This is a genomic window from Salinibaculum sp. SYNS191 (genome assembly GCF_037338445.1).
GTDB lineage: Archaea > Halobacteriota > Halobacteria > Halobacteriales > Haloarculaceae > Salinibaculum > Salinibaculum marinum.
Genome location: NZ_CP147838.1, coordinates 1,310,407 through 1,415,599, shown reverse-complemented (window position 1 = coordinate 1,415,599; position 105,193 = coordinate 1,310,407). Strand labels below are relative to the sequence as shown.

130 protein-coding genes, 2 tRNA genes and 1 pseudogene (2 of these 133 running past the window's edge) are annotated in these 105,193 nt (G+C 66.2%); 75 read left to right on the top strand and 58 right to left on the bottom strand.

What is annotated here, in order from left to right:
* Positions 1-202 carry the 5' portion of a HalOD1 output domain-containing protein gene (locus tag WDJ57_RS07720; protein ID WP_338905324.1) on the bottom strand. It extends 68 nt beyond the left edge of the window, so only the first 202 of its 270 coding nucleotides appear in the window; its start codon is at positions 200-202; its stop codon lies off the left edge, out of view.
* A 75-nt stretch (positions 203-277) separates the two neighbouring features.
* Positions 278-1,030 (bottom strand): hypothetical protein, encoded by a 753-nt coding sequence (locus WDJ57_RS07715; RefSeq protein WP_338905322.1) that lies wholly within the window; start codon positions 1,028-1,030, stop codon positions 278-280.
* 105 nt (positions 1,031-1,135) lie between these two features.
* Here WDJ57_RS07715 and WDJ57_RS07710 point away from each other — a divergent pair, with 105 nt between their 5' ends.
* Positions 1,136-1,996: an ATP-grasp domain-containing protein gene (locus WDJ57_RS07710; protein WP_338905321.1), complete on the top strand. Its 861-nt coding sequence runs from the start codon at positions 1,136-1,138 to the stop codon at positions 1,994-1,996.
* Between the two features lie 24 nt (positions 1,997-2,020).
* Here WDJ57_RS07710 and WDJ57_RS07705 read toward each other — a convergent pair whose 3' ends face one another.
* The 3 genes from WDJ57_RS07705 to WDJ57_RS07695 all read right to left on the bottom strand — a co-directional run bounded on the left by WDJ57_RS07705 (position 2,021) and on the right by WDJ57_RS07695 (position 3,685).
* Positions 2,021-2,731 carry a DICT sensory domain-containing protein gene (locus WDJ57_RS07705; RefSeq protein ID WP_338905319.1) on the bottom strand — a complete coding sequence of 237 codons (711 nt, stop codon included), beginning with the start codon at positions 2,729-2,731 and terminating at the stop codon, positions 2,021-2,023.
* A gap of 7 nt (positions 2,732-2,738) precedes the next feature.
* Complete coding sequence (locus WDJ57_RS07700; protein WP_338905318.1) at positions 2,739-3,128, bottom strand: DUF7344 domain-containing protein; 390 nt, start codon at positions 3,126-3,128, stop codon at positions 2,739-2,741.
* Between the two features lie 164 nt (positions 3,129-3,292).
* Positions 3,293-3,685, bottom strand: coding sequence for an Hsp20/alpha crystallin family protein (locus WDJ57_RS07695; protein ID WP_338905316.1), 393 nt, complete (start codon positions 3,683-3,685; stop codon positions 3,293-3,295).
* A 92-nt stretch (positions 3,686-3,777) separates the two neighbouring features.
* Here WDJ57_RS07695 and WDJ57_RS07690 point away from each other — a divergent pair, with 92 nt between their 5' ends.
* Positions 3,778-5,013, top strand: coding sequence for a phosphoglycerate kinase (locus WDJ57_RS07690; RefSeq protein ID WP_338905315.1), 1,236 nt, complete (start codon positions 3,778-3,780; stop codon positions 5,011-5,013).
* Here the strand turns inward: WDJ57_RS07690 and WDJ57_RS07685 are convergent, their stop codons facing one another.
* Positions 5,014-5,778, bottom strand: a complete 765-nt coding sequence (locus WDJ57_RS07685) for a hypothetical protein (RefSeq protein WP_338905313.1) — start codon at positions 5,776-5,778, stop codon at positions 5,014-5,016.
* Positions 5,779-5,925: 147 nt separating this feature from the next.
* On the opposite strand from WDJ57_RS07685, the gene WDJ57_RS07680 reads away from it, so the two are divergent.
* Complete coding sequence (locus WDJ57_RS07680) at positions 5,926-6,339, top strand: hypothetical protein (RefSeq protein WP_338905311.1); 414 nt, start codon at positions 5,926-5,928, stop codon at positions 6,337-6,339.
* 1 nt (position 6,340) lies between these two features.
* Here WDJ57_RS07680 and WDJ57_RS07675 read toward each other — a convergent pair whose 3' ends face one another.
* Positions 6,341-7,399, bottom strand: coding sequence for a type II glyceraldehyde-3-phosphate dehydrogenase (locus WDJ57_RS07675; RefSeq protein ID WP_338905310.1), 1,059 nt, complete (start codon positions 7,397-7,399; stop codon positions 6,341-6,343).
* Between the two features lie 104 nt (positions 7,400-7,503).
* Here WDJ57_RS07675 and WDJ57_RS07670 point away from each other — a divergent pair, with 104 nt between their 5' ends.
* The 5 genes from WDJ57_RS07670 (at position 7,504) to WDJ57_RS07650 (ending at position 11,188) form a co-directional block, all read left to right on the top strand.
* A complete protein-coding gene (locus WDJ57_RS07670; RefSeq protein ID WP_338905309.1) occupies positions 7,504-7,998 on the top strand; it encodes a metallophosphoesterase in 495 nt (164 codons plus the stop codon).
* Positions 7,999-8,061: 63 nt separating this feature from the next.
* Complete coding sequence (locus tag WDJ57_RS07665) at positions 8,062-9,018, top strand: aminopeptidase (protein ID WP_338905307.1); 957 nt, start codon at positions 8,062-8,064, stop codon at positions 9,016-9,018.
* A gap of 99 nt (positions 9,019-9,117) precedes the next feature.
* Positions 9,118-9,765 (top strand): HVO_0476 family zinc finger protein, encoded by a 648-nt coding sequence (locus tag WDJ57_RS07660; protein WP_338905306.1) that lies wholly within the window; start codon positions 9,118-9,120, stop codon positions 9,763-9,765.
* A 1-nt stretch (position 9,766) separates the two neighbouring features.
* The gene (locus WDJ57_RS07655) at positions 9,767-10,390 is read left to right on the top strand and encodes a protein-L-isoaspartate(D-aspartate) O-methyltransferase (RefSeq protein WP_338905305.1); all 624 of its coding nucleotides are present in this window, start codon (positions 9,767-9,769) and stop codon (positions 10,388-10,390) included.
* A gap of 48 nt (positions 10,391-10,438) precedes the next feature.
* A complete protein-coding gene (locus tag WDJ57_RS07650) occupies positions 10,439-11,188 on the top strand; it encodes a protein-L-isoaspartate O-methyltransferase family protein (protein WP_338905304.1) in 750 nt (249 codons plus the stop codon).
* Between the two features lie 17 nt (positions 11,189-11,205).
* On the opposite strand, the gene WDJ57_RS07645 is transcribed toward WDJ57_RS07650, so the two are convergent.
* A complete protein-coding gene (locus WDJ57_RS07645; RefSeq protein WP_338905303.1) occupies positions 11,206-11,646 on the bottom strand; it encodes a DUF7382 domain-containing protein in 441 nt (146 codons plus the stop codon).
* A gap of 125 nt (positions 11,647-11,771) precedes the next feature.
* Here WDJ57_RS07645 and WDJ57_RS07640 point away from each other — a divergent pair, with 125 nt between their 5' ends.
* The 3 genes from WDJ57_RS07640 to WDJ57_RS07630 are packed head-to-tail and all read left to right on the top strand — an operon-like array spanning position 11,772 to position 13,654.
* Positions 11,772-12,149, top strand: coding sequence for a fluoride efflux transporter FluC (locus tag WDJ57_RS07640; RefSeq protein ID WP_338905301.1), 378 nt, complete (start codon positions 11,772-11,774; stop codon positions 12,147-12,149).
* Positions 12,137-12,502 (top strand): fluoride efflux transporter FluC, encoded by a 366-nt coding sequence (locus tag WDJ57_RS07635; protein ID WP_380629167.1) that lies wholly within the window; start codon positions 12,137-12,139, stop codon positions 12,500-12,502. The genes WDJ57_RS07640 and WDJ57_RS07635 overlap by 13 nt, the downstream gene beginning before the upstream one ends.
* Positions 12,503-12,547: 45 nt before the next feature.
* Positions 12,548-13,654, top strand: coding sequence for an aminotransferase class V-fold PLP-dependent enzyme (locus WDJ57_RS07630; protein ID WP_338905298.1), 1,107 nt, complete (start codon positions 12,548-12,550; stop codon positions 13,652-13,654).
* Here the strand turns inward: WDJ57_RS07630 and WDJ57_RS07625 are convergent, their stop codons facing one another.
* Together WDJ57_RS07625 and WDJ57_RS07620 are read right to left on the bottom strand one after the other, a co-directional pair.
* Positions 13,655-14,308, bottom strand: a complete 654-nt coding sequence (locus WDJ57_RS07625) for a hypothetical protein (RefSeq protein WP_338905296.1) — start codon at positions 14,306-14,308, stop codon at positions 13,655-13,657.
* Between the two features lie 56 nt (positions 14,309-14,364).
* Positions 14,365-15,915, bottom strand: a complete 1,551-nt coding sequence (locus WDJ57_RS07620; RefSeq protein ID WP_338905294.1) for an HTTM domain-containing protein — start codon at positions 15,913-15,915, stop codon at positions 14,365-14,367.
* Between the two features lie 130 nt (positions 15,916-16,045).
* Here WDJ57_RS07620 and WDJ57_RS07615 point away from each other — a divergent pair, with 130 nt between their 5' ends.
* Entirely contained in the window at positions 16,046-16,429 is a 384-nt protein-coding gene (locus WDJ57_RS07615) for a hypothetical protein (protein ID WP_338905292.1), read from the top strand.
* A 362-nt stretch (positions 16,430-16,791) separates the two neighbouring features.
* Here WDJ57_RS07615 and WDJ57_RS07610 read toward each other — a convergent pair.
* A tRNA-Asp gene (locus WDJ57_RS07610) sits at positions 16,792-16,864 on the bottom strand.
* Positions 16,865-17,135: 271 nt separating this feature from the next.
* Here WDJ57_RS07610 and WDJ57_RS07605 point away from each other — a divergent pair.
* Genes WDJ57_RS07605 through WDJ57_RS07580 form a run of 6 tightly spaced genes read left to right on the top strand, consistent with a single transcriptional unit; the run spans position 17,136 to position 25,386 of the window.
* Positions 17,136-17,363: a DNA-directed RNA polymerase subunit H gene (locus WDJ57_RS07605; RefSeq protein WP_338905290.1), complete on the top strand. Its 228-nt coding sequence runs from the start codon at positions 17,136-17,138 to the stop codon at positions 17,361-17,363.
* Positions 17,363-18,925: a DNA-directed RNA polymerase subunit B'' gene (locus WDJ57_RS07600; RefSeq protein ID WP_338905288.1), complete on the top strand. Its 1,563-nt coding sequence runs from the start codon at positions 17,363-17,365 to the stop codon at positions 18,923-18,925. Before WDJ57_RS07605 ends, WDJ57_RS07600 begins: the two co-directional genes overlap by 1 nt.
* Positions 18,926-18,928: 3 nt before the next feature.
* Positions 18,929-20,755, top strand: a complete 1,827-nt coding sequence (rpoB, locus tag WDJ57_RS07595) for a DNA-directed RNA polymerase subunit B (RefSeq protein WP_338905285.1) — start codon at positions 18,929-18,931, stop codon at positions 20,753-20,755.
* Positions 20,756-23,749: a DNA-directed RNA polymerase subunit A' gene (locus WDJ57_RS07590; RefSeq protein WP_338905283.1), complete on the top strand. Its 2,994-nt coding sequence runs from the start codon at positions 20,756-20,758 to the stop codon at positions 23,747-23,749.
* A gap of 1 nt (position 23,750) precedes the next feature.
* Positions 23,751-24,956 (top strand): DNA-directed RNA polymerase subunit A'', encoded by a 1,206-nt coding sequence (gene rpoA2 / locus WDJ57_RS07585; protein WP_338905282.1) that lies wholly within the window; start codon positions 23,751-23,753, stop codon positions 24,954-24,956.
* A 4-nt stretch (positions 24,957-24,960) separates the two neighbouring features.
* Complete coding sequence (locus WDJ57_RS07580) at positions 24,961-25,386, top strand: NusA-like transcription termination signal-binding factor (RefSeq protein WP_338905280.1); 426 nt, start codon at positions 24,961-24,963, stop codon at positions 25,384-25,386.
* Between the two features lie 72 nt (positions 25,387-25,458).
* Here WDJ57_RS07580 and WDJ57_RS07575 read toward each other — a convergent pair whose 3' ends face one another.
* Together WDJ57_RS07575 and WDJ57_RS07570 are read right to left on the bottom strand one after the other, a co-directional pair.
* Positions 25,459-25,659 carry a hypothetical protein gene (locus WDJ57_RS07575; RefSeq protein WP_338905279.1) on the bottom strand — a complete coding sequence of 67 codons (201 nt, stop codon included), beginning with the start codon at positions 25,657-25,659 and terminating at the stop codon, positions 25,459-25,461.
* Positions 25,660-25,754: 95 nt separating this feature from the next.
* The gene (locus WDJ57_RS07570) at positions 25,755-26,618 is read right to left on the bottom strand and encodes a winged helix-turn-helix domain-containing protein (RefSeq protein WP_338905278.1); all 864 of its coding nucleotides are present in this window, start codon (positions 26,616-26,618) and stop codon (positions 25,755-25,757) included.
* Between the two features lie 164 nt (positions 26,619-26,782).
* Here WDJ57_RS07570 and WDJ57_RS07565 point away from each other — a divergent pair, with 164 nt between their 5' ends.
* The 6 genes from WDJ57_RS07565 (at position 26,783) to WDJ57_RS07540 (ending at position 30,362) form a co-directional block, all read left to right on the top strand.
* Positions 26,783-27,211 carry a 30S ribosomal protein S12 gene (locus WDJ57_RS07565; protein ID WP_338905277.1) on the top strand — a complete coding sequence of 143 codons (429 nt, stop codon included), beginning with the start codon at positions 26,783-26,785 and terminating at the stop codon, positions 27,209-27,211.
* 1 nt (position 27,212) lies between these two features.
* A complete protein-coding gene (locus WDJ57_RS07560) occupies positions 27,213-27,821 on the top strand; it encodes a 30S ribosomal protein S7 (protein ID WP_338905275.1) in 609 nt (202 codons plus the stop codon).
* An 89-nt stretch (positions 27,822-27,910) separates the two neighbouring features.
* Entirely contained in the window at positions 27,911-28,318 is a 408-nt protein-coding gene (locus WDJ57_RS07555; RefSeq protein ID WP_338905274.1) for a DUF5788 family protein, read from the top strand.
* Positions 28,319-28,372: 54 nt separating this feature from the next.
* Entirely contained in the window at positions 28,373-28,957 is a 585-nt protein-coding gene (locus WDJ57_RS07550; RefSeq protein WP_338905272.1) for a biotin transporter BioY, read from the top strand.
* Complete coding sequence (locus WDJ57_RS07545) at positions 28,954-29,658, top strand: energy-coupling factor ABC transporter ATP-binding protein (RefSeq protein WP_338905270.1); 705 nt, start codon at positions 28,954-28,956, stop codon at positions 29,656-29,658. Before WDJ57_RS07550 ends, WDJ57_RS07545 begins: the two co-directional genes overlap by 4 nt.
* Positions 29,652-30,362: an energy-coupling factor transporter transmembrane component T family protein gene (locus tag WDJ57_RS07540; RefSeq protein ID WP_338905269.1), complete on the top strand. Its 711-nt coding sequence runs from the start codon at positions 29,652-29,654 to the stop codon at positions 30,360-30,362. The genes WDJ57_RS07545 and WDJ57_RS07540 overlap by 7 nt, the downstream gene beginning before the upstream one ends.
* On the opposite strand, the gene WDJ57_RS07535 is transcribed toward WDJ57_RS07540, so the two are convergent.
* Both WDJ57_RS07535 and WDJ57_RS07530 read right to left on the bottom strand, forming a co-directional pair.
* On the bottom strand, positions 30,359-31,108 hold the full coding sequence (locus WDJ57_RS07535) for a DUF5781 family protein (RefSeq protein ID WP_338905268.1): 750 nt from the start codon (positions 31,106-31,108) through the stop codon (positions 30,359-30,361). The two genes, WDJ57_RS07540 and WDJ57_RS07535, sit on opposite strands and share 4 nt — an antisense overlap.
* A gap of 41 nt (positions 31,109-31,149) precedes the next feature.
* The gene (locus tag WDJ57_RS07530; protein WP_338905266.1) at positions 31,150-31,326 is read right to left on the bottom strand and encodes a hypothetical protein; all 177 of its coding nucleotides are present in this window, start codon (positions 31,324-31,326) and stop codon (positions 31,150-31,152) included.
* A 148-nt stretch (positions 31,327-31,474) separates the two neighbouring features.
* Here WDJ57_RS07530 and WDJ57_RS07525 point away from each other — a divergent pair, with 148 nt between their 5' ends.
* From WDJ57_RS07525 to WDJ57_RS07480, 10 genes are all read left to right on the top strand, one after another.
* Entirely contained in the window at positions 31,475-33,664 is a 2,190-nt protein-coding gene (locus tag WDJ57_RS07525) for an elongation factor EF-2 (RefSeq protein ID WP_338905264.1), read from the top strand.
* Positions 33,665-34,006: 342 nt separating this feature from the next.
* The gene (locus tag WDJ57_RS07520; protein WP_338905262.1) at positions 34,007-34,921 is read left to right on the top strand and encodes a DMT family transporter; all 915 of its coding nucleotides are present in this window, start codon (positions 34,007-34,009) and stop codon (positions 34,919-34,921) included.
* A gap of 53 nt (positions 34,922-34,974) precedes the next feature.
* On the top strand, positions 34,975-35,193 hold the full coding sequence (locus WDJ57_RS07515; RefSeq protein ID WP_338905260.1) for a hypothetical protein: 219 nt from the start codon (positions 34,975-34,977) through the stop codon (positions 35,191-35,193).
* 97 nt (positions 35,194-35,290) lie between these two features.
* A complete protein-coding gene (locus WDJ57_RS07510; RefSeq protein WP_338905259.1) occupies positions 35,291-35,824 on the top strand; it encodes an amino acid-binding protein in 534 nt (177 codons plus the stop codon).
* Positions 35,821-36,771: a homoserine dehydrogenase gene (locus WDJ57_RS07505; protein WP_338905257.1), complete on the top strand. Its 951-nt coding sequence runs from the start codon at positions 35,821-35,823 to the stop codon at positions 36,769-36,771. The genes WDJ57_RS07510 and WDJ57_RS07505 overlap by 4 nt, the downstream gene beginning before the upstream one ends.
* 199 nt (positions 36,772-36,970) lie before the next feature.
* Positions 36,971-38,239 carry a translation elongation factor EF-1 subunit alpha gene (tuf, locus tag WDJ57_RS07500; protein ID WP_338905255.1) on the top strand — a complete coding sequence of 423 codons (1,269 nt, stop codon included), beginning with the start codon at positions 36,971-36,973 and terminating at the stop codon, positions 38,237-38,239.
* A gap of 3 nt (positions 38,240-38,242) precedes the next feature.
* On the top strand, positions 38,243-38,551 hold the full coding sequence (rpsJ, locus tag WDJ57_RS07495; protein WP_338905253.1) for a 30S ribosomal protein S10: 309 nt from the start codon (positions 38,243-38,245) through the stop codon (positions 38,549-38,551).
* Positions 38,552-38,682: 131 nt separating this feature from the next.
* A tRNA-Ala gene (locus WDJ57_RS07490) sits at positions 38,683-38,754 on the top strand.
* Between the two features lie 177 nt (positions 38,755-38,931).
* The gene (locus tag WDJ57_RS07485; RefSeq protein ID WP_338905252.1) at positions 38,932-39,495 is read left to right on the top strand and encodes an SWIM zinc finger family protein; all 564 of its coding nucleotides are present in this window, start codon (positions 38,932-38,934) and stop codon (positions 39,493-39,495) included.
* Between the two features lie 159 nt (positions 39,496-39,654).
* Positions 39,655-40,086, top strand: a complete 432-nt coding sequence (locus tag WDJ57_RS07480; RefSeq protein ID WP_338905250.1) for a ribbon-helix-helix domain-containing protein — start codon at positions 39,655-39,657, stop codon at positions 40,084-40,086.
* Between the two features lie 196 nt (positions 40,087-40,282).
* Here WDJ57_RS07480 and WDJ57_RS07475 read toward each other — a convergent pair whose 3' ends face one another.
* From WDJ57_RS07475 to WDJ57_RS07430, 10 genes are all read right to left on the bottom strand, one after another.
* Positions 40,283-40,534, bottom strand: coding sequence for a hypothetical protein (locus tag WDJ57_RS07475; RefSeq protein WP_338905248.1), 252 nt, complete (start codon positions 40,532-40,534; stop codon positions 40,283-40,285).
* A gap of 5 nt (positions 40,535-40,539) precedes the next feature.
* Positions 40,540-40,791 (bottom strand): hypothetical protein, encoded by a 252-nt coding sequence (locus WDJ57_RS07470; RefSeq protein ID WP_338905246.1) that lies wholly within the window; start codon positions 40,789-40,791, stop codon positions 40,540-40,542.
* 1 nt (position 40,792) lies between these two features.
* Positions 40,793-41,200 (bottom strand): hypothetical protein, encoded by a 408-nt coding sequence (locus WDJ57_RS07465; protein ID WP_338905244.1) that lies wholly within the window; start codon positions 41,198-41,200, stop codon positions 40,793-40,795.
* Positions 41,201-41,428 carry a hypothetical protein gene (locus WDJ57_RS07460; protein WP_338905242.1) on the bottom strand — a complete coding sequence of 76 codons (228 nt, stop codon included), beginning with the start codon at positions 41,426-41,428 and terminating at the stop codon, positions 41,201-41,203.
* The gene (locus tag WDJ57_RS07455; protein ID WP_338905241.1) at positions 41,428-41,919 is read right to left on the bottom strand and encodes a hypothetical protein; all 492 of its coding nucleotides are present in this window, start codon (positions 41,917-41,919) and stop codon (positions 41,428-41,430) included. Before WDJ57_RS07455 ends, WDJ57_RS07460 begins: the two co-directional genes overlap by 1 nt.
* A gap of 69 nt (positions 41,920-41,988) precedes the next feature.
* Positions 41,989-43,026, bottom strand: coding sequence for a hypothetical protein (locus WDJ57_RS07450; RefSeq protein ID WP_338905240.1), 1,038 nt, complete (start codon positions 43,024-43,026; stop codon positions 41,989-41,991).
* On the bottom strand, positions 43,023-43,385 hold the full coding sequence (locus WDJ57_RS07445) for a hypothetical protein (protein WP_338905238.1): 363 nt from the start codon (positions 43,383-43,385) through the stop codon (positions 43,023-43,025). Before WDJ57_RS07445 ends, WDJ57_RS07450 begins: the two co-directional genes overlap by 4 nt.
* Complete coding sequence (locus WDJ57_RS07440) at positions 43,385-43,822, bottom strand: hypothetical protein (protein WP_338905237.1); 438 nt, start codon at positions 43,820-43,822, stop codon at positions 43,385-43,387. The genes WDJ57_RS07445 and WDJ57_RS07440 overlap by 1 nt, the downstream gene beginning before the upstream one ends.
* A 12-nt stretch (positions 43,823-43,834) precedes the next feature.
* Positions 43,835-44,299, bottom strand: a complete 465-nt coding sequence (locus WDJ57_RS07435) for a hypothetical protein (protein ID WP_338905236.1) — start codon at positions 44,297-44,299, stop codon at positions 43,835-43,837.
* Entirely contained in the window at positions 44,230-44,532 is a 303-nt protein-coding gene (locus tag WDJ57_RS07430; protein WP_338905235.1) for a hypothetical protein, read from the bottom strand. Before WDJ57_RS07430 ends, WDJ57_RS07435 begins: the two co-directional genes overlap by 70 nt.
* A gap of 263 nt (positions 44,533-44,795) precedes the next feature.
* Here WDJ57_RS07430 and WDJ57_RS07425 point away from each other — a divergent pair, with 263 nt between their 5' ends.
* From WDJ57_RS07425 to WDJ57_RS07405, 5 genes are all read left to right on the top strand, one after another.
* Entirely contained in the window at positions 44,796-45,239 is a 444-nt protein-coding gene (locus tag WDJ57_RS07425; protein ID WP_338905234.1) for a hypothetical protein, read from the top strand.
* 245 nt (positions 45,240-45,484) lie between these two features.
* A complete protein-coding gene (locus WDJ57_RS07420; protein WP_338905233.1) occupies positions 45,485-45,679 on the top strand; it encodes a hypothetical protein in 195 nt (64 codons plus the stop codon).
* On the top strand, positions 45,676-46,335 hold the full coding sequence (locus WDJ57_RS07415; protein ID WP_338905231.1) for a hypothetical protein: 660 nt from the start codon (positions 45,676-45,678) through the stop codon (positions 46,333-46,335). The genes WDJ57_RS07420 and WDJ57_RS07415 overlap by 4 nt, the downstream gene beginning before the upstream one ends.
* Positions 46,336-46,432: 97 nt before the next feature.
* Entirely contained in the window at positions 46,433-46,750 is a 318-nt protein-coding gene (locus tag WDJ57_RS07410; protein ID WP_338905229.1) for a hypothetical protein, read from the top strand.
* A 112-nt stretch (positions 46,751-46,862) separates the two neighbouring features.
* Complete coding sequence (locus tag WDJ57_RS07405; RefSeq protein WP_338905227.1) at positions 46,863-47,195, top strand: hypothetical protein; 333 nt, start codon at positions 46,863-46,865, stop codon at positions 47,193-47,195.
* Between the two features lie 46 nt (positions 47,196-47,241).
* On the opposite strand, the gene WDJ57_RS07400 is transcribed toward WDJ57_RS07405, so the two are convergent.
* Entirely contained in the window at positions 47,242-47,874 is a 633-nt protein-coding gene (locus WDJ57_RS07400) for a hypothetical protein (RefSeq protein ID WP_338905225.1), read from the bottom strand.
* Positions 47,875-48,155: 281 nt separating this feature from the next.
* Between WDJ57_RS07400 and WDJ57_RS07395 the strand changes: the two genes are divergently transcribed.
* Together WDJ57_RS07395 and WDJ57_RS07390 are read left to right on the top strand one after the other, a co-directional pair.
* Complete coding sequence (locus tag WDJ57_RS07395; RefSeq protein ID WP_338905223.1) at positions 48,156-48,419, top strand: DUF7692 domain-containing protein; 264 nt, start codon at positions 48,156-48,158, stop codon at positions 48,417-48,419.
* Between the two features lie 39 nt (positions 48,420-48,458).
* Entirely contained in the window at positions 48,459-48,971 is a 513-nt protein-coding gene (locus WDJ57_RS07390; RefSeq protein WP_338905221.1) for a hypothetical protein, read from the top strand.
* Here WDJ57_RS07390 and WDJ57_RS07385 read toward each other — a convergent pair.
* Positions 48,968-49,201, bottom strand: a complete 234-nt coding sequence (locus WDJ57_RS07385; RefSeq protein ID WP_338905219.1) for a hypothetical protein — start codon at positions 49,199-49,201, stop codon at positions 48,968-48,970. The two genes, WDJ57_RS07390 and WDJ57_RS07385, sit on opposite strands and share 4 nt — an antisense overlap.
* Before the next feature lie 129 nt (positions 49,202-49,330).
* Between WDJ57_RS07385 and WDJ57_RS07380 the strand changes: the two genes are divergently transcribed.
* The 5 genes and pseudogenes from WDJ57_RS07380 to WDJ57_RS07355 all read left to right on the top strand — a co-directional run bounded on the left by WDJ57_RS07380 (position 49,331) and on the right by WDJ57_RS07355 (position 52,118).
* Positions 49,331-49,522, top strand: coding sequence for a CopG family transcriptional regulator (locus WDJ57_RS07380; RefSeq protein WP_338905218.1), 192 nt, complete (start codon positions 49,331-49,333; stop codon positions 49,520-49,522).
* Between the two features lie 3 nt (positions 49,523-49,525).
* Complete coding sequence (locus WDJ57_RS07375; protein ID WP_338905217.1) at positions 49,526-49,855, top strand: hypothetical protein; 330 nt, start codon at positions 49,526-49,528, stop codon at positions 49,853-49,855.
* A gap of 2 nt (positions 49,856-49,857) precedes the next feature.
* Positions 49,858-50,013: a hypothetical protein gene (locus WDJ57_RS07370; protein WP_338905216.1), complete on the top strand. Its 156-nt coding sequence runs from the start codon at positions 49,858-49,860 to the stop codon at positions 50,011-50,013.
* Between the two features lie 103 nt (positions 50,014-50,116).
* Positions 50,117-51,132 (top strand): annotated as a pseudogene (locus WDJ57_RS21590) (tyrosine-type recombinase/integrase).
* Positions 51,133-51,326: 194 nt separating this feature from the next.
* On the top strand, positions 51,327-52,118 hold the full coding sequence (locus WDJ57_RS07355) for a class I SAM-dependent methyltransferase (protein ID WP_338905210.1): 792 nt from the start codon (positions 51,327-51,329) through the stop codon (positions 52,116-52,118).
* A gap of 1 nt (position 52,119) precedes the next feature.
* Here WDJ57_RS07355 and WDJ57_RS07350 read toward each other — a convergent pair whose 3' ends face one another.
* Positions 52,120-53,247, bottom strand: a complete 1,128-nt coding sequence (locus WDJ57_RS07350; RefSeq protein WP_338905209.1) for a DUF6517 family protein — start codon at positions 53,245-53,247, stop codon at positions 52,120-52,122.
* Positions 53,247-53,543: a hypothetical protein gene (locus WDJ57_RS07345; protein ID WP_338905207.1), complete on the bottom strand. Its 297-nt coding sequence runs from the start codon at positions 53,541-53,543 to the stop codon at positions 53,247-53,249. The genes WDJ57_RS07350 and WDJ57_RS07345 overlap by 1 nt, the downstream gene beginning before the upstream one ends.
* A gap of 448 nt (positions 53,544-53,991) precedes the next feature.
* Here WDJ57_RS07345 and WDJ57_RS07340 point away from each other — a divergent pair, with 448 nt between their 5' ends.
* Positions 53,992-54,225 carry a zinc ribbon domain-containing protein gene (locus WDJ57_RS07340; RefSeq protein ID WP_338905205.1) on the top strand — a complete coding sequence of 78 codons (234 nt, stop codon included), beginning with the start codon at positions 53,992-53,994 and terminating at the stop codon, positions 54,223-54,225.
* A gap of 503 nt (positions 54,226-54,728) precedes the next feature.
* On the opposite strand, the gene WDJ57_RS07335 is transcribed toward WDJ57_RS07340, so the two are convergent.
* Complete coding sequence (locus WDJ57_RS07335; RefSeq protein WP_338905203.1) at positions 54,729-55,133, bottom strand: VanZ family protein; 405 nt, start codon at positions 55,131-55,133, stop codon at positions 54,729-54,731.
* Positions 55,134-55,249: 116 nt separating this feature from the next.
* Positions 55,250-55,408, bottom strand: a complete 159-nt coding sequence (locus WDJ57_RS07330) for a C2H2-type zinc finger protein (protein WP_338905202.1) — start codon at positions 55,406-55,408, stop codon at positions 55,250-55,252.
* A gap of 139 nt (positions 55,409-55,547) precedes the next feature.
* Between WDJ57_RS07330 and WDJ57_RS07325 the strand changes: the two genes are divergently transcribed.
* Complete coding sequence (locus WDJ57_RS07325) at positions 55,548-55,850, top strand: hypothetical protein (protein ID WP_338905201.1); 303 nt, start codon at positions 55,548-55,550, stop codon at positions 55,848-55,850.
* A gap of 349 nt (positions 55,851-56,199) precedes the next feature.
* On the opposite strand, the gene WDJ57_RS07320 is transcribed toward WDJ57_RS07325, so the two are convergent.
* The 6 genes from WDJ57_RS07320 to WDJ57_RS07295 form a co-directional block, all read right to left on the bottom strand.
* Positions 56,200-56,610 carry a DUF5518 domain-containing protein gene (locus WDJ57_RS07320; protein WP_338905199.1) on the bottom strand — a complete coding sequence of 137 codons (411 nt, stop codon included), beginning with the start codon at positions 56,608-56,610 and terminating at the stop codon, positions 56,200-56,202.
* Positions 56,611-56,777: 167 nt separating this feature from the next.
* On the bottom strand, positions 56,778-57,227 hold the full coding sequence (locus WDJ57_RS07315) for a hypothetical protein (RefSeq protein WP_338905198.1): 450 nt from the start codon (positions 57,225-57,227) through the stop codon (positions 56,778-56,780).
* Positions 57,228-57,489: 262 nt separating this feature from the next.
* Positions 57,490-57,882 (bottom strand): DUF5518 domain-containing protein, encoded by a 393-nt coding sequence (locus WDJ57_RS07310; protein ID WP_338905197.1) that lies wholly within the window; start codon positions 57,880-57,882, stop codon positions 57,490-57,492.
* A 223-nt stretch (positions 57,883-58,105) separates the two neighbouring features.
* A complete protein-coding gene (locus WDJ57_RS07305) occupies positions 58,106-58,330 on the bottom strand; it encodes a hypothetical protein (protein WP_338905195.1) in 225 nt (74 codons plus the stop codon).
* Complete coding sequence (locus WDJ57_RS07300) at positions 58,327-59,544, bottom strand: CBS domain-containing protein (RefSeq protein ID WP_338905193.1); 1,218 nt, start codon at positions 59,542-59,544, stop codon at positions 58,327-58,329. Before WDJ57_RS07300 ends, WDJ57_RS07305 begins: the two co-directional genes overlap by 4 nt.
* Before the next feature lie 249 nt (positions 59,545-59,793).
* Complete coding sequence (locus tag WDJ57_RS07295) at positions 59,794-59,943, bottom strand: DUF7557 family protein (RefSeq protein WP_338905191.1); 150 nt, start codon at positions 59,941-59,943, stop codon at positions 59,794-59,796.
* A gap of 417 nt (positions 59,944-60,360) precedes the next feature.
* Between WDJ57_RS07295 and ubaA the strand changes: the two genes are divergently transcribed.
* Positions 60,361-61,173, top strand: a complete 813-nt coding sequence (ubaA, locus tag WDJ57_RS07290; protein ID WP_338905189.1) for an SAMP-activating enzyme E1 — start codon at positions 60,361-60,363, stop codon at positions 61,171-61,173.
* Between the two features lie 68 nt (positions 61,174-61,241).
* On the top strand, positions 61,242-62,075 hold the full coding sequence (locus WDJ57_RS07285; protein ID WP_338905186.1) for a molybdopterin synthase: 834 nt from the start codon (positions 61,242-61,244) through the stop codon (positions 62,073-62,075).
* A gap of 77 nt (positions 62,076-62,152) precedes the next feature.
* On the opposite strand, the gene WDJ57_RS07280 is transcribed toward WDJ57_RS07285, so the two are convergent.
* Complete coding sequence (locus WDJ57_RS07280) at positions 62,153-62,842, bottom strand: TOBE domain-containing protein (RefSeq protein ID WP_338905184.1); 690 nt, start codon at positions 62,840-62,842, stop codon at positions 62,153-62,155.
* An 86-nt stretch (positions 62,843-62,928) separates the two neighbouring features.
* Here WDJ57_RS07280 and WDJ57_RS07275 point away from each other — a divergent pair, with 86 nt between their 5' ends.
* A complete protein-coding gene (locus WDJ57_RS07275) occupies positions 62,929-64,758 on the top strand; it encodes an archaea-specific SMC-related protein (protein ID WP_338905183.1) in 1,830 nt (609 codons plus the stop codon).
* Between the two features lie 55 nt (positions 64,759-64,813).
* Here WDJ57_RS07275 and WDJ57_RS07270 read toward each other — a convergent pair whose 3' ends face one another.
* A complete protein-coding gene (locus WDJ57_RS07270) occupies positions 64,814-65,083 on the bottom strand; it encodes a hypothetical protein (protein ID WP_338905181.1) in 270 nt (89 codons plus the stop codon).
* Positions 65,084-65,412: 329 nt separating this feature from the next.
* On the opposite strand from WDJ57_RS07270, the gene WDJ57_RS07265 reads away from it, so the two are divergent.
* Positions 65,413-65,967 carry a helix-turn-helix domain-containing protein gene (locus WDJ57_RS07265; protein ID WP_338905179.1) on the top strand — a complete coding sequence of 185 codons (555 nt, stop codon included), beginning with the start codon at positions 65,413-65,415 and terminating at the stop codon, positions 65,965-65,967.
* 367 nt (positions 65,968-66,334) lie between these two features.
* On the top strand, positions 66,335-67,876 hold the full coding sequence (locus WDJ57_RS07260; RefSeq protein ID WP_338905178.1) for an aldehyde dehydrogenase family protein: 1,542 nt from the start codon (positions 66,335-66,337) through the stop codon (positions 67,874-67,876).
* Between the two features lie 81 nt (positions 67,877-67,957).
* Here the strand turns inward: WDJ57_RS07260 and rdfA are convergent, their stop codons facing one another.
* Positions 67,958-68,617 (bottom strand): rod-determining factor RdfA, encoded by a 660-nt coding sequence (rdfA, locus tag WDJ57_RS07255; RefSeq protein ID WP_338905177.1) that lies wholly within the window; start codon positions 68,615-68,617, stop codon positions 67,958-67,960.
* A gap of 337 nt (positions 68,618-68,954) precedes the next feature.
* Between rdfA and WDJ57_RS07250 the strand changes: the two genes are divergently transcribed.
* Positions 68,955-69,230, top strand: coding sequence for a ubiquitin-like small modifier protein 1 (locus WDJ57_RS07250; protein WP_338905174.1), 276 nt, complete (start codon positions 68,955-68,957; stop codon positions 69,228-69,230).
* 33 nt (positions 69,231-69,263) lie between these two features.
* Here the strand turns inward: WDJ57_RS07250 and WDJ57_RS07245 are convergent, their stop codons facing one another.
* On the bottom strand, positions 69,264-69,731 hold the full coding sequence (locus tag WDJ57_RS07245; protein WP_380629134.1) for a MoaD/ThiS family protein: 468 nt from the start codon (positions 69,729-69,731) through the stop codon (positions 69,264-69,266).
* 137 nt (positions 69,732-69,868) lie between these two features.
* On the opposite strand from WDJ57_RS07245, the gene WDJ57_RS07240 reads away from it, so the two are divergent.
* The 3 genes from WDJ57_RS07240 to WDJ57_RS07230 are packed head-to-tail and all read left to right on the top strand — an operon-like array spanning position 69,869 to position 70,944.
* Positions 69,869-70,252, top strand: coding sequence for a hypothetical protein (locus WDJ57_RS07240; RefSeq protein ID WP_338905172.1), 384 nt, complete (start codon positions 69,869-69,871; stop codon positions 70,250-70,252).
* Between the two features lie 57 nt (positions 70,253-70,309).
* Positions 70,310-70,570 (top strand): hypothetical protein, encoded by a 261-nt coding sequence (locus WDJ57_RS07235; RefSeq protein WP_338905170.1) that lies wholly within the window; start codon positions 70,310-70,312, stop codon positions 70,568-70,570.
* A gap of 17 nt (positions 70,571-70,587) precedes the next feature.
* Positions 70,588-70,944 carry a hypothetical protein gene (locus WDJ57_RS07230; RefSeq protein ID WP_338905168.1) on the top strand — a complete coding sequence of 119 codons (357 nt, stop codon included), beginning with the start codon at positions 70,588-70,590 and terminating at the stop codon, positions 70,942-70,944.
* Positions 70,945-70,976: 32 nt separating this feature from the next.
* Here the strand turns inward: WDJ57_RS07230 and WDJ57_RS07225 are convergent, their stop codons facing one another.
* Positions 70,977-71,375: a hypothetical protein gene (locus WDJ57_RS07225; protein ID WP_338905167.1), complete on the bottom strand. Its 399-nt coding sequence runs from the start codon at positions 71,373-71,375 to the stop codon at positions 70,977-70,979.
* 27 nt (positions 71,376-71,402) lie between these two features.
* Complete coding sequence (locus tag WDJ57_RS07220) at positions 71,403-73,340, bottom strand: aldehyde ferredoxin oxidoreductase family protein (RefSeq protein WP_338905165.1); 1,938 nt, start codon at positions 73,338-73,340, stop codon at positions 71,403-71,405.
* A 125-nt stretch (positions 73,341-73,465) separates the two neighbouring features.
* On the opposite strand from WDJ57_RS07220, the gene WDJ57_RS07215 reads away from it, so the two are divergent.
* Positions 73,466-74,107 (top strand): ABC transporter ATP-binding protein, encoded by a 642-nt coding sequence (locus WDJ57_RS07215; protein WP_338905163.1) that lies wholly within the window; start codon positions 73,466-73,468, stop codon positions 74,105-74,107.
* 148 nt (positions 74,108-74,255) lie between these two features.
* Here WDJ57_RS07215 and WDJ57_RS07210 read toward each other — a convergent pair whose 3' ends face one another.
* Positions 74,256-75,323, bottom strand: a complete 1,068-nt coding sequence (locus WDJ57_RS07210) for a zinc-dependent alcohol dehydrogenase family protein (protein ID WP_338905160.1) — start codon at positions 75,321-75,323, stop codon at positions 74,256-74,258.
* Positions 75,324-75,448: 125 nt separating this feature from the next.
* A complete protein-coding gene (glp, locus tag WDJ57_RS07205; protein ID WP_338905158.1) occupies positions 75,449-76,660 on the bottom strand; it encodes a gephyrin-like molybdotransferase Glp in 1,212 nt (403 codons plus the stop codon).
* Between the two features lie 134 nt (positions 76,661-76,794).
* On the opposite strand from glp, the gene WDJ57_RS07200 reads away from it, so the two are divergent.
* The 9 genes from WDJ57_RS07200 (at position 76,795) to WDJ57_RS07160 (ending at position 86,198) form a co-directional block, all read left to right on the top strand.
* Positions 76,795-77,415: a MogA/MoaB family molybdenum cofactor biosynthesis protein gene (locus tag WDJ57_RS07200; protein WP_338905156.1), complete on the top strand. Its 621-nt coding sequence runs from the start codon at positions 76,795-76,797 to the stop codon at positions 77,413-77,415.
* The gene (gene moaC, locus WDJ57_RS07195) at positions 77,408-77,902 is read left to right on the top strand and encodes a cyclic pyranopterin monophosphate synthase MoaC (protein ID WP_338905155.1); all 495 of its coding nucleotides are present in this window, start codon (positions 77,408-77,410) and stop codon (positions 77,900-77,902) included. Before WDJ57_RS07200 ends, moaC begins: the two co-directional genes overlap by 8 nt.
* Positions 77,903-78,057: 155 nt before the next feature.
* A complete protein-coding gene (gene moaA, locus WDJ57_RS07190; protein WP_338905153.1) occupies positions 78,058-79,164 on the top strand; it encodes a GTP 3',8-cyclase MoaA in 1,107 nt (368 codons plus the stop codon).
* Positions 79,165-79,517: 353 nt separating this feature from the next.
* On the top strand, positions 79,518-81,404 hold the full coding sequence (locus WDJ57_RS07185) for a molybdopterin biosynthesis protein (RefSeq protein WP_338905152.1): 1,887 nt from the start codon (positions 79,518-79,520) through the stop codon (positions 81,402-81,404).
* 95 nt (positions 81,405-81,499) lie between these two features.
* Positions 81,500-81,811: a cupin domain-containing protein gene (locus WDJ57_RS07180; RefSeq protein WP_338905150.1), complete on the top strand. Its 312-nt coding sequence runs from the start codon at positions 81,500-81,502 to the stop codon at positions 81,809-81,811.
* 172 nt (positions 81,812-81,983) lie between these two features.
* Positions 81,984-82,322, top strand: a complete 339-nt coding sequence (locus WDJ57_RS07175) for a 4Fe-4S dicluster domain-containing protein (protein WP_338902632.1) — start codon at positions 81,984-81,986, stop codon at positions 82,320-82,322.
* Between the two features lie 489 nt (positions 82,323-82,811).
* On the top strand, positions 82,812-83,924 hold the full coding sequence (locus WDJ57_RS07170) for an extracellular solute-binding protein (RefSeq protein WP_338905149.1): 1,113 nt from the start codon (positions 82,812-82,814) through the stop codon (positions 83,922-83,924).
* A 52-nt stretch (positions 83,925-83,976) separates the two neighbouring features.
* Entirely contained in the window at positions 83,977-85,233 is a 1,257-nt protein-coding gene (locus WDJ57_RS07165) for an ABC transporter permease (protein WP_338905147.1), read from the top strand.
* Positions 85,233-86,198 carry an ABC transporter ATP-binding protein gene (locus WDJ57_RS07160; RefSeq protein WP_338905145.1) on the top strand — a complete coding sequence of 322 codons (966 nt, stop codon included), beginning with the start codon at positions 85,233-85,235 and terminating at the stop codon, positions 86,196-86,198. The genes WDJ57_RS07165 and WDJ57_RS07160 overlap by 1 nt, the downstream gene beginning before the upstream one ends.
* 86 nt (positions 86,199-86,284) lie before the next feature.
* Here WDJ57_RS07160 and WDJ57_RS07155 read toward each other — a convergent pair whose 3' ends face one another.
* From WDJ57_RS07155 to WDJ57_RS07135, 5 genes are all read right to left on the bottom strand, one after another.
* Complete coding sequence (locus WDJ57_RS07155; protein ID WP_338905143.1) at positions 86,285-87,385, bottom strand: putative sulfate/molybdate transporter; 1,101 nt, start codon at positions 87,383-87,385, stop codon at positions 86,285-86,287.
* Between the two features lie 242 nt (positions 87,386-87,627).
* Entirely contained in the window at positions 87,628-88,032 is a 405-nt protein-coding gene (locus tag WDJ57_RS07150) for a DUF7522 family protein (protein ID WP_338905142.1), read from the bottom strand.
* A 424-nt stretch (positions 88,033-88,456) separates the two neighbouring features.
* On the bottom strand, positions 88,457-88,870 hold the full coding sequence (locus tag WDJ57_RS07145) for a universal stress protein (protein ID WP_338905140.1): 414 nt from the start codon (positions 88,868-88,870) through the stop codon (positions 88,457-88,459).
* A 114-nt stretch (positions 88,871-88,984) separates the two neighbouring features.
* The gene (gene phaC, locus WDJ57_RS07140) at positions 88,985-90,637 is read right to left on the bottom strand and encodes a class III poly(R)-hydroxyalkanoic acid synthase subunit PhaC (protein WP_338905139.1); all 1,653 of its coding nucleotides are present in this window, start codon (positions 90,635-90,637) and stop codon (positions 88,985-88,987) included.
* 114 nt (positions 90,638-90,751) lie between these two features.
* On the bottom strand, positions 90,752-91,201 hold the full coding sequence (locus WDJ57_RS07135) for a universal stress protein (RefSeq protein WP_338905137.1): 450 nt from the start codon (positions 91,199-91,201) through the stop codon (positions 90,752-90,754).
* A gap of 85 nt (positions 91,202-91,286) precedes the next feature.
* On the opposite strand from WDJ57_RS07135, the gene WDJ57_RS07130 reads away from it, so the two are divergent.
* Positions 91,287-92,303 (top strand): BtrH N-terminal domain-containing protein, encoded by a 1,017-nt coding sequence (locus WDJ57_RS07130; RefSeq protein ID WP_338905135.1) that lies wholly within the window; start codon positions 91,287-91,289, stop codon positions 92,301-92,303.
* Between the two features lie 45 nt (positions 92,304-92,348).
* Here WDJ57_RS07130 and WDJ57_RS07125 read toward each other — a convergent pair whose 3' ends face one another.
* Entirely contained in the window at positions 92,349-92,831 is a 483-nt protein-coding gene (locus tag WDJ57_RS07125; RefSeq protein WP_338905133.1) for a hypothetical protein, read from the bottom strand.
* 212 nt (positions 92,832-93,043) lie between these two features.
* Between WDJ57_RS07125 and WDJ57_RS07120 the strand changes: the two genes are divergently transcribed.
* Positions 93,044-93,469: a universal stress protein gene (locus WDJ57_RS07120; protein WP_338905131.1), complete on the top strand. Its 426-nt coding sequence runs from the start codon at positions 93,044-93,046 to the stop codon at positions 93,467-93,469.
* Positions 93,470-93,853: 384 nt separating this feature from the next.
* Here WDJ57_RS07120 and WDJ57_RS07115 read toward each other — a convergent pair whose 3' ends face one another.
* Entirely contained in the window at positions 93,854-94,141 is a 288-nt protein-coding gene (locus tag WDJ57_RS07115) for a hypothetical protein (RefSeq protein ID WP_338905129.1), read from the bottom strand.
* A gap of 398 nt (positions 94,142-94,539) precedes the next feature.
* On the opposite strand from WDJ57_RS07115, the gene WDJ57_RS07110 reads away from it, so the two are divergent.
* The 3 genes from WDJ57_RS07110 (at position 94,540) to WDJ57_RS07100 (ending at position 97,350) form a co-directional block, all read left to right on the top strand.
* Positions 94,540-95,709, top strand: a complete 1,170-nt coding sequence (locus WDJ57_RS07110; protein ID WP_338905128.1) for a thiolase C-terminal domain-containing protein — start codon at positions 94,540-94,542, stop codon at positions 95,707-95,709.
* On the top strand, positions 95,706-96,086 hold the full coding sequence (locus WDJ57_RS07105; protein ID WP_338905126.1) for a Zn-ribbon domain-containing OB-fold protein: 381 nt from the start codon (positions 95,706-95,708) through the stop codon (positions 96,084-96,086). Before WDJ57_RS07110 ends, WDJ57_RS07105 begins: the two co-directional genes overlap by 4 nt.
* 169 nt (positions 96,087-96,255) lie before the next feature.
* The gene (locus tag WDJ57_RS07100) at positions 96,256-97,350 is read left to right on the top strand and encodes an Ldh family oxidoreductase (RefSeq protein WP_338905125.1); all 1,095 of its coding nucleotides are present in this window, start codon (positions 96,256-96,258) and stop codon (positions 97,348-97,350) included.
* Here WDJ57_RS07100 and WDJ57_RS07095 read toward each other — a convergent pair whose 3' ends face one another.
* Entirely contained in the window at positions 97,351-98,256 is a 906-nt protein-coding gene (locus WDJ57_RS07095) for a DMT family transporter (RefSeq protein WP_338905123.1), read from the bottom strand. It lies immediately after the preceding gene.
* A gap of 55 nt (positions 98,257-98,311) precedes the next feature.
* Here WDJ57_RS07095 and WDJ57_RS07090 point away from each other — a divergent pair, with 55 nt between their 5' ends.
* The 3 genes from WDJ57_RS07090 to WDJ57_RS07080 are packed head-to-tail and all read left to right on the top strand — an operon-like array spanning position 98,312 to position 101,323.
* Positions 98,312-99,946 (top strand): class I adenylate-forming enzyme family protein, encoded by a 1,635-nt coding sequence (locus WDJ57_RS07090; protein ID WP_338905121.1) that lies wholly within the window; start codon positions 98,312-98,314, stop codon positions 99,944-99,946.
* 57 nt (positions 99,947-100,003) lie between these two features.
* Positions 100,004-100,858 (top strand): 3-hydroxyacyl-CoA dehydrogenase family protein, encoded by an 855-nt coding sequence (locus WDJ57_RS07085; protein ID WP_338905120.1) that lies wholly within the window; start codon positions 100,004-100,006, stop codon positions 100,856-100,858.
* A gap of 9 nt (positions 100,859-100,867) precedes the next feature.
* A complete protein-coding gene (locus tag WDJ57_RS07080) occupies positions 100,868-101,323 on the top strand; it encodes a MaoC family dehydratase (protein WP_338905118.1) in 456 nt (151 codons plus the stop codon).
* Between the two features lie 3 nt (positions 101,324-101,326).
* Here WDJ57_RS07080 and WDJ57_RS07075 read toward each other — a convergent pair whose 3' ends face one another.
* The 5 genes from WDJ57_RS07075 to WDJ57_RS07055 all read right to left on the bottom strand — a co-directional run.
* Positions 101,327-101,734 carry a nuclear transport factor 2 family protein gene (locus tag WDJ57_RS07075; RefSeq protein WP_338905116.1) on the bottom strand — a complete coding sequence of 136 codons (408 nt, stop codon included), beginning with the start codon at positions 101,732-101,734 and terminating at the stop codon, positions 101,327-101,329.
* Positions 101,735-101,812: 78 nt separating this feature from the next.
* Entirely contained in the window at positions 101,813-103,453 is a 1,641-nt protein-coding gene (locus tag WDJ57_RS07070) for an FAD-dependent oxidoreductase (RefSeq protein ID WP_338905114.1), read from the bottom strand.
* Positions 103,454-103,493: 40 nt separating this feature from the next.
* A complete protein-coding gene (locus WDJ57_RS07065; RefSeq protein ID WP_338905113.1) occupies positions 103,494-103,952 on the bottom strand; it encodes a nuclear transport factor 2 family protein in 459 nt (152 codons plus the stop codon).
* A gap of 39 nt (positions 103,953-103,991) precedes the next feature.
* Positions 103,992-104,489, bottom strand: coding sequence for a PaaI family thioesterase (locus WDJ57_RS07060; RefSeq protein WP_338905112.1), 498 nt, complete (start codon positions 104,487-104,489; stop codon positions 103,992-103,994).
* A protein-coding gene (locus WDJ57_RS07055) for a zinc-dependent alcohol dehydrogenase (RefSeq protein WP_338905110.1) crosses the window boundary here: on the bottom strand, positions 104,482-105,193 show its 3' portion. It continues 392 nt past the right edge of the window; 712 of the gene's 1,104 nt are visible here — the last part of the coding sequence; its start codon lies off the right edge, out of view; its stop codon occupies positions 104,482-104,484. Before WDJ57_RS07055 ends, WDJ57_RS07060 begins: the two co-directional genes overlap by 8 nt.

Below are 105,193 nucleotides of genomic sequence, written 5' to 3'. Positions count from 1 at the left end.
CCCACGTGGCTTCACCCTTGGTGGCCGCGTGGTCGTGCAGGCTGTTGAGCGCCTCCGGGTCGATGTAGTCGAACAGTTGCAGGTCCGGTGCCGCCGGCTCCGTCCCGCTGGCGGCGGCTATCTCCTCGGCGATGGCGACGGCCAGCGTCTTCCCGGACGAGGGGTCGTAGCGACCGGTCGGTGGCGTGCGCGTCGTGCTCATGACTCACGAAAACGTTTCAATTGATGTAAAAATACGTCAGACGCGCGGCAGACGGCCGCGACCCGACGCGCTCGGTCAGTCCCGGTACTCGGTCAGGCGGACCTCGACGTCGACCTCGCCCTCGTCGTAGATGACGGTCTTCGCGGCGAAGGCGAGGTCGGCGTCTATCCAGGTCTCGTACTGCGGGACGTCGTTCTCGCGGACGACAGTGACGAACACGTCGCGGCCGGCGATGCTGTCGGTGCGCTCGATGCGGTAGCTGAGCGAGTCCGACCCGCTGCTGTAACTCCAGCCCTGCCCGATCGCGAGGGTTTCACCGCGGAACGCACCCACGTATGGACCGTACAGCGCGATGAAGACGTAACTGCCGGCGGGGTTGGTCAGCAGGCTGTTGTAGGCCGTCTCCGGCGCGCCGGTCGTCTGCACCTCGAAGCGCTGCCCGTCCACGTCGCCGGTGACCGCCACGGTCACGCTGTCCTCGGCGACCGAGAGCACCTCCCAGGTGAAGGTGCCCAGGAACTCGCCGCCCTCGCGGATTTCGTACGCGTAGAACTCGCCCTCGCGGAAGTCGTAGGGGTCCCAGACGGCGTCGGCCGTCCCGCTCCCACCGGAGCCGGCACCGTCATCCCCAGTCCCGCCCGACCCGCCGCCGGTGCCACTCCCACCGGTGCCGCCCGATCCGCCGCCGCCGCTGCCCGTTCCGCCGGTGCCGCCCGACCCGCTACTCGTGGCAGTGGGGGTGGCCCCGTCGTCGGTCGGTCCGGCCCCGCTGCACCCGGCGAGGACGACAATCAGTACTGCAAGGATGGCGTAGAATCCACGAGCCATGTCACCAAGAGGCTTGCATCCGTATTATATACGTACTGACGCGTGTTAGCAGCGGACACTCCGTCGCTCGGCCAGATTTATTCCGTTCGCGGCCCAGGCGACGGTATGCTCCAGCTGGCGGTGGCGACGAACAAGCAGACCCACGATCGGATGCGGGACCCCCTCGCCGAGCGCGGCGTCGCGGTCACCTACGTCCCGACGGCAGAGCGGACCATCCCGCTCGACGCCGACTTCGGGGACTTCGACGCCGGGTTCGTCTTCCCGCCCCGTCTCGCAGAGGGCGGGGTCGTCAGCGAACTCCTCGACGTCCCCTGGGTCAACGGGCGCGAGACGGTGCTGCGGTCGCGCCACAAGGGTGAGACGCTGGCGCGACTCTCCCGTGCCGGAGTCCCGGTCCCGGAGACGGTCGTCGTCTCGGACCCGGTCGACGAGTCGGACCTGGCCGCCGCCTTCGAGCGGTTCGACCCGCCGGTGGTCGTCAAGCCGAACTCGGTCACCCGCGGCATCGGCGTGGCGAAGGCGACGGATCTCGATTCCTTCCTGGGAATCTGTGACTACCTCGACCTGGTCCACGACTACAGGGCGACCGGCGACTGTTCGTTCCTGGTCCAGGAGTACGTCGCCGACGCCCGGGACTACCGCGCGATGTGCATCGACGGCGAGTACGTCGGGGCGGTTGAGCGCCGCCTGCCCGACGAGGCGCTGGCGGCCGGGCAGTGGAAGCACAACGTCCACCGCGGTGCCGTCGCGACTGGCGTCGACCTGCCCGACGACCTCCGTCGGCTTGCCGAACGGGCCGCCGCGGCGATGGATATTCCCTTCGTGGGAATCGACCTCCTGGTGACCGACGACCGTGCGGTCGTCAACGAGACCAATGCACGGCCGACAATCGACGAGGCGACGAAGTACGAGGCGGGATTCTACGACGATTTGACGGCGTTGATTCGGGCGACCGCGAGCGAGTGATAGTCAGTTGGTGACGGTGCCGGGTCAGTCGTCGGTCGCTTCGAGGTCGGCGAGGATTTCACCGACGGTGTCGGGGTCGTAGGTCCAGGTGCCGGCGTACTCGTCTTCACTCTCCTGGCGCGCGACGAGCGCGCAGGCCTGCATCTCCTCGCCGCCACCGTCGAAGGCGACCACCCAGAAGCGGTCGACGGACTCGGCCGTACTCGGATGGTAGGTTATGCCCTCGATATCCGGCGGCGACCAGTCGTCCTCGCCGTAGACGTGGATGTCCAGCGCCGTCTCGGTCGCGAGATGTCTGTAGACTTCCGTCTGTGCCTCGAACACGGAGAACGACTGGAAACTGGCCCGGAGCGTCCCGTGTCCGACGCGGAACGCGCGGTCCTCTATCTCGCGGCTGGCGCCGAGCAACTGCCGGCGGTCGAGCGAACTGAAGACGGTGTTCTCCAGCAACTCGAACAGGGCGCGATAGCCGGCGGAGACGTCCTCGCGGGACCCCGGCCGGACCACCGGCGGCGCGAGCAACTCCTCCAGGTCTGCGAGGCGGAGCGCCCCGATGAACTCCCCGTCGTCGTGTATCGTGACGAACGGCTCGGGACCCCCGTCCGGGAGCCGGCGCTGCTCCACTGTCACGCCGCGGTTCTCGAACTGTGCCGTGAGGTCGGCGTCCCCGTCGGTCGTGTAGACGGTAAAGTGCTTCCGGTGCTGGTGGGCGTCCGCGACGAGGGTTTCGAGCATCGGAACCTCACTCCTCGGCGCGCTCGACGCTCATGCGGATCAGTTCCGTGGCGTCCTCGTCGAGGTTCCCGAGCGAGACGCGTCCGCTCCCCTCGTCGTAGTCCACGAGGTCGCCCGCCGCGAGCAGCGGCAGGTCGCGGTGTTTGAGCCTGACTCGCGCCTGCTCGTACGCCTCCGGCGAGGCCATGGTGCCGCTGTCCGCGGTGTCCCAGCCCACGAGCAGCCCTGCGAGGTCGTCGAGCGTTGCGGCGTTCTCTTCGAGCAGGTACGCGAGGAGGCGTCGGCGCGATTCCTCGGCCAGCGCGCGGAAGAACACGTCGTCCGCGAGCCGCGAGGACGCGCTGTCCTCTGCTTCCGAAGTGGTGGTCCCCGTCCGCCGTTCGTTCTCTCCCCCCATAGTAGTTGAGATAGTGCAGTCTTTCGGAAAAGTATTCCGCCGGGCTGAGGGGGCTGAACTACCCTATCGAGGCCGTAATCCGGGGCAGCGGTGGCAGAAGCGAGGTCCGTGCCGTGGTCCCGACACGTCGCCGCCAGCGTCGACTCCCAGGAGGGGCTGTCGTCTCAGATGTCGATGTCGGTGGAGTCGTCCCCTCGCTCGAAGCTCACTTCGAGGACGCCGTTGTTGTAGGTGGCGTCGGCGGAGTGCTCGTCGACGCGCGTCGGGAGGTCGACGCGCTCGCGGTAGTCGCGGTCGCCGCTGCCGGCCGAGACGTACAGCGTCGTCCCGTCGCATTTCAGGTCGATGTCGTCCTTCGAGATGCCGGGGACGTCCGCGACGACTCGCACGGTCTCGTCGGTCTCGTGGACGTCGAGGTGGACGTCGTGGCCGCCGTCGGGGGTTCCGCTCCTGCCGTGTTCGAATCGGAACTCGGCGTTCGTGCCCATCATCTCGTTCATCATCCGCTCTATCTCGTCGAAGAAATCGTCGAAGGGGTCGTCGCGGTCGTCTCGCATACACCTCCGTTGGAGCGGTACCGCTGAAAAGGCTTCGCCCGGCCGGTCGAACATCGCGGAGTACTAATAGCTGGTTACCGCACTGCTATCCAATGAGCTACAAGACCCTCGACGACCTCGACGACGGCCAGCGCGTGCTCCTCCGTGCTGACCTGAACTCACCAGTCGAGGAGGGTCGCGTCCAGGACAACCGCCGCTTCGCCCGCCACGCCCGGACCGTCCGGGAACTGGTCGAGAAGGGTCACCGCGTCGCCGTCCTCGCTCACCAGGGCCGCCCCGGACGGGACTCCTTCGTCCCGCTCGAACAGCACGCCGACATCCTCGCCGAGCACGTCGACCAGCCGGTCAAGTACGTCGCCGACACCTACGGGCCGTCCGCTATCGAGGCCATCAACGACCTGGCACCCGGCGACGTGCTCCTGCTGGAGAACGTCCGGATGACCGACGACGAACTCCCGGAGAAAGAGCCCGAGGAACACGCCAAGAGCGGGCTTGTCAAGCGCCTCTCCCGGGAGTTCGACGCCTACATCGGCGACGGCTACTCCGTCGCCCACCGCAAGCACGCCTCCATCGTCGGCTTCCCGCTGGTGATGGACGCCTACGCCGGCCGCGTCATGGTCGCGGAGTACGAGGCCAACTCCTCAATCGCCAGCAAGGAGTTCGACGGCGAGGTGACGATGGTCGCCGGCGGCAAGAAAGCCACCGACGTCATCGAGGTGATGACAGCGCTGGAGGACAAGGTCGACAACTTCCTGCTGGGCGGCATCGCCGGCGAACTGTTCCTGCGCGCGGTCGGCTACGACGTGGGGCGGGACATCGGGGACATGGACCTCTACGACGAGCAGTACCACCGGAACCGCGAGAAGATACAGCACATGATAGAGGCCCATCCGAGCGAACTCGTCTACCCGACGGACCTCGCCTACGAGGACGAGAACGGCGAGCGCGCGGAGGTGACCGTCTCGGACGTGAAGAACAAGGACCACGACTACCTCGACGTGGGCGCGGACACCACCTCCCGCTACGCCGACATCGCCGCCCACTCCGGCGCGGTGTTCGTCAAGGGTGCGCTGGGCGTCTTCGAGGACGAGCGCTTCGCCTACGGCACGACGAACATCCTCGAAGCCATCGCGGCCTGCGACGGCTTCTCTGTCGTCGGCGGCGGCGACACCTCCCGCGCAATCAACATGTACGGGTTGCGCGAGGAGGACTTCTCGCACGTCTCCATCGCCGGCGGGGCCTACATCCGGGCGCTGACCGGCAAGCCGCTGCCCGGCGTGGAAGTCCTCAAGCGGGCCAACGAGGCCGAAGCGGAAGTCGCCGAGTAGTCAGACCTCTTCGATTGTCGTGTCGGGATTCGGTCGCAGGCTCGTCAGAATCGTCTCCGTCATCGTCTGGATCCCGTCGAGACAGAGCAGGACCTGCTCGCCCTCGTCGTCGCGACGGAGAATCGAACTCAGCGTGTCCATCTCGACGGGGTAGTAGACGTTTTCGGCCCCCTCGTAGGGGAGCCACATCCGGTAGGTCGCGAGTTCGGCGTCGGGGAAGCCGACGACCGGAATCGGCTCGCCGGCGAAGGTCACCTCGCGGACGACTTCGGCCGGATTGTAGTCGCCGCTCGTCGCGTCTGCCACTTCCTCGTCGACTTCCGTGGCTGTCAGCGGCTCGAAGCGCTGGCCGACCCGGATGCCGGCCGACTCCGTCTCGCCGTCGACGGTGACGACCGCGCTGGAGACACCCTGACTCCGCCCACCCGGCCCTTCGAGAGCGTCTTCCACGTTCCACGAGTCGACGTAGTCGAAGGTGAAGATAAACGGCGTCCCCGCGGCGTCGTACGCCGTGGGCTCGCCGGTCAGTCGGCGACAGTTCGGGTCGGGACTGTCGTCGGGCGTCGCCGTCGCGTCACCGGTGGCCGTCGCCCGTTCCGCCTCCGACTCGCCGCTGGCGCTCGGCGTCGTGGTGCTGTCGCCGTTGCCACCATCGCCAGAACTCCCGTCTGCGGGTACGTCGCCGCCGGAACAGCCGGCCAGTACTCCCATCGTTGCTGCCGCCACCCCGAGAAATCGACGCCGCGTCGCCGGTGTCCGTTGCATGTCACTCGTGTGGTGGCTGATTACTTATACTTACTCACATGCCGCGAACGCGTCGCTAGCGGTCTTCTATCGCCTCGCTGTCGATGTCCCGCGTCGGTCCTGTCTGGTACTGATACGTTCAATAGTCACCGACCCCTCTGGGTCGGTATGAACGAGGAGACGGTGCGGCGGGTCCTGGCCGAGCACATCGAATCACCGGTCGAGGTGGGGAGCTACCGCGGCATCGACGGGCTCTGGGTGAAGGTTCGGCTCGACCCGCGCATCGAGAACACGATGCGGCCGACCTCTCTGTCGCTGTCGGGCGCGACGGTCGACGAGATGAAGGTCCGCTTCGTGGCGACGACGGCCGACAGAGACGTCGTGATGGACGCCCTCGCCGACATCGAGGCTCTCACCCCCTCCGACGGGGAGGTCTCTGCCGAGAACCACGAACTCTCCGAGGCCGACGAACTCTGGCCGCACATCTACTACGAGAACCTCGCGCTGTCGGAGGCGGCGGACTGCCTGGAGATAATCGAGGACGAACCGCTGCCGACCTACCGGCGACCCGACGAGGCGTAGGTCAGTCGTCGGCCGGCGCTTCCGCGGCGGTCCGGGTCGGCGCGAGGCCCTCGTCCAGCCCCATCGCCTCGTTGGTCCGCTCGATGCTCTCCTGCTGGTCGGCCTCGCCCAGCACCGCCCGGATGGCGTCGACGTTCTCCGGAACCACGTCGGACTCCTGGTGGATTGCCTGGAACAGGTACAGGTCCGACCCTTCCATCGAGACGGACTCGCCCCAGATGCAGTTCTCCCAGATGTCCGCCCGCGGGCGGCCGGCGTCCTGCGCGAGTTCCTTGATGGCTCCCGCGCCGTCCAGTCCGAGCCACTCGGGGATGACGAACGTGCGCGACTGCGATTCGAGCAGGTCCCGCACCTCGGCGGCGTCGGGTTCGGCTTCGAGCGTGACGTTGATGCTGTGCATGTGCATCAGCGTCGCGGGTACCTTCAACCCGAGCGTGTCGATGGCGAGGTCGGGGAAGATGGTGTTCACGTCGGGGCCGTGGTGGGAGGGGAGCGAGACCGGGTTCGGCAGGATGTCGTTGATGGGGCCGCGCCCGGACTGGGCGGGGTCGCCGCCGCGGCGGACCAGCGTGGCGCGGACCTTCTCGATGCCGTACTCCTCTTGCAGCGGCGCGACGAGTCGCGAGAGCCCGGTCGTGTTGCAGGAGACGACGCGCACGAGGTCCTCGCCCGCGACGGTGTCGTAGTTCGAGCGGGCGTTGAAACTCGCGTCGACGACGTCCTCGTCCTCGCCGCCCTGCAGGAGCGCCGGCGTGTCGTACTCGGCGTACATCTCGGCGTTGTCCGCGCCGATGCCGGAGGGACAGGCGTCGACCACGATGTCGCTTTCCTCGACGAGTTCCTCCACGTCGCCGGCGATGTCGATGCCGGCCTCGGCGAACAGGGGCTTGCGCTCCTCGACGGCCGCGTAGAGGTCGAACCCCTTCTCGACGGCGCCCGACGCTTCGAAGTTCGGCCGGGTCTTTGCGACGCCGACGACTTCCATGTCCGGCTGTTGCCGGACCGCGTCGGCCACCCGCTTCCCGATGGTACCGTACCCGTTGATACCTACTCGTATCATTGCCCGGACGTTCGCCGCTGGCTATCAAAGACGTTGTGATTGGCGCTATTTCCCGGCCGACCGTCTCCCAAACCGTGATACCGCCGCCAGCCGAACGACAGCGCATGAAGGTCGGCATCGTCTCCGACACGCACGACAATCTGGACGTGGTAGAGCGAGCAGTCGAGCACTTCGCGGACACCGCAGACGTGGTGATTCACTGCGGGGACATCGTCGCGCCCTTCGCCGCGCGGCCGTTCGACCGCGACGAGTTCGAGTTCTACGCGGTCCGCGGGAACAACGACGGCGAGTGGGCGCTCAAGCAACTCGTCGACGAGTTCGGCGTCTACCTCGGCGAGATGGGCGAACTCGTCTTAGACGACCGCCACGTCGCCGTCTACCACGGCACCAGCGAGGCCATCGTCGGTGCCTTGCTGGACTGCGGGCACTACGACTACGTCCTCCGCGGGCACACCCACGAGCAGGTCCACGACGAGCGCGACGGGACGGTCCACGTCAATCCGGGCGGCATCCCGACCAGTCCCGGCGGGGGCGAACCACCGGCGGCCGTCGTGCTGGACACGGAGTCCGGCGACGTTTCGTTCACCGACCTGCGGTGAGCGCCGCCGGGGTCGCCGTCCGCGGCAGTAACACCTATTTTTCGGCCGTCCCACGTCGGGCGTATGAACAACTCGCTGCGCGAGCCCGCACAGACCGCCGTCGAGCAGTGCATGGGCCTGCGCCCCGACGAGTCGTGTCTCGTCGTCACCGACGACGAGCGCAAGGCCATCGCGGAGGCCCTCTACGCGGTGGCCCGCGAGACGACCGACGACGTGGCGATGATACGCTACCCGCCGGGTGACCAGCACGGCGAGGAGCCGCCGGAACCGGTCGCCACCGCGATGACCGGTGCGGACGTCGTGCTCGCCCCGACGACCAAGAGCCTGAGCCACACCACTGCCCGGATGGAGGCCAACGAGGCCGGTGCCCGCGTCGCGACGATGCCCGGCATCACCGACGGCGTCTTCCTGATGGGCCTGAAGGCCGACTACGAGAGCATTCTCCGGGAGTGTGGCCGCATCCGCGACGCCGTGAGCGACGCCGACGAGATTCGCGTCACGTCACCCCAGGGGACCGACATCACTGTCGTCCCCGGCGACCGGGAGTGGCTGGAGGACACCGGCATCGTGAGCAAGCCCGGCCAGATGACGAACCTCCCGGCCGGGGAGGTGTTCGTCAGCCCCGAGACGGCCGACGGGACCGTCGTCGTCGACGGGACGATGATGCCCCACGGCAAACTGGAGGCGGGGCAGGAAATCGAGTTCACCGTCGCGGACGGCCAGGTGACGAGCATCGAGGACGACGCCCTCCGCGGGGACGTCGAGGCGGCCGCAGAGAAGGTCGGCGAGGACGCCTACAACCTCGCGGAACTGGGCATCGGGACGAACGTCGCGGTCACGGACCTCGTCGGGTCGGTCCTGCTCGACGAGAAGGCCGGCGGCACGGTCCACTTCGCCATCGGCGACGACCACGGCATCGGCGGCGACGTGGAAGCGCCCATCCACCTCGACGGCATCCTCCGCGAGCCGACGGTGTACGCCGACGGGGAGGTCGTCGACCTCCCGAACAGCGAGCGGTGAGCGGAGCGAACCGCGAGCAGGGACGGAGATTGAATTGCCGACCGCCGACTGAGACCGCCGAGGCCCACGCCTTTTATACGGGACTGTCGTAGGTGGGCTATGAGCGATACAGCAGAGCGGGTCCCGCTCGCGTGCCCCGCCTGTTCGCCGGATCTGGAGACGGTCCACGAGGTCCTCAAGCCCGGCGGCCAGGCGACGGTGCGGTGCACGGAGTGTGGACACGTCCACAAGGAGGAGCTACCGGAGGAGCAGACGGTCGAGACGGACGTCGTCGTCTCGCAGGACGGCGAGTCGTTCCCGGCGTCGGTCGACGTCCCCGCCGACGAGACGCTGGCCACCGGCGAGGAGTTCCTGCTGGAGACCGAGGAAGCCATCATGACCGTCCGCATCACCAGCCTCGAAGTCGGTGAGGGTCGCCAGGACGAGGCCGTCGGTGAGGACGTAGACACCATCTGGACGCGGGCCGTCGGCAACGTCAGCGTCAACGTCACCGCCCACCCGAAAGGTGGCAGGCACGACGAGACGCGCAGCTACGACCTGCAGGTGCCCGGCGACTACGAGTTCGTCGTCGGCGAGACGGACGAACTGAGCAACGAGGAGTTCACCGTCGAGGGCATCCTCGTCCGGGACGACGCCGTCGGCTACGACTTCGAGAAACTCGACCACGACGGCGACAGCGTGGTGGCGAAAGACATCAAACGGCTGTACGTCCGCGACGAGTCGACCACCGCCTGGTCGGCGTGGTAGGATGGACCGGGCGGCCGAACGCCACGCGCTGGTCGACCGCCTGACCGACCGGGAGGACCTCGACGGCGACACCACCGCGGCGATGCGTGCCGTCCCGCGGCACCTGTTCGTCCCCGAGGAAAAGCGGGGGGTCGCCTACGAGGACACGCCGCTGCCCATCGGCGAGGGCCAGACCATCAGCGCGCCGCACATGGTCGCCATCATGACGGGCCTGTTAGCTCTGGACGAGGGCGACGAGGTCCTCGAAATCGGGACCGGCTGTGGCTACCACGCTGCCGTCACCGCCGAAGTCGTCGATGCCGAGCACGTCTACAGCGTCGAGTACCACGAGCGACTGGCCGAGCGCGCCCGCGAGACGCTCGACCGGGCCGGCTACAGCGGCGTCTCGGTCGCGGCCGGCGACGGGAAGGGCGGGTGGCCGGCCCACGCACCGTACGACCGGGCCTACCTCACCTGCGCGGCGGCGGACTTCCCGCAGGCCGTCGTCGACCAGGTCCGACCCGGCGGTATCTTGCTCGCACCGCTGGGGAAGCGCCGGCAGTCGCTCGTCCGTGCGCGCAAGCGCGACGACGGCTCGCTGGCGCGCGAGGAGCATGGCTACGTCCGGTTCGTCCCGCTGCAGTGACCCTGCCGCGGGCGGGCAATTCATTACCGTCCGCGCCATGGCTCGGGTATGGACCCGGCGGTGCTGCGGGACGACATGGTCGACAGCCTCGAACACGAGAGCAAGGGCTGCGTCCGGAGCACGGCCCTGTCGGTCGCGATGCGCGCCGTCCCCCGCCACGAGTTCGTCGACGACGAGCGCGCGGCCTACGCCGACCGCGCCTTCGAACACTTCGGGACGCGCGTGCTCGCACCGAGTACCGTCGGCCGACTCCTCGAAGCCCTCGACCCCGACGCGGACGACTCCGTGCTCGTCGTGGGTGCCGGCGTCGGCTACACGGCCGCCGTCGTCGCGGAGATCGTCGGCGAGCAGAACGTCCAGGCAATCGACATCACGCGCCGGCTGGTCTACGAGGCCCGCGACAACCTCCGGCGGGCGGGCTACGAGGGGGTGCTCGTTGACTGCCGCGACGGCGCGAACGGCTTCCCCGAGTACGCGCCCTACGACCGGATTCTGCTCGAAGCCGCGGCCGTGCGCCCGCCGCGGGCGCTGGTCGACCAGCTCGCGCCCGACGGAACGCTGGTGATGCCGCTGGGCGCACACGACCAGGCGCTGGCGGTCGTCGACCGCGACGGCGCGGCCGAACGCCTGGGGTCGTGTGCGTTCGACCCGATGCTCGTGGAGGGCGAGCAGGCCGACACCGTCGAGCGCAACCGCACCCGCCGGGAGGACCGCGAGTTCGCCGAGCGCGACGCCCAGCGCCGGAAGGGGTGGGAACTCGACTGGATAGACTGGGACGCGGACGCGCCGACGCGGTAGCGGACCGTCCCCGCCGGTCAGCGCACCACGAGCAGCGCCGCGTTCGCGCGGCGGTCGGCGTAGTTCCCGCTGGGCGGTTTCACCTCGAACTCGACGGTCCCCTCCATCTGGTTCGGTCCCAGCGTCGGCGACAGCGAGAACGTCGCCGTCCCGTTGCGGTCGGTCTCGGCCGTCTCGACGCCGCCGAGGCGTGCGCTCCCGCTTCTCGCGACCACGGTCGCGTCGGCGACGGGCGACCCCTCCGCGTCGACGACGGTCACGTTCACGTCGGTCTGGCCCGGTCCGACGACGTCGGGCTGTGGTCGGGCGTCAAGTTCGCTGACGCCCAGCGAGCCCAGGCCGGAGATGGTGTTCATCATCACGCCCATGCACGCGACGCCGACGACGAGCGCGATGACGAGCCGAATCGGCAGTCCCTCGATGGCGCGTTCGTCGCGCCGGATGCTTCGGTCGGTCACGCGCCAGGGTGGTCCCGCCTCCGGTCATAAACCCCGGCACGGACACTTTTGACGGATGGCGCAGTCACCGCCCCGTCCGCCGGAGACCGAAACGGACGAATGGGGGCGGCGTGTCCGGGCAGACGATGACGGGTCCGCTGTGGCGACGTCTCTACCCCTTCGCGCTCATCGCGGGCGGAGGTTTCGTCGGGGCGGCGCTTCGCTACTGGGTCGCCCTCGCGCTCCCTGCCGCGTTCCCGTGGGGGACGCTCGCCGCCAACGTGGGCGGGACCTTCCTGCTCGGAATCCTGCTCTACGAGGCTCACCTCGCGGACGTGCTGAGCGCGGAGACGCGGCTGCTCGTCGGGACCGGCTTCTGCTCGTCGTTTACCACCTACAGCACCTTCGCCGCCGAGACGACGCACCTCTCGACGCAGATGGCCGCGGCCAACGTCGCCGCGAACTACGCGCTCGGATTTCTCGCGGTCCTGCTCGGGCAACTCGTCGCGAGGTGGGTGTCGTGACGTCCCTTTCGCCGTTCCTGCTCGTCGGGGTCGGCGGGGTCCTCGGCGCGCTCTCGCGGCATCTGCTGGGCGAGCGCATCGACACCCGGACGGCCGATACGCTCGCCGTCAACGTCGTGGGGAGCTTCGTCCTCGGGGCGCTGCTGGCCGCGCCGCTGGATAGCTCGCTGTTGCTCGTCTTCGGGACCGGCTTCTGTGGCGCGTTCACGACGTTCTCCACGTTCGCCTTCGAGACGGTCCGACTCGCGGAGACCGGCGACCCGCAGCGCGCGGCAGTCAACGCCGTCGTCAACCTCGTCGGGGCTGTCGCGGCCGTCCTCGCGGGCGGTGCGCTGGTGACGGCCGTCCTGTGAGTTGGCGGTCGCCGGGTTGAAATTGCCCCCGTCCGTGGGTCCGCCATGGACCCGGAGACACTCCGTGCGGACATCCCCGCGCTCGACGACTGCGTGTACCTCAACACCGGCGCGAGCGGGCCGAGCCCGCGCCGCGTGCTGTCGGCGGCCACCGGCTTCCACGAACGTCACAAGTTCGAGGCTCCCTGCGGCGACGGGATGTACCCGACCGCCATGGAGACCAAGGAGCGCGCCCGCGAGACCATCGCCCCATTCGTCGGAGCCGACCCCGAGGAACTCGCGCTGACGCGCAATACCGTCGAGGGTATCAACCACGTCGCCGGTGCAATCGACTGGGAACCCGGCGACGTGGTCGTCCGGACGGACCTCGAACACCCCGCAGGCGAACTCCCCTGGCAGCGCCTGGAGGACCTGGAGGACATCGAGGTCCGCGAAGTCGCGACCGAGCGCGGCCGACTCGACCTGGACGCGCTGAAAACGGCCGTCGCGGACGCGCGCCTGCTCTGTCTGAGCTCGCTCACCTGGAACTTCGGGACCCGACTGCCCATCTCGGAGGTCGTCGACATCGCCCACGACGCTGACACGCTGGTGCTCGTCGACGCGGTCCAGTCCCCCGGGCAGGTCCCCGTCGACGTGCACTCGTGGGGCGCGGACTTCGTGGCCGGGTCTGGCCACAAGTGGCTGCTCGGCGCGTGGGGGTCGGGCTTTCTCTACGTCGACAGCGACCGCCTGGAGGACCTGGAACCGCGCCGTATCGGCTACTTCTCGGTCGACCGCGACGCTCCGGGCGACCGCTACACCTACGCGCCCGATGCCAGCCGGTTCGAACTCGGCACGACGGCGCTCGCCCCCTACGTCGGCCTGGCCGAGAGCGTCGACCTGTTCGGCGAACTCGGTATGGACACCGTCCAGTCGCGCATCGAGCGCCTGACCGACCGGCTGAAGGCGGGGCTGGGCGACCGCCTGCTGAGCCCCCGCGAGTACGAGTCCGGGCTGGTTACCTTCGAAGCCGAGGACCCCGACGCGACGGCCGACCGCCTCGCCGAGGCTGGCGTTCAGATTCGCTCGATTCCGGACCCACACGCCTGTCGCGTCTCGGTCCACGTCTTCAACACCGCAGCAGATATCGACCAGTTGCTGGACGCGCTCTGATTACTCGTCGCCGACCGGTTTGCGCCGGAGTTCGTCGATGCGGTCCCGGAGTTGTCCGAGTTCCGACTCCAGTTGCTCGCGGCGGTCGATAAGTTCGCTCAGTTCGTCGGTGTTGACCGAGTGGTCCTGCTCTAAGGCGGCCTCCAGCGCGTCGTTGGTCGCCTGCACGAGGTAGCTCGCGGACTGGAGGACCTCCTGCGGTGAGCTTCGGGACTCGTAGAGCACCATCTCGCCGGAGTGGGCGGTGTAGGCGATGAGCGGGACCTCCTCCTCGGCGTGGTAGCTCGTGGTCACGTCCATCCCGGTCATCGGGTTCTTGCGGTCGTTGGCGACCTCCATCCGGACGATGTTGAACGGCTCCGCCAGGGTGGGGTAGGTCTCCGCGATGTCCCGGAGCCTGTCGGCCGGGCCGACGCCGAGTTGTCCCTCGACGTCGCCGAAGAAGTGCTTGGAGTTGGTCAGCGCGAGCGCCACCGCGAAGAAGGTGCTGCGACTGTGTTCCGCGAACTCCCGGATGCGCCGTCGGACCGCTTCATTGTCGCCCTCGATGGACAGCTGTTCCAGTTCGTCGAGCAGCCGTCGCGTCCCCTGTTCGCGCTGGAGGAACTCCTCGACGATGGCTCCCGGCATCTCCTGGCTGTCCACGTCGTCCATACCCGCCGTTGTCGCTCCGGGACTAAACCGTTTGCCGGTCGCCGCGAGCGACCGGCCTACTGGTCGAGCGGCCCGGCGCAGTCGTGGGTGTGCAGCCAGTGGCCGCGTATCGGTTCGGTCTCGTTGTACGGCTGGGACTCCTGGGCCATGTAGTACAGTTCCAGAGAGTCGAGGCCGGTCGCGTGGCTCCGGTTCCACTGCCCGCACAGATAGTGGGCGAAGTACGAGCGGTGGTTCCAGTTGCCGCTCGTCCAGACGTTCCGGAGGTACTTGCGCCACCGCGCAGTCGGGTACCTGCTGTCGACGTTTGGCGGCCGGTCCCAGTCGACGGCGCTGTCGTACAGTGCGTCGACGCTCGCCCCGTCAGTCAGGTTCGCGGGGACGACGTACCAGCCGTCGGTGCCCAGCGGGTCCGGCGCGAACATCCGCCAGTACTGGTCGGTCCCGGTGACCTCCAGCACCGCCTCGCCGTCGTCGGGCACGTCGGCGACGCCGACCGCCTGGGCGTTCGAGAGGACCACCAGCACGAGGAAGCCGAGCGCGAGCGCGCTCCCGGCCGCCGTGCGGGCGCGAGCGAGGACGGCAGACCGGGACAGCGCCGGCGGCGCGACGTCGGGCAGCCGTTCGGTCGCCTCCCGGTACCGGGTCCGAAGGGTCTGCGTCCGCGCCGTGAGTCCGACCCGCTCGGAAGCCCTTTCGACGGCGCTCCAGACGACTGGCGGGTAGAAGGGCAGCAGGCCAGCGACGACGACCAGCGGGAACAGGCCGATCTGCATCGTGACGAGCATCCCGAGGTGCATCGCGGCGAACAGCGACGCCAGCACCGCGCGCAGGCGGCCGGTGAGCACCAGCAGAAGCGGTGACAGGACGACCAGCGTAATCCAGGCGTAGGTGAACACGCGCAGGAGCGGGTAGAACTCCGCGAGCACGTTGCCCAGCAGAACGGTGAACTGGTCGAGGCTGAACACGTAGACGACGGCCTCGCCGGTGCGCCACTGCGTGCCGCCGAGTTTGTGGACGGCGTTGGTGACGTACAGCAGGACCATCTGTATCAGAAGCGCTGCCGTGGCGACGCTGGCGACGGTCGACCGCCCCTGTCTGTCGCGTCTCGCGGCGTCCAGCGACCACCGTTCTCCCAGGGGCAGGAACATCCCCCAGAACAGTAGCATCCGAAAGAGGATGTCACCGCCGTTGAGTACCATCGGATTTCGGACGTGCAGCGAGAGCAGCAGCGCCCACGAGAGGACCGTCGCCAGTCGCGTCCGGTAGCCGACGACCAGCGCCAGGCCGAACAGCGCCGCGACGAGAAAGAGCAGCGCCTGTATCCACGCCTCGCCCCACAGCGCGTGGACGGAGTAGACGCCGGTGTAGTCGGCGAACAGCGCCGCCCGGGGCAACACGCCGCGGTCGGTGTAGAAGGCGACGAGGTTCCGCGAGCGCAGCGCCAGGTCCGCGACCACCAGGAGCCCGAGCGCGATGCGAAACGCCGCGAGTGCCCGCGCGTCGATTGCGACGCGCCGGCGGACGGCCCCGAGGACGCGGCCGGCCACGGCTCGTGCTCGCGCCCGTCGCCCGTCGGTTACCGCCCCGCCGCCCGAACTCGCCATTTGCCATGTGGTTGCCCGCTCCGCTGGATAAGTGTGGGGTTGGCTGAAACCGCGCTTTGACAGTCACGCCGCCGCTGGCGAACCGTGGCCACAAGAGACACGTCGTCGGCCGCGGTCCACTCCCAACGAGATGCGCCGACTCACCTGGCTGTCCGACAACCGGCTCGTGCTGTACGCGGTCTACACGGTCGTCGCAGCCGCCTTCTACTGGGTCGTCTTCACCTATCTTCGCTCTCTTGCCCCGTTTGTCGCACTCGGCGTCGTCGTGCTCGCGCTCGTCAAGGACGTCGTCGTGGACGAACTCCTGCTCCAGGGGAGTCCCGCGCTGTACAGCGTCGTGGAGCACAACCCGTTCAACTACGTTCTCATCGCTGCGCTCTGGTTCTGGGTCAACGTGTCCGGGACGCTGTTCGGCGTGTTCCGCTTCGGTGACGGCCTGCTCGTCGCGCTGGCGGCACTCGACTTGGTCGTCGACTTCGCCCAGGACGCGCGCGTCGAGTTCGGGGGGCGCTGACCACAGACTCCTCGCTCCGCTCGTCGCGTTGTCGTCGTCAGAAAGCGCCCGAGGCGGGAGTGAGCGACGCCAGCGGCGTCGCGAACGTCGACCGACGCAGTCGGTCGGAATTTGAACCCCGGTCGTTCCGCTTCGCTCCACTCCCTGCTTCAAATCCCGCTTTAGCGCGTCACAAAAACGCGGTTGCTCGGCGATGAAACGCCTCGCAGTAGAGTAGAGACGCAGTCGGTCGGAATTTGAACCCGTGCGGAGACGGTCGCTCACTCCGTTCGCGCTGCGACTCCTTGTGTTCAAATCCCTCGTTGCCGTTACGACGACGACGGACTCCCCGCTTCGCTCGTCGCGTTGTCGTCGTCAGAAAGCGCCCGAGGCGGGATTTGAACCCGCGTCACGACCGTGACAGGGTCGTATGATGGGCCACTACACCACCCGGGCTTGCAATACTCCGTTTCCGGGTTTTGGTATTAAGGCTTTCCAAAGCGTGGCGGCGTGGGAGTCCGACACAAGTTATATATCCTCGCCACATCAACGGCGTGGTACGGGGGCACATACACCCCGACTCACTCCTGTTCGCGCGGCTGGGGCCGACTGTGCCGGCCGGCTTCGATAGCACCGCCCGACGGTGTTTGGCAAGCGTTATATATCTCCCGCCTATAGGGCGCTGTAGTATCTCCGAACAGCCTTCTTTGCCGGCCAAGCCACACCCATGGTAGATGTAAGCCAACACGAACTCGTGCCAGACCATACCGTCCTCGACGATGCAGCACTGGAGGACGTCCTACAGGAGTATAACATCAAAAAGACCGACCTGCCGAAAATCAAGCGCAAAGACCCTGCGTTGCCCGACGATGCGGCCATCGGCGACGTGGTGAAAATCACACGGGACTCACGCACCACAGACGAGGCTGTGGTGTACCGACTGGTGGTGGAATAATGGATATCGCAGACAAACGAGACATTTCACGGGAATACTTTTCACGCGAACGGCTCGCAGAACATCACTTCCGGTCGTTCAACGCCTTCCTGGACCGGGGCATGCAGGAAGTCGTCGACGAGAAGGAGACCATCGACACGGACATCGGCGACAAGGAGGGGGAGGAGCCTGTCTACGTCGAACTCGGCGACGTCCGCGTCGTCACGCCCCGCGTCCGGGAAGCGGACGGGAGCGAGGAACTGCTCTACCCGCAGGAGGCGCGCCTGCGCAACATCACCTACGCCGCGCCGGTCTTCATGGAGATGGCCATCATCAAGGGTGGCCACAACGAGGAGGAACGCGTCGTCGACCAGACCGAGACGAAGATCGGGCGCATGCCCATCATGGTCGGCTCCCGGAAGTGCAACATCGCCGGCTTCACCGACGAGGAACTCATCGACATCGGCGAGGACCCCGCCGACCCCGGCGGCTACTTCATCGTCAACGGCTCCGAGCGGGTCCTGATGACCAGCGAGGACCTCGCGCCGAACAAGATTCTCGCCGAGACCGACACGAAGTACGGCGACACCATCGAGGTCGCCAAGACATTCAGCCAGCGCCGCGGCTACCGCGCGCTCGTGCTGGTCGAGCGGGGCCGTGACGGCCTGCTCGAAGTGTCGTTCCCGTCGGTATCGGGTAGCGTCAACTTCGTGACGCTCGTCCGCGCGCTCGGACTCGAATCCGACGAGGAGATCGTCCACCGCGTGAGCGACGACCCCGAGATAGTGAAGTTCATGCTGGAGAACCTGGAGGCGGCCGACGTGCAGACGACCGAGGGCGCAATCGAGACCCTCGGCGAGCGCGTCGCCAGCGGCCAGGGCAAGAACTACCAGCTCAAACGGGCCAACTACGTCATCGACCGCTACCTCCTGCCGCACCTCCACGAGGAGGGAGTCGAAGAGGAGGACGTCCGCATCAACAAGGCCTACTACCTCTGCCGGATGGCCGAGGCTTGCTTCGAACTCGCACTCGACCGCCGCGAGGCCGACGACAAGGACCACTACGCGAACAAGCGCCTGAAGGTCAGCGGCGACCTGATGCGGGACCTGTTCCGGACGGCACTGAACAAGCTGGCACGCGACGTGAAGTACCAGCTCGAACGCGCCAACATGCGCAACCGGCAACTGTCGGTCTCGACGGTCGTTCGCTCGGACGTGCTGACCGAGCGCCTGGAGCACCCGATTGCGACCGGGAACTGGGTCGGCGGCCGCTCGGGCGTCTCACAGCTCGTCGACCGCACGGACTACATGGGGGTGCTTTCGCACCTGCGCCGGCTGCGCTCGCCACTCAGTCGCTCCCAGCCACACTTCGAGGCGCGTGACCTGCACGCGACCCAGTGGGGTCGCATCTGCCCCTCGGAGACGCCGGAGGGGCCGAACTGTGGGCTGGTGAAGAACTTCGCGCAGGCGATGGAGCTCTCCCAGAACGTCGAGGACGCACAGGAACTGAAACACGAACTCGCGGAGATGGGGGTCCAGGGCATCCCCGGCATCGAGAGTGTCGAACAGCCTGCGGACGACTAACACATGAGTCAGGGACGAGAAGCCAAAGTCTACGTCAACGGGAGTCTGGTTGGGACACATCCCAACCCCGAACAGCTCGCACACCAGATCCGACAGGCGCGTCGCCGGGGGGACGTCTCCGAGATGGTCAACGTCTCGGTCGACGAGCGCACCCGCGAGGTCATCGTCAACGCCGACGCCGGCCGTGCCCGACGCCCGCTGCTGGTCGTCGAGGACGGCGAACCGCTCATCTCCGACGAGGAGGTCCAGGCCGTCACCGACGGCGACCTGGAGTTCCAGGACCTCGTCGACCGCGGCTACGTCGAGTTCATCGACGCCGAGGAGGAGGGCGACATCTACGTCGCCGTCGAGGAGGAGGAACTGACCGACAACCACACCCACCTCGAAATCGACCCGCAGCTGATGTTCGGCATCGGCGCGGGCATGATTCCGTACCCCGAACACAACGCCTCGCCCCGGATTACGATGGGGTCGGGGATGATCAAACAGTCGCTGGGGCTGCCGAGCGCGAACTACCGCATCCGCCCGGACACCCGCCAGCACCTGCTGCACTACCCGCAGCTGTCGATGGTCAAGACACAGACCACCGAACAGATTGGCTACGACGACCGCCCGGCGGCGCAGAACTTCGTCGTCGCCGTGATGAGCTACGAGGGGTTCAACATCGAGGACGCGCTCGTCATGAACCAGGGGTCGGTCGACCGCGCGCTCGCCCGCTCGCATTTCTTCCGGACCTACGAGGGCGAGGAACGGCGCTACCCCGGCGGTCAGGAGGACCGCTTCGAGATTCCGGACGACGAAGTCCGGGGCGCACGCGGCGAGGAAGCGTACACGCACCTCGACGAGGACGGCCTCGTCAACCCCGAGACGCAGGTCGACGAGAACGCGGTCCTGCTCGGGAAGACCAGCCCGCCCCGGTTCCTCGAAGAGCCGGACGACATGGGCGGACTCTCCCCGCAGAAGCGCCGTGAAACGAGCGTCACGATGCGCTCGGGCGAATCGGGCGTCGTCGACACGGTCACCCTGATGGAGGGCGAAGACGGCTCGAAGCTGTCGAAGGTGAAGGTGCGCGACGAGCGCATCCCGGAACTGGGCGACAAGTTCGCCAGCCGCCACGGTCAGAAGGGTGTCGTCGGCCACATCGCGCCCCAGGAGGACATGCCCTTCACCGAGGAGGGCGTCGTGCCGGACCTCATCATCAACCCGCACGCGCTCCCCTCGCGGATGACCGTCGGCCACATCCTGGAGATGATCGGCGGCAAGGTCGGCGCGCTGGAGGGTCGCCGCGTCGACGGGACGCCCTTTACCGGCGAGGACGAGCAACAACTCCGCGGCTCGCTGGAGGAGCACGGGTTCGACTCCAGCGGCAAGGAGACGATGTACTCGGGCATCACCGGCGAGAAGATCGAGGCGGAGATCTTCGTCGGGACCATCTTCTACCAGAAGCTCTACCACATGGTCTCGAACAAGATTCACGCCCGCTCGCGTGGCCCCGTGCAGGTGCTCACCCGCCAGCCCACGGAGGGGCGCGCCCGCGAGGGCGGCCTGCGTATCGGGGAGATGGAGCGCGACGTCTTCATCGGCCACGGCGCGGCCATGACGCTCAAGGAGCGCCTGCTCGACGAGTCCGACCGCGAGTACATCTACGTCTGTGCCAACTGTGGCATGGCCGCAGTCGAGAACGTCGAGCAGCGCCGGGTCTACTGCCCGAACTGCGACGAGGAGACCGACATCCACGAGATAGAGATGTCTTACGCGTTCAAGCTCCTGCTCGACGAGATGAAGGCGCTTGGCATCGCCCCGCGCATCGAACTGGAGGACGCAGTATAAATGAGCCAGCACGCACCCAAAGAAATCCACCGGCTGAGTTTCGGCCTGATGGACCCCGAGGAGTACCGCGAGATGAGCGCCACCAAGGTCATCACGGCCGACACCTACGACGACGACGGCTTCCCCATCGACATGGGGCTGATGGACCCCCGGCTGGGCGTCATCGACCCCGGCCTGGAGTGCAAGACCTGCGGCAAGCACTCCGGTTCCTGTAACGGTCACTTCGGCCACATCGAACTGGCCGCGCCGGTCATCCACGTCGGCTTCAACAAGCTCATCCGCCGCCTGCTCCGTGGCACCTGCCGGAACTGTTCCCGGCTGACGCCCGTCGACGGCGGCAAGTACGCCGACGAGGGCCGCGTCGACCTCGACGCGGCGAGTCAGGCGGCCGACGACCAGCTCGACGAGTTCCGGCGGAACCTCCGGGAGGCCCGCGACCTCGGGAAGGACCTGAGCGACGAACTCAAGTCGGCGATGCGGACCTGCCGGCGCTCCTCGACGGACACCAAGAAGGAGCGCTGTCCCTACTGCGGCGAGGTCCAGTACGACATCAAACACGAGAAGCCGACCACGTACTACGAGGTCCAGCGCGTCCTGTCGTCGGACTACCCGGAACGCATCGCCGCCGCGATGGAACCCGAAGAGGAGGACGACGAGCGCATCACGCCCAACGACCTCTCGGACCGCACCGGTATCGAGCCGAGCCGCGTCCAGGAGATTCTCTCCGGGTCGTTCCGCCCGCGCGAGGAGGACCGCGAGGCCATCGAGGACGTGCTCGACGTCGACCTCACCGAGGAGGACATGAACAAGCTGATGCCCTCGGACATCCGCGACTGGTTCGAGGACATCCCGGACGAGGACCTGGAGGTCATCGGGATGGACCCCGAAAAGTCCCGTCCCGAGTGGATGATTCTGACCGTCCTGCCGGTGCCGCCGGTGACGGCCCGTCCCTCGATTACGCTGGACAACGGCCAGCGCTCCGAGGACGACCTGACCCACAAGCTGGTGGACATCATCCGCATCAACCAGCGGTTCATGGAGAACCGCGAGGCCGGTGCGCCCCAGCTCATCATCGAGGACCTCTGGGAACTGCTGCAGTACCACGTCACGACGTTCATGGACAACGAGATTTCGGGGACGCCGCCCGCCCGACACCGCTCGGGCCGGCCGCTGAAGACCCTCTCACAGCGCCTGAAGGGCAAGGAGGGTCGCTTCCGTGGCTCGCTGTCCGGCAAGCGCGTGAACTTCTCCGCCCGGACCGTCATCTCGCCGGACCCGACGCTGTCGCTGAACGAGGTCGGGGTTCCCGACCGGGTCGCCAAGGAGATGACCCAGACGATGAACGTCAACGAGCGGAACCTGGACAAGGCCCGCCGCTACGTCCGCAACGGGCCTGAAGCCCACCCGGGTGCGAACTACGTCCGACGGCCGGACGGCCGCCGCCTGAAGGTCACCGAGAAGAACTGCGAGGAACTCTCGGAGAAGGTCGAAGCGGGCTGGGAGGTCTCGCGGCACCTCATCGACGGCGACATCGTCATCTTCAACCGGCAGCCGTCGCTGCACCGGATGTCCATCATGGCCCACGAAGTGGTCGTGATGCCGTACAAGACGTTCCGCCTGAACACCGTCGTCTGTCCGCCGTACAACGCCGACTTCGACGGCGACGAGATGAACATGCACGCCCTCCAGAACGAGGAGGCCCGTGCGGAGGCCCGCGTCCTGATGCGCGTGCAGGAACAGATGCTCTCGCCGCGCTTCGGCGAGAACATCCTCGGGGCCATCCAGGACCACGTCACCGGGACTTACCTGCTGACGAACACGAATCCGGAGTTCAACGAGACGCAGGCGCTGGACCTGCTGCGGACGACCCGCATCGACGAACTGCCGGAGCCGGACGGCGTCGACGACACCGGCACCGAGTACTGGACCGGCCGGACCATCTTCTCGGAACTGCTGCCCTCCGGCCTGGACCTGGAGTTCACGTCGTCGGCCGGCGACACGGTCGTCATCGAGGACGGCCAGCTGGTCTCCGGGACCATCGACGAGGACGCCGTCGGCGCGTTCGGCGGCGAAATCGTCGACACCATCGCCAAGCAACACTCCAAGACCCGCGGGCGCATCTTCATCAACGAGGTGTCGTCGCTCGCGGTCCGGACCATCATGCACTTCGGGTTCTCCATCGGTATCGACGACGAGTCCATCCCGGAGGAGGCCGAGGCGCAGATCGACGAGGCCATCGACGAGGCCAACGCCCGCGTCGAGGAACTCATCGAGACCTACGACCGCGGCGAACTCGAATCGCTGCCGGGCCGCACCGTCGACGAGACGCTGGAGATGAAGATCATGCAGGCGCTGGGCAAGGCCCGCGACAGCGCGGGGAACATCGCCGAGGAGCACTTCAGCGACGACAACCCGGCGGTCATCATGGCCGAGTCCGGGGCGCGTGGCTCGATGCTGAACCTCACGCAGATGGCCGGCTGTGTCGGCCAGCAGGCAGTCCGCGGCGAGCGCATCAACCGCGGCTACGAGGACCGCACGCTCTCCCACTTCGAGCCGGACGACCTCTCCTCGGAGGCCCACGGCTTCGTGGAGGCCTCCTACCGCGAGGGGCTGGACCCCAAGGAGTTCTTCTTCCACGCGATGGGCGGCCGCGAGGGGCTGGTCGACACGGCAGTCCGGACCTCCAAGTCCGGCTACCTGCAGCGCCGGCTCATCAACGCGCTGTCGGAACTGGAGACGCAGTACGACGGTACGGTCCGGGACACCTCCGATACCGTCGTCCAGTTCGAGTTCGGCGAGGACGGCACCTCGCCGGTCGAAGTGTCGAGCGGGATGGACGAGGCCGCGGTCGACGTGGAGGAAATCGCCGACCAGGTGCTCGACTCCGAGTTCGAGAGCGAGGCCGACAAAGAGCAGTTCCTCGGCGGGAAGGCCGAGCGGACCAACCTCTCCGAGCACGCCGACGACTGGTGGATGGCTCAGGGGGACGACTGACATGACCGACTACGACGTTTCCGACGACATCGAGGCGCTCGTGGAGGACACGGAGCTTCCGCGACGGCTCAAAGACGAGGTGTACCGCACGCTCGAAGACCGCGACCCGACGCTGGAACAGGCCAACGAGATCGCCCAGGCCGTCGAGACGAAGTACCTCAACACCCGCGTCGACCCGCTGGACCCCGTCGGGACCGTCTCGGCACAGTCCATCGGTGAACCCGGGACCCAGATGACGATGAACACGTTCCACTACGCGGGCGTCGCGGAGATCGACGTCACGCAGGGCCTGCCCAGGCTCATCGAGCTTGTGGACGCCCGGAAGGAGCCGGACACGCCGATGATGACCGTCCACCTCGACGGCGAGTACGCGGAGGACCGCGAGCGCGCCCACGAGGTCGTCTGGAACATCGAGGCGACGAAGATTCTCCAGCTCGGTGACGTCTCAACGAACGTCGCGGACATGCTCGTCCGCGTCGCGCTCAACGAGGAGACGCTGCTGGAGCGGTGGCCGACCGTCGACGACCCCGGCGAGGTCGCCGAGGAGATCGCCAGCAAGATAGAGTCCAAACTGGGCGTCGAGACCCAGCGCCGCGGGCTCGTCATCGAGTTCGGCCCCGAGGAGCCGTCGTACCGCGACCTCCTCCAGCTGGTCGAGGAACTCTCCGACATCGTCTTCAAGGGGATCGAGGAGATCTCCCGCGTCGTCATCCGCAAGGAGGAGACCGACGAGGGCGAGGAGTTCGTCCTCTACACGGAGGGGTCGGACTTCGGCGAGGTCCTCGGCATCGAGGGCGTCGACGCTTCCCGGACCACCTGTAACAACATCCACGAGATTCACAAGAACCTCGGCATCGAAGCCGCCCGGGAGGCAATCATCGAGGAGACGATGAACACGCTCGAAGAGCAGGGGCTGGACGACGTGAACATCCGCCACCTGATGCTGGTCGCGGACATCATGACCAACGAGGGCACCATCGAGTCCATCGGCCGCCACGGCATCTCGGGCTCGAAGGACTCCGTGCTCGCGCGGGCAGCCTTCGAGGTGACGGTGAACCACCTGCTCGACGCGGCGGTCCACGGCGAGGTCGACGACCTCAACGGCGTCACGGAGAACGTCATCGTCGGCAAGCCCATCAAACTCGGCACCGGCGACGTGGACCTGCGCATGAGCGCGGGGAAGTCGGAGTCGGAGAGCGCCGACTGAGCCGATGACGGTTCGCCTCTCGGACGAAGCGCGCCAGCTGATGGCGCTGTTCGAGGAGGAGACAGATGCGACCGTCCGGGACTGCATCGTCGACGACGAGTACGACCGGGTCATCTTCCTGGTTGCAACCGGACAGATGGGACAGGCCATCGGCGCGGACGGGGAGTACGTCCGCGGCGTCGAGGAGCGAATCGGTAAACCGATAAAACTCGTCGAGGACGCCGAGCACCCGGAAGATTTCGTCGCGAACGCCCTGGAACCGGCGGCGGTGTACAACGTCACGATAAGCGAGAACGGCGACCGCCTGGCCTACGTCGAGGTGGCCCAGGAGGACCGCGGCGCGGCCATCGGGAAGGACGGCCGGAACATCGACGCCGCCCGCACGCTCGCCGAACGGCACCACGACATCGACGGCATCGAGCTGACCTGAGAACGCCCGTTCTGTTCTTCTCAGGCGCGTTCGACCTGTCTGACAGTCACCTCCCCGCTGGTGGTGGTCGAGTTAGTGCCGGAGGAGGCGCTGGAGGACCCAGCCTGTGGCGAACGCGGCGGTCGGGAGCGGATAGGTGACCGCCAGCAGCGCGACGACGGCCAGCACGACCGTCAGTCCCGCACTGCTGAGTGGCGTGTCGAGCCAGTCCGGCGAGGGCGAACGGTGGTCGGTCGGGAGCGATGCGGTCGTCGTGTAGGTTCGTGCTGCCATACTCGATGAGAGGCACCCGTCCCCCATAAGAGTAATCTGAATGATATTTCTGTAACCGTCGTTACTGAAAATCTTTTCAGTAGCAAGGGAGCCGCTCAGGAGCGGTCGGTCGACAGGACGCGGAACTGCTCGTCGACCACGACGGTCAGCGTCTCGTCCTCGCATTCGAAGGAGACTGCGACCTCCAGTGGGTCGCGCCGTCGAACCTCGGACCGGTCGTCCGTGGCGACGAACTGCGAGAGGGGTGCCGCCTCGACGTCGACGCCGTGGTCGTAGAAGAACGCTACCACGGACGGGTGTTCCACGAGGGCCGTCCCGACTTCTGCGATGACCTCCTCGCCGCACCGCTCGCATGTGTAGTGCACGAGCGGGAACTCGACGTCCGCGAAGCCCGTGTCCTCGGGTTCGACGACTCGTGGTTCGATGCGGTACTCACAGAGGGGACAGAAGCCGTGACTCGCCGTGCGCAACTGCAGGCGAACGTAGCGCTTCGCGACGTCGGGTGCCGCCTCCCTGTCGTAGCCGGCGAAGACGCCCGGCGGGACGTCGAGGTCGATGCCCAGCCCGCACTCCTCGCAGTCGATGCGGACGCGCTCGTCCTCGTAGTGGAACGTCCAGGTGCCGCCACAGAAGGGGCAGGGGTCGTCCAGCGGGACGGGTTCCATCCCTTCGCTGGTCGTGTACGCGCCCACGAGGAGGCTGCCGACGACGTGGCGGCCGGCCAGCGTCAGCCGATAACCGTCCTCGCCCTTCCGGACGAAGCGGTCGGCGAGTTTGGTCAGGTGGTAGTTGAACTGCCCGGAGTCGCGGATGTCGGCGGCCTCGCGGAGTTCGGAGAACGTCGCCGTCTGGTCGTCGGCCCGCCAGAGGGCTTCGAGGATGTCGACCCGTTTCGGGTCCGAGAGGGCCGCGAAGGCGTCGGCGGGGTCGAGGGAGTCGACGATTCGCTCGCTGCTCATGGAGTGGAGAGACGCTGCCAGCCGTATCAAACTAGTGGCGAGTCGTGCTGACACGGTACTGCCCGTCCAGCGGCGGTGAGCCACCCGTTCGCACACGCATTCGGGCGATTCCGCGAAGCCGAAAAGGGAGCCTTAAGTAGTTCCGTCAGGTACGCACGTTCACTATGGCGAACGGCAAGTACGCCGCGCGCAAGCTCAAGAAGGACCGCCAGAAACACCGGTGGTCCGACTCCAAATACGCGCGCCGCGAGCGGGGTCTGCGGGAGAAGTCCGACCCCCTCGAGGGCGCGCCACAGGGGCGCGGCATCGTACTGGAGAAGGTCGGTATCGAAGCGAAACAGCCCAACTCGGCAATCCGGAAGTGCGTCCGGGTCCAGCTCATCAAGAACGGCAAGCAGGTGACGGCGTTCTGTCCCGGTGACGGCGCTATCTCCTTCATCGACGAGCACGACGAGGTCACCATCGCCGGCATCGGCGGGGCGAAGGGTCGTGCGATGGGCGACCTCTCGGGCGTGAACTACAAGGTCGAGAAGGTCAACGGCGTCTCGATGATCGAACTGGTGCGCGGCAACGCGGAGAAGCCGGTGCGATAACATGAGCGCAGATCAGCCCGACCCGGAGGCTCCCGGGAACGAGGAAGAGACGAGCAACGCGAAGCTCTTCGGCACGTGGTCGGTCGACGACATCGAGTACCACGACCCGTCGACGGAGCGGTACATCACCGTCACGCCCATCGCGCACACGATGGGCCGCCACGCCGACAAGCAGTTCAAGAAGAGCGAAATCAGCATCGTCGAGCGGCTCGTCAACCGCCTGATGCAGACCGAGGAGAACACCGGCAAAAAGCAGATGGCCACGAAGATAACCCGCGAGGCCTTCGAGTCCATCCACAACCGGACCGACGAGAACCCGGTGCAGGTGCTCGCCCGCGCCGTCGAGAACTCCGCGCCGCGGGAGGAGACCGTCCGCCTGAAGTACGGTGGCATCTCCGTCCCGAAGGCCGTCGACATCTCGCCGCAGCGGCGCGTCGACCAGGCGCTGAAGTTCCTCGCCGAGGGCGTCTACAACGACTCCTTCAAGACCGACACCGACGTCGCCGAGGCGCTGGCCAACCAGCTCATCGGTGCCGCCAACAACGACGTCGGCACCTACGCGGTCAACCAGAAAGAAGAGAAAGAGCGCGTCGCGGCCGCCGCGCGGTAACCCCGTCGTTCTCTCGTCTCGACACTGCGGCTATTTCCCGTCCCGCGGTGAGTGAACGCTTTTCTGACGTCTCCTCCTACGCCTCCGGCATGGACGAGGCACAGCGGGAGGAACTGCTCGCACGTATCAACAGTCAGGGAGCGACAATCGGTGCACAGATTCCCGACACCATCACTCTCGCCGGTGACGAACTCCACCTCAGCGAGTTCCTGATAGAGACGCGGAAGGTCGACCGCATCCCCCCGGAGGCCGAGGAGAAACTCACCGAGGCAAAGCGGGCACTCCGGGAAGCCCGCGCCCGCCGCGTGGAGCGGCTGGAGACGGAGTCGCTGGCCCTCGACACCGCCGAGGCCATCGCCGACGAGGTGGTCGGCATCGACCGCGCGCTCAACGCCCTGGAGAACATCCGCCATCCCGACTTTGGCGACCACGCCCACAGCGCGAAGATAGCGGACCACAAGAAGTGGCTCGGCTTCCTCGATACCGTCCGCCGGTAGCGGCGCGTGCCGTAAACCGGCATTTCTTTTAGGGTTGACGAGAGTGCCAGTGGCATGTCAGAGCGTCACGAATCGGTCGAACTCGTGCCGGACACGACAGTCTCCCACGTCGCAGTGGCGGTGTTGCTGGCCGCGCTGACGGCCGTCCTCTCCCAGGTCTCGATTCCGCTTCCGGGCGGGGTTCCCTTCTCCTTCCAGCCGTTCCCGGTCTTCTTCGCCGGGTTGTTGCTCGGCCCGGTCTGGGGCGGCTTCTCCGTTCTCCTGTATCTCGTCGTCGGCCTCGCCGGCGCGCCGGTGTTCTCCGACGGCGGGGCCGGCGTCGGCTACGTTCTCGGGCCGACCGGCGGCTTCCTCGTCGGGTTCCTGCTGGCGGCCGTGGTCATCGGTGCCGTCGTCCACCGGTCGGCCACGCCGACGCCCTTTGGCGACATCTCGGCCGCCGTCGCCGCCGTCGCGCTCGTCCTCGCGCTGGTGCCCATCTACGGCGTCGGCGTCCCCTGGCTCGCTGATGTCCAGGGGTGGACGCTGGCGCGGGCGGCGAGTTTCATGGCTCCCTTCGCCGTCGGTGACGCGCTGAAGGTCGCGCTGTCTGTCGGCATCGTCGCCGGGGGTAGCGAGACGCTCGACCGCCTCGGATGATAGCGGTCCGCGACCTCGTCCACCGCTACGACGGCGAGCCAGCGGTCGACGGCGTCTCGCTGACCATCGACGACGGCGAGTGGGTCGTCCTCGCGGGCCCGAACGGCAGCGGCAAGACCACGCTGGTTCGCCACTTCAACGCCCTGCTGGAACCCGACGCGGGCGAGGTACTGGTCGACGGCGAGCCAGCCGCGGCGAATCCGGTGGCGACGCGGACGACGGTCGGGATGGTGTTCCAGACGCCGCGGGACCAGTTCGTCGCCGCGACGGTCGGCGCGGACGTGGCGTTCGGGCCGGAGAACCTCGGGCTCGACCGGCGCGACATCGACCGCCGGGTCGACGAGGCGCTAGCCGCCGTCAACATGGACGGGCGGGCCGACGAGCGCATCGACGCGCTCTCCGGCGGCGAGCAGTCCCGCGTCGCCATCGCCGGCGCGCTCGCGATGGAACCCGCCCACCTCGTCCTCGACGAGCCCTTCGCGGGGCTGGACTGGCCGGCGCGGCGGTCCGTCCTCGACCACCTCGACGCGCTCCACGACGCGGGCACCGGCATCGTCGTCGTCACCCACGACGTGCGCGACGTGCTCTCGCGGGCGGACCGCGTCGTCGGCCTCAGAGACGGACGGGTCGCCGTCGACGCCGACCCAGCAAAGGCCCGCGAGCGACTCGCCGACATCGACGTCCGGGTCCCGGAATGCTGACCTACGAACCGGGCGGGACGCTCGCCCACCGGCTGGACCCGCGGGCGAAACTGGCCTTCCAGGTCGCTTTCGCCATCGCCGTCTTCGCCAGCACGTCGCTGCTGTGGCTCGGAGCCACGGCCGCGCTCGCCGTGGGCTGTCTGCTGGCCGCGCGGCTCTCGCCGCTGCGGGCGCTACGGGCGTACTGGCCCGTCCTGCTCGTGCTCTCGCTCGGACCGCTGCTCGGGGGTCTGGCGCTCGGCCCGCCCTGGTTTCGGGTCGAGCCGGCGCTTTCCTCCCTGCAGCGCGTCGCCAGGCTGGTGCCGCTGTTGCTCGTCAGCGCCGCGTTCGTCCACTCGACGCCCGTCCGCGACACCCGGGCGGCCATTCAGCGGACCGTCCCCGGCCGGTTCGGGCAACTGCTGGGCGTCGGGGTCGGGCTGACCTTCCGCTTCGTGCCGGTACTGCGCGCGGACGTGACGCGGATTCGGGAGGCGATCCGGGCGCGCGGCGGGGGCCGGCGCTCGTTTCGCGACCGGGTGCAGCGCCTCGGGACGCTGTCCGTGGTCCGGGCGTTCGCGCGGGCTGACAGGCTGTCGCTTGCGCTGCGGGCGCGGTGTTTCGCGTACAACCCGACGCTGCCGGACCTGCGGTTCTCCGCGGTCGACTATCTCGTCCTCGCGCTCTCGGCGGCGCTGGCGGTCGGGCCGTTGCTCTTGCTCTAGTCGGCGGCCGGTCCCTCGCCGCCGGCGTAGGCGCGGGTGACGTCGACCAGCGCCTTGCGGTACTCGCTCTCGCCGGGGTCGCGGGCGAGCGTCCGGAAGTGGCGCTTGAACTGCGAGAGGCTGACCTCCGGGGCGTCCGCGGCGGCGGCGTGGGCCAGGTCGTAGATGCGGTGGTCCTCGCCGACGAGGCCGTGGCGCTCGACCAGCGCGAGCGCGAAGGCGGCGTTGACGACCGTAATCTCGGGGTCGGCGGCGGGCGTCCGGCGCACCCATGAGGCGGGGTCGCTCGGCCGGTCGGCGACGGCGGCGGCGAGCGAGGATTCGAGGAAGGCGACCAGTTTGTCGGCGGGGGCGACCTCCAGCCAGATGTCGTCGGCGTAGATGTCCTTCATGTGGTTGGCGATCTGGTAGCAGTGGGTGAGTTTACGCTGCTCGACGCTGCGGCCGGCCAGCGCGAGGAAGATGGCCTCTTTCGTCGACTGCGTGTGGGAGGGGTGGCCAGCCTCGTGGTGGTGCATGTGGGCGTACTCGTGCAGGGCGAGTTCGCGGGCCATCGCCGACGTGGCCGCCTGCTGGGAGATGGTCAGCCGGTGGCCGGCGTCGCTGTGGCTGACGCGTGTTCGTTCGTCCGGGTCCTCGACGATGCGGACCCGTACCGGTCGGGTGAGGTCGCGTTCGGTCTCGAAGAGGTCGCGTGCACCGAGAAACGGTTCGGCCGGCCCGGGGCCGTCGACGCCTACGTCCATGTCTACCTCTCTCAGGGTCCGAGCAGTATGACTTTTGCGGGCTATTGCTGGCTGAACCCGAGGACCATCCCGCAGCCGCTGCACTGGTGGACGTCGACCGTCTCGCGGCCCATCTCGAAGCTCTCGACGTCCAGTTGTGGCACGTCGGCGGCCGTCTGGATGTCGTCGTGGCCGAGTTCTTCGCCGCAGTCGTCACAGAAGAACGGGTCGTCGTTCATACGCCGAGGTCTGTGGCGGGTCCAATAGTCGTGTCGGTGTTGGCGTCCCCCTTGGGGCGGCGTCGCACGATGGCGCGGCCACGGCGCGGCGCGAAGCGGTCGGGAAACACTATCCTTTTGACCCTCCTTCCGGTAGGACGGGGTAATAATGGGCCGACGAAAGAAAATCGTACAGGAATGTGAGACGCTGATGGACAAGCCGGAGAACATCCGGAACATCGCCATCGCCGCTCACGTCGACCACGGCAAGACCACACTGACAGACAACCTCCTCGCCGGTGCGGGGATGATTTCCGACGAGACGGCGGGCGAACAGCTCGCGATGGACACCGAAGAGGACGAGCAGGAACGCGGTATCACCATCGACGCGGCGAACGTCTCGATGACCCACGAGTACGAGGACACGAACCACCTCATCAACCTCATCGACACGCCGGGCCACGTCGACTTCGGCGGCGACGTCACCCGCGCGATGCGCGCCGTCGACGGTGCGCTCGTGGTCGTCGACGCCGTTGAGGGCGCGATGCCCCAGACCGAGACCGTCCTGCGCCAGGCGCTGCGCGAGGGCGTCAAGCCGACCCTGTTCATCAACAAGGTCGACCGCCTGATCTCCGAACTGCAGGAAGGGCCCGAGGAGATGCAGGAGCGTCTCGTCTCCGTCATCCGCGACGTGAACGAGCTGATCCGCGGGATGACTGAGGAGATGGACGACATCAACGACGACTGGACCGTCTCCGTCGAGGAAGGCACCGTCGGCTTCGGCTCTGCCCTCTACAAGTGGGGCGTCTCGATGCCGTCGATGCAGCGCACCGGGATGGACTTCGGCGACATCATGGAACTGGAGCGCAACGACGAGCGCCAGGAACTCCACGAGCGCACGCCGCTGTCGAACGTCGTCCTCGACATGGTCTGTGAGCACTTCCCGAACCCCATCGACGCCCAGCCCCGTCGTATCCCGCGCATCTGGCGCGGCGACGACGACTCCGACGTCGCCGAGAGCATGCGCCTGGTCGACGAGGACGGCGAGGTCGTCCTGATGGTCACCGACATCGGCATCGACCCCCACGCCGGCGAAATCGCCGCCGGCCGCGTCTTCTCCGGCACGCTGGAGAAGGGCCAGGAGCTGTACGTCTCCGGGACTGCGGGCAAGAACCGCATCCAGAGCGTCGGCATCTACATGGGTGGCGAGCGCAAGGAGGTCGAGCACGTCCCCGCCGGCAACATCGCGGCCGTCACCGGCCTGCGCGACGCCATCGCCGGCTCCACGGTGTCGAGCATCGAGATGACGCCCTTCGAGTCCATCGAGCACATCTCGGAGCCGGTCATCACGAAGAGCGTCGAGGCGAAGAACATGGACGACCTGCCGAAGCTCATCGAGACGCTCCAGCAGGTCGCCAAGGAGGACCCGACCATCCAGATCGAGATCAACGAGGACACCGGCGAGCACCTCATCTCCGGGCAGGGCGAACTCCACCTCGAAGTCATCACTCAGCGCATCGAGCGCAACCAGGGCATCCCGGTCACGACCGGTGAGCCCATCGTCGTCTACCGCGAGGCGCCCCAGACCGAGAGCCGCGAGGTCGAGGGTATCTCACCGAACCGTCACAACCGCTTCTACATCACGGTCGAACCCCTGAGCGACGACCTCGTCGAGACGCTCAAACTGGGCGAGGCGACGATGGATATGCCGGAACTCGAACGCCGCGAGGCGCTGCAGGACGCCGGCCTCGACAAGGACGCGTCCCAGGACGTCGAGCACATCTTCGGCACCAACATCATCATCGACGACACGAAGGGTATCCAGCACCTCAACGAGACGATGGAACTGGTGCTCGAAGGGTTCGAGGAGGCCCTCTCGGACGGCCCGCTGGCCGCCGAACCCGTCACCGGGTCGCTCATCCGCCTCCACGACGCCCGCCTGCACGAGGACGCCATCCACCGCGGTCCGGCGCAGGTCATCCCCGCTGTCCGCCGGTCGCTGCACAACGCGCTCATCGACGCGGAGATCCGCCTGCTGGAGCCGATTCAGGAGGTCCGCATCGACGTGCCCAACGACCACATGGGCGCCGCATCCGGCGAAATCCAGGGTCGCCGTGGCCGCGTCGACGACATGTACCAGGAAGGCGACCTGATGGTCGTCGAGGGCATCGCGCCCGTCGAGGAGATGATCGGCTTCTCCTCGGACATCCGCTCGGCCACCGAGGGCCGCGCGTCCTGGAACACCGAGAACGCCGGGTTCCAGGTCCTCGCGGACAACCTCCAGCCCGAGACGATCATGGAGATCCGCGAGCGCAAGGGCATGAAGCTCGAACTGCCCGAGACAGTCGACTACATCTGAGTACCACCTTTTTCCCGCTCGGGTGTCGAGCGCGCTGACACGCGCTCGCACCACTCACGGCAAAAACGTCCGCAGAAATCTTCGATTTCTGCCGGGCTGCGCAAGAGCTTCGCTCTTGCGAACGTGGGTGAAAAAGGCTCCTCGCGCGCAGTAGCGCGCTCGGAGTACAATACATCTCTCTCTCTCTCTCTTTCTGCAACCGCACCGCACAGCGCCAGCCCTGCCCTTCCCCGACTCGCTCGGCCACGGCGACTGCCGTGGCACGCGCTCGCGGCCAGCTGTGTCCGACTCTCCATGGACGGCCCGTTTCAAGTGCAGTCCGACCGAACGCACAGACACTCGATGACTCGGGTCCGGACAGTCGCCGTCTTCTCGCTGGTGACGCTGCTGTTCGGGACGTCGTTTCCGGCCATCGAGGTAGGCTTGCGTTACTTCCCGCCGCTGTTGCTCGGGGCGTCTCGCTACTACCTCTCGGGGGTCCTCCTGCTCGGCTACGCCGTCGCGACGTCGTCGTACTGGCGGCCCGTCACCCGTCGCGACTGGGCAGCGGTCGCCGCCGGCGGCGTCCTCTTCATCGGCGGGACCGGCTTCACGTTCGTCGGCCAGCAGTTCGTCACCAGCGCGGTGGCGGCCATCCTGGTCAGCCTGACGCCCGTGCTGACCGTCCTCTTCGGATGGGTGTTGCTGCCCGACGAGCGCCTCTCCCGGCGGGGACAACTCGGCGTCGCCGTGGGGTTCGCCGGCGTGGCGCTCGTCCTGCGACCGGACCCGTCGAACCTCCTCGACGCGACCGTCGTCGGGAAGGCGCTGGTGTTGCTGGCGACGGTGCTGGTGACGCTCGGGACAGTCCTGGTCCGGCGGGCGCGGGCGGCGCTGCCGGTGCCGGCACTGACGGGCTGGGCGATGCTCGTCGGCGCGACGGTGCAACTCGGCGTCGGCGTCGCGACCGGCGAGACGGTGTCGCTGTCGGGCGACCCCGGACCGGCGCTGGCGACGGTGGCCTACCTCGGCGTCGTCGCGGGTGCGGTCGCCTTTGGCCTGTACTTCTGGCTACTGGAGCAGGTCGGCGCGCTGGAGGCGAATCTGGTGACGTATCTGACGCCGCCGGTGACACTCGCTATCGGCAGCCTCGTCCTGAACGAACCCGTCGACCCGCTGGCCGTCGTCGGCTTCCTCGTCATCGCCGCCGGGTTCGGCCTGCTGAAGGAGCGGGAACTTGCGGCGCAACTGGCGCGCTACCGCGGCCCGACGCGGTAGTCCGGCGTCGCCGAACCCGTTTCCTTACCTGCCACCGTCTCCTACCGCCGGGCATGTCTCTGACACACCAGATTGCGGACATCGTCATCGGCGGCCTGCTGGCCGGGGTGGCGACGTTCGTCCTCGGTGCAGTCGTCCAGCCCTATCTCGCCATCTCGATGGGTGCCTTCTTCGCCGCGATGTACTACTTCTCGCGGAACCCGTGGGGGAGCCCGAACGGCGCGGAGTACAACGACGCTATCGACGACGTCTACGACCGGTTCCTGCCGTAGGCGGCGACTGCGGCCGCGACAAACGACGGGATTCTTATAGCCGGCCCCCGGAGAGGCTGGCAATGAGCCTCCGGACTCGACGCAGAGGTGAGCGCCGATGAGCGACTCGACGGAGGAGGTGCGGGCCTACACGGTCCGGCTGGAGCTGGTCGACCGGCCCGGGGAACTGCTCCGGGCGCTGGAGCCCATCGCCGACAACGGCGGCAACCTCCTCTCTATCTTCCACGAGCGGGGCAACGTCACACCGCGTGGCCACATCCCCGTCGAAGTCGACCTGGAGGCGACACCGGAGCGGTTCGACGACATCGTCGACGCGCTGCGGGACGAGGGCATCAACGTCATCCAGGCCGGTGCCGAGCGCTACGGCGAGGAACTGACCGTCGTCCTCATCGGCCACATCGTCGACACCGACCTCTCCGATACCCTCTCGCGCATCGAGGACTCCTCGGGGGCGTCGGTCCGGGACTTCTCGCTGTCCGCGCCGGAGGGGCGCGACGGCGAGTCGAGCGCCCGCGTCCGCCTGGCCGCCCAGCGCGGCGAGACGGAGGCCGCGATGGACATCATTCACGAGATAGCCGCGGAGAAGGACTTCCAGGTCGTCGAGCCGCTGACGGCGGGTGATGCGGCGTGAGACTCGCCGTCATCGGGGCCGGCGCCGTCGGCTCGTCGGTCGTCGACCTGGCCGGCGAGTACGGCCACACGGTCACCGCCTTCGCCGACTCCCGCAGCGCCGCCGTCGCCCCCGCGGGCATCGACGGCCAGGCGGCAATCGAGCGCAAGGAGACTGAGGGCGTCGTCGGCGACGCCGACCCGGAGGACGCACTGGCCGGCGAGTACGACGTGCTCGTTGAGGCGACGCCGACGACGCTGGGCGACGCCCAGCCCGGGTTCGGGCACGTCGAGCACGCGCTCGAACGCGACCGCCACGTCGTCCTCGCGAACAAGGGACCGGTCGCCGAGCGCTACGCCGACGTGCGGGCGCTCGAACGGGAGAGCGCCGGCGAGGTCTACTTCGAGGCCACCGTCGGCGGTGCGATGCCCGTCCTCTCGACCATCGCCGACTTCGGCCCGGACAAGATTACCGCCGTCCGCGGCGTCCTCAACGGCACGGCCAACTTCATCCTCTCGCGGATGGCCGCGGAGGGACTGGGCTACGAGCACGTTCTCGCGGAGGCCCAGGACCTCGGCGTCGCCGAGGCCGACCCCACCTTCGACGTGGAGGGGACCGACGCGGCGCTGAAGTGCGTCATCGTCGCGAACGTCCTCGCCGGCGACGAGCGCGAGTACACGCTCGACGACGCGCGTGTCGAGGGCATCAGCGACCTGCCCGGCAGCGCGCTCGACCTCGCCAACGAGGACGGCCGTACCATCCGGCTCATCGGCGAGGTCACCGGCGGCGAGGTCCGCGTCGGACCGCGGCTCGTCCCGGAACACGGCGCGCTCGCCGTGACGGGGACGCGCAACATCGTCCAGCTGGAGACCGCCCACGCCGGACAGCTGAACGTCTCCGGCCGGGGTGCCGGCGGCCCCGAGACGGCGACGGCGGTGCTCGCCGACGTCGACCGGCTGGCCGACTGAGTCCGTTCCCGCTCGCTCGTCGTTTTGCAGTATCAGTGGCGTCCTGTCGATGGCGGTAAGTGACCACATTTCGACCAGTGCCGTGTGACCACGTAGCAAATCACGGGACAGCGACGGGATAGTTCACGGGCGGTATCGAAATCGTTTTATGAGCAACCGCGTAAAGATGCCGACATAGCGCCTCTGCGCGTGAGAAACAATGAGTGAGGACAAACCGCACCAGAACTTGGCCATCATCGGCCACGTCGACCACGGGAAGAGTACGCTCGTCGGACGACTCCTGTACGAGACAGAGAACGTACCGGAGCACGTCATCGAGCAGCACAAGGAAGAGGCCGAGGAGAAGGGCAAGGGCGGCTTCGAGTTCGCCTACGTCATGGACAACCTCGCCGAAGAGCGCGAGCGCGGTGTCACCATCGACATCGCCCACCAGGAGTTCGACACCGACGAGTACTACTTCACTATCGTCGACTGTCCGGGCCACCGCGACTTCGTGAAGAACATGATCACTGGCGCGAGCCAGGCCGACAACGCCGTGCTCGTCGTCGCCGCAGACGACGGCGTCCAGCCGCAGACCCAGGAGCACGTCTTCCTGGCGCGCACGCTGGGCATCGACGAGCTCATCATCGCGGTCAACAAGATGGACCTCGTCGACTACGGCGAGGGTGCCTACGAGGACACCAAGGACGAGGTCGAGGACCTCCTGAACCAGGTCCGCTTCAACACGGACGACGTCAAGTACATCCCGGTCTCCGCGTTCGAGGGCGACAACATCGCCGAGCGCTCGGACAACACGGACTGGTACGACGGCGAAATCCTGCTCGAAGCGCTGAACGCGCTGCCCGAGCCGGAGCCGCCGACGGACGCGCCGCTGCGCCTGCCCATCCAGGACGTCTACACCATCTCCGGCATCGGGACCGTCCCGGTCGGCCGCGTCGAGACGGGCATCCTCAACACCGGCGACAACGTCAGCTTCCAGCCCAGCGACGTCGGTGGCGAGGTCAAGACCATCGAGATGCACCACGAGGAAGTGCCGAAGGCAGAGCCGGGTGACAACGTCGGGTTCAACGTCCGCGGCATCGGCAAGGACGACATCCGCCGCGGTGACGTCTGTGGCCCCGCCGACGACCCGCCGAGCGTCGCCGAGACGTTCCAGGCACAGGTCGTCGTCATGCAGCACCCGAGCGTCATCACGGCCGGCTACACGCCGGTCTTCCACGCTCACACGGCACAGGTCGCCTGTACCGTCGAGTCCATCGACAAGAAGATCGACCCCTCGTCCGGTGAGGTCGCCGAGGAGAACCCGGACTTCATCCAGTCCGGCGACGCCGCAGTCGTGACGGTTCGACCGCAGAAGCCGCTCAGCATCGAGCCGTCCTCCGAGATTCCGGAGCTCGGTTCCTTCGCCATCCGCGACATGGGCCAGACCATCGCGGCCGGCAAGGTCCTCTCGGTCAACGAGCGATAATCCATGCAGCAGGCACGCGTCCGCCTGGCGGGCACCAGCCCCGACGACCTCGACGACATCTGCGACGACGTCCGCGACATCGCGGACAAGACGGGTGTCAAGCTCTCGGGTCCGGTCCCGCTACCGACGAAGACGCTGGAGGTGCCCACCCGCAAGTCCCCCGACGGCGAGGGGACCGCGACGTGGGAGCACTGGGAGATGCGCGTCCACAAACGCCTCATCGACATCGACGCCGACGAACGGGCGCTGCGCCAGCTGATGCGCATCCAGGTGCCCAACGACGTCAGCATCGAAATCGTCCTCGAGGACTGACGCGAGGGCCGGAAGACGCCGGTCGTCTTTCGACACTCCGTCCGAGGGCGTGCGCGACCGCTGTGGGACGCGGTGACAGTGCCGGTCTCACGCGCAGGATTTAATCGGCTCCACCGCCGATTCCACAACGCGGGCTCGTAGATCAGTGGCAGATCGCTTCCTTCGCAAGGAAGAGGCCCGGGGTTCAAATCCCCGCGAGTCCATAGCCGTACTGTACTTCTGACGAAGGTCCACGTATTCACACGTTCAGTTACCCGAGCGTCTCGTTTCAGAAATCGGGTCATCGGAAGAAACGGGTCGCTCAGAGCGAGTGATTTACTCCGCGGGATTCGGCCCGCCGCAGTCTGTGACTCACGCGAGGGAAAACGGGGGTGTCGGGCGTGAGCATAGAGAGTTCGAAGGTAGCCGAGTGGGGACAGTCGGATGCACTCGACAAACGTCTCACCGACCCGGAGGTATTGACGTTCCCCGAGGACTGGACGCTCTCAGAGAGCTGGCAGCGCGCTCAGACAGAGGCTGACACCGGCGGCCCCATCAACGACGCCGAGCGGATGGTCTGGCTCGACGAGAGCGACAAGCCCAAGCGCGTGCTGTTCGCGCTCCAGGACGACCGCCTGCACGCCGAGTGTTCCTGCGCTGCCTGGAAGTATCGCGGGTTCTGCGCCCACGTGGCGAAGTGTTGGTGGCGCTGGATTCGCGGGCGCTTGGTCGTCCATCATCTCGACACCGGCCGGGACTACCAGACGCCTCCCGCGTGGCTTCAGTTCAACCACGACCGCGACACGGACACTTCGGGACTGACGGCTGCCGAACTCGATGCCTACCTCACGTGCGAGCTGGCAAACGTCGGTGTCCGCGATTACGCCCGCAACACCGACCGCGCACCCGGCACAGTCGGGAACCTGCTGGCTCGCGCTCGTGACAAGGTGGGTGGTCAGCGATGACGGCCTACGCGCGTGCGGAAATCGCCCGCGGGCGCGAAGCGGGGCGAACCCCGGGAGGGGTGTGTACCCCACGTTGCGATTCCGGGGGAAATCGCCAGACGGTAGCCGCTCAGTTCTGTGTCACACGGCCCGGTATCTGTGTCACACGGAGGAACAACGATGAGCAAGCAGATACACGATGAGGGACGCCGCGAGTCCAGCCGGAAAGAACAGGTGCGATTCCGAGCAGAGGCTACCCTGCTCGACGCTTTCGACGAGTGGGTGGATGAATCCGAATACGGGAGCCGAAGCGAAGCCCTCCGCGCCGCTATGCGTCAGACAGCCGGGGCAGGCCACCCTGATCAGACACCGCTTGTCCCGCCAGCCGACGAACCACTCCGGACAGCCTACATCAAGCTCTGTGACGTTGCAAACGCTGACGGTGTGATTCGTCACGACATCGCCGAACAGGAACTCTCGACGATACTGGGGAAGCGAAAGCGGACGGTCAACCACATGATACTCGGTAAGCTCCGAGATCGTGGCTATCTGAATCACGTGGCGAACGTCTACGGAGATCGCAGCTGGGGACTCACCGGGTGGGACGCATGACCGCTCGTGAGAGTCTGCTCGAAGCGGCTGCGGACCTGAGCCACGTGAAAGAGCGTGCGGTCTACGCTGTCGATGACATCCGGCAGCGCTCGCTCAGGGAGTGGTCAGCGTGACGGTATCTACTGCCGGAAAAGACTAGCGCTCTCATCTACCGCGCTTTTTTGAGGTCAATCATCCTGCAGACTGCTATACCACATCATGACCCGTTCTCACCGTCCTCAGAGCCACCACAGACGATCACAGGGCGCAGGGCTTCTACTGCCTCTGGAGACACCTCCAACTCGTCTTGAAGCGTGTCGTCGTCGACAGTCTGCTCCTGCTCGGCCAGCGCGACGACGCCGGCCGCCAGCGTCTCTATGCGCGGCTGAATTTCGTGCCGGACGCTGTAGAGTACAACGCCCAGCGTGGCGAGGTCTGCCGGCGAGCCGACGAGTCCGGGGTCCAGCATACGTCTCAGTTGCCACCCCCGAGGTTGATGTTGAACAGGGTGCCGAGCGCCAGTAGCCCAGCGAACACGAGCCCGAGCGGTAACAGGAGCGCTTTGATGCCCTGGTTCCCGCTTTCGGTCGGGTCGAGCTGACTGAGCAGCGGGACGTCGTCGAGCAGCACGCCGCCCGCGGCACCGGCCGCGCCTGCCGCTGCCGTCGACGACCCGACCGTCCCCGCCAGCCGAGCCCCGAGTGAGCGCACGACGGTCCAGACCATCCTATCGAAGCACCCCCACGACGGCTACGCCAGCAGCGACGGCCGCGCCGGCGAGCAGGACCATGCGCGACTCCTCACCACTGTCCGACGAGTCGTCGCCCCCGCCGCTATCCGTTCCGGCGAATCCCGGGAACGTCGCAGCGAGGGTGTTGTTCACGCCCGCGCCCAGACCGGCGAGTAGGCCGTTCGCGCCCGGTGCGTCACCCGGTGCGAACGTGTCCTCGCCTGACCCGACACCGCTTGCTCGCGGGTCGAGCGTCCGGTCTATCACGCCGAACCAGCCGGTGTTTTCGCCGGTCCCCGTCAGGGTGTTGGCGAGGTCCGCCGGCGCGTCCAGCGCGCCCGTGGCGACAGTGCCAGCCGCGTCCTCGACGTCGCGCAGGACCGGGACTCCCTCGAAGAATCCCACTCAGGACCCCCCCAGGGCCAGAATAAGGCCACCCACTGCGACCGCGCCCGCGACGAGCACAGTCCCTGGTGTCCCGCCCCCACTCGACGAGTTGGACGTCTCGACGACCGGGTCCGGCGTCGGCACCCACTCCGGCAGAGACGAGAAGTTACGCACCTCGTCGACGTCGATGCCGCCCTCATCGTCCGTGGCGAACTCACCGTCGCTGTTCACGAGAGGGACGACCATCAGGACGACCCCCCTGCCAGCGCCGCCACGCCGACGACGACCGCTGCGCCAGCCGCCAGCAGTTTCTTCTTGCCGGCACCGCCCAGTGCCGAGAGGTCCGGGACGGTGACCGGCATCGGCACCATATCCATGCCCGGCGGGTCACTGGTTGACGACGAACCCGACGACCCGCTCGACGGGGACGAGTCCATCGGCCCGCCGCTGTTCGTTATCTCGACTTCGCCGTCTCCGGTGTCGACTGTGGTCTGCTCGTTCGGGTCGTTGATGTTGTTGTACTGGTCTGGGTCCGTCGGTGCAGCCGTGTCTTCCTCCGGGTCGAAGTTCGGGCTGCTCGTCGGGACCACATTGTCTTCCGGGTCGTCGTAGAGGTTTTCTGCCGAGTCCTCGATGCCGCCGCTGTTGTACTCATCGAGGATTTCCTGTGCCTTCTGCTCGTCGTCGATGCGACCGGTTCTTGCCCGCCACACGTCCATGCTGTTGTAGTCAGGCATTGGAACCTCCACTCAGCGGGTCGTTCGGAACCTGTGCGCCTGTCTGAAGTGCGATTGTGGTGCTCATGGTTAGATGTTGTGAGAGTGCGCGGTTTGGACGACCTGATACGCCGTAAAGTCACGAATCTGTACGTCTACCCCGGAGTTGTTGTTGTAATCTGAGATGGCGAAGTCGACAGAAATGCTGTTGTACCCATCCGAGGGGATAGTTCGGTTGATACTGTCCGTGAAGGTGGTGTTACTGTTCTTATCGTTCGTTATCGAGTGGGTCACAAGTACACCACTGTCGATTGTGGTAGTGCTATTATCCGAGGCAGACAGCCGAAGGTTGGAGTAGTCTACTGTTGCCGTCGTGTAGGCGCTAATCATCGTCTCGAAGGCCAAATCCAACTCCCCGATATACAGCGCGTTCGTGTTGTTTGGCAGGTCGAAGGAGAGGGTTCCAGACTGGCCGCTCTCATTCTCAGCGTTGGTGATTTGGTGACTGCCGCCGGTTAGGTCCAGCCGCGGAAATCGTTGCTCTCCGACCGATTGCGTGCCGGCCGGAGGGTCGTGAGTGTCCGCTTCGGGGTTGTACTGCGATTGCGGCAGGTAGTTGGTCGTGTGGTCGGCGTTGTCGTGATTCTGCGCGTGGTGGTCGTCCGCCGACACCCCACTGATGTTGTCGTGGTTAATCTGCCCCTCGTTCACCGAGACCGTGAGGGTGTTCCCGACGTCATCGTAGGACACCGACAGCGCGTTGCCGCCAGCCAGCAGCGCCGCCACGGCGTCCTCAACCTGTTCCTGATTCAGCGCTGCAGTGTCGACGGTAATAGTGTCTCCCGAGTCGTTCACGGAGATACTGATGTTACCAGCTGCCGACAGCGCCGTACCTATCGCGTCTCGCGCTTCCTCGTTGGTGTAGCGGGTGTGGTGGTTGTCCGGCCCGACGTCGAGCAACGACCCGTGACTGACGATGTTCTGTGCAATCCACGATGCCCCATCGTAGACGTAGCTCCCATCATCGTCGGTGTCGTACCACGATTCACCTTCCTCCGCGCCGGTCGGCTCGTTTGGTTGCACGTAGGTGAACAGAATCGACGGGACAGACGCGCTTACGTCGCTCATTCGCCTATCCACCACCCTTCGGTGAGTGCCCCGGTTCCATCAGGGTCTTTCAGCGTGATGCTGTCGAGTTCGAGGGTGTCCTGCGTCAGCGTGCGCCCGTTCAGGGGCACGTCTGTGAGGGTCGTTCCTGAGACCGTCGTGTAGTCCGCAACGATGGCGTCACCGACCTGGGTCACGATTATCTCCTGAATCGTCTCTGCGGGGTTCACCTCCAGCGGGTATGCGTTCCCGCTGTTGCCACCGGCTGCGAAGACGCCGCCCTCGGAGTAGTTGTCCGTCTCGACGGTGCCGTTCGTGTTCGTGGCGATCGGCACGCCACCGGAGCCACGCACCGCTTGGCTGAACTGCTCCGACCCCATCAGAACCACCCCCTGATGCGGTCGACAACACCGCCGAACCGAGCGATGCCTCCGGCGCGGTCTAGTGCCATGTCGACGGCGTAGTCGTAGCCGTAGGTGTCGTCGTGGTTCTCCACCTCGACACCGACGAGGTCGCCGCGTTCGGCTGCCTGCGACACAGTAAACTCGAAGTGGTCACCGTCGCCGTCGATGTACTGCTTGCCCTGAAACTGGATCAGGTCGATTTCCCGCCGGCTTCCATCGTCACCGCGCCGAATGAACGGACGGACACGCAGGTCGAGTTCCGCACCGCGGTAGATGCGGACATCCACCTGCTCGACCGTTGCACCTTCCTGCACCTCGTAGGTTTCGACGTGTGAGCCGTCCCCTGTGGAGTTTGGCGCTACACGGTCTGCGAAGCGCACGCTATCTCGTGGTTCCTGAACGGCAGAAGGCATGGGTCGACCCCCCTACGCCTCGCTGTAGTACAGCCGGGCGCTCGATGCAGACGGGTCGAGTTCCTTGCCGTCGCTGCCGCTCGCCGCCCGAATCCGGATCTCGATGTGACGGCCGGGCTTTGCGTAGGGCGCGAGTGCCGCCATGATGGGGCGGTTCGTACGGTCGTCAGCCTTCGCATCGGCGAGCTCGCCAAGTGTATCGAAGACTGTGGACGCGAGGACGCGCCGCTGCTGACTGTCTGTGATAGCCAGCACCAGCTCGCCCGAGAGTTCGTCACCCGCTGTCCCCGTGCCGTTCCCGGACGCGAGGAGTTCCGCGAAGACGAACGCATCGGCGTACTCACGCTGTGCTCGGCCGTGGCCCCAGAACAGGACCTTGTCGTCAGGAACCTTCTGTGACCAGACAGTCACCTCCGTACCTGCCTTGAGGGTGTCCTGGTCGAGATCGGCCGCCACGATGTTCCGCTTGTCCCCCATACCGAACAGGCTCTGCATCCTGCGAATTTCATCAGGCATGAGTTAGACCCCGGAATCTCTGCCTCGCCGTCGACGCCGGCGATTTCGGTAGCTCGGTTGTAAATGTACGATGCCACACCGATGGTCATGAACAGGAAGAGCGTCCCGATCACTGCCCCGGCCACAGAGAGCGCGCTCTGTTCGGGGTCGTCGGTGTCGACTTCCTGGTCGACCACAGGAATTTCAAATTCCATGCGGTGCCAGCTACGGGGGTGATTTATAAACTCGTCTGAGCGTGATATCTATAGATAGAGACACTCATTCAATCAATATCGGCGTATATCACGTTCCGGGATTTATATGCTATCTCTGATGACGTTTCTGTGATGCCCCTACTTGGGCTTGCCACAGCCACAATCGCGGCCATGATTCTCGTCGGACGTACTCGCGGGGTGACTCGCGGGCTGATGTTCGTGATGTGGGTTGTCGTTGCGGCGTGGCACTTCGGAATCAGAGTATGATATCAGTAGATTGCCCCCTGTGTCCGCAATCGTTCGAGAAGGAGAGCGAGACAGCCGCGGAGAACGCTGTTATCGGCCATATCGTCTCGAAAGTCGACGAGGACCACAGAGGACACGGCTACGAGAAGGCGCGTAGACTCATAGATATCTCTGGTGCAGAGGCTGAGATATCAGAGACAACCAGCACAGAGCCACCAGAGACCGCAGTCGCAGACGGTGGGGAGCGGATGGCCCCGCCCACGCCCGAGGTAGAGCCTCAAACCGAGTGTCCGACCTGTGGCGCCGACGGCCAGCCTGTCGACGAGCTGGCCGCTGAGCTTCCCGACAGGGTGCCCGCGCAGGCTGTCGCCCAGCTCCGACAGTACGACCTTGCGTGTCCCGCCTGTACCGGACTCGGTGACGACGGGACTCTGACGACGGAGGTGTGGAACCGTGAGTGACTTCGACGCCGATGCGCTGGCAGCGACTGCGACCGGCGAAGAAGCGACTAGCGCCGGCGAGCAGGCCGCCGAGGCTGCCGCAGAGACGACGGAGAACCATGCGGCCGCCGAGGGCGCGGAGGCTTCTGGAGACGTTGGCAGTACGTCGAGCCTGCGCGAGATGCTGCTGTCGACCGACCCAGGTACTCCACTCAGAACAGGTGGAGGACCCTTGGGACCCCGAACGAGGCGGCTCCACGCGAATCATGCGCGGGTTTCAGAAGGCACTCAGTTTCGACGGACTCCCGGCTGTCGTCGACATCGCCATCGGGTTCGGCGAACTCGTGGTGCAACTCAGCGAGGAACTCCCCGGTCAGTCTCGGTCCCAGGAGAACGCCGACGACGAGAGTGACGAGATGGAGGAGATCGACATCGACACCGGAGGTGCGTCTGGTGTATGACCCAGCCAGACTACTTCACCGACCGTTCGCACCTGCTGATTGCGGGTGTGACGGGTGCCCGGACAGACTACGGCGGAAAGACCGCGCTGGCGAACTGGTGGTGCGACAACCACGGCCGCGCGTCTTTCGACCTCGTGCTGTTCCTGAACTTCAAGCACGACAGCGGGCCGAAGGCGACGGCTGACGCGGACGTGCAGACGGTCGAGGGTGTCGCCCAGGCCATGCGGGAGGGTGCGACCTACATTTCCCTCTCGCCGTCGAGCGCGGACTGGCAGGCCGTCCACGACCGCCTGCGTGCGTTCGTCGACGCACTCCCCAACGACATGGACAAACTGGTTGTCCACGACGAGGCTCCGGAGTATGACGAGGACAGCCTGCGGTGGTTCGTGCGCGTGGCCGGAAACGGAGCGAACTGTAAGAGCCTGATTATCGCGCAGGCCCCCGGCGACCTGAGCATGGCCGTCCGCCGGCAGACTATGCTCTGCTGGATTGGACCGGTCACAGAGGACAACCGTCACGTCTTCGAGGCGAACCACCGGGGCAACCACTTCGACGCGATACAGCGCGAGCACGACCCCTACGTTTGGTCTGTGCTGACTGGCCCCGAAGACGCCGACCGCGACACCTACGACCCGGTGCCGGAGGAGTACGCATGAAGCTCTGTCGAGACTGCAACGTCCGGTACCACAGTGTCGACGGTGAGTGTCCCATCTGCGGAACCTCAGAGGCGCAGAGACCGGAGGGTGCTGCCTGATGCGAGACACACCGAACGAGCGGCAGGGTGCGTTCGCCGAGGAGTGGGTCGCCCGCGAGTACGGGCTGGACCACGCCCCACACGAGGCTGACTGGTACGACGCCGTCCACCCGTCGACGGGGACGAAGTACGAGGTCAAGAGTACCCACAGGACGGTCGACAACGGCGCGACGGGGCGCTTCCGACTGTGGGAGGATCAACACCGCTCCTTGGCGGGCGCGGAGGGCTCGGACGGACAGACAGCGTACTACGCCTTCGTCCTGCTCGACGTCGACGGCGAGGTCGTCGACGTGCAGCGACGGCACCCTCGACGGTGACGCGCATCCTCGACGAGCGCGAGCTGGGTGACGGCTCGCCCTGGAACCGAGCGGGTCATCAGGAACGCGAGGGCGCACAGCACAAACTACCGTACACGGAGGTCTTCGATTCATGATTCAGCAACTCAAGAAACTGGCGTACAGGCTCTCACGCAAGACTGAGAAACAGACAGAGAACGACGGCTTCCTGAGCTACGCCGGTGAGTGGCACAGCCTGACGCTGGGTCTGTCGGTTGGTGGGTCGAGTGCGATTACCGGCACGCCCGAGATCGCGGCGACCGTCGCGATGGTCGCACTTGGCTACAAGGGTGCAAGTGCGATGCCGAACGTCGGAAAAAAGAAAGAGAAGGCGTCTGTCGTGGGCGAGATTCAGCGGGAGCCGTGGTATGCAACGGGTGGTGTGGTACTGGGGTTTGTGGGCGGCCTTTTAATTTCACACATGTAATCTCTTTACTAATAACATCCTCGATATCGAAAATTCACTCGGCAAATCAGCTGATTCTGGCCTTCAAATCTTCTTTTATTCTGTGGACTTTCACAACAGTTTCGGGGCTAGGATACACGATCTCAGCGGCAATCGCTGCCTTCTTTGACACATCGTACACTGGCATTTCCTCCTCTGCCTTCAGGTATTCTTCCTCAGAGAGCTGATCCAGAACATAAAGCTCTGCCAACAGCTCGTTCATCTTCAAGGCGAATAAGCCGACCACGACCATCCCTGATATAATTAGAAGTAGTCGTGGATATCCTAGTATTGGAAATTTGTGAATTACCGATAAGGTCAGCAAAAGCAAAAAAGAGACAATTCCAAACGCGAGAGACACAACTGACCCCCAAAAGATACCATTCCAGATAGAATGTCGGTTTAGGTGGCCCACTTCGTGCTCAACCGTCCGCTCTGCCGATAAATCAGGAAGATGTTCGAACTGCGGCTTATTCAGGAGAATTGTTTCTGCCCCCCATGTTTTTTGCCCTATAATTGCTGAATCGCTTGAAAAATAGTATACTGTCTGCTCTCCATTGCTCGTGGATATCCTATCTACTTTTTCTACACCACCATGCACGAACCGTACAAAGAGCCTCGTCCACCAGTCTCTATATCTCGCGATTAATCCATTTTTCATGAGATTATGTTTGTTACTTGGAAAAATAACGGTTTGGGTGAAGTTACTCTTTGCTGGGTATCTCCGCGACACCCACCACTTGCGCGTCGACAAGAACCGAATGCTCGTTTTGCACATGAACCCCGCTCGTACCATGTGCAGATTTCGGAGATCGCCGTCGCCAGCACCCACCCCAGCGACCCGGTGAGATAGCAATCGCCCCCGATTTCAGGTCAAATCACCCCTTCCAGTTTCTCGCAGATACCGAGGTTGAAGGGGGCATGTGCAAAATCGAGTGAGCGATGCGAATCAACACAGATGGCAAAAAGGAGTTTCGAGAGGACCTGTACGACGACGCTGCCGACGTATTCGGTGAGAACACCCGCGTCGGTGGCATCGACCGCGCTTGTAGGCATGCCTATCAAGACGCGAAAGCGAAAAAACAGGCACTCGAATGGATTGAGAAACACCTTGCTCCCGAACAGGCTGCCGAGCTGTGTGAGATACTGAGTACACGCGAGATGGATATGAAGATTGAGACGACCACATCACTGCACACAGACTGACCGATATCGTTTAGTGACACGACCTCAACCGTTTTTTGTGTGAACCGACGTAACTATCTAGCAAGTATTGGGGCAGTGACTGTCACTCTCGCAGGCTGTACGAGTAGTGACGACGGCGGCGACGGCGACGGCGACAGCGGAGGCTCCGGAAGCTCCGGTGGCTCTCAACCGACGCAGACAGAGACGCCCACACCGACGCCGCAGGAGATTTTGGCGGAGACACGGACGATCCCTGAAGACGAATGGTACCAGTGGGGCTACGATTTCGAGACTGCTCTGGACATCTCGATAGACATGGTTGTCCGTGAAGGCCCAGCCGTGGACTTCTGGTTGCTTACCGAGAGCGAGTTCCAGGAGTTCGATGCTGGCAACCGGTTCCGGCCGACATTAGAAATCAGTGATACTACAGGAGGCAGCACCAGCGGCGTGATCGACCCCGGGCGGGTGTACTTCATCGCGGACAACACCAACGCTGGGGAAGCCGAACCTCCTACAAACTTGGATGATGATATCGCCCGGGTCGAAGTGACCGTTATCGCAGAACGAGCTTAGAACCCGTTGTTCTCCTTTTCGCGTTCGATTTTCTCAGCGACCGCTTCCTCGATGAACTCTCGTCGTTCGTCGTGCTGGTAGGGTTCGTAGAGATCGTCCAGCAGGATGTCGCAGGCCATTATCGTTTCAACTGAGTACCGATACCACGAGGCCTTTGATTGGCCTGCCACCAACCGATTTTCGACCTGCGAATCCAGGTCATCCTCTACTATGAAACTCGCCCTCGCCATTACGTTACATTCATTGATTCAATCACTTAACCTTCTGCATCCGGTACGATTGGTACATGTGTTTCGGTTGAACTTGTTGGAGCATATGGTACAACACTTAAGTAGATTGTGTGAATCAATCTGGGATGCATGGTGACAGTAAATATCACCGTCGGCATGACTCCGGAAATGCTGGAGGATGTCGATAGAGAGGCTGATAACGCGGATATGAGCCGCGCGGAGTACATTCGGCACTGCATCCGACAGGCCGAGGACTCTCCGTTTGACACTCCCGAGAAGACGCTCGGCGAACTCGCAGATGATCAGAAGGGGGCGGCCTAACACATGTCCAGTGAGCCAGACGCCCCCACGCAGTTTTCGGACGCGCTATCCGATAAAGCTCCGGACTCGGTCGACCCCGAGCGCTTGGGTTCGCGCAAACCCGCGCTAGTCGACGTCGTCAACCAGGGTCCGGTGTACGTCGCGGACGCTCGCGTCAGAGAGAGCGGCTGGGTGTACGTTCGGGAGTGGAACGGCACGAGCGCGAACCTCCCGCCCCAGCGCGTCAAGCAGATTCGGCGTATCCATACCGAGCGGTACGGCGAGCGAGACGGCACCGGCATGCGCCCGAAGCGCGTTGCAGACGAAGACTGGCGGGAGAGGGCGAGGGAATGAAGATGACCCATCGGTGCGACTACTGCGGGCGCGAGTACGACACCATCGGCGGGCTGAACCGTCACATCTGTACGGTTCATTCCGGTGTCGTCGAGGACGCGCTGGCAGACGCGAAGCCGTACACCGACACCAGAATGGCGGGTGGGTTCGATGGGTGAGCAGGCCACCTTCGGCGAGTTCGAGCCCGAGTACCACGCTGAGCTGTTTCTCGGGTTCAGGAGCGTGCTGCCGAGGTCGTGCAGGAGCAGGAGGTGACGCTGTGTGTCTGACGATCTCCAGCCGCTTTCGCCCGAGGAAGGTGTCGAGCGGTTCCTCCAGCACCGTGAACCGTCGGTACGAAAGTCGACACTCCAGAACGCTCGGACCCGTCTCGCGTACTTCCTCGATTGGTGCGAGGAACGCGAGATAGAGAACCTGAATACGCTGACCGGCCGCGATATGTCCGACTTCGTGGCGTGGCGGCGTAGCGATATCGCCCCGATTACGCTCCAGAAGCAACTGAGCACCATCCGGATGGCGCTCCGGTGGTGGGCCGACATCGAGGCCGTCCGGGAAGGGCTGGCCGAGAAGGTCCACTCGCCCGAGCTGCCCGACGGTGCCGAATCGCGGGACCACCATATCGAGCCAGAGCGTGCAAAGAAGGCACTGGCGTACTACGAGAAGCACCAGTACGCCAGCCGCGACCACGCGCTCGTCGCTCTAATCTGGCGGACCGGGATGCGTCGGGGTGCTGTCCACTCACTCGACGTCGACGATCTCGAAGCCGACGACCACGCCATTCGGCTGAGCATCGTATCGAGCAGGGGACGAAGCTCAAGAACGGTGAGTCTGGCGAGCGGTGGGTCTACCTCGGCCCTCGCTGGTTCCAGATTCTCGACGACTACGTGAGCAATCCCGACCGGGTCGCAGGGACAGACGAGTATGGGAGAGAACCCCTGTTCCCGAAACGGGACGGCGGTCGCCCTGCTCCACAGACCATCTACAAGTGGGTGATGCGGGCGTTGCACCCGTGTTCCTACGCGAGTTGCCCCCATGACCGCACGCCGGAGACGTGCGAGGCACGCGGTCGAAATTCCAACGTGGCTGCCTGCCCGTCGTCGATAAATCCCCACGCCGTGCGCCGCGGAGCAATCACGCACCATCTGACTCAGGACACACCACCGGAGACGGTGAGCGAGCGGATGGACGTGTCCTTAGAGGTGCTATACGAGCACTACGACGCCCGCACTGAGCGCGAGAAGATGGATGTCCGAACCGGCCACCTACCGGAGGAGTGAACATGCGATACAGTTACCAAACAATATCAAGTTACCGGGGGAGACCCACCCCGCGAGTCCATTCACTTCGTTCGTTCCCTCGCGTGGTCTCACTCGCTTCGCTCGCGAGACCCCCGCGAGTCCACGTTCGACCTGTCGCAGTTCGGAGAGCGGACGACGACAGGGTTTTTTCATCCGGTTGCGTCTGACGCCTCATGCGAGGCCTCCGCGACGTGATGGACTGGGTGGGGCGTGCCGACACGCCGGTCTATGCGACACCGTACGACGAACTCGCGCCGCTGTACGCCTTCGAGCGCGAGCGGATGCGGAACTACCAGGCGGTCGCCGAGTTCGTCGCACGCGAGACGCCCGACGACGCTCGAACGGTGGGGGTCGGTGCTTGCGGACCGGGGTTCGTGCTGGAGGGAGTGAGCGAACACTTCGATACGGTCGTGGGATTCGACCTGAGCCCGACGATGCTCGAACTGGCTGCCGAACGGACGGCGGCTCCGGTCGTCGCGGCCGACCTGCGAACCACGGTCGCACCCGAGACCTTCGACGTCTTCACTATTCTGGGTGGGTCGATTGCGCACCTGCCCGTAATCGATGGCGCGGACAGCGTCCGGGCCGCACTCGAAAGCGCCTACGAGAGTCTCCGACCGGGTGGGGTATTCCTCTGTGACTTCATGAGGCAGGGGGCACTCGAAAGCGGGCGCGTCACGAGCGACACGTTCGCGTCCGAGCGGTTCACGGTCGAGCGCACCGTCATCACGACCGGCGAACCCGACGGCCAGACCGACCTCGGCGGGGTCGGTCGGTACACCTTCGCCTACGAGATCACCGACGACGTGGCGGGCGATACCGTTCGCGTGGGGACCTCGACGCCGGTCCGGGAGTTCAGCGTCGGTGGCTTGCTCGGCGCGACGCTCGGCGCTGGCTTTGCCGACGCCAGGCTGGTGGCACCACCGACTCACGGGGTCGGAATCGTCGCACGCAAGCCGGCATGAGTTACTGGAGTTGCGCGGCGGTCTCGGCGACGAGTGTCCGTGCCTCGACGAGTGCGCTGCTCTCCCGCAGCGTCTCCATCGCCTGCGCTGGCTCGCCCAGCGGGTGGCGGTGGAGGCCGACGACGATCACGTGGTCGTCACCGTCGGCGCGGACGACGTGGAGACCGACCCCCCAGCCGGCGGCCTCACTGCCGAGGACGCCGATGTAGCTCTCGATTTGCGTGTCCTGGTCCAGAAGCGTGGTCGTCCGTGGCCCCTCCTCGGGTGTGACACGCTCGGGGCCGGCCTCGATCTGGAAGTCGGTCCCCTCGCCGAAGCCGGCATCGGCGAGCAGGTTCTGGACGACGTCGCGCTGGAGGAGTTCGTCGGTGTCGATGTGCGAGAGCGGGTTCGTGGAGTTGCCCACGACTTTCGCGTTCGGCGTCGAGACGACGGCAACGCTGAAGGAGACGCCACCCAGCGGAGCCGGTCTCGGGACCGCATCGCCGAAGTCGAACGCTTCGGGCGGGGCCCCGGCCGACTCGGGCCAGTTCGCTGAGACGTTGTCGCCGGGCATGACCATGAGTACGTCCTGTGGGTCGAACGTCTCGCCCTCCTCGACCGGGCGTGCGTTGAGCGCTGCCGGCGGCGCGCCGAAGATTTCGTCGAAGGTTCGCGGTCCAGTCGAGACGATTGCCTGCCGGGCGCGTTCGACTTTCTCGACGGAAATCTCGATCTTGTCGTTCCCCGAGGCCAGCCAGTCCGTGCCGGCGGTCGACCCCGTCTTGGTAGGGACCCAGTTCTGTGCCGGCAGGAAGTCACCGAGTGCGAGGACGTAGGCGTCACCGCGGGGCGCAATCTTCTCGACGCCGATTGCTTCCCCCGGAACGAGTAGCATCGTCGCACTCGGCTCGACGGCCGCATCGAAGTCGATCTTGATTGCCTTGCCCTCCGTGAGGCCACCAGGGACCACGACACTGATCAGGTCACCCGGGACCGTCGGTGTTCCATCGAGCATCCCCAGCGAGACGTCGGAGAGCCCGACCTCCCCGGCGTCGACGACGACCGCTCCTTTGCTGATCAGTCCGCTGTTGGTCAGTTCGACGAACCGGCCCATCCCCGTCCGGAGCGGGCCCATGCGGTCGACCATCACTGCCCCCCGAGCGCGAGGGCCCGCGAGTACACCGCCGTGTGAGTGGTGATCGAGACCGAGACGTTCCCGCCGGCGGCACTCTCGGAGAGCGTCAGCGAGTCGCTCGTGACCTCCCCGAGCTGGAGGGACTCCACTCCCTCCGAGGAGAGCCCGACTGGAGCGGCCTCGAAGGACTGGTTGGTGATTCCCCCACAGCCCGCCAGTGCGACCGCCGAGAGGCCACCGAGCGCCGTGAGGAGTCGACGGCGATTCAGTAGGGTCTCGGGTTCGTCATTTGTCGAGGATGAATACATATTCCAGCAGTATACAACGTACCAGATTATATCAGTTCGGGTACTGTCCGGTACCCCCAGGGCGCTGTTCGGCTACGGAACACTTCTGTTTACTTCCCCATTACTCCCTCTGCTGTACCTAAAAAACTCCTTCCAATCGCCTGACTGCGACGGGATCAAAACGATTCTGTGAAACGGCGTAACGAACCCACCGCGAGTCCATTCACTTCGTTCGTTCCCTCGCGTGGTCTCACTCGCTACGCTCGCGAGACCCCCGCGAGTCCATCTCTTTCGTCCGTTCTTTCGGCTTGATGTTTTCACCCGCTACGTCCGTGAGACCCCCGCGAGCCCCTTCGTTCGGCTCAGTCTCACGGGTTGTCGGACACAGCACCCCGAGATGACCCCTCAACAGAGAGACGACTGGTCGTCGGAGCAGGATTGATGAATACATGCGACATATGCTGGGTCGATGTCAGATAATACGGACGCGGATTCGGATGCCGAACGGGGCTGTCGACGGTGTGGACACGACGAGGCGGCAGTCGGTGAAATCGCGGTGTCGAACCGGGGATACGAGGCGATGGCCGACCTCGACCTGCGAAACATCCAGGTCATCTACTGCACGAACTGCGGGTACACCGAGCACTACCACTCCGACGCAGACGAGGGCGCGCTGGCCGACCTCTTCTTCACGGAACTGTGACCGTCGGTCGGTCGTCGCCGACAGTCTCTCCCTGTCCGGCCGTCCAGATAAGTCCCCGTGTTGGGTTGCGTCACGCGGTGCGAATGTGGAGTGGAATTGAGCAGAAGTGACAAGACTGTAATCCACGCCACAGGCCCATATTGGACTGTTCAGGATTCAGTCGCGGGGGCCGGCTGGACATTGTGGACGTGGGCAAATAGTTCTGCCGATAGTATTGCAATTATAGCACACAATCAACTCGCTCCGGCGTCGGCGGAGTCCGTTCTCGTGGGCTGTTCGGTCGTGACCGTCTCCCGGATATTTCTCCCTCGCCTACTGCCATACACTCAAAGGTAATATCTATCTGACGGCATTTATATCTATTATGGCTGTATTCTTTTCGATATGTTGGTGTAAATATAGAATATCAAGTCATATCCGACTTCAATTAAGAGAACACATCCAAGATGCCGAAAACACGGCCCTGTATTGGGGATTTAAACATATATAGTGCGCTTACGCAGCTATTCTTCGTCAGCATTTCCCGCGACGTACCACCTCCACACGGCGACGACAGTTCCCAGAAGCCCGGCCACGACATCCGCGAGTTCGAACGCTCGGCCGGGGACCCACGTCTGGAGCCGGCCAGTCACCAGACTGTGTGCCGTCGAGACGCAGACGGCGAGGACGGCGGCTTCGCCTCTCGTACAGCGACCGGCGTCGAACGCGTCCGCGACAGTCGCGGCGTACATCGCGTGTCCGACGAGATGAAGGAACTTGTCCGGCCCGACCCGGTCCCACTCGGAGCGCCGCTCCAGCGGCGAGGGCACGACTGACGCGACGAGGAGGACGACCGTGCCCACGGCAGCGCCGCTCCAGCGGGAGTCCGGGAGTCGGTCGTCGATACGGTTCCGTCGATGGGGTCGCATTCGATGGGACGACATTCTGTTGTCGGGGGTACGTTGCTCCGTGCACCGCGGGTGCTCGTCCGGTCGGGCGTCGGCGATGGTCTCGTCTTCACCGACGGCCTCGCTCGCGGTGAGCGCTACTGCTCGAACTTCAGGTCGCGCGCGGGGTCTTCCGCGACGACCCACCAGTGGACGTCCGCTTTGGGATGTCGGCGCTCGACGTGGTCCCTGAGTCCCTGGCCCGTCTCGAAGTCCTTGCCACAGAGGTTACAGCGGTGATGGCGCTTCGACACCATACTCCAACGTTCGGTCCGGTCCCTCTTGGCTCCTTGCACGGCACCCCCCGCGTGACGGGTTCGCCCGCCGACGACGGACCGCACCCGGACTGCACGGCGGTTTTTTAGTAGAGCCGGTCGTTTGTTAGAACGTCGCATCATGTCAATGGAGAAAGCACTGGAGCGGCCGGAATTCGAATCGGTCGATCTGGATATCGACACCGACGAGACGCACCGCTACATCGAGGAGGCGATGAAAGGCCTCGCGGCGTCGGAAGCGAAAGACGGCGTCAAGTACCGGACGACGGACGGGATGCTGGTCGCGGTGGTCGGACGGCGGCCGACCGGCAGCGGCAACGTGAAATCGAAACTGGCCTACCGGACAGCGCCGGCGTCGGAGTCGGCGACCAGGAAGGCCTCGAAGATTCACGACGCGCTGCGGTCCCACGCCATCAACGCCTGACTCGCGGTCGGCCGCGCGTCGGCAGACGCGTCGCAGGCGACCCGGTGACCGGGCATCCGGTCGACTGCCGTTCCGAGACGAGCAGCCACCTCGTGTCGACTCTCATCCCGCGACGCTCGGGGCAGTCCGAACCGAACGCGTGCCGGGAGCAGAACCTGTCTTTACACGCATACGTATGTAAAGAAATCTGTTTGACGACAAAGAATGAGTACGACGAACGTTCTCGCATCGAGGTGTGGTCTACCGTACCCGGACGCACCTCTCGGTCGCGAGGGGAGCAACGCTTGCGGCCGGTACGCGGGTGATGACTGTGTTCGAACTGTTGCGAAAAAGTGTCCGTGTCGTCGTTTCAGGCCGCGGGGCGGCCGACTTCCTCGCTCTCCTCGCGCGGGTACATCCCGCCGAGGTAGCCGCCTACGGTCGCGGGAATCGCGCCGATGACGATGAAGACGAGGAAGGCGATGCCGACGCCGATAGTCGCGAAGACGCCCCCGAGCGAGAGTTCGACGATGGAGACGGCGAGTCCTAGCAGGACGAGCACTGCGGCGAAGACGAGTGCGCCGATAGATCCTGCGAGGAAGCCGTTCCACGCGCCGTTCGTCTGTCCGCTCCGGGCGTAGTATCCCGCCGCGAACCCGCCTGCCAGACCGGCGACGACCCCGCCGACTAACGCGAGCTGCTGGAACGACGTGCTGATTATCGAGAGGAGGGCGATGATGACGAATCCTATTGCCACCGCTCGCCACTTGGTTTCTACCATGACGTTGGTAATATACGCCACGTGACGGCTTAAATTAGCATTGCTTCTTTGATACTATATACTCCTTCGTTCAGTCCCCGACGGACGCGGGCGGCGTGTCCGACCGCAACGGCACGTCGTCGCCGTCCCGAGGGTGAGATGCGTCGCCACGGCGCATCGTGCCCCTGTCAATCAGTTCGGACCGGGTCGTCGAGGTACTGCGCTTCGAGACGGGCCGCGGTCTCGGGACGCTCGACGTACCGTGCGTCGACGAGAGCGACCGTTCCGCCGACGGTCGAGAAGACGAGCGCGGTCACGAGCAGTTCGAGCGCGCCGACCCCGGCGACGGCGCGCATCACCGGGGGCGCGGTGGCGGCCGCGCCCAGGTACGCCGTCGACAGGGCGACGACGCCCGCGACGAGCCCCAGCGCGTGTTCGCCCCCGCTTTGCAGCGGTGACCGCGTTCGCGCGAAGCCGAGGAGACCCGCACTCACCGGGAACATCACCGCGAGTCCGAACGCCCACGTCTCCGTGGTCGTCTCGCCGACGGCGAGCAGGGAGAGCAGTCCCCCGGTCGCGAGGAAGACGGGCAGGAACAGCGCGCCGGCGAGGCGCGCGACGTTCGCCGTCCGATACATCAGCGCCACCTCCCGTCGTCTGTGCCTCGGGGCGGCACTCCCGACTCGTTCGCGGTCGGACGGTTCGTCGACGGTCCAGCGGGGTCGGACGCGACACGGGACAGCTTCATAGTAGGTGTCCCCTATTCGCGGCCTCGCAATCTTAAGCGGTACCATCCGTCCCTGTCTCACCGACCCGTGACTGGGGCGGCAGTTTCACGGCGTGCTCGCGGGACGGGGAGCAAAAACAGGAGTGGGAGGAGTCAGAGTCGGCCCGGGGGGCTCAGCCGGTCGGTTGGCCGACAGTGCTCTCTTTCGGTCCGAGGAGGCCGCCGACTGCGCCGCCGATTGCCCCGGGCAACCCGTAGGCGATGACGAACAGGAGATAGAAGACGCCGACGCTGAACCCGAAGATTCCGGCGCCGATGGTGCCGATGAGGAGCAGGAACAGCCCGACGACGATGCCGCCGATGGTCGTCGCGAGAAGCCCGTGTATCGCTCCGCCACCCGCCCCCTCGCGCGCGTAGTACCCGGCGACCCCACCGGCGATGAGTCCCGTCGTCCCCGCTCCAATCACTGGCAGTGTCGCGTCGGTGAACGGCAGGCCCAGGCCGCTGATGAGGCCGATGACGAACGATGCGACGATGCCGTACAGGACAGCCATCCAGTTTACCATCTCACTATCGTATTCCGTAGTCGCGAGTATAAGCGTAGTTCACGAGAAGTCCGAGTATGATTGTGTTATGGGCTCTATTGGAAGCTTACCGTCGATGCGCTGTCTAGAACCCTCCCGACAGTCGCACGGTTTCCTCCGCTGTCGCCCGTCGGTCCCGGCTATCCGGGTCGGTCCGCGTCCCGAGTGCTGACGGTTCGCCCGGCGGCGCTGTGACAGCGTCCGCTCAGCGCATCTCGTCGAGCGACACGAAGCCGCCGTCGCGGGCGAGGACCCACTCAGAGACAGCGGTCCGCCCCATCCCCGGGAGCGGGGAGATAGAACAGACTTTGCCGCCGGCCCCCGTCGAGACGATGGCGACGAACACCTCGTCGTGTTCCGGGACGGGGAGGTCCGCGTCGTCGGCGTCGGTCGGTGGAGCGTTCATGATGGTCCCGGCCCCGGGCGTCACTCCTCCAGCAGCCAGCCGAAGCGTTTCTCCCAGTACTCCTCGTTCGGCGGCTTCTTGCTCCGTCCGTAGGTCTTCTGGTCGCGAATCTGGCGCTCCAGGATGTCTCGCGCCTCGTTGAGCGCCTGCGTCGCGCCGTAGCCCTCGCCCGAGGCGATGAAGAGGCCGCGGTCGGTCGAGAGGCGGATGCGGGCCAGCAGTAGCGGCGTCCCCCGCTGTTTCTCGTCGTGTTCGTGCAGGTGGACCTTCGCGTCGAGGACGCTCATCCCCTCGTCCCGGCTGTCGAAGGTGTCGACCATGTTCACTATCTCGTCGTAGCTCATGTCGTCGATGAGGTCGGTGCCGTAGACCTGCACGGGGCGGTTTCCGCCCGCCTCCCACGTGAGCGCGTCGAGGACGTCGGTCTTCGTGACGATACCGAACGGGTGTCCGTCCTCCGTCACGAGCAGCGAGGAGGCGTCGATGGCGAACATCTCATCGACCGCCGTCTGGAGCGTCTCGTCGGCTCGAATCGTCCGCACCGGCGACACCATGAGGTCCCTGACCGGGAGGTCCAGCAGTCGTGCGCTCTCGCCCTCGCGGGCGCCGAACCCGCCGCGGCGGATGCGTCCCGCACTCTTCGACAGGTCGCCACCGACGGCGTCCGTCCCGCTGGCGTCGCCGCCCTTGCTCTGGTCGACCGAGCGCACGGTGAAGTCCGTGAGGTCGTAGAGGCTCAGGATGCCAAGCGCCGTGTCGTCCTCGACGACCGGCAGGTGCGTGAAGCCGTGGTCCCGGAAGACGTGCAGTGCGTCGCCGAGCGTGGACTCCGGGTCCACCGTGACCAGGTCGCCGGTGTGGGCCTCGGCTACCGTCGCCGCATCGAGAAACGACTGCACGGCGCGGAGGATGTCGTCGACCGTCACGACGCCCAGCAGGGTGTCGCCCTCGAAGACCGGGAGCAGGTGCGAGTCGCTGTCTATCATGAGCTGTGCGACCCGGCGGACGTTCTCGTCCGGGGCGAGCCGCGGGACGTGCCAGACGAGCGACCCGACCTTCGCGTTCGGTTGCTGGTTCGAGGTGGCGAGTTGCCGCCGGGTCACGACCCCCTCGAACTCGTCGCCGTGTACGACGACCCCCTCGACCGACGGGTCCTGGAACGTCCCGACGAGTTTCGAAACGCGCGTCTCCGGGGTGAACTCTACGTAGTCGTCCGAAACGATGTCACCGATGTCCATTGTTGTGTCCTTGTTTCCGGGTGGATGTGGTTCGAGGCGATGCCACTGCCGGTGGGTGGCCGGCGTCCGGGCCGGCTACCGGTGCAGGTGTTCCCGTAGTTGGAATCACGACGTCCAGGGGCTTGGTAGCACCGCTCGTTCTCACTGCTCTGGAACGGGCCGCGGACGCACCCGCGGGCTCGCGGCGGCGTCACGAGACTGCGCCGGGTACGTGGCGCGACGCTGGCGGGGAAAGCGGCCACGCCGGGGTCACTCCGAGTACCCCTCCTGCAGGAAGGCGCCCTCGGTCTCGTACATCGAGACCAGCTCTTCGATGAACTCCTCCGGCGTTTCTCCCTCTTCGAGGTGGTCTTCCAGCCGTTGCTGCAGTTCGTCGCTGATTTCGAGCGTGTGTGTCATAGTTTGCGGTACGTCATCAGTGACCACGGGCGGAACGGTCAAATATCTGTTTGGCACTCACCGGCCAGTCGCCTGCCTCGTCCACACCGCCGGGGAGGCGAACGCGGCCGTCGTTCGGGCACTCTCATCGACGAACGCGCCGTGATACCCGAACTTAGCGGCGGTACGATACTATAATCTGCTATCCTTCTCTATATCTCCCTCCTATCGTGCCATATTTTCACTATTGTTCATAACTAACCCGGGATAGAGATATCTGTGCCCAGTTGTAACCCTCTTTTACACTGGACGCCGCCTGGCTGTTTGGCCGGCGCGACGCGAGCGAGACGCGTACCGGTGGTCACGCGGTCGAGCGGCGCGCTCGAACCGCTCCGGGCCACCGGGCGACTTTTGACCGTGCCCGTCCAACCGACGCCAATGAGCGAACTGAGCCTCGACGCCGAACAACTCGACCGCTACTCCCGACACGTCATCATGGACGACGTCGGGCCGGAGGGACAGGCGGCGCTGCTGGACGGGTCGGTCCTCGTGGTCGGGGCCGGCGGGCTGGGGTCGCCGGTCATCCAGTACCTCGCCGCTGCCGGGGTCGGGCGCATCGGTATCGCGGACGCCGACGTGGTCGAGCGGAGCAACCTCCAGCGGCAGGTCATCCACGGGGACGACGACGTCGGCCGGCCGAAGGTCGACAGCGCCGCCGAGTTCGTGGCCGCGCTCAACCCCGACGTCACCGTCGAGCGCCACGAACTGCGCGTCGCGCCCGACAACGTCGCCGACCTCATCGAGGGGTACGACATCGTCGTCGACGCCTCCGACAACTTCCCGACGCGGTTCCTGCTGAACGACGCCTGCGTGCTCGCGGACAAGCCGCTCTCTCACGGCGCTATCTACCGGTTCGAGGGCCAGGCCACCACGTTCACGGGCGGCCAGCCGTGCTATCGGTGCCTGTTTCCCGAAGCCCCGCCGGAGGGGACCGTCCCCGACTGCGCGACGGCCGGCGTCCTGGGCGTGCTCCCCGGCGTCGTCGGTGCGATTCAGGCGACCGAAGTCGTCAAACTCCTCATCGGCCACGGCGAGACCCTCGAAGGCCGCCTGCTCATCTACAACGCCGCCGACATGACGATGGAGACGGTCCCGCTCCAGCCCCGGCCGGACTGTCCGGTCTGTGGACCCGACGCGATGCAGTCCCTCTCGGAGGCCGACTACTCCGAGAGCTGTGCCGTCCCCGAGTGAGGGCCAGCGGGTCCAGAGACCTCAATGACGAGCGACAGGTACATACTGCCCGCACCCGCACACGACGTATGAAGATTCTCGGAATCGTGGGTCCGTCCGGTTCCGGTACGACGGCCGCGGTGGAGCGAATCGTGTCACGGCTGTCCGAGCGCGGTTCGGTCGCGACGGTTACGCACGTCGAGGGGGACGCGCTCACCGACGGCGCGGACGCAGTCGGGACGCCGACTGCCGACGCAGCCGAGGCGCACTGGGTCGCCGAGGACGGGTCGTGGGTGGCCGTCGGCGAGGACCGCACGCTCGACGACGCGCTGGCGACGCTCGCGCCGCAGTACGACTACGCCGTCGTCGAGGGGTACCCCGACGCGACGCTCCAGACCGTCGCACTGGGCGACGCCGAACACGAGGGGGAGACAGTCGCGACTGCGCCGGACGCCGAGTCGGTCGACCTGGCGGCGGTCGTCGACGCCGTCGAGGAGCAGGACGACTTCGAGACGCTGGAGTCGCTCGTCGCGCAGGTCAAGCGCTCGCCGGACTCGGAGTACTCGGGAGCCATCGCCACGTTCACCGGGCGGGTCCGCACGAAGAACGGGTCCGAGGACACCCCGACGGACTACCTGGAGTTCGAACGGTACGACGGCGTCGCGGAAGAGAAGATGGCCGCTATCAAGTCGGACCTGGAGGCCCGGGAGGGCATCTACGAGGTCCTGCTCCATCACCGGACCGGCGTCGTCCGCCGCGAGGAGGACATCGTGTTCGTGGTCGTCCTGGCGGGGCACCGCTCGGAGGCGTTCGAGACCGTCGAGGACGGCATCAACCGCCTGAAGGCCGAGGTCCCGCTGTTCAAGAAGGAAGTCACGGTCGACGGGGAGTTCTGGGCGCACGAACCCGACCTCGTCGACTGAGGGCCCGCTCCACGGCCCCCGTCCGCGCAGTCGCGTCCGCCAGCGACGTCGCAGGTGGCCGAGGTCACTGCGACCGGTCAGGTCGTCGGGACGCCCCGCGTCGCGGTCGCTTTGAACGAGACGGTCACCGGCGCTCCCTTCTCGAGGCCGAGGCGCTCGACGCTCGCAACGGTGACGATGGCGCTCAGGTCGACGGCCGCCCCCACGTCGACGGTCACGTGGCTCACGCCCTCGCCGCGTTCGAGCGACTTGACCGTCCCCGAGAGGTGGTTGCGGGCGCTCGTCGCGTCGGGCGACGGCGTCTCGTCGGGAGCCTGCAGTGTCACCGCGTCCGCCTGCACCGCGAGGCTCAGTTTCTCGCTGTCCGGTGGAGCCAGTGCCTTCACCGTGCCGACCGAGGTTTCGACCGTCGCCAGCCGCCCCTCCCGGTCGACGACCTTCCCGGACAGGACCGTCTCCTCCGTCTCGGCGACGCCGGTGACCGCCGCCTGTAGCCGTTCGTACCGGACGGTCAGCGACCGCGCCCGTTCGGTCAGCGCGCTGCCGCCGCCGCCGGACCCGCCCCGGTTGCGCTCGACGAGGTCGCCGAAGCACTCTTCCAGGGCCACGATGCGCTGCTGTGCGCGCGAGTACGACCGGCCCAGTTCCGTCGCGGCACGGTTTATCGAGCCGTAGGAGTCGATGGCCCGCAGCAACTCCACGTCCCGCTGGCCCAGCGTCTCCTCCGCGCCGCCGATGTACACGTCGAAGTCGGGGGGGAGGTCCATACCGGAGGTAGCCGGCCGCGTGCTAAAAGCGTTTATTGCCGCAGAGGCGTGAGCCTTTATGTCCCCTCCGCCTGACGTGGGAAACGATGTGGCAGCTCGATATCCGGAATATTGCGGGTATCCGCTCCGGTGACGCGGACCTGTATCCCGGTATCAACGTCGTCCGGGCGGAGAACTGGCAGGGGAAATCGAGCTTCGTGGCCGCACTGCAGGTCGTCATGGGAACGACGGGCGACGACGGCGCGGACCACCCCCTCACGGACGGCGCGTCCGATGGTGCCGTGGGACTCGAAACGGAGGCGCAGACGTACGAGACGGAACTGGTGCGCCGCGGCGAGACGGTCACCCGCCACGGCGACACGTATCTCACCGACGACCAGGACCGGCTCTGTGCGCGGCTGTTCGCGTTTCTGGGGGAGCAAAACCCCGTCCGCGAGGCCGTCCGGAGCGGGGGCGACCTGGCGGCGCTGCTGACCGAGCCGCTGGCTGTCGAGAACATCGACGAGCAGATTGCACAGCTGAAGCGGGAGCGGCGCTCGGTCGAGACGGAACTGGAACGTGCGGAGGACGCCGCCGACCGCCGCAGGGCGGTCGAAGCCGAGATAGCCGAACTGGAGGAGGAACTCGCCCAGTTGCGCGCCGAGCGCGACGCCGTGACCGACGAGACCGACGCGGCCGGGGAACGCCCGGACCAGGAGGAACTCAGCAGCAAGCGGGCCGAGAAAGAGCAGTTGCAACACCGCATCAGCACGCTCGAGAACAAGATAGACCGCCAGGAGGACCGACTCCGGGAGCGGCGGGAGGAACTGGCTGCCCTCACGGTCCCGGCGGAGCCGGACCTGTCGACGGATATCGACGCGAAGCGCGCAGAAATAACGGAACTTGAAGCGAGTATCAACCTGCTCGGTGACCTCTACCGGGTGAACAAGCGGGTGCTCGACGAGGAGCGGGTCGACCTCGTGACGGAGCTGGACCGGACGCTGGCCGGCGACGAACTGGACTGCTGGCTCTGTGGCCAGGCGACCACCGAATCCGCGATTGCCGACCGGCTGTCGGCCATAGACGAGAGGCGGACGGCCCTCCGCAGCCAGAAGTCGGCCCTCCAGGACGAGATTAGCGAGATTCGGGACCGCCGTGACGAGATTCGAACGCAGCGGCGACGGAAACAGGACCTCGAAGCCGAGGTCAGCGAACTGCAGGTCACCCTCGACGAGAACCGGTCACGGCTGGCCGACCTCAGAGAGCGCCTCGACGCGGTGACCGAGGACGTCGAACGGCTCCGTGCGAACGTCGAGGAGACGAGCGCGCAGGTGACCGACCTGGAGAGCGACATCAAGTACACACAGAACGAACTCGCGGACAGGCGTGCCGAACTCGACGAACTGGAGACAGAGGCCGAGCGCCGGACGCAGTTGCAGGACGAGCGGGACGCCCTGACCGCGGAACTGGAGTCGCTGCGGACCCGCCGACACGACAAGAAACGGGAACTCGCGGAGCGATTCGAGGAGACGATACGGGACATCGTCGCGACCCTGGAACCCGGGTTCGAGTTCGCCAGGCTGACGCCGAAGACGGACGCCGAGGGCGACATCACGGATTTCGACCTCGTCGTCGCCCGCGACGGGCGCGAGACGACCCTCGACGCGCTGAGCCAGGGGGAGGTCGAGATTCTCGGCATCGTGACGGCACTCGCCGGCTACGAGACGTTCGACGTCGCCGACCGGGTTCCGGTGATGCTTCTGGACGGGTTGACTGCCCTCTCGAACGAGAACTTCCACGCGATAGTGGAGTACGTCCGGGAGCGACCGGAGATTCTCGTGACGACCGCCTATCCGGAAATCGACGAGTTCGAGGGGCACGTCCTCGACCCGAACCGCTGGGACGTCGTCTCGGACCGGCAGCGCTCGGCTCCCTGACCGACCGCGTCGGCGCTCGCGCGTCCCGCGGGGCACAGCGGAGTGGCCGACCCGGTCACTGCTCGAAGGACCGCCACTGTCCGAGGGCGTGCGGGAAGCTGAACTCCACGACTGTGAGGTCGACGAGCGTGTAGGTGTCCGTCGCCTTCCCGTTCGTCCCGTATCCGGTCCGCTCTATCGTCCCCCGCAGGACTGCGGTGGGTCTGGGCGGGTCCGAATCCGTGATGCCCGACACGCTGTGGTCCTCGTGGTACACGCCGAACAGCTCCCAGCCGGACAGCGCCTCCCAGTTGGCGCAGGCGAGGGCAGTCTCGCCCGCCTCCATGCGTAGCTTCTCGTCCGACTCCCCCAAGTCATCACATCGCTTACAAACCGGCTCCGTCGAGGCGCTCTCCGTGATGTCCACGCCGGAGAGCTCATACCGCAAATATGAGTCTATCGGCGCGGGCTCCCCGTATTTTCCATCTTCCATGATTGTATCAGTCCCCTATTAGTCACGACACTGAAAAGTCGACAACTCGTACATATAAACCCACCGTTCACCCCCGTTTTGGATTACATTGTACACCGTTTTTGAGGATATAGATAGATTTATAGGGAGTGTCAGAAAGGTTGTACTGTAGCCCTGACAACCGGTAACACGACCACTGTGACATGACGGACACCAACGACGCGGACGACATCGGGTTCTCCCCGCGCGATATCGCGATTCTGAAAGCGCGGATCAAGTACCCGACGGCCTCCGTACGGGAACTGCAGGAGACGCTGGACGAGGAGTACGACATCTCGCTGTCGCACAATCGGGTGAACGAAATCCTCCGGGAACTCAAATCCGAGGGGCTCTTTCGCCTGTTCGCGGCACCCGCCATGCGACTGTTCGAGTACCACCTCTTTCGTGTCTCCTTTCACTATCCGAGCTTCGAGGAGCGGTGGGAGGACTGTCACGCCGACCTCGTCCGTGACCCGCACGTCATCCTGTTCTTCACCGCCGAGGATTACCACCAGTGGCAGTTCATCACGCAGTTCCGGACCGACGAGGACAGCGAGGAGTGGAAACTCGAGTTCTTCCAGAAGCACGGCGACATCATCGCCGAGTTCGACAAGACCTCTCTCCCGAGCGTCCACAAGTTCGACATCGACGCGGCCATCTTCGACGACGTGCTCCAGGAACACGACGAGGGCGAGCAGTTCCTCGAATCGAACCTCTGAGGCGGGGACGCCGTCGTTACCGCCGACCGGGAGGCTCCCTCCCTTTCCGCCTGATGTATTAATATCTGACACTTTTCTCTGCAAACGAATCAAGTAACTTTTCTCTGTCAGTATCACTTCTCTGTTCGTCCTGTATTGGTCGACGGGGCGTCTCGACGGAGCGGGCTCACTTCATATCAAATTATAGAAACGTACGGTCGAGTCCATCTTTCCGGTCGGTTTCGGCCACTACCGTGAGACTATGGCGGGACGACTGCTCGCACTCTGTCGCCTCCGAACGGGTCCGTCCGACCCGCACGTACCTGTCGTCGTTCCCGAAACTCAGCCATAACTATATATACTTATATCTGAAATCTTGCCACACTTCATGTCTCTCGACGACCCTCATGCGAGTGGCGGGTCAGACAGCATCAAGCGGCGGCACCTCAGGGCAGCCTCGCAGCACATCTCCACGCGAAAGCGACGACTCTTCATCGACGGCGAGTGGCGGGAGTGTGCGAGCCGCCAGACGTTCAAGACGCACGACCCGACGACGGGCGACGTACTCGCAGAAATCCAGGCTGGAGCCGAGACGGACGTCGACAGGGCCGTCGAAGCGGCCTGGGACGCCTATCGGAACCGCTGGGCCGAGTCTTCGGCCGCCGAGAGACAGCGGATACTCAACACGATCGCCGACCGCGTCGAAGCGAACCACGAGAAGTATGCGATTCTCGACACACTAGACAACGGGAAGCCGATCACCGAGTCGCGTACCGACATCGACCTCTTCGTTGACCATTTCCGATACTTCGCAGGGGCGTGTCGGTTCCATGATGGGTCGAACATTCGGTCGCAGGGCAATCGACGAATCCAGACCACGAAAGAGCCCTACGGCGTCGTCGGGCAGATCATCCCGTGGAACTTCCCGATGTTGATGACCGCCTGGAAACTCGCCCCCGCGCTGGCAGCCGGCAACACCGTCGTGTTGAAGCCGGCGGAGGAGACCCCGCTGTCGGTTCTCGAACTCATGCGCGAGGTCGAGGACGTCATCCCCTCGGGCGTCGTCAACGTCGTCACCGGCAGCGGTCCAGAGGCCGGGTCACCGCTGGTGACGCACGAGGACATCCGGAAAATCGCGTTCACGGGCTCGACGGAGGTCGGCAAAGGGGTGATGAAGCGGGCGGCGGTGAACATCACCGACGTCACGCTCGAACTGGGCGGGAAGAGCCCGGTCGTCGTCTATCCCGACGTCGACGTCGGGAAGGCGGTCGACGTCACGACCCGAGCGATGTTCTTCAACAACGGGGAGTGCTGTTCCGCCGGCACGCGCCTGTTCGTCCACGAGGACATCGAAGACGAGTTCATGCCTGCATTCATCGAGGCGGTCGAGGCCCTCGAAATCGGTGACCCGCTCCTGGAGGAGACGGACCTCGGACCACAGATCACGCCCTCGCAGGCCAACAAGACGATGCAGTACCTCGGCTCGCTGCGCGAGGACGACGTCGAGATTCTCACCGGCGGCTACGAACCCGACGAGGAGCCGCTGCGACAGGGCTGTTACGTGGCCCCGACCGTGGTCTCGGAGACCGACCACGACGCGCAGGCGGTCCAGGAGGAGATCTTCGGACCGGTCGAGGTCGTGTTCTCGTGGAGCGACTACGACCGCCTGGTCGAGTGCGTCAACGACGTCAGCTACGGCCTGGCTGCCGGCGTCATCACCGACGACATCGACCGGGCCTACCGGACGGCGGACGACCTCGACGTGGGCAACGTCTGGGTGAACACCTACAACCGGTTCCCCGCCGGACAGCCCTTCGGTGGCACCAAGGAATCGGGAATCGGCCGGGAGGTCGCCGCCGAGACGCTCGACGAGTACACGCAGACCAAGACGATGACCCTCGAACTCGACGACCACGACGAGCAGTTGTGACGCGTCCAGGGTCGGCGGTGACCCGTTCAGAACTCGACGGCACCTGCCCATCAGTGTCGGGAGCGGCCCGGGCCGGCGCGGTCAGTTCGTGGAGTTGAGTATCGTGGAGTCGGTCACCGCCGACGAATCGCGGTGCGTCTGGCAGATGAACTGCCGGTCGAGTGCGGTCCGGAGGCGGACCTGCGTCGAGCACTCGGGACAGGTGAGGAATATCGAGACGTCGATACCGGCGTCGGCACCGTCCGGTAGCTCCCCCTTGTTGGCGAGCGACTGCACGGACTCGCTCACCTTGCGTTCCAGGTGGTCCCTGCTGCGCTCTATCTGCTCCAGCTCCCAGTCGGTGTTCCCGTCCGTCGACGTCGCGGCGTCTTTCGACGCGCCCAGGCAGTCCGTCAGGTGGCGGCGCATCGTGCTCCGGGACACGAAGTCGCCGAGCAGGGCCTCGCCGTCGATGCCGTCCGACGCGAGGTCGTCGATGACCTCACCTTTCTCGACCGCGTCGTCCCCGGTCAGGGCCTCGTATTCGCTGCTGATTCGGACGTCTGTCACGCTCCGTCCGTTCTCGGTGTAGACGTCACGGAGCAGTTTCTGGTTGAACCAGTCGGCGAGCTTTCGCACCCCTTTCGCGGGATACTCGCCGATGCCGAGCCACCGCGCGACGAGGTAGTCGTGGATGTTTTCGTCCGCGTTGACGGTGACGTCGCGCTTCTCGACGACGAGCCCCACTTTACAACAATCCATGCGTTCCTGTCCGACCCTATCTCACCACAGCCGATTAATAATTTCGGTATTCTAAAACATTGCGTCGAGATGTACGTTCATACAGTACAATCTCCTCGACTGCCAGTACGTGGGAACGCGACGGCGTTCGACCCTGGATATGTCTATCAGACAGAACTGCGCGGACGGACGGTGCTCCGCGTCCCCTATCGGTGGGGCATTACAATGTAATAATCGACCATCCGAGTTCCCCGTCGAGTCCACACGCCCGCGTCGGAAGCGGGTACTCGTGTGGCCCGATAGCGGCTTCCGGGTCGGCAATGGTGGTTTTATACAGGTAGAGCGCGTTCGTCCCGCCATGGAAATCACGATGCGATTCTTCGCCAACTTTCGGGAGGTGGTGGGACAGAAGACCCTCCACCGGGAGTACGACGACGTCTCCACAGTCGGCGACGTCCTCCGTGCGCTCTCCGAGGAGTATCCGGACATGGAACTGTTCGAGGACGACGGGTCCCTCCGGGAGTACCTGACCATCATGCGCGACGGCAAGGACATCGCCCACATCGAGGGCATGGAGACGGAACTCAGCGGCGGTGAAACGGTCAGCGTCTTCCCGCCGGTCGCTGGCGGGTGACCTGTCGCAGGCCGCTCCGGGCGGAGGGCGGGCTCAACAGCAGTACATGAACGGGTAGACGAGCGCGACGCGGTCGCCGTCGCTGACCTCGGTGTCGAGCCCGTCGAGGTGTTCGTTGAACGTCCCGTTTACTATGACGCGGGCGTACCGACGGGTCTGTTCCCCTTCGGGGTTCTTCGCGTAGTTCTTGCCGGGTAACTCCTCCAGTTTCGGTGCCCACCCTCGCGTGGTCGCCTCGGCCTCCGTCTCCGCGATGAGCATGTCGCGGACGTCGTACTCCTCGAAGAACGCGTCGAGGAACTCCCGGAGGGTGTCGCCCTCGAACGTGTACTCGATGCGGTGCTCGCCGATTGCTGTCCGGACGTGGCCCGTACACCTGACCTCGACTGTCGTCTCCGGCCCGCCGGCTTCCACCTCGGCGTCGCGGTCCGACTGCGCTTGTGTGTCGTCCACGCGACGGCCGCTCCCGGGACCTGCCTGTCGTTGCTGCTGGTTCGCCATAGGCACCTGTAGGGCGGGACTGGACTAAACGGTTCACGGGAACATGTTCGCTCGACGGGTCGTGGCGGGCGTGGCGAGGCGCGTCAGCGCCCGTATCACGTGATTATCTTTATTAGCCGAGACCGCACAGAACGAGTGTGGACGACATCGAACTGACCATCCCGAAGGGAATCGTCGACTCACTACCGGCAGACAGCAGCGAGACGACGAAGGACATGGAGAAGGCGGTCGCCGGCTGGGAGCGGGACATAAACGCCGTCATCAACGCGGAGGAGGACGACGAGGTGGTGAGTGCAATCGTGGACGTGATAGAGCACTTCGAGGAGCGGTGGGAAGCGTACGACGACTTCGTCGTCGAACTGCGCGCCTGGGGCCAGTCGCCCATCTACGCGATGTCCTGGCGGAACCTGCACGCCTCCATCATCCGCCAGATTCACGACCACGAGGACCTCGCCGACCGCATCAGCCGCGAGCGACACGCTCGCATCTTCAGCGACGGTATCCGACCCGGCTCGGAGTAGCCGACTGCCGCGCACAGCAGCGACAACTATACTGGCGGGCGCTCCCTGTACCCGACAATGATAGCACGCGAACGGAGCTACCGGGGGCTGTCTGCCAGGGCCGCGATGGGCTACCTGGAGCGTGTCGGCGGCACCCGGGTCGACGACCGGACGGTCGCGGGCGAGCACTGGCGTGCCTCCGTCTCCGAGGACACGGTCTCAATCGGCCCGTCCCTGCAACTCACGGAAGTCACCGTGGCGTTCGAAGCCGAGAGCGACGACGTGCTCGACCCCGTCGTCGAGAAGTTCTCGCAGAAGGCGATTCGAGCAGGCGGGTGACGCCGGAACGCCTCGCCATGTCGACCCCGTCTCACCCCATCGAGGGCCAGATAGTGCTGCTCGCCGGTGCCCGGGCCAGCGTCACGCTCCCGCAACTGTCGGCGCTGCTCGAACGCGTCCACGGCCACCTGGCCGAGCGCCGCGAGTCCTACGAGCGCCGGTTCGAGTGCATCGAGTGCCCGGACACGGTGTACTACCTCGTGGGCATCGACCACTGGGAACGCGTCGCCGCGGACCTGCACCTCGAAGACCGCGAAATCGACGCCGTCCGGCGGGCGCACGAGGAACAGTTCCGCCGGGACGGCCGCCGCCTCGACCGCCTCGACGAGTTCGAGACGGCGCTCGACATCCGCCATCCCGTCGCTCTCGGATAGGGTCGCGTCCGGAGGCGGACTGGCGGGACGGGTCAGTCGGCGTCGGCGTCCGCATCGGCGTCCGTCTCCGGGTCCGCCGGCGTGATGGTCTCGATGACCTTCTGCGAGAAGTCGACTTCCGTGAGGTCGCCGTTGTGGAGTTCGTCGAGCCACTCCTGTTCGACGTGCCACTCGCCCCGCGGGACGCCCTCCAGGTCCGTCACGAGGGCCTCGATAGCCGCCCCGTCCCAGTCGTCCTCGTGCAGGTCCCGGAAGACGTTGATGACCCGGCCGACCTCGCGGTGTGGCACGACCCCTTCGCTGTCCAGCGAGACGGACTCGTACTCGATACTGTAGCTGTCCTCGCCCTGCTCGACGTCGTTGACGTAGACGCCGTGGCTGGTCAGTCGCGCCTCTATGCGAAATTCGAAGTCGTCGTCATCGTCGTCCATGCGTAGAAAAATTGTCGCGCAGCCGTATCAGTCGTCCGCCGGAGCCTGCGAGTCGTCGCCGCTGGAGACGCCCGTCCCGGGGCCGATGTCGATGCCGAGTTCGTCCAGCCGCTCGTCGGGGACGACGCCGTCGACCCAGCCCCGCACGTCGTAGTACTCCGCTTTCAGCTGGTCGAGTTCCGCGAGCTGGCCCTCGGAGCCGCCCTGTGCGGGGATGGCGTCCTCGTGGCCCTCGACGAACCGGCCCGGCAGGTCGTCGTCCGCGCCGTCGAAGCCGGCCAGGTTGTTGTAGTAGCGTTCGAGCGTGTAGATGCGCTTGCCGGCCTCGATCAGCTCGTCCTCGTCGACGTCGCGGCCGGTCATCCCGTTGTACTGGAGCACGTACTCCTCGATGCCCTCCGCGAAGGCGTTGAACTTGCAGATGTCGAAGGAGTCGCTCACTGCGTGGAGGTCCTGGAAGACCACGCACAGCTCGCCCTTGCCCTCGGGCTCGTGGGGGTCGACCTGCTCGGGGATGCCGAGAATCTCGGCGGCCGGGGTGTACCCGCGCAGGTGGCAGGCACCGCGGTTCGAGGTGGCGAAGCCGATTGCCATCCCCTTCATGCACCGCGGGTCGTAGGCGGCTATCGTCTGTCCCTTGACCGCCAGGGAGTTGTCCGCCGCGTCGAACTCCTCGGCGAGGTGGTTGGAGCCACCGGCCAGGTTGTCCGCGAGTTCGTCCTCGCGGTGGGCGATGCGGTCGAGGAGCTCTATCATCTCCTCGGAGTCGCCCCAGTCGACGCCGTCGCCGAGTTCGTCGAACTTGCCTTCCTCGGTCATCTCCATCGCCATCGCCAGGGTGTTGCCGGCGTCGATGGTGTCCAGGCCGAGGTCGTTGCACCGGTCTATCATCAGCACCATGTCGTCGCGGTTCGTGTGCCCCGAGTTGGGGCCGAGCGCCCACGCCGACTCGTACTCGACGGACTCCATCCGGACGTTCATCTCCTCGCCCTTGTGCATCGTCTGGATTTCGACCTCCTTCTTGCAGGCGACCGGGCAGGAGTGACAGGTGGGCTCGTCGACGAGGATGTTCTCGCGGACGTTCTCACCGGAGACGCGCTCGGCGTCGATGTCCGCGCCTTCGGAGTCGGCCATCGACCCCGTCGACGTGTACTGGGCGTTCTTCGTCGGCAGCCCGTCCATCTCCTCGGTGAGGTTCATCAGGACGTTCGTCCCGTACACGGAGAGGCCGCCCTCGTTGGGTCCCGTGACGTCCGACTCCTGGATGAGTTGCATCGCCTGCTTGTGGCCCTCGCGGAACGTCTCCGGGTCCGCCGGCTTCTGCATGTCCGTGGTGGACTTGACGACGATGGCCTTGAGGTTCTTCGACCCCATGACCGCGCCGGTGCCGCCGCGGCCGGACGCTCGGTCGTCCTCGTTGACGATGCAGGAGTACCGGACCTCGTTCTCGCCGGCGGGCCCGATGGCCATCGTCGAGAGGTTCTTGCCGTAGGAACCATCGCACTCCGCTTCGAGTTCGTCTATCGTGTCGTGGATGCCCTCGCCCCACAGGTGCGAGGCGTCACGCAGTTCGACCTCGCCGTCCTCGACGTAGGCGTAGACGGGTTCGTCGGCCCGCCCCTCGAACAGGAGGCCGTCGAAGCCCGCCCACTTGAGCCGCGCCCCGCTCCAGCCGCCGTGGTGGGAGTCGGTGACCTGGCCCGCGATGGGCGACTTCGTACAGACCGCGATGCGCCCGCTCATCGTTACCTGTGTCCCGGTCAGCGGACCGTTCATGAACGCCAGCAGGTTGTCCGGACCCAGCGGGTCCACGTCCGGTCCGTTGTCGAAGACGTACTTGACGCCGAGCCCTCGCGCCCCGATGTACTTCTTGGCATCTTCGTCGTCGATGCCCTCGTAGTTCACGCTCCCCTCGCTCAGGTCGACCCGCGCGAGGTGGTCGTGGAATCCTCCTAGGTCAGTCATTGTCACTTACTACAACTGGCTGCAATCCACTTAATGATTAGGGGGAATTTCACCCAAAACCGGCGTATTCGGCAGCGACAACCCCTTCATCTCCCGATATGTCTATACCGACATAACTAGTGGGGATGCGCACTGTCCGGGCCCAGCGGCGCTCTGTGTCGGGGGCGCAGTGGCTACGCGTCGAGATTCGTCGGTCGGTACCGCCCGTTCGCGTGGGATTCGACCTCCAGCGTCGGCGCGCCGTCGCGCAGCAGCGGTCGGACCCACCCGCCGGTCTCGACCGTGCCCTCCCGGACCGGGGTGCCCGCCTCGGTCACCACGCGCAGTCCGCTCCCCAGGAGCGACGCGACCGGGAAGTCGCGGCCACGCTCATCGACCGCCTCGGTATCGAGGACATCGCGATGCGCAACGTCGGCTCGCTGAGCGGCGGGCAGCGCCAGAAGGTGATCCTCGCGCGAGCGCTGGCACAGGAGCCGCGGGGCCTGGTGCTGGACGAGCCGACGAGTGACCTCGACATCCGCCACGAACTCGAAGTGCTGTCGCTGTTGCGCGAGGAGGCCCCGAACGGCCTCGCCGTCGTCCACGCGATGCACGACCTGACGCTCGCGGCCAGGTACAGCGACCACGTCGTGCTCATCTCCGATGGGGGGGTGTACGCCCAGGGCTCACCCGAGGTGCTGACCGCCGACGCCATCTCGGAGGTGTACGGCATCGACGTCAGCGTCCACGACACGCCGGACGGCCCGGCTATCGTCCCGCTTGGGTGACTGTGCCGGGCGGGGGTGATGACTCCCTCACTGCTCTCGGGCGTTCTGACACGGCACGGCCGCTCGGGAAGCAGCCTCCGAAAAAACGGCCTGCGAGGGGAAAGACAGCGAATCTCCCACACTCCATCCATCAGGGGAGGGAGTGACTTCAGCTGGTGAAGTCGTTGCAGACCGGGATGCCGACCGTGTTGAACTCGGTCATCGCTTCGAGTTCGTCGGGGACCTGGTGGATGTCGATGGTGTCCTCGACGAGCGCGGTCGGGTCGAGCTTGCCGGAGTCGATCATGTCCAGCATCTCCGAGTACCGCGAGGGCTGGAGTCCGAGCGAGCCCTTGAAGTCGATTTCCTTGGCGACGAACTCGTCGGTGGGGAGCCCGATGGTCCCCTCCTCTTCGGCCGTCGTCAGGCCGACCTGGACGTGGACGCCGCCCTTCTTCAGCGAGTTGACGGCGTTCAGACACGTGGTCTCGATGCCCAGCGCGTCACAGGAGATGTCGGCACCGCCGTTCGTGATGTCGTGTACCTCTGCGGCGGGGTCGTCGACGTCTTTGGCGTTGATGGTCTCGACGGCACCAAGTTCCTCGGCGCGTTCGAGTTTGTCGTCCATCAGGTCGACGCCGATGACGTTGCCACCGAGGGCGTCGGCGATGTGGATCGCCGACAGTCCGATGCCGCCACAGCCGTGGACGACGACGTCGTCGCCGGCGCTCACGGGCGCACGGTGGGCCATGGCGTGGAACGATGTCATGAACCGGCAGCCACACCCCGCCGCCGTCTCGGCGTCGATGCCCTCCGGCAGGGGCACGGCGTTGATGTCGGCGTTGGGGATGTGGACTTCCTCGGCGAACGCGCCGGGGGCCTCGTTCATGAAGCCGAGGCCGATGTGGTTCTCGCAGATGTTCTCCCGTCCGTTCCGGCACAGGTCACACGTTCCGCACGCGAAGTTGAAGGGAATCGCGATCTCCTCGCCCTCCTCGACGTTCTCCACTTCCTCGCCGACTTCCACGATACGGCCGGTTGGCTCGTGACCGAGGATGTGCGGCGGGTCGGGCCGGTATCCGAACCAGTCCCAGTCTCCCTGCCAGCAGTGCCAGTCCGACCGACAGACACCGCAGCCGACGACTTTTGCGACGACTCCGTGGGGTTCTGGTTCTGGGCGCTCAACGTCCTGCACAGTTAGAGGCTCTTGGAACTCCTCCAGTACAACTGCCTGCATGGCAATTGGAAACACATTTCAGAGAAACTTATAGTTACTGATTATGGTAAAGAATCATGAACTATTACTGCAGGACATCCGATATCGGGGATTCCCGGCGGCCTGTGAGACGGACTAAGGGCGACTCACTCCCAGCGCTGGACGGTCACCGTCTCCCCGGCGGCGATTCCCTCGCGCGGTTCGGGGACCACGACCCAGCCGTCCGCGAGCGTGACGCTCGACATGACGCCTGCGCCGCTGACGCGGACCGGTTCACACGGGGGAAGCGACTCCTCGTCCTCAACCTCGCCGACCCGGACGCGCGCGAAGGTGCGCTCGCCGGGGGAACTCCGGAGCTTCGCCGTCAGCCGGGCCTGCGTCGTCGGGTGTTCGCTCGGTTCGGTCCCCGCCAGCCAGGCGATAGCGGGTCGCAGGAACTGGACGGCGTTGACCAGACACGAGACCGGGTACCCCGGCAACATCAGCACCGGCGTCTCGTCGACGACGCCGAATCCGACCGGGTGGCCCGGCTTGATTGCGACCCCGTGGACCACCACCTCGCCGAGGTCCGCGACGACGTCCGGAATCAGGTCGCGGTCGCCGACGGAGGACCCGCCGTTCGTGACGACGACGTCGTGGTCCGTGTCGGCACTGACCGCCGACCGGAGTCGCTCCTCGTCGTCGGTCACGATGTCCCGGGTTGTCACCTCGCCGCCCCACTGCTCGACCAGCGAGGAGACCACGAGGCCGTTCGTCTCGACGATTTCGCCGGGGCCGGGTTCCTCGCCCGGCGCGACGAGTTCCTCGCCGGTCGGAATCACGCTCACCCGCGGCCGCTGGGCCACCGTCACCGCGTCCCGACCGGTCGCGCGCAGCAGCGCGAGGTCGGAGGCCCGGAGTCTGTGCCCCGCGTCGAGGAGGTGCTGGCCCGCCTCGACGTCTTCGCCGGCGGGGGCGACGTTCTCGCCGCCGGCGACGGCGTCGTAGACCAGCAGGTCGCCGTCCTGCTGCTCGGTGTACTCGACCATCACGACGGCGTCGCCCCCTTCGGGAACGGCGCTGCCCGTGTGGACGGCAACGGCCCTGCCCGGCGTCACGGCGTCCTCGCCCGCCTCCAGTCGGACGGGGGAGCGGTCGCTGGCTCCGAAGGTGTCCTCCGCGCGGACGGCGTAGCCGTCCATCGCCGCCCGGTCGTAGTGGGGGACGGCCCGACCGGCCTCGACGCCGGTCGCGAGGACGCGCCCGAGTGCTTCGCCCGTCGGGCGGCGTTCGGTCCGGCCGTGGGGGCTACAGTACTCGCGCAACTGCGCGCGTGCGTCGGCGAGTTGCGTCACCGCCTCGAATCCCGTATCGTCCATGCCACATGGTACTGGGCCGCTCGACAAAAGTCTCTCCGTCCGCCACCCGCACTCGCCCGCGTCGGTCACACCGGGATTCGCTCGCGACCGCTGTATCCCGAGATACTAACTTCGTGGCAGACAACTGGAGGACAATGACAGACGACGACCACCATCACGACCACAAAGAAGGGCACGAACACGGTGACGACCACGACCACGACCACGAACACGACGGCCACCATCACGACCACGACCACCACGACCACGACGCGGACACCGTCGCGTTCGCCGTCCTGACGGTCTCGTCGAGTCGGACGGTCGAGACCGACGCCAGCGGTGACGCGCTCGTCGCGGGCATCGAGGAGGCGGGACACGCCGTCACAGTCCGCGAACTCGTCGCCGACGACGAACTGATACTCCGCGAGCGCTTCCAGGTACTGCTCGGCAACGACGACGTCGACGCGGTCGTGACGACCGGCGGGACCGGACTGACGCCCGACGACGTGACCGTCGAGGCGCTCCGGCCGATGTTCGACCGGGAGATTCCCGGCTTCGGGGAACAGTTCCGCGCCCGCTCGGTCGAGGACGTCGGTCCGCACGGGATGCTCACGCGGGCGACGGCCGGCGTCGCGGAGGGCGTCCCGACCTTTTGTCTGCCCGGCAGCGAGCAGGCGGCGACCTTCGGCGTGCAGGAACTCGTGGTACCCGTCGTCGGACACGTCGTCGGCCTCGCGACCGGCCGCCACGGCGACCACGGGGGCCACGATGAGTGACGAGGACGACGCGGCCGACGAACTCACCCACGTCGACGCGGCGGGGGACGCGCAGATGGTCGACGTGGGCGACAAGCCCGACAGCCAGCGCCGGGCCGTCGCGCGGGGGGAACTCCACCTCCGGTCGTCGACCGTCGCGGCCATCCGGGCGGACGACGTCGAGAAGGGCGACGTGCTGGCAACGGCGCGGGTCGGCGCTATCCAGGCGGTCAAGCACACCTGGGAGACGATTCCGATGTGCCACCAGATTCCCATCACCAACGTCGACACCGACTTCACACTCGACGAGACGACCGTCGAACTGACCGTCGCGGTCGAGACGGTCGGCAAGACCGGTTGCGAGATGGAGGCGCTGGAGGGCGTCACGACGGGGCTGAACGTCGTCTGGGACATGGTGAAAGCCGCCGAGAAGGACGCGGACGGGCAGTACCCGGCGACGGAAATCCGGAACGTCCGCATCGTCGAGAAACGCAAAGAGAACGTCTGATGCGCGGCGGTCGACGCTGTCGGAGCGCGGGGTCTGACACTCCGTCGAACGGTCGCGGACCGACGAGTGACACCGGGTGTGGGCCCGGCGGCGGTGATTCTCCGACCCGACAGGCCACTGTTTAAATACGTCGAGTGTGATTGATTAGCAAAACAATGCTCACCGACGATTTCGGACGGGAGGTGTCGGGTGTCCGCGTCTCGCTGACAGACCGGTGTAACTTCGACTGCGTCTACTGTCACAACGAGGGGCTGGGCGACACCCGCGGTCCGATGGAGCCCCAGGACGACGAACTCTCTGCCGACCGTATCGTCCGGTTTCTGGAGGTCGCGCGCGAGTTCGGCGTCGACGCGGTGAAGTTCACCGGCGGCGAACCGATGCTCCGTGAGGACCTGGAGGAGATAATCCGGCGCTCGCCCGACGACATGGAGGTGTCGATGACGACCAACGGGACGTTCCTCCCCGGCCGGGCACCGGACCTCGTCGACGCGGGCCTCGAACGGGTCAACATCTCCCAGGACGCGATGGACGCGGACGCGTTCGCGGAACTCACCCAGAGCGGGGCCTACGACAGGGTCATCGAGGGCGTCGAGGCGGCACTGGACGCGGGACTCGCGCCGGTGAAACTCAACATGGTCGTCTTCGAGCCGACGGCGGGGTACATCCCGGACATGGTCGACCACGTCGCCGAGACCGATGGGCTGCAGTTGCAGCTCATCGAGTACATGCCGGAACTCGCGGGCCACCCCGAGTGGGCGATCGACATCGCCCGCGTTCACGAGTGGCTGGAGGACCGCGCCGACCACGTCGAAACCCGCGAGATGCACGACCGGCGGCGCTACTGGGTCGGGAGCAGCGAACCGCCCGTCGGCGCGGACGCAACGTCGCTCGCGGCCTCCGACGGCGGCGTCCAGTCGGCGGAACCGCCGACCGGGCCGGAGATGACCGGGCGGGGGATGGTCGAAATCGTCGACCCGGTCGAGAACCCGACCTTCTGCGCCAACTGCCACCGGGTCCGGCTCACCCACGACGGCTACCTGAAGGGGTGTCTGAACCGCAACGACGACCTGCGCACCATCGGCGAGACGAAGGCGTCGATGCGCGAGGCGTTCCGCGAGACGGTCGACAACCGGGTCCCCTACTACGGCGAGTACATGGTGCGCGACGAGGACGGCGACTGGATGGTCAACGAGACGTATCTCGACGTCGAGGGCGACCGCGACCCCTACGAGTACTCCGAGCGCGACGACCAGGCGGAGTAGGCGTTCCTGCCCTGCACTGCTCCACGACGACCACGCCACCGCCGACGTGAACCCGACTGTTCGCCACGGCGAAGAGAGTGGGAGTTCAGGAGCATCACGTGCCGGGCCGACCGGGGCATACGATGGCACGAGCGCCGGTGTCACTTCGACTCCACGGCTACCACTGCTGTTGCGCAGTGGCATCCCCAAATGTTCACTCCAGTTACAAATGCGTTGTGACCGTCGCCGCTGGGACCGGTCCGGGAGTGGGTTTTTGCCGTCTCGCACGTAGGGCTACCTATGCACCACGACCGGACCGAACCGACGGGGTCGAACCAGGCGAGACCGACGCGCGGGGCGCGGGGAGGGCGGCCGTGACCGACCGCCGCGAGTTCCGTGACCTCGCCTCGCCGGAGGAGGCCCACGAGGTCATCGGGAACCTCGACATCTCCCCCGGGACGGAGACGGTCGCGCTCGAAGCGGCCCGCGGGCGTGTCCTCGCCGACCGCATCGACGCGACGCTCGACGTCCCGGGGTTCGACAGGGCAAGCATGGACGGCTACGCCGTCCGGGCCAGGGACACCTTCGGTGCCGACGAGGCGGACCCAGCCGTACTCGACGTGGTCGGGTCCGTCCACGCCGGCGCGGAACCCGACGTCGCCGTCGAGCCCGGAACCGCCGCCGAGATATCGACGGGGGCAGTCATGCCGTCCGGCGCCGACGCCGTGGTCATGGTCGAGCGGACGACCGAACGCGACGAGGAGGTGGCCATCCGCACCAGCGTCGCGCCGGGTGACAGCGTGATGCTCGCCGGCGACGACATCGCCGCCGGTGCCAGGGCGCTCGGTCCCGGGACGCGCGTGACACCGCGGGAAATCGGGCTCCTGTCGGCGCTGGGCGTTGAGGAGGTCCCGGTCCGCGAGCGGCCGCGCGTCGGTATCATCTCGACCGGGGACGAACTCGTCCGGCCCGGTGAGGACCTCAACAGCGCTGCGGGCCAGATTTACGACGTCAACAGCTACACGCTCCTGAGCAGTATCGAGGAGGCCGGCGGGGCGGCGACGCTATATCCCCACGTCGGCGACGACTACGAGGAGATGGAGCGGCAACTCAAGCAGGCCGCGACCGAGTGCGACCTCGTCCTCTCGTCGGGGTCGACCAGCGCCAGCGCCGTCGACGTCATCTACCGCGTCATCGAGGAGCAGGGCCACCTCCACCTCCACGGCGTGTCGGTCAAGCCGGGGAAACCGATGCTGGTGGGCGACCTCGACGACGCTGCCTACGTCGGCCTCCCCGGCTATCCGGTGTCGGCGCTCACCATCTTCCGGACGTTCGTCGCCCCCGCCATCCGGGACGCCGCCGGCTACGAGGTGCCCCGAACCGAGACCGTGCAGGGCCGGATGGCCGTCCGCGAGCGCTACGAGGAGGGACGCCGACGGCTCATGCCGGCCGGACTGGTCGCCGACGCCGACGGCGAGATGCTCGTCTACCCCGTCGACAAGGGCAGCGGTGCGACGACGAGCCTCGTCGAGGCGGACGGCATCGTCGAGGTCCCGGCGGGGACGAACTACCTCGACGAGGGCGAGACGGTCTCGGTACAGCTGTTCTCCCCGACCGTTCGCCCGCCGACCGTCCTCGGCGTCGGGGAGGACGACCCGCTGCTCTCCCGGCTGCTCGACAGGCTCGACCGGCCTCGCTACTTGCCGTTCGGGACCGCTGAGGGACTGCGCCGCCTCGACGAGGGAGTGCCGGACTTCGCCGTCGCCGCCGGCCCGGTCGACGACGTGTCGGCGCCCACGCTCGGCGGCTGGGAGCGGGAGTGGGGACTGGTCGTCCCGGAGGCCGAGACCGACGTCGACAGTCTCGCCGACCTGGTAGACGGGGACTACCGGTTCGTCAACCGGAAGCGGAGTTCGGGGCTGCGCCGGAGTCTCGACGACGCCCTGGACGCGCTCGCGGCGGAACGCGACACCACCCGCCAGGCGCTCGCCGAGCGCGTCGACGGCTACAGCCTGACGACCGGCGCACACGAGAGCCCGGCCCGGAAGGTCGCTGCCGGCACGGCGGACGCCGGCCTCGGGCTCGCGACGACGGCCGCCGCCCTCGGCCTCGGTTTCGTGCCGCTGGGTACCCAGCCGGTCCGCGTCCTCGCGAACCCGGACCGGGTGCAGAAAGACGGCGTGGCACAGGTCGAGACCGTTCTCGAAGACGTCGCGTCGATTGCGGCGCAACTGCCGGGCATCAGCGAGCGGACGTTCTGAGACGGCCGCCTCGCTCGTCTCACCCGTCGTGGGGAAATCGGGTCGATCCTTACGAGCAAAAGGGATTATATGAGTTGACACACCACTATCCGGGTATGGACGTGTACCCGACACTCGACCCGGCAGAAGGGGAAGTGGTCGACAGAGAACTCGTCGTCACGGACGACGTGCTCGTGAAAGCCTTCGGACTCGGCCCCGGTGCGGAACTCCCCCCGCACGAACACCCGGACTCGACGAACGTGTTCCACGTCGTCGAGGGGACCGTCACCGTCATCCGCGGCGACGAGGAGGAGACGGTCGACGCGCCGGGGGTCGTCGAACACGCACGGGGAGTCACCCACGGCGCACGTAACGATACCGACGAGACAGCCGTCCTGACCGCGAGTCTCTGTCCCATGCCGGGATAGCCAGGCCGCGGCCAGCACTTCCGGCCCCCGGGTGGTCGGAGCAGTACCGGTCCCGGCAGTTTCGGGCCCCGAGCGACACCGCGACCACGACTTCGGCAAATCACCGAGGAAGCGGCAAGCCTGGGCTTCTGGTCCAATATTTAAGTATCTGCCGAGTATGAGATTAGTTAGCATGGCAATCGACCCAGAGTTCGAGGAGACCTACGAGGAAGTCGACCGGCACGAGGGCCACCGCGTCTGGACGCCGGACGGCGACGACCCCACGACAGAGAAACAGGGCATCCACGGCACGCACGTGGCCGTCGACTTCGACATCTGTCTGGCCGACGGCGCCTGTCTCGAGGACTGTCCCGTCGACGTCTTCGAGTGGGTCGACACCCCCGGTCACCCCGAGAGCGAGATTAAAGCTGACCCAGCGCACGAGGACCAGTGCATCGACTGCATGCTCTGTGTCGACGTCTGCCCCGTCGACGCCATCGACGTCGACCCCAGCCGCGCCGGCCGCATCTGATTCGATTCCCGACCTGGTTTCGCCCCACACGGTCAGCAACTGGTCTCTACGTCGCGTATATAGCGGTAATCCTTGTCGAGAGACGATCAAAACCAACGGGGGCGAGGAAAAAGTCGTCAGCCTGGACACCCAGCCCTGCGTCGAGTGCGGGACGTGTGCAGTCGTCGCCGGCACGAAGTGGAAGCACCTACCCGGCGGCAAAGGTGTCGAGCACAAACAGGGATAGACCAGCCCCTCGAACGCGGGCGGGGTCGCTGAAACGTGGCTGTCCGAGCGGCCAGAGCTTCTGAACTGCGGCGACCCCTCGCGACGCCCGATTTCTGGAAGCTTCCCGGCGATAGCTGCGGGACTGTGACCCAGCAGGCCGGCCCAATCCAGTTGGGTGCAGGCAGCAGGCTCGGTGGACGAGGCCGCCACGGATTTTCTTGCCCGGGTTGTGTCAAATGCATAGTTTTTTGATGGAGGCATTTCTGCATCGTTATGTTCACGATGAAACAACGAGAGCAGTACGAGCACTGGCAAGGGCTGACGCGCGGTCGCTCGCGGCGTGACGTGCTGAAGGCGGTGGGTGCCGCAGGTGTCGTTGGCCTGGCCGGTTGTAGCGGCGGGGACGGCGGCGACGGCGGTAGCGACGGCGGCGACGGTGGAAGTGACGGCGGGTCTGGCGGCGACGGAGCGACGCCGACGGCCAGCCTCGGCGACTCGATGACGATATTCCACGCGGGGAGTCTCGCGCCCCCGTTCAGCGAGGCCGAGTCGCAGTTCGAAGACCAGTACGACGTCGACGTCACGCGGGAGGCCAAGGGGTCGGTGGCATCGACGCAGAAAATCACGCAGCAGGGCCGGTCGACGGACGTCCTCGGCGTGTCCGACTTCCGCCTCATCCGGAATCGCATCCTGCCGGACTACGGCGACTGGTACGCCATCTTCACCACGAACTCGATGTCGATCCAGTACCGCGAGGACTCGCCGGGTGCCGGCGACATCGCGAAGGACAACTGGTGGGAGGTGCTGACCCGCGACGACGTGACCATCGGACACTCCGACCCGGCAGTCGACCCGGGTGGCTACCGCGCGGTGATGACCCAGCAACTCGGCGCGGAGGAGTTCGACGGCGAGCGCCTCTACGACGAGGCGACCTACCGGAAGCTCCGCGAGAACTCGACGGTTCCGACGGGCACGGAGACGAACCTGGAGGGGCAGCTGAAAAGCGGCGAACTGGACTACGTGTTCTACTACCAGTCCATCTCCAGCACTGCCGACCTGCCCTTCATCGACCTGCAGGCGGAAGTCGACCTGTCGAAGGCGACCAGCGACTACGCCGAACACTACGCGAAGGCGGAAGTCGAGACGGACAGCGGGACGTTCGTCGGCGCGCCGATTGCCTACGGGCTCACCGTCCCGGGCGTGGCCGAGGCCCCGGGTCGCGGCGCGCAGTGGGTCGAGTACTTCGCCACTGAGGCCGGCCGCACCATCCTGGAGAACCAGGGGCTGGTGCCGGTCGACCCGATAGTCGTCCCGGCGAGTTCGGAGGACGCCGTCCCCGACCGCGTACTGGACGTCGCCAGTTCCAAGAGTGCCCTCGGCCCGCTGGAGCTGTGAGGAGGGCGTCTCGCTTGCATCGCGAATCAAGCGCCGTGCACCCGGTCTAACAATGTCCACGAAGTCACAGACGCGGTTCGGACGCACCACGATCGGGCGGGGGTCGCTCGTAGCGGGATTTATCGGGCTCCAGACGCTGGCGTTCGCCGCCGCGTATTCGGTCGGACAGCCGACCCTGTACGCCTACTTCCTTGTCCTCAGCGCCATGGGGGTGGCGTACCTGTACGAGAGCGACGAGACACTCCTCCGGGCGGGGAGTCGCTTCCTCGCGGTCCAGGTGGCGGCGGTCGTCGCCACCGCGGTGCTCGGCACTATCGCGGGGCCGGTTCTGGGAGTTCTCCTGGAGGCAATGTCAGTCGTCGTCAGTCTCGTCCCCGGGTTCCTGGACCCCGTCGTGGGGGTCCTGGAGGCGCTGGTCCGAATCGCCCTTCCGTTCGCCAGGTTGCCGTGGTTTTACGTCGGCGTCGTGGTCCTCGGCACGGCGGGGGCCGTCGTCACGACCGACGAGGGCGGGTTCACGGTCGGCGCGGTGTCGTTCGGCAGCGTGCTGGTCGTCGCGCTGGGTCTCCCGCTGTTCCTGTTCGTCGCGCGACAGGCCCCGGACCTCGTGGTCGAGAAGGCGATGGACCCGGACGTCCACCGGGTGCTCTACCTCGGCGTGTACGGGCCGCTGCTGGCGGCGGTGCTGAGCCTCCTGTTCGGCGTCCCGCTGGCATACCTGCTCGCCCGGGGGTTCCCGGGCCAGCAGTTCGTCGAGAGCCTCGTCGACCTCCCGCTGGTCGTCCCGCACTCCGTCGCTGGCATCATCATCCTGTTCGGGTTCGGTCAGGGCGGTGCGTTCCCGGAGGTGTCGGTGCTCGGGTCGATAGTCGGGATGGTTCTGGCCATGACCTTCGTCTCCGCACCGTACGCGGTGAACACGACGCGGGAGGCGTTCGAGGCCATCGACGACCGGCTGGAGTACGCCTCGCGCATCCACGGGGCCAACGAGTGGCAGACGTTCCGACGCGTCACCGGCCCGCTGGCGGTTCGAGGCATGATTACGGGCGGCGTTCTGGCCTGGGCCCGGGCAGTCTCGGAGTTCGGTGCCGTGGCAGTCGTCGCCTACAGCGTCTCCTTCTTCTATCCGTTCGCCGGTGGCGAAGTCACCGCACAGCACGCTCCCGTGTTCGTCTACAACACGTACCTGCAGGGCGGTCTCGGCGAGAGCGGTGCCGTCGCCTTCCTCCTGCTCGCCGTCTCGGCGCTCATCTTCCTCGTCGTCCGCTACCTGACCGACGACGACACCGTCATCGGAGGGGTGCCCTGATGAGTCTGGCAGTGGACGTCGAGGCAGCGTTCACGGCCGAGGGTGCCGAGGAGTTCACCGTCGACGCGGCGCTCGACGTCGACGACGGCGAGAGTCTGGTGGTGCTCGGCCCCAGCGGCAGCGGCAAGTCGCTCCTGCTCGAGACGATTGCCGGGTTCCACGACCACACGGGGACGGTCGCGTTCGACGGCCGCGACCTCACCGGCGTCCCCCCGGAACGGCGCGGGTTCGGGTTCGTCTTCCAGGACTACGCGCTGTTCCCGCACATGACCGTCCACGAGAACGTCGAGTACGGCACGCGCTACCACGAGCAGACGCGGGACGCCGACAGTCTCCTCGCGGAACTGGGCGTCAGCCACCTCGCGGACCGGTACCCGCCGACGCTCTCCGGGGGCGAGGAACAGCGCGTGGCCCTCGCCAGGGCGCTCGCGATTCAGCCGGAAGTGATGTTACTGGACGAACCGCTCTCGTCGCTCGACGTCCCGACGCGGCAGTCGCTGCGAGACGACCTGGCGGACGTGCTGGCCGACGTCACGGCGGTGTACGTCACCCACAACCGGACGACTGCACGGGCCATCGCGGACCGGTTGACGGTGATGCGGGACGGAGAGACGGTCCAGACAGGCACCCCGGAGGAAGTCTTCGAGACGCCGGCGTCGCCGATGGTGGCCGACTTCACGGGGGCGAACGTCCTCGACGTGGCGGAGGCACCCTCGCTGAAAGCGGCCCTCGACGGGTCGGTGCCGTCGAGCGGCCACGTCTCGATACGTCCCGACGCGCTACGGCTCGGGAACGGCGACGGCGACGTCCGGGCGACCGTCGAGCGCGTCGTGCCGGAGGACGCGACCACCCGCGTGACGCTGTCGTTCGACGGCGTCACCGTCGACGCGTTCGTGGACCGCCACCTCTCGTCGGGGACGGAGGTCTGGGTGACGTTCCCGCGCGAGCGGCTCCACCCCTGTTGAACGGTCCTCCCTCTCGTTCCCACTGCCCGTTCGAGTCGGACTTACCCCGTCTCACAGTGACAGCTGGCCAGCCCGTCGCGGTGGCGTCAGTCGCTGCCGTCTCGGCGCTGGAGGAGGTGCACGACGACGCCCCCGACGAACGCGACGCCGAGGTTCACGAGCAGCCCGCAGACGCCGATTGCGCCCACCAGCGCGTACTCGTCGCTTTGCTCCAGGGCCGTCCGTCCCAGCTGCAACCCGACGAGCACCAGAATCGCGCCCAGCATGGAGACTGGATACGCGGCGACGAGGCCGACGGCCAGGACTGCGGCCGCGATGTAGCCCAGTCCGAGAATCACGTTCGCACCGGCCGTGCGCGCACCGAAGGAGTACTTCCCGGCGACGCCGCCGCTGCCGTGGCACATCGGCAGCGCCCCGAACGGGAGGGCGGCGAGGTTCATCACGCCCATACTCGTCGTCAGCGCGTCGGGCGAGACGTCCCGGTCGAAGTAGTCCGACAGGAGCAGCGACGTCGCCAGCGCGGCGTTGCCGAGCGTCATCGCCAGTTGCCCGACCGCCGCTTCGACCGCCGGCAGCGTGAGGTCCTCCGGCCCGTACAGCAACACGGCGTCGGTGGTCGGGAGCGACGGTGACGGCACGCCGGTGGAGGCCGCCGCAACGACGCCGCCGAGCACGAGGACGCCGAAGGCACTCAGCTTCCAGTACCCCCGGGCGACGAACCCGACGGCGACCACGCCCGCGACGCCCGCCAGCACGAGGTTCCGGCTCGCGAGGTCGACGCCGGTCTGGAGGAGGACGAGCGCGACCCCGAACTGGATGCCGCGGACGACGGGCGAACCGACGTACGCGCCGAATCGCTCCAGGGAACGGGTCGTGCCGATGGCGAGCAACACCACGCCGAGTACCGTGCCGGCGACGAGGAGTTCCCCGGCCGTGATGGTGCCGGCGATGACCAGCGCACTGACCGCTTTCATCGGCTCGACGGAGACCGGAACCCCGTAGTAGAGCCCCCAGACGACCTGGAAGATGCCGAACCAGACGAGCATCACCGTCAGCGAGAGGTCCGTGAGCACGCCGACGGCGACGACGATGGGGAGAACAGTGACAGAGTCCCCGACGGCACCCGTGACCTCGTTCCAGGAGAAATCGAGGGTTCGGACGTTCCGAAACGAGACTCTCCCCGCCATTGCATCCACAATCGCGGGTATCCCACAAAATTCCCCGGGCTACAACCAGGTTCGGCCCGCTGGTACGGCCGTCCCCCGTCTGCTCGTCGGGCAGGCTCGTCCCGGACTCGGTGCGACACAGGTTTCTATCGCTATCTCGACGAAAATACCGCTAAATGTGCCTGTTTTGTCGACACTATCGGCCCTGCTGTGCTCAGCTGTCGAGACGCCGGTCCGGGAGAGCCGACGGTAACCCGTCGCCGTTACGGGTCGTCGGAGAGTCGCCGGTGGCAGTCCCCGACGAAGGAGTGCAATCGCGCAGCGGCCGCCGGGTCCATCGAGAGCACGAGGTTCGGTTTTTCCTCTCTGGGAAAGTTGAGTACGATGCCCTCGGCGAAGCACCGGACGACACACCCAAGCGCTCCCAGCTGGTACTGGCTCTCCTCGCTTCTCGCTTCGAGTGCCTCGTCCGCGAGGTCGTCGAAGATGGCGTCGACCATCTCCCCGGAGTACTGCTCCCGGACGTCGTCGCGAACGTAACTGAACTCGTAGCCGTCGGCGGTGACGTACGCCACGCTTCGCAGGGTCTCACCGGACTTCCGCCGGACGAACCTGGTAATGGCGTCCTGCTCGCCGGCGCCGTCGGAGGGGGTATCTGGCCGGGACATTGTCCCAGACATACATGAAGACGATATTGAATTATCTGGTCGCAGTATCAAATACGAGAATAGCCGTACGTCGTCGCCGCGGCCGCTCCTGTTACGCGTGTCACTCGTGTTATCGTCGACCACAGAAGCACTGTCAACACTACCCATACATGATTGTTTCAATAGAAAACACTTTCAAACACTCATATTTGCAGACTATATTTGAAGTTAGAGATACATTTAGACAACTGTACTACTAAATGGCTGTCTCTGTGCCTCATCTTGTGGCTTCCCGTCCGCGATGTGGCTACGCGCTGGCTTGCGACGCTGGCTGCTTCCGGGGCGGGTCGTGCCTACAGGGGCCGACGCTACTGTCGTCGCGTGCCGGTCGTTCGCCGGACGACGGAGGCGCTGCGACCCGGGGGGTCCGACGACGGCCGTCGCGCTACTCCGAGACGACGACGACCTCCCGCTCCGAGCTCTCGCGGACTTCCTGGCCCACCCCCGAGAAGTGTTCGCCGTGGTCGCCGTGGGCCCCGACCACGATGACGTCGGCGTCCACCTCGTCGGCGTAGTCGAGAATGACCTCGTGGGGAATCCCGCGACGCACCGTCGATTCGACGGACAGGCCGCGGTCTGCGGCCCGCTCGCGGACGTCCGAGACGCACTCGCGTGCGTGGTCCTCGGCGTACACCGTCGTGAGTTCTGCGCTCCCCAGTGCGGGTTCCTCGACCCGTCGGCTGTCGACCACGCAGATGACGTGGAGTTTCGCCCCCCTGGCTGCTGCACGGTCGAGCGCGACGTCGGTGGCCGTCTCGGCGTACTCGCTCCCGTCTGTCGCGACCAGAACGGTCTCCATACGTGGTCTACGTTCGCCCGCCTCGTAGTTGTTGGTGGCGGGGTGGGTACCACTCGCACCCGGGTTCGTGCCGGGTCCGCACCTGTCCATCCGCCGGTGCGACGGCTCCGGCCGTCACTCCGTCTGTGCCGTCCCGTCGGTGCCGACCAGTTCGCGCGCGTCGGCAATCCAGCCGCTGGCGAGTCGCTCGCTGGCACGCGCGGCCTCGGCGACGGTCCGCGACTCCGCCCTCGCCAGTGCTGACGGCGATTCGATACCGGCGTCACGGAGACGGTCGGCGTAGGTGGGGCCGATGCCGGAGACGTCTTCGAGGTCGTACGTCGCGGCGATGTCGACCTCGTCGATGGCCTCCTCGACCTCGGCGCGCAGGGCTTCCCCCACGTTCCCGACGACCGTCGTCTCGACGCCGTCGGTCGTCCCGACGCTGACGGCGATGCCCTCCGCGCCGAGGTCCAGCCCGATGTCGACGTCGAGTACGTCTTCGAGGAACTGTTCGACTGCCCGGGCGTCGTGGGGCACGACCTCGCGGGCAAGCGTCCCCTCGCCGGTCGCAATCGCGATTTCGACCTCGCCGGCGTCACCGACGGTGACGTCGGTCTCGATGTCCACGCCGAGGATGCGTTCGACGCCCTCCGCGATGACGTCGGCCAGGCCCGGGTGCGGGGTCTGGTCGAGGAACCACTCGGCGACCTCCGGCCAGACGTCGCTGTGGGTGCTCCGGGACATCGCCAGTCCGACGTGGCCGGTCGGATACTCGATCGTGGTCACGTCGTCGCTGCCGACGACGTCGTTGAACGGCGTGGACGCCGCCGGCGGGACGAGGTGGTCGTACGTGCCGACTATCTGCAGCAGCGGCATGTCGATGTTTTGCACGTCGACCGCCTCGCCATCGACGGTCAGTTCGTTCTCGTAGAGGGCGTTGCGCTGGTAGACGTCCTCCAGGAACTCGGCGTAGACCGTGCCGGCGACGTCGACGCTGTCGCCGAGCCAGGTCTCCATCCGCGCGAAGTTCTCGACGAAGTCCTCGTTCTCCAGTCGCTCGGCCAGGCGGACGTACTTCGAGAGGTAGTTGCTGACGGGGTCCATCAGCGCGAAGCCGACGTCGAGAAACTCGCCGGGGACGTTCCCGTAAGCCGCCGTCACCGACCGGGGGTCGTAGTAGTCCGCGTCGCCCCACTCTTCGAGCACGCCGCCGGTGTCGTCGAAGTACAGGCCGGTCGCCAGCAATCCGAGCGCGTTCACCTTCTCGGGATACAACGCGGCGTAGATTGCGGCCAGCGTTCCCCCCATGCAGTACCCGAGGACGTTGATGCTCTCGCGGCCGCTCTCCTCGCGGACGAAATCGACGCAGTTGTCGATGTAGCGGTCGACGTAGTCGTGGACGCCCAGACTCCGGTCGAGCCGCGACGGTTCCTGCCAGTCGATGAGATAGACGTCGTGGCCGGCTTCGAGGAGTCGACGGACGACCGAGCGGTCGCGCTGGAGGTCGAGGATGTAGGGCCGATTGATGAGCGCGTAGACGACGAGAATCGGGACCTCGTGCTGTGTCTCGGTCACGGGCTCGTAGCGGTGCAGTTCCAGTTTGTTCTCCCTGTACACCACCTCGGAGGGCGTCTGCCCGACCTCGACGCCGGCCATGTCCCCCAGTCGCTCGTCGAGCCGCCCGGCGCGCCGGACGGCGTCGCCGGCCGTCTCCAGCAGCGAGGCGTGGGCGGAGATGACCGTGGCGAGCGGCGACCGTGGGGGCCGGGTGCCATCAGGGTCCATACCGACTAGTCGGGTCGCCGACGGTTAGTCCCTGTCGCACCCGCCGGGAAGTGCGCTGGCCGGCCCGAGACCGGTCTGCCGTCCCCTGCGCGCCGGCAGAGACGGCCTTTCCCGTCACCGCACGACGGCCACCGGAACGGTCGCCCGTTCGACGAGACTCTTGGCCACGCTGCCGAGCATCGCCTCCTCGTGTTCCGAGCGGCCGCGGTGGCCGACGACGATGGTCTCGAAGCCGTTCTCCTCGGCGTAGGCGGCAATCTGGCTCACCGGGTCGCCGTAGAGGAGTTCCGTCTCGATGTCCTGGCCGAGGTCCGCGCAGAAGTCGACGGCGTCCTCCAGAATCTCCAGCCCGCGCTCCTCGGCCTGCTCGACGCTTTCGATGATGAACCGCTCGTCGGCGTCGCCCAGCCCGGACGCCGGTTCGCTCCCCCGTCGTTCGTAGACCGCGGGGTCGACGGCGTAGACGGCCGTTATCTGTCCCCCCGTCGCGTCACCGATGTCGGTCGCGTACGCCAGCGCGTTCTCGGCAGGGTCGGAACCGTCGGTCGCTACGAGGAGTTTCATGTCGGAGTCTACTGCTGCCAGCGGCTTAAGCGATGACCCCGGGGGCGGCCTCGGGGATTAACTTTCCACCCGGCGTACGTCCAGTATGGCACTCGCCGACCGCTACGACCACCAGCCCGGGGTTCACTGCGGCGCGGCCGCACTCCGGAACGTCACCGCACACTACGGATTGACCTACAGCGAGGCGGCCTGCTTCGGCATCGGCGGCGGGCCGGCCTTCGTCCTCTACGAGGACCCCGACGAACCGTGGGTCAGGGTCCGGACCAGCCCGACCTGGCTGGAGCGGGCCTTCTTCGAACGGACCGGCATCCCCCACCTGTTCCGGGAGGGCGACGACTTCGAGACGGCCTGGGACAACGCGACTGCGCGCGTCGACGATGGGGACCCGGTGATTCTGTTTCTCGACCCGGCGCCGCTGGACTACGTCCCCGACGACCCGTCCCACGTCCCGCCTCATACTGCCGTCATGATTGGATACGACGACGAGCGCGTCCACCTCTCGGACGGTGCCGCCGAGAGCACGGTGGAAATCTCCCGCGAAACGCTGGCGGCGGCCTGGTCGGACGACCGCTACCTGCCGTTGCGAAACGAGTACCTCGTCGTGACTCGCGGTCGGGCCACGGCGGACGACACGGACGCGGCTGCCGCCGGCCTCCGGCAGGCCGCGACGTACATGCTCGACCCGCTCCAGGTGAAGCGGGACGCGCGGGGACCGGGCGAGGAGGGCGTCCCCGCGTTGCAGTCGTTCGCGGACTATCTCGGTGCCTGGCCGGACCTGCCCGAACCGGCTCGGCCCGTCAGCGCCGCCCGGCGGAGTATCGACGAACACGGCGAGGGCGCGGCGTTCCGCTCGCTGTACGCCGATGCGCTCGCAGAACTGGGGCGGTCGACGGGACTCGGCCAGGCCCTCGCCGACCGGATGGAGCGCGTCGCCGACGAGTGGCGGACCGTCGCGGGCCTGCTGGACGAGATTCTGGCGGCGGAGGACCCCGGACCGTCCCGGTTCGAAGAGGCCGGGAGTCTCGTCGGCGACATCGCCGACCGCGAGGAGGCGGTCTTCGAGACGCTCGCCGACGAACTGGGGGAGGTCCGGACCGACTGAGCCCCCGCCCCGTTTCGCCTCCCCACCGCAGGCCCGCGCCCGACCTCAGCCCGTCGTGTCCAGCGCGTCGAGTGCCGACGGCCGCCTGTCGTCTGGCAGGTCCGCGAATGCGGCGACGACCTGGTCGACGACTGCCGCCGGCGACAGGTCGTCCACGTCGACGGTGACGTCGGCGTCCGGTGGCTCGAACTCGCGGTAGACGATGTGGACCGCGGCCTCGTCGATAGGGTGCTCGCGCTGGCGATTCCGTTCGAGGCACGTGTCGAGTTCTGCCGCCAGATACACCGTGAGGACGTCGTCAAGGCGTCGGAACTGCTCCTGCCACTGTCGCTTGTAGAAGGTACCCGCGACTATCCAGTCCCGGTCGGAGTCCGCGACGCGGTCGAACATCCGGTCGTAGGGGTTGCGGCTGAACGCGTCCGAGTCCAGCAGGCCGGCCGACACCCCGCGCTCGCGGAACCGTTTCTGGAGCAGGGTCGTGACGGTGGTTTTCCCGGCTCCGGGCGGGCCGCAGACGAGGAGTATCACGCCGGCGACTCGGGGCTCCAGTCTGATAGGCGTGACTCCTCTCGCGTGTCTGCGTCGGCTCTCTCGTGGCTTCGGCCCGTCGCCCGCTGCTCCACTCGGAAGCGCCGGGGAACTCGCTTGCCGGCCCCGGCCGTCCCCCCACCGACACCCGGTAGTTCCCGCCACCTAAGAACTGGAGGTATTGCTTTATTGTTGACGGACCAACAGTACGTATGGCCGGTCAAATCCTACTGGCGAGTGACGGAAGCGAGGACGCACGCGCCGCCGCCGAGCGCGCGATTCAGCTGGCAGACGAGCGCGATGCGACGTTGCACGTCCTCTGTGTCGTCGACAAGCGCGTCATAAGCGAACCCGCCTTCAGCGCGGCCGAGGCCGAGACCATCCAGGCCGAGGACCACGGACACGACTGCGTCAAGGAGGTGGGCCACCTGGCGGAGGGGACGGGCATCAGGGTCGAGGGCAGCGTCCGCCACGGCATCCCGCCCGAACTCATCATGGAGTACGCCGACGAGATAGGGGCCGACCTCATCGTCATCGGCGAGCACGGCGAACACACGGAACACCTCGGGGGCGTCGGGCGAACGCTCGTCGACGAGAGCGACCGCGAGGTCGTCATCGTTGGCAACGAGGCGTCGTAGCGCGCCGGAATCGACGTCTCTGGGAGACTGTCACGACCCCTCCCGTCGTTCCAGGTCGTCGCGCTCGACGGTCAGCCGCAGGTCTCTCGCGCTGACGCCGTCGGGGGAGACGACCAGCGGGTCGACGTCCGTCGGTAATACTGTGCTACTCGGACCTAGGCCCTTGCTTCTCGACGGGTAGGCAGGGACTACGCTTCGCCTGTCACTTACACGCCTATGAGTGTAAATCTGCGGGCCTCCCCGACGTGTGTCGTCGCCGAAGCTCGAAACGCTCGAACGTATTTATTAGCATATTCTGGCAGACGGTGCTAGGTGACACGAATCCATTTACAGAACGCAGTATTTGCCGACATCACGGCGGCGCGGCTCCCACCTGGTGGCCGGTCAAAACCGACACGCGTCGCGTAGTACCTTCGGTTTCGTGGTGCCGGTCCCGTCGCACTCCGGGCAGGGGTCCGACGCCTCGGTCGCCTCGCTGTCGTCCCCTGCGACACCCGTCCCGCCACACTGGTTGCACTCTCGGGGGGTGTCGAGACACTCGGAACAGTACGTCGTGGAAGTGCCGTATCTGACGCCGCTGCAGGCGGCGAGAATGTCGTCCCGGTCCTCGCCGCCTGCCATCTTCGGATACACTTTGCTTCCCGATAGCACAGTATCCTCGTCCAGCTGCACGTGACATTTGACACACTCTAACATACCGGAACTGATGTTGGATTGAATCATATATGTTTGGGCGACCCCGGTTCGAATGTACGAGCAACCAGCGGGTCGGCTGTCCCTGATACTCGTAGACGTTTCACACTCATTGAATCTATTTTATGTATAAATATGGCTAAAATAGTTATAAATATTTGCCTTTGTGAATGAAAGTAATAATATAGTTTTTGGAATTTAGCGCTCCTGTTACAAACTCGCTTTCTATGGACCTATCTACCCGGGAGATGTTTACCCACGGGGTCAGCATTCCTCAGTCCTGCCGCCGTCCGCTCCGGTTGGGTCGACCACGGCCGACGCCTCGTCTCCGTCGGTCGACACGCACATTTATGACTCGGGTCGAACTGGGTGTAGGCATGGCACGAGCAAGCGTTATCGGTACAGGAATGACGACGTTCGGCGTCCACGACAGGACGCTCGCCGAACTCTTCGCGGAGGCGGTGTTCCCGGCGCTCGACGACGCCGGTGTCGGGACGACCGAGGTCGACGCACTCTACTTCGGCAACGCGATGGGCGGACAGACCGAGAACGAGACCCACCTCGCACCGAAACTCGCGTCCCACGTCGGCATGGCCGGCATCCCCGCACAGCGGTTCGAGGACGCCTGCGCGACGTCCGCGAACGCGTTCAAACACGCGGTCCAGGCCGTCGAGTCGGGCGTCCACGACGTCGTCCTCGTCGGCGGTGCCGAGCGGTGCACGCCGGAGACGGGGCTGGATACGGCTGCGATGACGCGCGTCTTCGCCAGCGCGGCCCACCGACAGGTCGAGCAACCGACCGGCCTGACGTTCCCCGGGGCGTTCGCGCTGCTCACGAAGCGGCACATGTACGAACACGGCACGACCGAGGAGCAACTCGCCGAGATAGCGGTCAAGAACCACTACCACGGCAGTCTGAACCCGCGGGCGCACTTCGGACGGGACATCTCCGTCGAGGAGGTGCTGGACAGCCCCGTCGTCGCCGACCCGTTCCACCTGATGGACTGCTGTCCGTTCTCCGACGGCGCGTCGGCCGTGGTCGTCGTCTCCGAGGACGCCGCGGAATCGTTCGACGGCGACCCCGTCGACGTCACCGGTATCGGGCACGCGACCGACGTCGTCCCGATGGCGGACAAGGCGCACCCGTCGACCACGCAGTCCGCGCGCGACGCCGCCGCGGAGGCCTACGACCAGGCGGACACCACGGCGGACGCGATGGACTTCGCCGAGGTCCACGACTGCTTCACGGGCGCGGAAGTGATGGCGACGGAGGCAATCGGACTGTTCGAGGACGGCGGCGCTGGCCCGGCAGTGGCCGAGGGCCGCACGCGCCTCGACGGCGACATCCCGGTCAACCCCAGCGGCGGCCTGAAGGCGAAGGGCCACCCCATCGGCGCGACGGGGACGGCCCAGGTCGTGGAACTGACCGAGCAACTCCGCGGCGAGGCGGGCGACCGACAGGTCGCGGACGCCCAGCGCGCAGTCGCGCACAATCTCGGCGGTGGCGCTGCGACAACCGTCGTGACCGTGATGGAGGGTCGGGCATGAGCGACGCCGCCGACTACGTGCAGGGCGAGCGACTGTCCGACGACGACATCGCGCGGGCGCTGCGCGACGGCGTCCTGCTCGGCCAGGAGTGTGCCGACTGCGGCCACGGGACGGGGACGGCCGCCGCTGCCTGTTCACACTGTGGCTCGCGCGACACGACCGCCGTCGTGCTTCCCGAGGACGGCGAAATCTACACGGAGACCAGAATCAACGTCCCACCACCGGCGTTCGAGGGGCCATACACCGTGGCTATCGTCGAGTTGAGCGACGGGACGCGCCTCACCGCCCACATCGAGTCCGACGTCTCCGTCGGTGACGCCGTCTCCTTCCAGGGGACTATCGCGGAGGACATCCGGCCAGCGCCGGTCTTCGGGTAGTCCGGCGGATAGCAATTTTCCACCGTCGTGTTTTCTAGGCGCGTTCGGTCTCGTTCTCTGCGACAGTACGTTTAGTACGCTTGCGCTCGAAGCCGCGACAGACAATGTCTCAGCACAGCCAGGCGGCAACTCGTGAGCGCCGGGGTCTCGGTCCGGGGGGCGAGTGAGGATGCGGTTCGACCCGTCGACGCTGCGCTCGTTCGCCGTCGACGTCCTCGCCGGACTCGGTGCTCCCGCGGAGACGGCCCGCACCGTGGCAGATTCGCTCGTCCGGGCGGACCTCCGGGGGTACGGCACGCACGGCGTCGGCATCCTCCCGCTGTACGCGGCGATGGTCGACGACGGGGCCATCGACCCGGCGGCGACGCCGACCGTCGACCGCGGCGACGGGGCCACGGTGCGCGTCGACGGCGAGACCGGCTTCGGCCCGCTCGCGGCGCGGGAGGCCACCGCCGAGGGCGTCGCGGTCGCCGAGGACTACGGCGTCGCCGTCGTCGGCCTGCGCGACGCGTCCCACATCGGCCCCGTCGGCGAGTTCGCCGAGCGCGCGGCGGCAGCGGGGATGGTCTTTCTGGCCTTCACGAACACCGCCGGCGGCGCGAAGAACACCGCCGCGTTCGGTGGGACAGCGCGAAAACTGTCGACCAATCCGGTCGCGTTTGGCGTGCCGACGTTCGACGCGCTGGCGTTCGACGTCGTCGCCGACTTCGCGACGAGCCAGGTGTCGGGCAGCGTCATCCGCGAGCACCACCGGACGGGCGACCCCCTCGACGACGAGTGGACGACGACAGAGACGGGCGACCCAGTCGACAGCCCCGCACAGTTCATGGCGGGCGATGGGGCGTTGCTCCCCGTCGGCGGCCGCACCACGGGCCACAAGGGCTACGCGCTGTCGCTGGTGGCGGAACTGCTGGGTGGACTGGTCGGCCGCAATCCCGTCGTCGGCGAGAACGACCCCGAGTGGCTGGCCAACGGCGCGGCCTTCGTCGTCGTCGACCCGACGGCGTTCCTCCCGGTGGCTGCAATCGAGGACCGAATCGCCCACCTCGCCGCCCACCTCCGGAGCGAGGACGGCGTGCGACTGCCCGGCCAGGGGGCACACGAGCGAGCGGCGGCGAACCGCGAGGCGGGCGTCGCCGTCCCCGAGCACGACCTGGTCCCGCTCGCCGACCTCGCGACCGACCTCGGCGTGACGCCTCCGGAACCGGTTCAGGCCGCACTCGCAGACGCCGCGGACGTGGACGACGACGTGCAGACGTGGTAACTACCCGAACACGGTGACGATGCCGGCACCGACGACGACCAGGAGCGACGCCGAGACCAGCCGCCAGGTGATGTGTTCCAGGTGGCTGAGGAACACGTAGGCGAGGACGGCGACGAGCAGCGGACTCGTCTGGGTGATGGGCGCGACCACGACGACGCGGGAGACTTTCAGCGCCGCGTAGTACCCCAGCACCGAGAGCGTATTCGCCACGGCGGCGGCGAGATACCACTTCGTGTGAGGTTGCCCCAGGAGCCTGTCGAACCGGAGCGTGCCCCGGTACCGGAGGTAGGCCACGAAGCCGACGCCCGCCGCGACGGTCTTCAGCGTGAGGCCGACCAGGATGGGCGTCCCCTCAGCGAACCCGATACGGACGAAGTTCGGCTCGGTCGCGAACGCCATCGCCGCCAGCAGCGGCAGACCCAGCGCCGTCACCGAGACGTCTTCCCCGCGTTCCGCGCCCGTGTTCGTCGTCTCCCAGGAGATGGCCGCGATGCCGACGACGATGAGGAGGATGCCGCCGGTGTGGGCCATGGTGAGCGCCTCGCCGAGGACGAGGACGGCGATGAGCGAGGCGAACAGCGGCATCGACGCCTTCAGCGGTTCCGTCCGCCCGGCACCGATGCGGTCGATGGAGTCGTAGTACAGCACCCGGCCGAGAAAGGTTCCCATCAGACCGGCGGCGACAAAGGAGAGCAGCGACGTCGGCGTCAGGCCGTAGTCGGGGAAGTGCAGGACGGCCGCCGCGGGGAGAAAGGCCAGGACATTCACCCCCATGCTGAGGAGGACGGCCTGCCTGATGCCGCCGTGCTCTGCGCCCACGCGGACCAGTAGCACCTGCGCGGAGACGACGAGTGCGACCATCGCCGAGAGCGCCACTCCCAGCAGCGGCAACGAGGTTCCTGCCATCTACGAGGTCATCGTGAACCTAATACTTAATACGACATGCCAGCACCTGCCACGTATGGAGTTTAACTTCGACCTGGGTACCGACGCCCAGGAAGAATTTGTCCGCCAGTCGCGACGATTCACTGTCGGCGACCTCCTCCGGAAGGGGGCGCGGATGTACCGGGACCGCACTGCGGTCAGCGAGCCGAACCACGAGGTGACCTACACCGAGTTGAACGACCGCGTCAACGCCTTCGGGAACGCGCTCCGCGAGCGGGGCCACGAACCTGGCGAGGCGACCGTCGCCATCCTCTCGGAGAACCGCGGGGAGTTCGTCGAGGTCATGTTCGCCGGCGCGAAACTGGGCTGTCTCGTCCCCGCGCTGAACTGGCGGCTGGAACGGGACGAACTCGTCCACTGCGTCGACCTGGTGGAGCCCGAAGTTCTCGTCGTCTCCGAGCAGTACCGGGAGAAAGCCGCGTGGATAGAGACGTCCGCCGAGTCAGACCCCACCATCGTCAACCTAGACGGCGGCGACGGTGACCTCGACTACGAATCGCTGGTCGCGGACGGGTCCACCGCGGAGCCGGCGCCCGACCACGACGTCGACCCCGAACAGGGGCTCGTGGTGCTGTACACCTCCGGGACGACCGGGCTCCCGAAGGGCGTCGTCATCAGCCACCGCGCCTGGCTCGCGCGCGGGTACACCTACATCATCGACTTCGACCTCGAAAAGGGAGACTGCCAGCTCGCGTGGCCCCCGCTCTTTCACATCGTGTCCGCCGACTGGCTCCCCGCCATCTTCACCCTCGGCGGCACCTTCTATCCCGTCGAGGGGTTCGACACCGAGCGCGTCGTCGACATCCTCCGTGAGGAGGGAGGTGGCATCGGCTGGCTGGTCCTGCTTCCCGGCGTCGTCGAGCGGTTGCTGGACTACGTCGAGACCCACGACATCGACCCGCCCTCGGACTTCCGCGAGATACGCAACATCGGTGCGCTCGTCGACCTCATCGACCCGAAGAAGGTCGAGGCGGTCACCGAGACGTTCGACATGCCGTTCAAGAACTCCTACGGCGCGACGGAGAACGGGAACGTCCTCAGCGCCGGCAACGACATTCCGAAGGGCGTTCGACCGACCGACGACGACCTGCCGAAAGTCGAGTCCTCGTTCGTCGACCTGAAACTCATCGACGAGGACTGGAACGAGGTGGAAGGGCGCGGCGAACTCGCCACGCGCGGCCCGACGCTGTGTAGCGGCTACATCAAAAACGAGGAGGCGAACCGCGAGGACTTCCAGGACGGCTGGTTTCGCACCGGCGACATCTTCGTCCACGACGAGGAGGAGGGGACCTACCACTTCGTCAACCGGCGGAAGTACCTCATCAAAAGCGGCGGCGAGAACATCTATCCCGCCGAAATCGAGAAGGTGCTGCTCGAACACGAGGCTATCGAGGAAGCCGTCGTCGTGCGTGTCGCCGACGAGAAGTGGGGGGAAGTGCCACGCGCCGTCGTCAGCACCTACGACGAGGACGCCGTCAGCGTCGACGCCCTCATGGAGACGCTGGAGGAGCGGCTGGCGAACTACAAACTCCCGCAGTACTTCGACGTCGTCCACCCCGACGAGTTCCCCCGGTCGGCGACCGGCAAGGTGGTCCGCGACGACGTCGAGGCCTGGGCGCTCGACAACGACTCCCGCGTTCGGGAAGTCTGACGCCGCGGTCGCGGCTGCGAGAACAAACGTTATTACGCGTGCTCGGAACGGTACAGTATGGCATCCAGAACTATCGGCGTCGTCGGCGCCGGTACCATGGGTAGTGGCATCGCACAGCTCGCCGCACAGCAGGGGTTCGACGTCGTCGTCCGCGACATCGAGCAGGAACTCGTCGACGACGGCCTCGCGAGCATCGAGGACAACCTGGCGGAAGCGGAGGAACGCGAGATAATCGAGGACGCAGAGGCCGTCTTCGACCTCGTGACGGGGACGACCGACCTGGCGATGGTCGCCGAAGAGGCCTCCTTCATCGTCGAGGCCGCCCCGGAGGAGATGGACATCAAACAGGCGATTTTCGAAGAACTCGACGAACTTGCCGACCCGGACGTCGTCCTCGGGTCGAACACCTCGTCGCTGTCGATTACCGACATCGCGAGCGTCACCGACAACCCCGAGCGCGTCATCGGCACGCACTTTTTCAACCCGCCGGTGAAGATGAAACTCGTCGAACTCGTCACCGGCCACCACACCAGCGACGAGACGCTCGACCGCGTCGAGGCACTGGCCGACGACCTCGGCCGAGAGAGCATCGTCGTCGACGACTTCCCCGGTTTCGCAACCTCGCGACTCGGTCTGGTCCTCGGGATGGAGGCCGCGCGAATGGTCCAGGAGGGTGTCGCCTCCGCCGAGGACATCGACACGGCGATGGAACTGGGCTACAACCACCCGATGGGACCGCTCAAACTCGGCGACTACAACGGCTGGGACGTCCGCGTCGAGGTCGGCGAGTACCTCGCAGAGGAACTGGGTGCCGACGTCTACCGGCCCCCACAGATTGTCAAGAAGATGGTTCGCGCCGGCGACTACGGCGTCAAGAGTGGCCGGGGGTTCTACGACTGGGACGAGGAGTGAGTCTCGGGTATGGGGACGCTCTACGCTGAAGATATCGCGGTCGGCGACGAGTTTCCGTTCGGCAGCCACACGGTCACGAAAGAAGAAATCGTCGCGTTCGCCGAGCAGTTCGACCCGCAGCCCTTCCACACGGACGAGGCAGCGGCCGCGGAGTCGATGTTCGGCGGTCTCGTCGCCAGCGGCTGGCACGTCGTCTCACTGACGAACCGGATGCTGACCGAAGACGTCTTCTCGAAGACCGCGCTCCAGGGCGGCCACGGGACGGACAAAGTTCGGTTCCACACGCCGACGCGACCCGGCGACACGCTGTCGGGAGTCGTCGAAATCGTCGACGTCGACGACCCGGAGAGCCGACCGCACCATCAGGACATCAGCTTCGGCGTCACGACGTGTAACCAGGACGGGGAGGACGTCCTCACGATGGTCAACCACGGCATGGTCGCCCGCCGCGAATCCGCAGAATAGCGCCTATTCGGGCATCCGTTCCGGTCCGACGATGTACGTCGAAATCTTCCCGTCGGTCAGTTCCACCCAGCCCATGAACGGCTGCGTGCTGCCGTCCGGGCCGACGACCTCTGCGCGGAACGCTCCCTCGCCGTCCTCGTAGACCGTGTGCCGGACCTTGTGTTCGATGCCCTCCGCCTGCATCTCGCCGATGCGTCCGTCGAGAAAGTCGAAGACTTCCTCCCGTCCGTCGTGTGTGTCGGATTTCGTCCCCGTGTGGCCGTCGTGCTCCCAGACTTGCGTGTGCACCCACTCGACGTCCTCGTGCATCGCCGTCACCGCCGTCTCGGCGTCGCCGGCGTCGATGGAATCGAAGTACGTGCCCTGTAACAACTCGTGTAGCTGGTCGCTGGTACTGACCTGTGATGACATACCACTCCCGGATTGATGGGCCTGCTACATAGTCCAATCGGTCGGTTGCACGGCCGAGAGGGGAGACCTAGAACCGCGTCACTCGCCAGCGGCGTCGCTGGCGTGACGGGCGGCCTGGTAGCCGAAGACGACGTTCGGACCGAGCGTCGCGCCCGCGCCGGCGTAGCCCATCCCCATGACGTGGGCCGTGCTGTTCGAGGCCGCGAACAGTCCCGGAATCGCGTCGCCGTGGACGTCGACGACGGCCCCGTTCGGGCGGGTCACGAGACCCCCTTTCGTGCCGATGATGCCGCTGTGAATCTCCATCGCGTAGAACGGCGGGTCGTCGAGTGGGCCGAGGTTCGGATGGTCGGCGTCGGGGTCGCCGACGAAGTTGTCGTAGGTGGTCTCGCCGCGGCCGAACGCGGGGTCCTCGCCATCGCGGGCGTGGTCGTTGAACTCCGAGACGGTCGCTTCGAGGCCGTCGGGGTCGACGCCGATGTCCGCGGCCAACTCCCGCAGGGTCTCCCCGGTCGCCAGCCAGTCCGGCGTCTCGTCGTCCGGCCCGACGGACAGCAGGCGGTACTGGTCGCGGTAGGTCTGGTCGACGACCAGGTAGGCGGGAACGTTCGCTGCGCCGTACTTCTCTGGGTCGAAGTCGTGGAACGTCTTCGTCAGGTCGTGGTAGTTCCCTGCCTCGTTGCAGAAGCGCTCGCCGTCTTCGTTGACCATAATCGACCCCGGCAGCGTCCGCCCCCAGACCATCTTGTAGAGCGGCGAGCCATCTTCCCACTGCTGGCCGTGGGCACGTCCCGCGGGGAACCACCACGCCTCGTTCATGTTGCCGATGTCCGCACCGACGTCCATCCCCAGTTTGACGCCGTCGCCTTCGACGTCCGGCGGCGTCATCGGCGCGTCAACGGGGCCACGGAGGAAGTTCTCGCGCATGTCCTCGTCCCAGTCGATGCCGCCCGCGGCGACCACGACTGCTCTCGCCTCGATAGCCAGTTCTTCGCCGTCCTGCTCTGCGATGAGACCGACCACCCTGTCGCCCTCGGTAACGAGTTCTTTGCCGGCCGTGTTCGTCTCGAAGTCGACACCGGCGTCCAGACAGCCCTCGTAGAGGCCGGCGACGAGTGCCCGTCCCGTCGCGAGTTTGCCTTCCTCCTTTCGTCGCTGGAGTTGCTCGAAATCGGCGACCTCGGGGAACTTCGCGTGGCCGCCCGCCTCGTACACCTCACTCGCCGGCACGGGGAGTTCGTGGTGGGGGTCGTCGCGAACGTCGTCTAGATCGTCGCCGAGGCGCGAGCCGTCGAAGACGGTGGGCTCTATCATGTTGCCGTCGTCGCTGGCCTCCGCCCAGTCGGTGTGGTAGTCGGGATATCCGGCGAACTGGAACTCCAGGTTCGTCTGTTCCTCGATGAAATCCACGACGCCGGGCGCGAGGTCGACGAACGTCTCGATGAGGTCGTCGCTCACCCGGTCGCCGGCCACACGGCGGATGTAGGCTTCGGCCTGTTCCGGCGGTTGCTCGCCGACTGCCTCCACGACCGGGCGGCTGTTCGGGAGCCACAGCCCACCGCCGGAGACGGCGGTCGTCCCACCCACCGTCGGCGCTTTCTCGACGACGAGCACGTCGCCCGGCTGTGCTGCGAGTGCCGCGACGAGCCCCGCACCGCCCGACCCGACGACCGCGACCTCTGTCGATACGTCCCACGTGTCCGGTGGCTGGACAGTCATAGCTCTACGTCACTCGTTCACGTACTAAATCCTTCCCCGCCTAGAGCACGCGGAGGTCGCTCCAGCCCGTCTCGTCGTCGTAATCGGCGGTGTAGACGAACCGCATCTCCATGTGTTCGATGCGCCACTCGGCGTCGACCCGGCGGTACTCGTCGCGGTACCAGCCCTGTCGCCACGCGCCGTTGCCGTCGGCGAACGTCAGCGGCGATTCGACGTACCAGCGACCCGTCGCCTCGTCGCCGTCCACGTCGAGAATCGGGTTCGAGAGCATGTGTGCGGAACTCTCCAGTTGCGCTTCGACGAACTCGGCGGCGAACCGTTCGAGCCCTTCCTGCCCCTCGTAGACGCCCATGCCGCCGAAATCGAGCGTCGGGTCGTCGACGAACAGGTCGAAGAAGGGTCCCCAGTCCTGCTCGTCGACGTAGTAGCAGTACTTCGCGCGCAGTTCTTTCAGTTCCTCACGGGTTTCGAGACGCTGGAGGCGGTCGGCGTCGGTCATACGAGGAACGTGGGCGAGCCGTCGGTTAACAGTTTGCTCTCAGTCGTCGGTGTAGACGCGCCAGACGCCCTGTGCGGTGGCCACTGCCTCGCCGGTGTCGGCGTTTTCGAGCGTTCCGTCGACGACCGCGCTGGACGCTCCCGTGCGCACGATTTCGCCCGTCGCAAACAGTGCGTCGTTCGCCGGTGAGAGGAAGTTCGTGTTGAGGTTGATGGTCGGCCCGCTCGTCAGCGGCTGGTCGGCGACGCTCGCCATGATTGTAAAGCCCATGACGGTGTCCAGGTAGGCGACGACCATCCCGCCGTGGAGCGCGCCCTCCATCCCCGGATTCGACCACTGGTCGTTGTGGGGAATCGACGCCCTGAGCGTGCCGTCTTCGAACGATTCGAAGGTGATGCCCATCTCGTCGATGAGCGGATGCTCGGCGGCGTGTTCCCGGAGCTGTTCGAGGGGATTGTCCCCGGACGGATTGAACCCGGTGTTGCTGCCGTACTGGTCGTCGGAGATGTTCCGCTCCGGCGGTGGCTCGTCAGTCATCGTTCGGTGTAATGGTTATGTGAAACGCATCCTCGTCGGCGTCGCCGCCCTGGAGCTGTATCGCTCGTTCGAGGTCGGCGAGACCGAGCGTGTGGGAGTGAAGCCGGTCGAGGTCGTACCGGCCGGACTCGATGACGTCGATGGCTCGCTCGAAGGACCAGGCGCGCGTGCCGAGGGTTCCCTCGATGCTGACGTTGTCGAAGACGACTTTGTCGGAGACGAACCCCTCGACTTCCCGCATTCCTTTCGTCCCTGCGAGGACGACGGTTCCACCCGGTCGGACGGCCTCGATGGCGTCCACCACCGCCTCCGTCGCGCCGGGGGTCGTATCGACGACGACGTCGACGCCGCGACCGTCGGTGATGTCGTCGATGCGGTCGACGAGCGACTCGGTCGCAACGTCGACGGTGTGGGTCGCGCCGAAAGCGTCGGCGATAGCGAGTCGCTCGGCGTCGGCTGCCAGCCCCGACGAGACGATGGGGCCACAGCCCGACTCCGCGGCGGCGATGACCGCCGAGAGGCCGCGCTGGCCCGGCCCCATGACGAGCACCGAATCACCGACCTCTGCCCCGCCCGCGCGACAGACCCACTCGAACCCCGCACCGAGGGGGTTGAAGAATGTGGCATCTTCGACGGAGACGTCGTGGGAGAGCTGATGAACGACCGTTCCCGGTCGCAAGAGCATTTGCTCGGCGAAGCCGCCC

Bases quoted from the DNA above. Each gene is read 5' to 3' on its own strand.
- rpsJ (WP_338905253.1), top strand. From the start codon at position 38,243: ATGCAGCAGGCACGCGTCCGCCTGGCGGGCACCAGCCCCGACGACCTC.
- WDJ57_RS07325 (WP_338905201.1), top strand. From the start codon at position 55,548: ATGTCAATGGAGAAAGCACTGGAGCGGCCGGAATTCGAATCGGTCGAT.
- WDJ57_RS07530 (WP_338905266.1), bottom strand. From the start codon at position 31,326: ATGAACGACGACCCGTTCTTCTGTGACGACTGCGGCGAAGAACTCGGC.
- WDJ57_RS07525 (WP_338905264.1), top strand. From the start codon at position 31,475: ATGGGCCGACGAAAGAAAATCGTACAGGAATGTGAGACGCTGATGGAC.
- WDJ57_RS07515 (WP_338905260.1), top strand. From the start codon at position 34,975: ATGTCTCTGACACACCAGATTGCGGACATCGTCATCGGCGGCCTGCTG.
- WDJ57_RS07155 (WP_338905143.1), bottom strand. From the start codon at position 87,385: ATGGCGGGGAGAGTCTCGTTTCGGAACGTCCGAACCCTCGATTTCTCC.
- WDJ57_RS07675 (WP_338905310.1), bottom strand. From the start codon at position 7,399: ATGATACGAGTAGGTATCAACGGGTACGGTACCATCGGGAAGCGGGTG.
- WDJ57_RS07715 (WP_338905322.1), bottom strand. From the start codon at position 1,030: ATGGCTCGTGGATTCTACGCCATCCTTGCAGTACTGATTGTCGTCCTC.
- WDJ57_RS07120 (WP_338905131.1), top strand. From the start codon at position 93,044: ATGGCCGGTCAAATCCTACTGGCGAGTGACGGAAGCGAGGACGCACGC.
- glp (WP_338905158.1), bottom strand. From the start codon at position 76,660: ATGGACGATACGGGATTCGAGGCGGTGACGCAACTCGCCGACGCACGC.
- WDJ57_RS07510 (WP_338905259.1), top strand. From the start codon at position 35,291: ATGAGCGACTCGACGGAGGAGGTGCGGGCCTACACGGTCCGGCTGGAG.
- WDJ57_RS07545 (WP_338905270.1), top strand. From the start codon at position 28,954: ATGATAGCGGTCCGCGACCTCGTCCACCGCTACGACGGCGAGCCAGCG.
- WDJ57_RS07555 (WP_338905274.1), top strand. From the start codon at position 27,911: ATGGACGAGGCACAGCGGGAGGAACTGCTCGCACGTATCAACAGTCAG.
- WDJ57_RS07210 (WP_338905160.1), bottom strand. From the start codon at position 75,323: ATGCAGGCAGTTGTACTGGAGGAGTTCCAAGAGCCTCTAACTGTGCAG.
- WDJ57_RS07405 (WP_338905227.1), top strand. From the start codon at position 46,863: ATGATTCAGCAACTCAAGAAACTGGCGTACAGGCTCTCACGCAAGACT.
- WDJ57_RS07425 (WP_338905234.1), top strand. From the start codon at position 44,796: ATGATATCAGTAGATTGCCCCCTGTGTCCGCAATCGTTCGAGAAGGAG.
- WDJ57_RS07415 (WP_338905231.1), top strand. From the start codon at position 45,676: ATGACCCAGCCAGACTACTTCACCGACCGTTCGCACCTGCTGATTGCG.
- ubaA (WP_338905189.1), top strand. From the start codon at position 60,361: ATGAGCGAACTGAGCCTCGACGCCGAACAACTCGACCGCTACTCCCGA.
- WDJ57_RS07330 (WP_338905202.1), bottom strand. From the start codon at position 55,408: ATGGTGTCGAAGCGCCATCACCGCTGTAACCTCTGTGGCAAGGACTTC.
- WDJ57_RS07630 (WP_338905298.1), top strand. From the start codon at position 12,548: ATGGACCCGGAGACACTCCGTGCGGACATCCCCGCGCTCGACGACTGC.
- WDJ57_RS07575 (WP_338905279.1), bottom strand. From the start codon at position 25,659: ATGGCAGCACGAACCTACACGACGACCGCATCGCTCCCGACCGACCAC.
- WDJ57_RS07320 (WP_338905199.1), bottom strand. From the start codon at position 56,610: ATGGTAGAAACCAAGTGGCGAGCGGTGGCAATAGGATTCGTCATCATC.
- WDJ57_RS07540 (WP_338905269.1), top strand. From the start codon at position 29,652: ATGCTGACCTACGAACCGGGCGGGACGCTCGCCCACCGGCTGGACCCG.
- WDJ57_RS07165 (WP_338905147.1), top strand. From the start codon at position 83,977: ATGTCCACGAAGTCACAGACGCGGTTCGGACGCACCACGATCGGGCGG.
- WDJ57_RS07690 (WP_338905315.1), top strand. From the start codon at position 3,778: ATGAGCTACAAGACCCTCGACGACCTCGACGACGGCCAGCGCGTGCTC.
- WDJ57_RS07350 (WP_338905209.1), bottom strand. From the start codon at position 53,247: ATGGTCGACCGCATGGGCCCGCTCCGGACGGGGATGGGCCGGTTCGTC.
- WDJ57_RS07230 (WP_338905168.1), top strand. From the start codon at position 70,588: ATGTCGACCCCGTCTCACCCCATCGAGGGCCAGATAGTGCTGCTCGCC.
- WDJ57_RS07480 (WP_338905250.1), top strand. From the start codon at position 39,655: ATGAGCAAGCAGATACACGATGAGGGACGCCGCGAGTCCAGCCGGAAA.
- rpoB (WP_338905285.1), top strand. From the start codon at position 18,929: ATGAGTCAGGGACGAGAAGCCAAAGTCTACGTCAACGGGAGTCTGGTT.
- WDJ57_RS07275 (WP_338905183.1), top strand. From the start codon at position 62,929: ATGTGGCAGCTCGATATCCGGAATATTGCGGGTATCCGCTCCGGTGAC.
- WDJ57_RS07380 (WP_338905218.1), top strand. From the start codon at position 49,331: ATGGTGACAGTAAATATCACCGTCGGCATGACTCCGGAAATGCTGGAG.
- WDJ57_RS07215 (WP_338905163.1), top strand. From the start codon at position 73,466: ATGCGCACTGTCCGGGCCCAGCGGCGCTCTGTGTCGGGGGCGCAGTGG.
- WDJ57_RS07605 (WP_338905290.1), top strand. From the start codon at position 17,136: ATGGTAGATGTAAGCCAACACGAACTCGTGCCAGACCATACCGTCCTC.
- phaC (WP_338905139.1), bottom strand. From the start codon at position 90,637: ATGGACCCTGATGGCACCCGGCCCCCACGGTCGCCGCTCGCCACGGTC.
- WDJ57_RS07475 (WP_338905248.1), bottom strand. From the start codon at position 40,534: ATGCTGGACCCCGGACTCGTCGGCTCGCCGGCAGACCTCGCCACGCTG.
- tuf (WP_338905255.1), top strand. From the start codon at position 36,971: ATGAGTGAGGACAAACCGCACCAGAACTTGGCCATCATCGGCCACGTC.
- WDJ57_RS07700 (WP_338905318.1), bottom strand. From the start codon at position 3,128: ATGGGGGGAGAGAACGAACGGCGGACGGGGACCACCACTTCGGAAGCA.
- WDJ57_RS07160 (WP_338905145.1), top strand. From the start codon at position 85,233: ATGAGTCTGGCAGTGGACGTCGAGGCAGCGTTCACGGCCGAGGGTGCC.
- WDJ57_RS07455 (WP_338905241.1), bottom strand. From the start codon at position 41,919: ATGCCTGACTACAACAGCATGGACGTGTGGCGGGCAAGAACCGGTCGC.
- WDJ57_RS07550 (WP_338905272.1), top strand. From the start codon at position 28,373: ATGTCAGAGCGTCACGAATCGGTCGAACTCGTGCCGGACACGACAGTC.
- WDJ57_RS07150 (WP_338905142.1), bottom strand. From the start codon at position 88,032: ATGTCCCGGCCAGATACCCCCTCCGACGGCGCCGGCGAGCAGGACGCC.
- WDJ57_RS07180 (WP_338905150.1), top strand. From the start codon at position 81,500: ATGGACGTGTACCCGACACTCGACCCGGCAGAAGGGGAAGTGGTCGAC.
- WDJ57_RS07620 (WP_338905294.1), bottom strand. From the start codon at position 15,915: ATGGCGAGTTCGGGCGGCGGGGCGGTAACCGACGGGCGACGGGCGCGA.
- WDJ57_RS07410 (WP_338905229.1), top strand. From the start codon at position 46,433: ATGCGAGACACACCGAACGAGCGGCAGGGTGCGTTCGCCGAGGAGTGG.
- moaC (WP_338905155.1), top strand. From the start codon at position 77,408: ATGAGTGACGAGGACGACGCGGCCGACGAACTCACCCACGTCGACGCG.
- WDJ57_RS07295 (WP_338905191.1), bottom strand. From the start codon at position 59,943: ATGACACACACGCTCGAAATCAGCGACGAACTGCAGCAACGGCTGGAA.
- WDJ57_RS07225 (WP_338905167.1), bottom strand. From the start codon at position 71,375: ATGGACGACGATGACGACGACTTCGAATTTCGCATAGAGGCGCGACTG.
- WDJ57_RS07245 (WP_380629134.1), bottom strand. From the start codon at position 69,731: ATGGCGAACCAGCAGCAACGACAGGCAGGTCCCGGGAGCGGCCGTCGC.
- WDJ57_RS07395 (WP_338905223.1), top strand. From the start codon at position 48,156: ATGCGAATCAACACAGATGGCAAAAAGGAGTTTCGAGAGGACCTGTAC.
- WDJ57_RS07170 (WP_338905149.1), top strand. From the start codon at position 82,812: ATGAAACAACGAGAGCAGTACGAGCACTGGCAAGGGCTGACGCGCGGT.
- WDJ57_RS07470 (WP_338905246.1), bottom strand. From the start codon at position 40,791: ATGGTCTGGACCGTCGTGCGCTCACTCGGGGCTCGGCTGGCGGGGACG.
- WDJ57_RS07570 (WP_338905278.1), bottom strand. From the start codon at position 26,618: ATGAGCAGCGAGCGAATCGTCGACTCCCTCGACCCCGCCGACGCCTTC.
- WDJ57_RS07345 (WP_338905207.1), bottom strand. From the start codon at position 53,543: ATGTATTCATCCTCGACAAATGACGAACCCGAGACCCTACTGAATCGC.
- WDJ57_RS07065 (WP_338905113.1), bottom strand. From the start codon at position 103,952: ATGACCGACGCCGACCGCCTCCAGCGTCTCGAAACCCGTGAGGAACTG.
- WDJ57_RS07075 (WP_338905116.1), bottom strand. From the start codon at position 101,734: ATGTCATCACAGGTCAGTACCAGCGACCAGCTACACGAGTTGTTACAG.
- rpoA2 (WP_338905282.1), top strand. From the start codon at position 23,751: ATGACCGACTACGACGTTTCCGACGACATCGAGGCGCTCGTGGAGGAC.
- WDJ57_RS07665 (WP_338905307.1), top strand. From the start codon at position 8,062: ATGAACAACTCGCTGCGCGAGCCCGCACAGACCGCCGTCGAGCAGTGC.
- WDJ57_RS07655 (WP_338905305.1), top strand. From the start codon at position 9,767: ATGGACCGGGCGGCCGAACGCCACGCGCTGGTCGACCGCCTGACCGAC.
- WDJ57_RS07385 (WP_338905219.1), bottom strand. From the start codon at position 49,201: ATGGCGAGGGCGAGTTTCATAGTAGAGGATGACCTGGATTCGCAGGTC.
- WDJ57_RS07145 (WP_338905140.1), bottom strand. From the start codon at position 88,870: ATGGAGACCGTTCTGGTCGCGACAGACGGGAGCGAGTACGCCGAGACG.
- WDJ57_RS07260 (WP_338905178.1), top strand. From the start codon at position 66,335: ATGTCTCTCGACGACCCTCATGCGAGTGGCGGGTCAGACAGCATCAAG.
- WDJ57_RS07400 (WP_338905225.1), bottom strand. From the start codon at position 47,874: ATGAAAAATGGATTAATCGCGAGATATAGAGACTGGTGGACGAGGCTC.
- WDJ57_RS07200 (WP_338905156.1), top strand. From the start codon at position 76,795: ATGACAGACGACGACCACCATCACGACCACAAAGAAGGGCACGAACAC.
- moaA (WP_338905153.1), top strand. From the start codon at position 78,058: ATGCTCACCGACGATTTCGGACGGGAGGTGTCGGGTGTCCGCGTCTCG.
- WDJ57_RS07250 (WP_338905174.1), top strand. From the start codon at position 68,955: ATGGAAATCACGATGCGATTCTTCGCCAACTTTCGGGAGGTGGTGGGA.
- WDJ57_RS07435 (WP_338905236.1), bottom strand. From the start codon at position 44,299: ATGGGGGACAAGCGGAACATCGTGGCGGCCGATCTCGACCAGGACACC.
- WDJ57_RS07085 (WP_338905120.1), top strand. From the start codon at position 100,004: ATGGCATCCAGAACTATCGGCGTCGTCGGCGCCGGTACCATGGGTAGT.
- WDJ57_RS07130 (WP_338905135.1), top strand. From the start codon at position 91,287: ATGGCACTCGCCGACCGCTACGACCACCAGCCCGGGGTTCACTGCGGC.
- WDJ57_RS07420 (WP_338905233.1), top strand. From the start codon at position 45,485: ATGCGCGGGTTTCAGAAGGCACTCAGTTTCGACGGACTCCCGGCTGTC.
- WDJ57_RS07650 (WP_338905304.1), top strand. From the start codon at position 10,439: ATGGACCCGGCGGTGCTGCGGGACGACATGGTCGACAGCCTCGAACAC.
- WDJ57_RS07220 (WP_338905165.1), bottom strand. From the start codon at position 73,340: ATGACTGACCTAGGAGGATTCCACGACCACCTCGCGCGGGTCGACCTG.
- WDJ57_RS07375 (WP_338905217.1), top strand. From the start codon at position 49,526: ATGTCCAGTGAGCCAGACGCCCCCACGCAGTTTTCGGACGCGCTATCC.
- WDJ57_RS07340 (WP_338905205.1), top strand. From the start codon at position 53,992: ATGTCAGATAATACGGACGCGGATTCGGATGCCGAACGGGGCTGTCGA.
- WDJ57_RS07090 (WP_338905121.1), top strand. From the start codon at position 98,312: ATGGAGTTTAACTTCGACCTGGGTACCGACGCCCAGGAAGAATTTGTC.
- WDJ57_RS07430 (WP_338905235.1), bottom strand. From the start codon at position 44,532: ATGGAATTTGAAATTCCTGTGGTCGACCAGGAAGTCGACACCGACGAC.
- WDJ57_RS07370 (WP_338905216.1), top strand. From the start codon at position 49,858: ATGACCCATCGGTGCGACTACTGCGGGCGCGAGTACGACACCATCGGC.
- WDJ57_RS07300 (WP_338905193.1), bottom strand. From the start codon at position 59,544: ATGGACATCGGTGACATCGTTTCGGACGACTACGTAGAGTTCACCCCG.
- WDJ57_RS07335 (WP_338905203.1), bottom strand. From the start codon at position 55,133: ATGCGACCCCATCGACGGAACCGTATCGACGACCGACTCCCGGACTCC.
- WDJ57_RS07565 (WP_338905277.1), top strand. From the start codon at position 26,783: ATGGCGAACGGCAAGTACGCCGCGCGCAAGCTCAAGAAGGACCGCCAG.
- WDJ57_RS07235 (WP_338905170.1), top strand. From the start codon at position 70,310: ATGATAGCACGCGAACGGAGCTACCGGGGGCTGTCTGCCAGGGCCGCG.
- WDJ57_RS07705 (WP_338905319.1), bottom strand. From the start codon at position 2,731: ATGCTCGAAACCCTCGTCGCGGACGCCCACCAGCACCGGAAGCACTTT.
- WDJ57_RS07080 (WP_338905118.1), top strand. From the start codon at position 100,868: ATGGGGACGCTCTACGCTGAAGATATCGCGGTCGGCGACGAGTTTCCG.
- WDJ57_RS07315 (WP_338905198.1), bottom strand. From the start codon at position 57,227: ATGTATCGGACGGCGAACGTCGCGCGCCTCGCCGGCGCGCTGTTCCTG.
- WDJ57_RS07710 (WP_338905321.1), top strand. From the start codon at position 1,136: ATGCTCCAGCTGGCGGTGGCGACGAACAAGCAGACCCACGATCGGATG.
- WDJ57_RS07695 (WP_338905316.1), bottom strand. From the start codon at position 3,685: ATGCGAGACGACCGCGACGACCCCTTCGACGATTTCTTCGACGAGATA.
- WDJ57_RS07685 (WP_338905313.1), bottom strand. From the start codon at position 5,778: ATGCAACGGACACCGGCGACGCGGCGTCGATTTCTCGGGGTGGCGGCA.
- WDJ57_RS07560 (WP_338905275.1), top strand. From the start codon at position 27,213: ATGAGCGCAGATCAGCCCGACCCGGAGGCTCCCGGGAACGAGGAAGAG.
- WDJ57_RS07590 (WP_338905283.1), top strand. From the start codon at position 20,756: ATGAGCCAGCACGCACCCAAAGAAATCCACCGGCTGAGTTTCGGCCTG.
- WDJ57_RS07110 (WP_338905128.1), top strand. From the start codon at position 94,540: ATGGCACGAGCAAGCGTTATCGGTACAGGAATGACGACGTTCGGCGTC.
- rdfA (WP_338905177.1), bottom strand. From the start codon at position 68,617: ATGGATTGTTGTAAAGTGGGGCTCGTCGTCGAGAAGCGCGACGTCACC.
- WDJ57_RS07520 (WP_338905262.1), top strand. From the start codon at position 34,007: ATGACTCGGGTCCGGACAGTCGCCGTCTTCTCGCTGGTGACGCTGCTG.
- WDJ57_RS07105 (WP_338905126.1), top strand. From the start codon at position 95,706: ATGAGCGACGCCGCCGACTACGTGCAGGGCGAGCGACTGTCCGACGAC.
- WDJ57_RS07095 (WP_338905123.1), bottom strand. From the start codon at position 98,256: ATGGCAGGAACCTCGTTGCCGCTGCTGGGAGTGGCGCTCTCGGCGATG.
- WDJ57_RS07060 (WP_338905112.1), bottom strand. From the start codon at position 104,489: ATGACTGACGAGCCACCGCCGGAGCGGAACATCTCCGACGACCAGTAC.
- WDJ57_RS07270 (WP_338905181.1), bottom strand. From the start codon at position 65,083: ATGGAGGCGGGCGAGACTGCCCTCGCCTGCGCCAACTGGGAGGCGCTG.
- WDJ57_RS07135 (WP_338905137.1), bottom strand. From the start codon at position 91,201: ATGAAACTCCTCGTAGCGACCGACGGTTCCGACCCTGCCGAGAACGCG.
- WDJ57_RS07615 (WP_338905292.1), top strand. From the start codon at position 16,046: ATGCGCCGACTCACCTGGCTGTCCGACAACCGGCTCGTGCTGTACGCG.
- WDJ57_RS07535 (WP_338905268.1), bottom strand. From the start codon at position 31,108: ATGGACGTAGGCGTCGACGGCCCCGGGCCGGCCGAACCGTTTCTCGGT.
- WDJ57_RS07450 (WP_338905240.1), bottom strand. From the start codon at position 43,026: ATGAGCGACGTAAGCGCGTCTGTCCCGTCGATTCTGTTCACCTACGTG.
- WDJ57_RS07355 (WP_338905210.1), top strand. From the start codon at position 51,327: ATGCGAGGCCTCCGCGACGTGATGGACTGGGTGGGGCGTGCCGACACG.
- WDJ57_RS07285 (WP_338905186.1), top strand. From the start codon at position 61,242: ATGAAGATTCTCGGAATCGTGGGTCCGTCCGGTTCCGGTACGACGGCC.
- WDJ57_RS07580 (WP_338905280.1), top strand. From the start codon at position 24,961: ATGACGGTTCGCCTCTCGGACGAAGCGCGCCAGCTGATGGCGCTGTTC.
- WDJ57_RS07445 (WP_338905238.1), bottom strand. From the start codon at position 43,385: ATGGGGTCGGAGCAGTTCAGCCAAGCGGTGCGTGGCTCCGGTGGCGTG.
- WDJ57_RS07280 (WP_338905184.1), bottom strand. From the start codon at position 62,842: ATGGACCTCCCCCCCGACTTCGACGTGTACATCGGCGGCGCGGAGGAG.
- WDJ57_RS07670 (WP_338905309.1), top strand. From the start codon at position 7,504: ATGAAGGTCGGCATCGTCTCCGACACGCACGACAATCTGGACGTGGTA.
- WDJ57_RS07640 (WP_338905301.1), top strand. From the start codon at position 11,772: ATGACGGGTCCGCTGTGGCGACGTCTCTACCCCTTCGCGCTCATCGCG.
- WDJ57_RS07460 (WP_338905242.1), bottom strand. From the start codon at position 41,428: ATGGTCGTCCCTCTCGTGAACAGCGACGGTGAGTTCGCCACGGACGAT.
- WDJ57_RS07680 (WP_338905311.1), top strand. From the start codon at position 5,926: ATGAACGAGGAGACGGTGCGGCGGGTCCTGGCCGAGCACATCGAATCA.
- WDJ57_RS07070 (WP_338905114.1), bottom strand. From the start codon at position 103,453: ATGACTGTCCAGCCACCGGACACGTGGGACGTATCGACAGAGGTCGCG.
- WDJ57_RS07265 (WP_338905179.1), top strand. From the start codon at position 65,413: ATGACGGACACCAACGACGCGGACGACATCGGGTTCTCCCCGCGCGAT.
- WDJ57_RS07440 (WP_338905237.1), bottom strand. From the start codon at position 43,822: ATGCCTTCTGCCGTTCAGGAACCACGAGATAGCGTGCGCTTCGCAGAC.
- WDJ57_RS07625 (WP_338905296.1), bottom strand. From the start codon at position 14,308: ATGGACGACGTGGACAGCCAGGAGATGCCGGGAGCCATCGTCGAGGAG.
- WDJ57_RS07100 (WP_338905125.1), top strand. From the start codon at position 96,256: ATGCGGTTCGACCCGTCGACGCTGCGCTCGTTCGCCGTCGACGTCCTC.
- WDJ57_RS07310 (WP_338905197.1), bottom strand. From the start codon at position 57,882: ATGGTAAACTGGATGGCTGTCCTGTACGGCATCGTCGCATCGTTCGTC.
- WDJ57_RS07600 (WP_338905288.1), top strand. From the start codon at position 17,363: ATGGATATCGCAGACAAACGAGACATTTCACGGGAATACTTTTCACGC.
- WDJ57_RS07175 (WP_338902632.1), top strand. From the start codon at position 81,984: ATGGCAATCGACCCAGAGTTCGAGGAGACCTACGAGGAAGTCGACCGG.
- WDJ57_RS07660 (WP_338905306.1), top strand. From the start codon at position 9,118: ATGAGCGATACAGCAGAGCGGGTCCCGCTCGCGTGCCCCGCCTGTTCG.